Below are 115343 nucleotides of genomic sequence, written 5' to 3'. Positions count from 1 at the left end.
AGCACGGAATAGTCGACCGGCGATTTCATATATTCCGTAAGCTTCTCCAGCCGGTGCTCCACCTTCGCGCTTTCCTTAGCACCTGTCAGGAACAGGGCGTTCGAAGCCACGACCAGCTTGCGGGGCACCATGAAGGGAAGCGTCTCCGCCTCTTCGATCACCGCTTCCACCGGCGTCTCGGCAAGGTCGTACCTCGACACGGCGAACGCCTTATGCTCAGGCTCGATAAGCTTGTCCGTCAGCCGGACGATGAGATCCTGAATCAAGTAAGACTCCGCCCCGTAACACACGTAGACCGGGGCGATCTCCCCTTTGCCGATCCGCTTCACTGCCGTTCTGTAATCCATACCGCTCCCCCGCTCTTTCCTATGTACTTCCCATGATATCAACAACAAAGGGATTACGTCAAAACCCCGAGGGTCCGACCTAATCCCTTTGCGCGAAACCCATCTATATAAACACCCCCGCTTCAGGCTCTAGAAACCCGGCGGGAATGGTCATACGACGTGGATCGACTTGTGGTGTGTAGTGCAGTATATGCGGTCCGGGGCGAAAGGTGCATCCGCCGCCGCGGGAATTCACCGGGTTATGGTGCTTTTTTCGCTTCCGCCTCGGTCCCTGCTTTCACATCGACGATAAAGCAGCGAATCTGTCCGCCGGTCTCCATCTCGACATGATAAGTCAGCTTACCGCCCGCCCACTTCTTCAGATCGATCCGGTCGGCATCCGCCCAATCCATGCTCGTGAAGACGACTTTGCCGTCTTTATCTTGGACCTGAACCTTGCCTTCGGCAACGACCGCCCGATAACTTCCGTCATCCGCCGCCAGCTCGTGAACCGGATCGGCGGAACGCAGAGACGAAGCCCCGACGAGCGAGGTTTTCTCCGATGGTTCACCAGGCGCCTTAGACGCGGCTTCCTCGCCAGGCCCAGGCGGCACAATCTCCTGCTCACCGGCGGCAGTTCCGTTCCCGTCGCCGTCCGCTCCGGTTACCCGGAACGCCTCCGCCCCTGTTCCTTCGCCCGGAGGCTGGGCTGTTCCCGGTGCCGCGGCGCCGGATTCAGGAGCCGTACCGTCCGGCTGTGTCTGGCCGCCGGCAGGAGACGCGCTCTTCGAAGCAGCGCCTGTACCGGGAACCACTGCCTTGGCGCTTGCACCGCCGGCCGGCTCATGGGCCGCCGGAGGCTCGGCCTGCCTTGGCTTCGGCGTATCCTTCGGCTGCCCTGCAGCCGGCGCAGACTTCCCTGCCTTCGGCGGCTCCGTCTGCGGCGGAGGCTGCACAGCGCCTCCCCCGTTCGCTCCTGCTGCCGGCTGTTCCTGCTGCGCCTGGGGCGGAGCGGTAAGCTCTGCCGCAGGCGTTGGTTCGGCCTTGGCGCCCCCTCCAACGGAAGAGTCCTTGGCCTCGTCATGCATAGGGCCTGCCGCCGCACCTGCCGGCTGCGGTGCCGATGAGTTTTCCTTCGCTGAGTCCATGGCGCTGAACAGCTTGTCGGCGTCTCCCCCCGGTTGACCCTGTCCAAAGAGGAAGAACCCGAAGACCAGACCCGCCGCCACGACTCCGCCGAATACGGGGAAGGAGATCCACTCCCGTACATTCTTGCGCCAGCTTCCGGGAGCCGGCCGCGGTGCATGCCGCGGCTCAACAGCTGCCGGGCGTACAGGCTCGCTGCCTGCTGCCGGCCCTTTCTCCGACGCATCCATCCCTTGCGCCTCGAGCTGCTCCAGCTTCGGCAGGATGGCGTCGACCAGGGAGAACGGGGGCAGCACCTTCGGCAGGCTCTCGAGCTCCTGCGATACATTCACAAGACGCTCGAACAGTTCCGTGCAGTCCGGACAGGCTTCCAGATGCAGAAGCATCCGGCGGTATTCCGTCTCCTCGAGATCCCGGTCTAGGTACCTCTGCATCAGTTCGATCACCTCTTGACACATCATCCCCGTACACTACCTTTCTGCGTTGTCGCTATATCCCTTAATTCCGGGATCTTATACCCGTTCGTTATCTCGCGGGCTGCTCCCTGTGCTTCTATCTTAACCCTTGCCATCTTAACCCCTTACCGCGTCCCTGCTCGGTTTCTTGTACTCTCCGAGGATCGTCTGCAGCTGCTGCCTCGCCCGGAACAAGTATGATTTGACCGTATTGATCGGCAGGTCAAGCGATTCCGCGATTTCATTATATGAAAAGTCCTGCAAATACCGAAGCACAACGACAGACCGGTGATGCTCCGGCAGCTTGTCGATCGCCTCCCGGATATCCTGGGCGACATAAGCGGACAGCACCTCTTCCTCCACACTTTGGTTGTCAGTGAAAGTAAGATCGTGCTGCTCGATCGACACGGTCGGCTTCGCCCGGCGGAACTTGTCGATACACAGGTTCGTTACTATGCGCTGTACCCAGGTTTTGAACTGGGCTTTCTCTTCATATGACCCGATCTTGGTATAAATCCGGATTAGCGCTTCCTGTGCCGCATCCATGGCATCCTGCTCGTTGCCGAGAATGTAATAAGCGGTGCGGTACACATGGTTTTCAATTTCACGCAGTAGGGTAATTAGAGCGTCGCGATCGCCCGACTGGGCAGCCTTGATTAATTCAGGCGCTACCACTGGGATCCCCCTCTCTTGCAACCTTATAAACGTGCGGGTCCGCAAAAATGTTGCAGCTCTTTTGATAACTCTATCAGCATATCAAATTCGGTTATGTAGGTATAGAGATGGCGGCCTATCCGTTATAGCCAATTTTTGTCTCCTATTATACGTCCGGGTACCGGTTTTGTTTCGCCCTCCGATAAAAAAAGCGGACTGCCCGTCCGCCCCGTGAAGGAGCGTGCGGCCAGTCCGCTTGCTTGTTGTATAGCTCATAACCGGATCGTCCGGCCGCACGCGGAGGAGCAGCCTATGAAGGCCGCCCCTCCGGGCCGTCAGTCCTATGCTTTCTCCGCGCCCGGCTTCGGGCCGGCCACCGCCGCCTCTTCCTGCCGGCGGCTTCCGCCGAGTTCCGAGAATACGATACCCGCCAGGATCAACCCGATGCCGGCCCATTCCCGGATCCCCGTCTGCTCATGAAGCAGCAGAGCGGAGAACACGATGACGACGGGCAGCTCGACTGCGCCCAAGATCGCGGTCAGACCCGTATCGATCTTCGGCGCCCCCTTCGCATACATATACGAAGGCACAATCATGCCGAACAAGCCCAGCAGGAAGCCCCACAGAAGCAGGCCATTCCCCAGCGCGCCGTTCCACAGGAACTGCGGCGGGTAAATCACCGACACCGCGACCGACGCACCGGTCAGCATCCAGGCGCTTCTCCACAGCGCAGGCACCTCGACGGCGACCTTGCCGCTGAAGTAGATGAAGAGCGTGTAGCTCGCCGCGGCGGCTAAGCCCAGGCCGATTCCCGATGGGGATACGCGGTCCAGCAGCGTGCCGTCAAGCAGCCCGGAGGCAAGCACAGTGCCCGCCAGCACGATCACGATGCCGAGCACCCGGAAGCGGGTCGGCACCCGTCCCTGCAGCACCCAGTCGGCCACCATCCCCATCCAGGTAAACTGGAAGAGAAGCAGGACGGCGAAGGAAGCATCGAGCGACTGCAGCGCATAATAATAGAAGACGCCGGTCAGCCCCGTGAACATTCCGCTGCCGAGCAGTTTCCACCGCACCCGCGGCGGGATGGCCGGTATTCCCCGCCCGATGCCCGCCAGTACGAGGAGCCACGTAATGGCGCAGCCGAGCAGCACTTGGCTGCCGGTTACTTCGCCCGGCGTAAAGCCGTCCGCATACGCCAGCTTCACGAAGGTGGACAGCACCCCGTACGAAGCTGCGCCCAGCAGCACGAGCAGGCATGCTCTCAAACGTAGTTTGTTCATTGCCGTATCAACTCAAATCGTCTTGCATCCCTCTCCCACCCACAGCACCCCGGAGCTCGGGGCCTGCCAAGGTTAGAATATAACAGAAGCAATGGGCTTAGACAAGGACAAATGTCCGGAAAAGAAACCTGCTTCCCCCTTGGCCTGTAGAGCAAAAAACGGCCCCCCGGCTGCTCTACACCCACTCATCCACCGAACTTGAGATTATACGGCCTGCCGTCTTACCGCACCGCATTGTACCCGGCCTGGCTGGCTTGGCGCAAAAAAACTGCCGCGCCGCTAAGAGCGGCGGGCAGCGGATGCAGCCAGAAGTTCCGTTCTGCCGGAGATGGCAGGGACTGGGTCGGCTCTGCCTGAGACAGCTTGGAAAGGATCGGCCTCGACCCCTTTCTTCGACTTCGAGTGCGTATAATATAAGAACAAGCCCGTGAACAGAACGCCTCCGGTAAAGTTACCGAGCAGTACCGGCAGCTGGTTCCATAACCACCATCCGCCGAGCGTTACCTCCCCCCCATACATCATGCCGGCAGGAATAACGAACATGTTCACAACCGCATGCTCGAACCCTTGGGCAAAGAACGTGAGGATCGGCAGCCACATCGCGAGAATTTTGCCCGTGGTGGACTCGGCCGTCATCGCCATCACCGCGCCGAGCGTAACCATCCAGTTGCACAGCACCGCTTTGGCGAACACGGCGGCCATCCCGTCGAAGCCAAGCGCCGCGTAGCCGTTCGTCTTGGTCTCGGCCGTGTGGATGATCATCTGGATCACGCTCTGGTCCTGAATATGGCCGAAGTTCGTGACCGCCGCATAGAACAACCCCGCATAGACGGCAGACCCGAGCAGATGGCCGAGAATCACCCAGAAAAAATTCGAAAGCATGGAGCGTAAGGATGCTTTCTTCTCCAGCACGGCCAGGGGAATCAAGGCAAAACTGCCCGTCACAAGCTCCAAGCCCAGCAGGACAATGATCACAAATCCGACAGGAAACACCAAGGCACCCACCAACGGGAGCTTGGTCTGTGCCGCCGCCGTAAAGGCCAGCGTAGTGGCAAAGGCAAGGATGGCACCGCCGAGGAAGCCTCTGATCAGCGCATCTTTCACCCCAAGTGCCGCTTTGGCCGCGCCCGACTGAACCATGGCGGCCACAACCTTATCCGGTTTCACATAATCCATGGTGTGCCCTCCTCTAAGTATAGACGCCGCTCCCGCCCACCCGGGCGAAAGCGGCTCTACTGTGATCGCAGGCGCCGCCGGTTAGAAGCGGCCCTCTCGTCTTAAGAAGCCAGCGAGCTTCCATGCTCCACTACCAAGATGATGTTGCCTGTCGCTTCTTCGATCTCGACGCCGTACGTCCGTACGCAGCCTTCATCCGGCTCCTGAACCAACCCGTCGTTGAGATTAATCTTCCAATCGTGCAGCGGACAGAAGACGTGATGGTCGCAGACGATGCCTTCGGAGAGCTTGCCGTTCTTATGAGGGCAAAGATTCTCGATCGCGCGGAAATTGCCGCCCGTCAATTTGAAGATCGCGATCTCTACGCCGTCCACATGGACGATCCGCGATCTTCTTTCTGTTACCTCGGAGCTGTGTCCCACTACTATTCTATTCATCTATGTTATCCTCCCTTAGTCCGCTACCGTCTCGAGCGCCGGGGCCTGCAGCTCCTCGAACGTCGCACGAAGTTCGTCTTTCTCGATAATTTCCTTCCACGGGTCCGTGGTCAGGCTGAGCGTCTTGTCGATCCGCTCGTTGAGGGCCTTGCGCTCTTCCTCACTCGCCAGCGCTTCCTTGATCGACTCGAGACCGACACGGCTGACCCACTCGCTCGTCCGCTCGTTCCACTTGGCCGCTTCACGGTAGTACTGCAGGAACGCGCCTGCCCACTCCTGTACTTCCTCCTCTGTCTTGACCTTGCAGAGAAGCTCCGAAGCGCGTACCTTCACACCGCCGTTACCGCCCACATACAGCTCCCAGCCGCCGTCGATCGCAATCACGCCGAAGTCCTTGATCGTCGACTCCGCACAGTTGCGCGGGCAGCCCGATACGGCCAGCTTCACCTTGGCCGGCGTATTCAGCCGTTCGAAGCGCTTCTCGAGATCGATCCCCATCTGGATCGAATCCTGGGTGCCGAAGCGGCAGAACGTCGAGCCGACGCAGGTCTTCACGGTCCGCAGCGCTTTGCCGTAAGCATACCCCGACGGCATATCGAGCTCGGCCCACATCTTCGGCAGATCTTCCTTCTTCACCCCGAGCAGGTCCAGACGCTGTCCGCCCGTGAACTTCACCATCGGCACATCGAACTTCTCAGCGACTTCCGCAATACGCTTCAGCTCTCCGGGGGAAGTGACGCCGCCATAGATCCGGGGAACGACGGAGTACGTACCGTCCTTCTGGATGTTCGCGTGGTTGCGCTCGTTGACGAAGCGGGATTCGCGTTCTTCCTCATGCTCTTCCGGCCAAGCCATGCCGAGGTAGTAGTTGAGGGCCGGACGGCACTTCGAGCAGCCTTCCTCCGTCTTCCACTCGAGCACGTTCATGACTTCCTTGGAGGAGGTGAGCCGCATGCTCCGGATCGCTTCCACCACTTCGTCGCGGGAGTGCTCCGTACAGCCGCAGATACCTTCCTTCACTGTCTGCACACCGTCCGCGCCAAGCGCCAGCGTCAGAAGATCAGCTACCAGCGGCTTACAGCCTCCACAGGAACCGGACGCTTTCGTGCAAGCCTTGATCTCGTTGACGCTCGTGCAGCCATTCTCGCTGATCGCATTGAGAATCGTCCCCTTCGATACCCCGTTACAGCCGCACACGATCTCGCTGTCCGCCATCGAAGCAACGTAGTCCAGTCCCGAATTCGCGCCACCGCCGGAGCCTTCGCCAAGCAGGATTTCCTTCTCCTTGCCTGTCACGTCTTCGCCTTCGCGGATCATCTTGAAGAGGCGGGAACCGTCGCTCGTGTCGCCGAAGAGTACCGAACCGATCACTTTGCCGTCCTTGATCACTACCTTCTTGTAGACGCCGCTGAAGTCATCCTGCACCCGGACCGAAGCCGTGTCATCCGCGTCCGTGAACTGCCCTGCAGAGAATACATCCACACCGGATACTTTGAGCTTCGTCGAGACGACCGAGCCTTGATAGCCTGCAGAAGGTACGCCGGCCAGACGCTTCGCCAGTTCATTGCCCTGCTCATACAGCGGTGCCACCAGGCCGTAAGCAATGCCGCGGTGTTCGGCGCACTCGCCGACCGAGTACACGTTCGGGATGCTCGTCTCGAGGTAATCGTTCACCACGATGCCGCGGTTCACTTCCAGGCCGCTGTCCTTGGCGAGCTGGACGTTCGGCTTGATGCCCACCGCCATCACGACGAGGTCGGCATCGACTACGGATCCGTCCTTGAATTTGACGCCCGTCACGCGGCTGCGGCCAAGAATGGAGTCCGTGTTCTTCTCGAGCAGGAAGTTCATGCCCTGTTTCTCGAGTTCTTTGCGCAGCATCTGCGAAGCGGTTTGGTCGAGCTGGCGCTCCATCAGGTCTTTGAAAATGTGGACGACCGACACATCCATGTTCAGGTTCAGGAGGCCGCGGGCCGCTTCCAATCCAAGCAGGCCGCCGCCGATGACGATGGCTTTTTTGTAGTTCTTCGCCGTTTCGATCATTGTATTGCAGTCATTGATATCCCGGAAGGCGATCACGCCCTCTTTGTCCGCACCCGGAAGGGGCAGCATGAACGGAAGCGAACCCGTTGCCAGGATGAGCTCATCGTACTCCGCCGTGATCCCGGTCGCCGTCGATACCGACTTGCGCTGCGTATCGATCTTCGTCACAGTATGGCCGGTATGAAGGGTGATGTTGTTCTCTTGGTACCAGTTCCAGTCATTAATGACAATGTCATCGATCTTCGCATCGCCTGCGAGCACGGAGCTCAGCAGAATCCGGTTGTAGTTCGGATGCGGCTCACTGCCGAACACCGTCACTTCGTATTGATTCGGAGCCAGCTTCAAGAGCTGCTCCACTGCCCATACCCCAGCCATACCGTTCCCGACAAGCACCAATTTCTTCTTCATGTATTCCTTCACGCTCCTATGCGTTAGTTATAATGACACAAGTGGAATTAAAAGGTGATTTTCTTCTCATATGTTCCCTCTCCCCTAATATGTGTTAGGTTAGGTAACATTCAACTTGATTCTTAGAGTAGCGAATTTTTACGAATATTTCAAGTGCTTTTTTGGAATTACTTTCTTTTTCGCCTTTCTCAACGGAATGATAAACGAACATTAAGTCCATTTTTGCTAAATTTCGTTCGTTTAATAGCTATTTTCTACATTTCCTCCTCCGTATCGTTCAGATTACCCGCTGGCACCCCCTTTCTTTTATCAACTTTTCTTATGTCACATTACCTACCGTGTTATAAGGAATCCGATATCCGAAAAATGACCGGCAGCGTTCAAAATCTCATTCGTTTTTCGCGGTTTTTCACTCTTTTCACAAAAAAAACCTCTGACAGGAGCCCGCGACTCCCGCAAAGGTTGATATAAAGCTTACTTGCCCGCCGGATCCGGCCGGATGGCCCCAAGCCGGGTCCTCATATAAATCCGGCCTTCCCGGACGGCCATCTGGATCTCCCCTTGCCGGTCTGTCCGGTAGACGGCCGTGCCCTGCCCGGCCAGCCGGTCCAGTACCGCGGGGCTCGGATGCCCGTACATGTTGTTCACGCCGGCCGAAATGACGGCATGCTTCGGCTGCCACGCGGCAAGCCATGTGTCCGAAGTGGATGACTTGCTGCCATGATGGGCCACCTTCAGTACATCGAGGGGCGCACGGTATTCCGGTCTCCCAGGCAGAACCGGCTGCGGCTTACCTGAAGCGGAGGAGGGAAGGCCGCCGGCAGACGCAGCTCCCCCCTCGCCCCACTGCTCCAGCAGCGCCCGCTCCGTCTCTTGTCCGATGTCACCAGTGAACAGCCACCGGGTCCCCTGCATCTCCATCAGGAAGACGACTGAATTCGGATTCTGGTCCTCTTCCGTCTCGATCGGCCCCCTCTCCCTTCCGCTGTGAGGGTGCAAAAAATACAGGACGGTGTCCTCTCCAAGCTCCAGCCGGTCCCCGCCGCCCACGGCCGCCAGCTTCGTCCCCCGTTCCAATGCCGTGCGGAACAACTTCTCCACCCCGGCCTCCGGCTTCATCGTCCCGTTGAAGAGCAGCCGCTTCACCGGTATCCCCTCCAGCACGGCCTGCAGACCTCCGTAATGGTCCGCATCCTGGTGGGTGACGATCAACTCGTCAATCTGCCGAACCCCTCTTTTCTTGAGCAGAGGCACGAGCAGCTTGCGGCCGACCTCGTACGGATCTTGGCGGGTGCGCCAGTCCTCCCCCGGCCTTCCGAAGGCGACGGTCCCGCCCCCGTCCACCAGTACCGTGCGTCCTGCGGGCAGCAGCCGGATCAGGATGCTGTCGCCCTGCCCGACATCGAGGAATTCGACCCGGCCTTCTTGCCCCCCCTGCTCCGGAAGGTAGGCGAACAGCAGCAGTCCCGCCAAGGCGGCAGCCGCTCCTGGCCGGACCAGCCTTCTGTTCCACCGCTGCCATAGTCGCCGCCGCGCTTCCTCTGCGGTCGTGAACAGCAGGGGCTGAGGCTGCCTGGTTTCTTCCTCACGCCTGCGGTGCTCCAGAACCAGACGGATCAGCAGGAGCAGTACAGCGTAATAGCCGGCGATCCACAAGGGAGATGGGCTGCGCCAGATCGTCTGAAAGAAGCTGCCCTCCGCGCACCAGGCCACGACGGCGAACAGCAGTCCGTTGACCTTCGCCACCAGCCAGGAGATCCATCCCGCCGCCATCGGGCTCAAAAACCCGAGCAGCATCGCTACCGTACCCGCCGGCATGACGAATGTACTGAAGACCGGCACCATGACAAAATTCGCCGGCAGTGACAGCAGCGAGAACCCGTTGAAGTAATAGATCGTCAGCGGAAACGACATCAGCTGCGCCACCAGCGTAATCGACACCGCATCCCTCAGCCGCCCAAGCCTCGCGGGGAGTACCGCATTCATGGCCGGTACTCCGGCGATCAACCCGAGCGTGACGAGGAAGGACAGCTGGAACGAAACATCCGTGAGGTAGTACGGGTTCCACACCAGCATCCCCACCCCGGCGATCAGGGCGATATGCAGGCCATCCTTGAGCCGGTGCCGGTAAGCGGCATACAACGCGATCATTGCCATCAGACCGGCCCGCACAATCGAGGGGGACCCGCCTGTTACCGCGATGTACAGGGGCATGAGATACAGAGCCGTCAGGAGCGTGGCTTCACGGGTCAAGCCGCACCGCTTCAGCAGCCATACGAGACATCCGACGAAGATGGCTACGTTCAGGCCGGAAATTGCAATGATATGGGTGAGTCCAAGCTGCGAGAACCGGTCGAACTGCTCGGGATCGATCGCATCGGTCAGCCCGACGAGCATCCCTTGCATAAAGCCCGTCTGCTCCGCCGGAAACAACCGTTCCACCTGAGTCCCCAGCGCAGTCCTTACCGTATCGTTCCATCTGAGCGGCAGCCAGGCTCCCCAATCGCCCTTCTTCGGCGGAACCACCTCCACTTCGCCGAGCCCCTTGGTTGTCACCAGCCAATGCACGCCTTGATGATACAAGTAGTCCCGATAGTCGAAGCCCCCAAAATTCCGCGCTTCGGACGGCACAGCCAGCTTCCCCTGAAGTCCGATGAGATCGCCGCGTGCCCAGCCCATCGCCTCCTTCTGCTCTGCCTGTGCAGCGAGCCGGACCGACACCTGCAGCCGCTCGCCCCGGCCCCCATCCCGCACAGCTCCGGGCGCCGGTACCGTGACCTCCTCCGCCAGCACCTGGAAGCTGACCCGGTCGCCGTCGACCGTGACCGCCGTAACGATCCGCCCCTGCAGCGCCGCCCCGGGTTCCTCCGTCCCCTGGACCCTGATCCGGCTTACATTCTTGCGGTCATGCTCCCCATACCACCCCATTCCAGCTCCAGCAATCAGCAGCCCTGCTAGCCAGAGTGCCCCTGGAGGCTTCAGGGCCATGACGAGACAGAGCAGCAGCCCCGCCCCCAGAACAAGCAGAAGATTGTACCAGGGCTGAGGCCAGAGGTCCGCCGCTATACATCCCGACGCCCAGCCGGCTGCCGCCAGGACGACCGGTCTTCTTTGAAGCATGTGCTATCCCCCTTGCCAAGTTGCCATCATGACGAGCATAACCCGCACCGCCCCTTCGGGACGGTAATCAGTGAAGAAGAACGGAAGTCAACGAAAACAGGCGCAGGCAGGCAGCCTCATACCCCTACGCGGGCATAAGAAAAAACCTTCTCCTAACACACGGATCCCGTGTGCAGAGAAGGTTCTTCCTTCCTCGCCCATTACTTCCTATAGGCCTTCATCCGGGCAAAATGCTTAATTCCTGACTTCCGTCAGCGTTCCCGCCGGAGGCTCGTAAACCTCCAGCTTGCGGAAGCGAAGCCCCTTGCCTTCCATCAAGTCCTGCACCTTGCCTGCATCCTTCGGATAAGGCCGGTGGTAGACGATCTCGGTAATGCCGCTGTTCGCCAGCATATTCGCGCAGGTCCAGCACGGCTGGTCGGTCACGTATACTACCGATCCCTCCCGGTCGTCGCGGTCTGTGAAGAGCAGCAGATTCTGCTCCGCATGAATAGTCCGGATACAGCGCTGCTTCTTGACCACCTGCTCCCCGCCGTCCGCATTCACGAGCTCGAACTCCTCGACGAGCATGCAGCCCGCCTCCGAACAGTCCGGCACGCCCATCGGGGCGCCGTTGTATGCCGTGCCGAGCAGCTTCTTGCCCTGTACGAGCACCGCGCCGACATGTCTTCGGCCGCACTGCGAACGGGTCGATGCCATATAGGCGATATCCATGAAATACGTATCCCAATCTTTGCGTCCTGTCACCCGGATGCCACCTGCCTCGCCGTAAAAGCTTTTCCTGGTATTTTCGCATATAATCCGACAAAACGAAAGAGTTTTCGCACTGTGGAGCCCGGCTTGCGGCGGACTCTCGCGGGAGGAGCGACGGTAAGCTATAGCGTCAAAAGCGGCTTCAGCTTCTGCAGCGACTTCTCGCCGATGCCCTTCACCTCGAGCAGCTCGTCCAGGGAACGGAATGCCCCTCCCCGTTTCTTCCGCAGCTCAATGATCGCAGCGGCCCGGGAGGGCCCGATCCCAGGCAGCGCATCCAGCTGCTCCGCGGTAGCCTGGTTCAAATGAAGCTGGGCAGCCGAAGCGCCGCCCGGAGACACCGCTGCCGGTGCCTGATCGGCGGCAGGCGGCGCCGTTCCGGTGCCGGTCACGGCAGTCTTGCCGGACACCGCTGCTGCGGATGAGTCCGGACTGCCCCCCGCTATATCAACAGAGACGCCTGGCTGCCCCGGCTTCGGCGGAGGAAATACGGGTACTCCGGCCTGCTGCTCCGCACTGCCTCCCTCTGTACCGGAGGAGGCCGCTGCTTTAGCGGATTGACCACCCGCCGGCACAGAGGCCGCTCCTTTGGATGGTTTTCCATCCGCAGCCGCGGAAGCTGTCTCTTGGGCCGACTTTCCGTCCGCAGGCGGGGCTGCCGCCTCTTGGGCCGACTTTTCGTCTGTAGGCGGGGCTGCCGCCTCATCCAGCAGCCTGCGCATCTCGTCGTCAGCCGCTACGAAGCCGTCTGCTTTCTCTCCCGTGCTCCAGGTCTTCGCGACCCCCAACATCAGAAGAAGACCGCAGCCCGCAAGTAGCACGGCCAGCACCGCTGTTTTTACATGCATATGGCGTAACACGGGTAACCTCCCACCAAAATGGTATTTTTCAGTCATAAACTCCTGCCGCCCCCGATATACATACATGAAGAAGACTGTAATCTACTCAGGGGGGATGATCATGCGGGTAGGATTCATTGGAACGGGCAGCATGGGCAGCGTACTGATCGAAGCCTTCATCCGGTCCGGCGCACTGAACCCGGAACAAATCACGGCAACCAACCGAACCCTTGCCAAAGCAGAGCTGCTAGCCGAGAAGTATCCTGGCCTGGAAGTGGCAAGATCCAATAAGGAAGCGGCGCTTGGAGTCGACCTCTTGTTCTTGTGCGTCAAGCCTTCGGAATTCAAATCCGTGATCGACGAGATTCAGGATCACGCGCTGCCCGGCCAAATCGTCATCTCGATCACCAGTCCGGTGCTGATCCGGCACCTGGAAGAACTGCTTCCGAGTAAAATCGCCAAAGTCATCCCGAGCATCACGAACTATGTCCTCAGCGGGGCTACCCTCTGCATCTATGGAGACCGGCTTACCCCCGAGGATAAGGATCTCCTCGAAAACCTGTTCTCGCACGTCTCCGCCCCGATCCGCGTCTCGGAACAGTACACCCGCATCTCCTCCGACCTGTCCTCCTGCGGCCCCGCCTTCCTCGCCTACTTCGTGCAGAAGTTCGTGGAAGCGGCAGTCGATACGACCGGCATCTCGGAAGAAGAAGCAACCCAGCTCGCCAGCGAAATGACGCTCGGTACCGGCAAGCTGCTCACCACCGGCGGCTTCTCCCCGGCCCAGCTGCAGAAGCGCGTCGCCGTACCCGGCGGCATCACCGCCGAAGGACTCCGCCTAATGGAAAAAGAGCTGTGCGGGGTCTTTTACGACCTCATCCGCACAACTCATTCCAAATACGAAGAAGATTTGGAAAAGGTGGAAGCCCGCTTTTTCGGGACCCGGGTCGATTGACGCGATGCTTTCACGTTTTCCGATATGAGCCGCTGCCCGGAGGACAGGGGTTGTGAGAAACAAAGCCCTCTTGATCTCATGCAGAGGGAGACCGGTGAGATATTCCCCTCCAGCCGCAGTTGATATCCGTGATAAACTCATTTGAATGTTCAAAGGAAATCATCACGAATTTCAAAGGCGGGCGCCGTCAAGCGGCTCTTGCGGGGAATACCTCACCTACCACTCCACACCGATCAAAGCTTCTTTTCCCACAACCGCTGTGTCCGTCCGGACAGCGGTTATTTGTTTTTCGTAGAACTACTCCCTCGCTGGGCTGCGCAGCGCCCGGCCGAGGGGGCCGCCGAACAACAGCTTCAAGACGCAGTCTTGAGGCGGCAATACGCTCGCACATCCTCACCGCGCGCCCAGCCCCCGGGTCTGCTCCAACAGGGCACCACGTACCGGAAGAACGCCGCATGAGAGCGCGTCTTCCAGACCCAGATGCCCCATGGGGTATCTGGGTCTGGAAGACGAAAGCGTTCCTGCACCCTACGCCGCTTCAACGCCGGCCCCGCTGCGCCCTCGGCCCTTTTGGGGGTCCAGGGGGCGACAGCCCCGGTCCTCCCCCTTACGGGTAAGGGGGAAAGAGGGGGATGATACCTCCCGCCGAAAGAGGGGGATCCGCATCAGCCGACTACAATATTGACCAGCTTGCCCTTCACCGCAATGATCTTGCGGACGGTTTTGCCGGCGGTTGCTTCTTTGACCTTGTCGAGACCCAGCGCGAACTCCTGCAGGGCCGCTTCGTCGGCGTCGGCTGCGATGGTGGCGCGCTCGGCGATTTTGCCGTTGACCTGGATGACGATCTCCACTTCGTTGTCGACCGTCCAGGCTTCTTCATAGGCCGGCCAAGCGGAGTAAGTGATCGTACCGCTGTGACCCAGCTTCTCCCACAGCTCCTCGGCCAGATGCGGCGCGATCGGCGAGAGGAGCTGCACGAACTGCTCCATAGCCGCTTTCGGCAGCGTATCGGTCTTGTAAGCTTCGTTGACGAAGATCATCAGCTGGGAGATCGCCGTGTTGAAACGCAGCGCGTCGAGGTCCTCGGTCACCTTCTTGATCGTACGGTGCCACGTCCGCTTGAACGCCTCGCTGCCGGCATCGGCGCTCTCCGAGATCTTCGCGCTCAGGCTGCCGTCCTCGCTGATGAACAGGCGCCAGACGCGGCTCAGGAAGCGGTACGCCCCGTCAACCCCGTTCGTGTTCCATGGCTTCGTCGCCTCGAGCGGCCCCATGAACATTTCGTACAGGCGCAGGGTGTCCGCACCGTACTCGCTCACGATGACGTCCGGGCTGATGACGTTGCCGCGCGACTTGCTCATCTTCTCCATGTTCTCGCCGAGAATCATGCCCTGGTTCACGAGCTTGTAGAACGGCTCTTTCGTCTCCACGACGCCGAGATCATAGAGGACTTTATGCCAGAAGCGGGCATAGAGCAGGTGAAGCACCGCGTGCTCCGCGCCGCCGATGTAGAGATCGACCGGCAGCCACTTGCGCTGCAGCTCCTTGGAACAGAACTCGTCGTTGTTCTTCGGATCGATGAAGCGCAGGTAGTACCAGCAGGAGCCGGCCCACTGCGGCATCGTGTTCGTCTCGCGGCGCGCAGGCTTACCGGTCTCCGGATCGACCGTGTTCACCCAATCCGTGACGACCGCCAGCGGCGATTCGCCTGTGCCGGACGGCTTAATCTCGTCAACCTCCGGCAGCAGCAGCGGCAGCTGGTCCTCCGGTACGGTCTTCATCGTACCGTCTTCGAGATGGATAATCGGAATCGGCTCGCCCCAGTAGCGCTGGCGGGAGAACAGCCAATCGCGCAGACGGTAGGTGACTTTGCCCTGGCCTTTGCCATTTTGCTCCAGCCATTCGATCATCTTCGCCATGCCCTGCTCGTTGTTCAGACCGTCAAGGAAGCCGGAGTTCACATGCGGGCCGTCGCCGGCATAAGCTTCCTTCTCCACATCGCCGCCCTGGACGACTTCGATAATCGCGAGATCATACTGCTTCGCGAATTCCCAGTCGCGCTGATCGTGACCCGGTACGGCCATAATGGCGCCGGTCCCGTAGCCCCCGAGTACGTAATCGGCGATCCAGATCGGCAGTCTTGCACCGCTGACCGGATTGAGGGCATAGGCCCCCGTGAAGACACCCGACTTCTCCTTGGCAAGGTCCGTCCGCTCCAGGTCGCTCTTGCGTGCCGCACGCTCCTGGTATTCCTTGACCGCAGCAGCCTGCCCGCTTGTCGTAATGCGCTCCACCAGCTCATGCTCCGGAGCCAGTACACAGTATGTCGCTCCGAACAAAGTGTCGGGACGCGTCGTGAATACCTTCAGTCTTTCGCCGTCATGCCCGTCGACCGCGAAAGTAACCTCCGCCCCCTTGGACTTGCCGATCCAGTGACGCTGCATGTCCTTGATGCTCTCCGCCCAGTCGAGCTCTTCGAGATCCTCGAGCAGACGCTCCGCATATTCGGTGATCCGCAGCACCCACTGCCGCATCGGCTTGCGGATGACCGGATGATTGCCGCGTTCGCTGAGGCCGTCGATGACCTCTTCGTTCGCAAGGACCGTACCGAGCGCCGGACACCAGTTCACCGGGACTTCGTCCACGTAAGCGAGACCTTTGTTATAGAGCTGGATGAAGATCCACTGCGTCCACTTGTAGTACTCCGGATCCGTCGTCGAGATCTCGCGGTCCCAATCGTAGGAGAAGCCAAGCGACTTGATCTGGCGGCGGAAGTTGTTGATGTTCTTGACCGTAATCTCCCGCGGATGCTCTCCGGTATCGAGCGCGTGCTGCTCGGCCGGCAGGCCGAAAGCGTCCCAGCCCATCGGATGAAGCACGTTGTAACCGCGCATTCTTTTGTAACGCGAGACGATATCCGTTGCCGTATATCCTTCCGGATGGCCTACGTGCAGCCCCGCTCCCGACGGATACGGGAACATATCGAGCGCATAGAACTTCGGCTTGCTCTCATCCTCAAGCAATTTGAAGGTTTTGTTCTCATCCCAATACTGCTGCCATTTCGGCTCGATGACAAGCGGGTTATAGCCCTGGTTTTCTCTGGTTTCCTGTGACATTCGAATCTGCTCCTCCTTCAGCTCCTGCAGCGGCATCCACCGGCACGGCTCTTCGCATCAATAGGTTTCCGCTGCGCTGTCCTCATGGCATCGTGGCCTTGACACCCCTCCACGCTTGTTCCAACCCTGGGACAACTTTTCTTTGCAACAAAAAAAGCCGTCTCATCGCTAGCGCAACGCTAGGGACGAGAGGCTTGAATTCCCGTGGTACCACCCTAGTTGATTCCGGCATGCTTTGCCAAAATCCACTCAAACCCCTTAACGCGGGGCGAAACGATCCGGCTGGAGAGTCCCTTGCAGCCTGACGGCCCGGGTACTTCCTCACCTTCTGGCTCCAAGACGAGTTCACTGCTACCGCCGCCGGTTCGCACCTTCCACCGGCTCTCTGATCGTACGGTCCTCAGCTACTGCTTCTCTTCACAGCCTTGTGAAATTGTAAAGATATTTTGTAGATCCATCCAATTAGCATTCATTATAAAAGTAATTCTTCCCTCATGTCAAGCGGCAGAGCCCTCCCGCAGGGTTATCTTCCCTCTGTCATGCCCATACTGGGTACCAAAAGGACTATGGAGGGGAACCTGCCATGCGAGGCTTACTGAACGGCGCCGCCTTATCGCTGCCGCTGTGGGGGATTATCCTATGTATCGTGCATCTGATTCTCGGGTTGACCCGGTGAACCGGTTGGATCTACTTCACTTTACTTCACTTTACTTTACTTCACCGCTGCAAAAAACGCGCGCCGCGTCTCTTCTGTCGCCTGTTTGAACATAAAATCCCCGTAACAGACCACCTCGCGGAAACCGGCAGCGCGAAGCTTCGATTCCAGCCAGGCGAGCGGATACGCCCGCTGCGTATGGGTCTCCTCGACACGGGTGAATCGCCCGGACGGCGTATCGTCGCCCCTGGAGTTCTCCTCATCCTGCACGAAGATCGTCAGCGCATGCTCGATCTCACTGCGGCTCTCGTCGTACTCGGACGTCCAGATATAGGCGATATCCTCGTCGTTCAGGAAGAACGGCTGGCTGGCCGCATAATCGATAAGCTGCTCCGCCGTGTGCACGTCGAACACAAAGACGCCGCCCGGCTTCAGCCCGGCATAAGCCTGCCTGATCGCCTGTTCCACATCGTCTTCCTCCAGCAAATAGTTGAAGCAGTCGCAGAACGAGATCACCGCATCCGCCGGGCGGCCGAGCTCCCAGTCCCTCAGATCCTGCTGCAGGAAGGTCACGCTGCCTCCCGGCGGCAGCGACCGGCTTGTCTTGGCGTCATCCGCTTTCCCCTGCGCTACGGCCAGCATATCCTCCGAGAGGTCGATGCCGATCACCTCGTACCCCATCTGGGCCAATGGAACCGCAATGCTGCCGGTCCCGCAGCCGAGATCCACCACCGTGCGGGGCTGGCCGAATTTATCCCAGCAGCCCCGGGCGAATCTCACCCACTCCTCGTACGGCATGTCCTCCATCAGCCGGTCATACACATAGGAGAATCGTTCGTATGCCATCTTCCCGTGCCCCCGATCCCGCGTTACGGTATAAATTCTTATCTATAATAAAAGAAAACCGGTTCCGAAGCAGCGCTCACTCGGAAACCGGCTCTTGCCCTTCTTGCTTCAGGTAGGTCCAGCTGCCCTCCTGGTAGACCAGGCCTTCCTTCATCAGCTTGCCCAGGGCCCGCTTGAAGGCCGACTTGCTCATGCCGAAGCGCTGGGAAATGAGGTCTGCCGGCGTCTCGTCCGAGAACGGCATCGCTTTGTTATTGCGTCCCTGCAGGAATTCCAGCAGCTTGTCCGCATCTTCGCCGCGTCCCACTTCCTTGCGCTCGCGCATGGAGCAGTTGACGTTGCCGTCTTCGCGTACGAACGTAATGCGCACGCTGACCTGCTCGCCCAGACGCAGCAGCCTCGAACGCTCGGAGGAGTGGATAAAGCCGATCACCCCGAAGCCTACGACGCCTCCGTCGCATACGACGAACGTCCCCATCTGGAGCGGCTTGTAGACCCTCGCTTCCACGGTCGTATTGCGCCAGGAGGCCGGGGCATCGAAGCACAGCTCCTTGAGTCGTTCCTCCCCCGCCACTTTGGCTACCAGGCGACCCTGCCGGTCATGGGTCATCACGACAAATACCTTATCGCCGATCTGCGGACGCAGCTCTTCCATCTCCGGAAGCTCGCGGAACGGGAGCAGCAGCTGGCGGCCGAGTCCCATCTCGAGGAAACAGCCGAAGCGCGGATGGAAATCCGCGACCTCGAGGAGCGCCACCTCGTTCAGCTTGATGAGCGGCTCGCGCATCGTGGCGGCCAGCCGGTCCTGCGTATCGTAGAACAGGAAGGCGTCCACTTGGATGCCCGGCTTCACTTCACCGACCACTTCGCTGTAATGCAGCAGAATATCCTGCGTACCGTCCGTCAGGAAAAAGCCGTGAGGCGAGACCTCACGGGCTACTTCAAGCCGCCGGTTCGTGCCCGCTTCCAGCTTCATACGCGCTCAACCACTTTGGCGTCGGACCACAGACGTTCGATATTGTAATACTCACGGTCGTCGCGGTGGAATACATGGACCACGACATCCCCAAGATCTACAAGCACCCAGCGAGCGGTGTCCATTCCTTCCAAGCCGCGGACGCGCGCGCCCTGCTCTTCGGCCCGTTTGCGGATTTCGGTAGCGATCGCCTGCACCTGCGTCTCCGAGTTCCCGTGGCAGATCAGGAAATAATCGGCGATCAAAGAAATGCCCTTCAGGTTCAAGGCAACGAGATTCATGGCTTTCTTGTCTTCGGCCGCATCGACCACCAAGGCGAGCAGTTCATCGGGTTGTATCATTAAGTATCCTCCTAATTGCAATTGGTAAGCCGATTATCAGCTCAATTGTCAAGCAAATTGCAATGGCACTGCCGCAGTCTACGGCGGCCATTGTCAAGCATATTGCAACCGACGGGCCTGTAAAGCGGCCCTAGGTTGTCAAGCATATCGCCATGGCCCAGCCGTCTACGGCGGCCATGGCCTTACCTCTATTCTTCTGCTTCCGCAGCTTCCAATTCCATAATAAGACCATTTCGGGCCGCCAAGGTCAGCGGATACACCCGTTTGCGCTTCTCGAGCAGAAACGAGATCGTACCGTCGAATCCGGCAAGCAGCGCCTTCTCTAAACTATGTTCGGCGTTTTCCCGAATATTATGCACGCCCGGAAAATCCCGGCCGGGCTCCATATAATCGGCCAGGCAGACGACTTTGTCCAGCAGCGTCATGCTCTCGCGGCCGGACGTATGATAGCGGATGGCATCCAGCACTTCTTCGTCTTCCACGCCGTACTGCGACTGCGCCACCCAGGCTCCCGCATGGGCATGCCACAGTTCTTTGTCGTACCCCAGCAGATCCTGCGGCAGTCCGTTCTCCCGGATGACCCGGGCCTGCTCGTCCACACGCCAATATTTGCATACGTCGTGCAGAATGGCGGCGAGATCCGCCTTGGCGGGATCCGCGCCGAAGCGCTCCGCCAGCAGTACGGCCGTCTCCATCACGCCCAGCGTATGGATCCAGCGCTTCTCCGGCATCTGGGAGCGGACCGATTCCATCAGCTCTTCACGTTTCATACAGCGAGTTCACCTCGATATACTCATTTACCCGGTCCGGTACGCGGTAACGCGCGGACAAGCCTTCGGCCCGGCGCTGCCGGATCTCCGTCGAGGAGAGCTCGATCTGCGGCATAGGCACAAGCCGCACGGCTTCACGGATCGGTCCCGGCAGCGTATCGTACCCGGTCGAGTAGCCGGGACGCTCCAGCCCAATGAACGTGACCAGACCGATCAGCTCCTCGATGCGGTACCACTTCGGCAGGTACTGTACCATATCCGCGCCGATGATGTAGTGGAAGGCATAGCCGGGATGCTCCTCCCGCAGCATCGACACCGTGTCGATGCTGTAAGAGATCCCGCCCATGCGCAGCTCCACATCCGACACGCGGAACCGGGGATGCCCTTCCACCGCAAGGCGCACCATCTCCAGCCGCTGGGCGGCCGTCGCCCCCGGCTTGCGGTCTTTGTGGGGAGGCACATTCGTAGGCATGAACCACACCTCATCGAGTTCCAGCGCAGTGCTGACGCTGTCCGCGGCAAGAAGGTGTCCGATGTGAATCGGATCGAACGTACCGCCCATCAGCCCGATTTTCATCCCAACCTCTCCTCTCCCGGGAGTTGCCTCGGATTAGTCGCTAGACCGGAAGCTCGATCGTCTTATGCTCGCGGGACTCCTTGTAGAGCACCACGATCTTGCCGATCACTTGAACGAGCTCCGCCTCAGCCCCATCCGCCAGCTGCTGGCCCACTTCGTTCCGGTCTTCCATACAGCTGTTGAGCACGGTAATTTTGATGAGTTCGCGCGTTTCGATCGCCTCGTTGATGTGGCGGATAATATGTTCGTTCACGCCGCCCTTGCCCACTTGAAAAATCGGGTCGAGATGGTGGGCGAGCGATCGCAGATGTCTTTTTTGTTTGCCTGTCAGCATGATGTCTTCATCCTTATCTTGTACTCTAGATTGGTTTGGTTCACTAAGCCCCGCCGGTGTCGCCGAACGAAGCCAATACCGCTTCCCGCATGGCGTTCACCGGTGCCGGCTGACCTGTCCAGTATTCGAACGCGTAGGCGCCCTGGTAGATGAACATGCCGAGACCGCTGTGCACGGCAGCCCCCCGCTTCACCCGGGCTTCCCGCAGGAAGCGGGTCTCCAGCGGATTATAGATGAGGTCGCTCACGACATGGTCTCCCCGGATCAACGAAATATCCATTGGCACCTCATCGACGTTCGGGTGCATCCCTAGCAGCGTGTTATTCACGATGAGGGCCGCGTCTTCCGCCAGCCGGTGAATCTCGTCCAGCCCGTGGCCGCTGATGCTGGCAATGCTGCCGAGGGAGGCGGCAAGATCCAGCGCCTTCTCCTTGGTACGGTTCGCGATGTAGATATGTTCCGCGCCCTCCCGGGCCAAGGCATACCCTACCCCGCGTGCCGCGCCGCCCGCTCCGATCATGAGCACCTTGCGGCCCTTAAGCACGATGCCGGTCTCTTCTTTCAGCGACCGGATGTAGCCGATGCCGTCGGTGTTGTAGCCGACGAGACGGCCGTTATCATTGACGATCGTATTGACCGCCCCGATCACCCGGGCGCCTTCGTCGATCTCATCGAGATAGGACATGACTTCGAGCTTGTGGGGAACCGTCACGTTCACTCCGCGGAATCCGAGCGCACGGATGCCTGCTACGGCATCGCCCAGCGTGCCGGGATGAATATGAAAAGCGCCGTACGCCGCATTGATGCCCGCTTCGGCGAACGCCCGGTTGAGCATGACCGGCGACTTCGAATGGCGAACCGGATCTCCGAAGACTCCGTACAAAATCGTGTGGCTGTCCAGTCCCTGCTTACTCACCTGCACCAGCTTCTCCATTAGGTAGCGTTCCTCCTGCATATACTTGGTAACTCACCCGGCTCACGCGTCAGACGATCGCCGCCGCGGTGGATGCCGCCCTCGTCAGATCAGAGACTCCCTGACGGCCACCTTCACGCCGCGGGGCACGTGAATCGCAAGCTCGGCCCCCTGCTCGCCGTTCGCCCTCACCCAGCCGAGGCCGGAGATCGACACATCGAGATTACCGCCCTTCGGAATGCGGATCGCGTGCTTCGTCAGCTTCGGCAGCTCGTCCAGTTCGGCCAGTACGGGAGGCTGCAGCAGCACGCCCTTGTGGTTCTCGTAGAGCTCGTCCGCCTTCTCGAGCTTGGTCCGGTGCGCCTGAAGCGCATTGGACACATAGAAGGTGAACGATTGGCGTTCTCCCTGAAGAAAATCGAACCGCGCCAAAGCGCCGAAATACACCGACTGCCCGCTGTTGAGCTGAAATACAAGCGGCTTGACGGGTTTGTCCGGCATCACCTTCATGAGATCCTTTTTGTTCACAAGCTCCGTCAGGCGGTGCTTGTATACGATGCCCGGCGTATCGATAATGGAGGCCCCGTCATCGAGGGGAATGCGTACGAGATCGAGCGTGGTTCCCGGATACTGCGATACGGTAAGCTCCGCTTCCAGATCGCTGTAGTCGCGGATCAAGCGGTTGATGAGCGTGGACTTGCCCACGTTCGTCGCTCCTACCACGTAGATATCGCGGCCTTTGCGGTGCACATCCAGTGCCTCGATTACCCGCTCGAAGCCCATATTCTTGCGCGCGGAACACAGGACGATCTCGGCGACCTTCAATCCGGCTTCCTTCGCCTGGCGCTGTACCCAGTTCAGGATGCGGTTATAGTTGGTAACTTTGGGGAGCAGATCGATCTTGTTCACCACGAGGATGATCGGGTTATTCCCCACAAAACGGGCAAGACCCGAAATCAGGCTGCCCTCGAAGTCGAACAAATCGACGATATTGACAACCAGCGAATCCGTTGAGCCGACATGGCCGAGCAGCTTCAGGAAGTCGTCCTGGTTCAGGGTAATGCCCGAAGCTTCATTATAATTCTTGATGCGGAAGCACCGCTGGCAGATCACCGGCGTACGGGCCAGAGCCTGTTCGGGCACGAAGCCGAGGGCATCTGGATTCTCCTGCTGCAATACCACGCCGCATCCCGCGCAATTCTTGTTTTCCAAGTGTGTATTCCTACTTTCTCATGAACGTTTGGGCAGCCTTCTCGAGCCTGCGGTTAACCTTGGTGAAAAAACCTTCGTCCGACGGCGAAATGGGAGTGACGAGAATCGTGTGCAGCCCCATGCGATTGCCACCAAGCACATCGGTGAGCATCTGGTCGCCGATCACGACCGTTTGGGCGGAGCGCAGATTCATCATGGTGAGCGCCTTGCGGAAAGCCGCGGTAGTCGGTTTCTTTGCCCGGTAAATGAAAGGCAGGGATAACGGCTCCGCGAACTTGGTCACCCTTGTCCGCTGGTTGTTCGACACGACCACGACCTGAAACCCGATCTGACCCACAACCTTCAGCCAATCGATCAGCTCCGGTGTGGCGAGCGGCGCTTTGGCCCCAACCAGCGTATTGTCCAAGTCCGTAATGATGCCCCGATATCCCTGCTCGAATAGCTCCTGCAGATTAATTTCGTATATCGAATTGACATGTTGATGCGGAATCAGCTTTTTCAGCAATGCGTTCACCTCGTAAGACGATAGGCTGTATACGTCAAACTATACCATAGATATCTAATTCCTTGCAAAATGGTTCTGCGCGCCCGCACCAGGCCGGAACGGTTCATCCGGACGCCGTTTCCCCTCTCGGCCCTTCCAAATTATCATTCCAATTCCCTTAACGAAAAAAACCGCGGGTCTCCCCGCGGGCTTGTCCTCTCCTGTGCGGAGCGGAAAGTTCTAGAAAAATTTCTGGGCCGCCTGGTCTTCCTTCAGCATCTCGACGGCTTCGCGGAAGCGCATGGAGTGGACGATCTCCCGCTCCCGCAGGAACTTCAGGCTGTCCTGCAGGTCCACATCATCGGTCATATCGATGAGCCATTGGTAAGTGGCGCGCGCTTTCTCCTCCGCGGCGATATCCTCGTAGAGGTCGGCGATCGGATCGCACTTCGCCTGTATGTAGCTTGCATTCCACGGTACGCCGGACGCATTCTGGTAGAAGAGCGCATTGCCGTGGTTCGCATAATGGTCGCCGAGCCCTGCCTCCCGCATCTGCTGCGGAGTAGCGTCCTTGGTCAGCTTCAGGATCATGGCGGCGATCATCTCCAGATGGGAGAATTCTTCCATCGTCACATCCGTGAGCAGACCGACCACCTTGTCCGGGAGCGAGTACCGCTGGTTCATGTACCGCAGCGCGGCCGCAAGCTCTCCATCCGCTCCGCCGTACTGCTCCATGAGGTATTTCGCCATCTGGGGGTCGCATTTGCTGACGCGGACCGGATACTGCAGTTTTTTCTCATATACGAACATAGTCTGCTCCTCCTATACTTGCCATGGCCATGGCGTGGTATTCCATTCAGTCGGCTGCTCGGCAAGGCTGCGTCCGTTATGAAGCAGCGGGCCGTACTTGCGCTCGAAAGGCTCCACCAGCTCGAGCCGCTGGGCGGACAGCTCCTTGTACTGTACCAGCGCTTTCTCGTCGGCGGGATGCGTATCGAGATAGAGCTGCAGCTCGGTGAGGACAAAATCGATTGCCTGCAGCTCCTCAAGAGCGGTGTAATAGGCCTGCGGCAGCGGTTTCGGTTTGGCTGTCATCTTATCGCACCTCCTCGTATCGCTTTGGTTCATAAGGACTGTACAAGTCCGGCCACAGCGTCCCCTTCTTTAGGGCTTCTTTCGGGCTGAACTGCTCGAGCCCTGCCGGCTGGTAGGCGATGAACAGCTGGGGAGGGGTGATGAACGTTTTCTCCACAATCGGCGGACAAGGGTCGAACTTGCCAGCAGGCGTATAATACACACGGGTCTGCTCCTGCAGCTTCTTTTTCTCGGCGTCGGCCATAAGAATCCTCCTTCGTTCCCTTCCGGGACAAGTGATATCTATCTCCTTTACCACAAATTCACGAAAGAGAATCACAAAAAAAAGAGCCGCTCCCTCCGCGAACGGAGGGAAACAGCTCTCCCGGGACGGTCACCGCCCCGCTTATAATTGCGAACGCAGCTTATCGATCAGCATCGTCGCCGTCTTGTAGTCATCCTCGGTAATCTCAGCCTTGCCGTACTTCGCTTTCTCGAACAGGCCTAGTACCGTCTCGGCATCGACACGCATCCACCGGCTCTGCTTGGTCCAGCGCGCCACGGCTTCACGCAGCGTCTCGTGCTCTTCCCGCACGTAGCCGCTCCGCCGGAAGATCCGCAGCATCCGCTCGCATTCCACGATGATCTTCTGCTTCAGGAGCGATGCGCGGCGGCGGCGGGCCCGTTCTCTCCAGAGCTCCACCACCTGCAGCTTCCAGGCGAGAAGAACGGCGAGGGCAGCCAGCACGGTCACGCCGGCGGCGATCACAAGGCCATGGCCCTGCTCTTCATCCGCCGCCGGTTCGGGAGCGGAGGCCTCCGGTTCGGGAGCCTCGGCAGGCTGTACCGCCGGAACGTCCGGCAGCGTCGCGCGCGGCATCGAGAAGCCGGCGGTCGGCTCGAACGGCACCCAGCCATAGCCGCTGAAGTACACTTCGACCCAGGAGTGGGCGTCGGCGTTGCGGACGGTATACGTCCCCGCCGCATCGGCATCCATCATCGCCTGGCCCGGAATGAGGCCCATGATCTCGGCCTGGTCGAGCGGCGTGGAGCCGGAGGAATAGCCCTTGACCCAGCGCGCCGGCAGACCGACCGAGCGGGCCATGACGGCCATGGCGGACGAGTAGTAATCGCAGTAGCCTTCTTTGATCTCGAAGAGGAACCGGTCTACGAAATCGCGGCTGCGCGCCTTGCTCAGATCCGGTTTGTTCGTGTAAGGGAAGGTCGTCTGCAGGTACTGCTCGATCTTCTTCGCCTTATCGTACGGATTCGAGGCGCCGGCCGTAATGTCCGCCGCCAGACGCTTCACCCGCTCCGGCAGGTTCGCCGGCAGCGCTAGGAATTCATCGGCGCCGGGGGGCGTTCCCGCCGGCAGCTGGCGCAGCGCGGCTTCGTCCACCACCGGTACCTGGGAGACGATCTGGTACGTCTTCGGATACGGCTGCCGCTCGCTGAAGCGCAGCTCTCCCTGCGCGGCGGACCACTGCAGCGGCTCGAAGCCGTTCTTGAGGTTGTTGACTCCGGTCACCTTCTGGATGCTGTAGGCGCCGAACAGCACGGGATAACGCTGCTCGGTCAGCAGCGTCACCTGCTGGGTGACCTCCACCGTCTTCATGTTCCCCGAAGGAAGCCTCGGATCCGAGGCGAGCACATTGTCAACCCTGACCGGACTGCGCGCATTGCGCCGCTCCGACTCGCTCTCGTCCCAGCCGCGGCCGGTGTAGAGCGACCGCGTCTCGCCGCGCCAGTAGGAGCGCTGCGAAGTCTCTATCTCCATCACGGGCGTATAGTCGAATTGGAAGCCGCCGCCGAGCGCCGCATCGCTGCGGCTGTACCCTGACGACGAATCCATCGCCTCCGTCGGCGGCACCGTCACGCCTTTATCCGTCGTGAAGTTCATCGGCTCCCCGCGGAGGCTGCGCCAAGCCGTGTAAGGGTCCGTCAGCGACGGGCCCACCTCGGGCATCATGGCACCAATGAGCACCGTCAGCGAGACGAGGCCGACGACCGGCAGGGCGATCGAGGACGGATAATCGGCGAGATGCCGCCAAGCCGCCGGATCCCTGCGGCGAAGCTGCGAGAAGTGGCACAAGATCAGCAGGAACAGACCGCAGCCTACGATCACGGCCACCTGCGGCCACAAGTACACCGCGGAGAACGAGTCGCGGATACAGAGCAGCGTGACACTGGCCACCAGCAGCAGATAGATGCGCCATTTGGCTTCCACCCACCAGATCATGAAGTGGTATGCGGCCCAGGAGCCGAGTGCGAACCACAGATACGGCGTAAGCTCATACAAGTTCAGGAACAGCCTGGAGGAGAGGAAGCTCGTAACGGGCATGGTCTCGACGATCCCGGAGCTTTCGAGCACCGTCACGTTCACCCCGAGGATCAGCAGAAACTGCAGCAGGCCCCGTACGAGCCAGTGCATCCGCTGCAGGTGCTCCAGGACGCAGACGATCAGCAGCGTAAGCTGGGCGATCCGAACGGTCTCCGGAAGCCAGAGGCCCTCTTCCTTGCCGAACCACAGCGTGAACTGCAGCAGGATCAGCCCGCTGAGCACAAGGGTCAGCCGGTGCGGCCAGTCATCCCAGAAGAACCGCCTCATCGCGGAGCGTGTGGATGGGGTTCTCATTTGCTTCTCCCCCCCAACAATCCGGGCAGCTCGGAGAGCGCGTTCACCGGATAACAGCTGATGCCGCGGGTCTGCAGCTGCCTCGCCCACGCCTCCTTGACCGAAGGCTGGGGCGCAATCCACAAGTGGCAGGGATTCATCCCCTGCTGCTTCAGCCAGAGCAGCAGCTGCAGCATGCCCTCTCCCGCCTCCGGCGAGATCAGAGTGATGAAAGAGCCGGGCACAAGACGCGCGACACGGGTCTTCAGCACCTGCCACACGGGATGGGCGCCGTCCGCCTCCACGTCGATGAAATGCTGCATGAGCGCATGCTGCTGCGCCTGGGCCGATTTGGGTTCAAAATACACGTGGTCCGCTCCGCTCGATACCAGACCGAGCGACAGACCGCGGTGCGCCCCGTACTGAAACAGCGAGGCTGCCGCGGATACCGCAAGCTCCAGCTCTTCGGGATCGTCGTAAGCCTTCGCATGCCGGTCCAGCACGACGTAGGTCTTGGGGAGGGATTCGCGCTCGAATTCCTTGGACTTCCATGTGCCGGTCTTCGCCGTGGCGTTCCAGTGAATGCGGGACAACCGGTCCCCGTAATTGTATTCGCGCACGCCGTTGATCTGCGTCGTCTCCCGGACGGCACGCGTAGTGGAGGAATGGTGGTTCGTGCCCTTCATCATCTGGTGGAACTGCTGCCACTCCCGGATCGGGACGGTCTGCGGCATTACGGCCATGCTCTGCGGCAGATCCAGCTCGCCGCGGTGCTCGAAGAGGCCGAAGATGTCTTCGGTCACGCACTCGGTGCGGCCGAACGTATAGTGGCCGCGGCGCATGGCCGGCGTGCGGTACTCCCACTCCGCGCGGCGGCGCCAGTCCGGCACGACGGTCGCCTCGAAGGTGAGCTCGCGGCCGCTCTTGTGGTACAGGCGGTCCTTAACGAAGAGATAAGGCATCGGCCAGAAGCCGGGAATGCTCAGCTCGATCTTGACGCCAAGCGAGGTGCCCGCCTCGATGACCGAGCCGAAATCGGTATTGTTCAGAGTCCGGCTGCCCTGGGTGCGCTTGATTCCGCTCCACTGCCCCAGCAGCAGGTAGACGCTTAGGATCAGCATAATGACGAACAGCATGAGCGCCAGCTTCCCGCCCTGGAACAGCAGGAAGCCAAGGCTGCCGAGGAAGGCGCCGAAGACAGCCCAGAATTTGCGGCTGAACCTCGGGAGCTCCGCCAGCTTGTGGGCAAAGGTCATCCGCATGTCCTCACCTCTCCAGGCGGACCGGCACCTTCACCTGATGGAACACGGATTGGAGGACGCTGCCGACCGTAGCTCCCTCCATCCGGGCCTCGGCCTGGAGAATAATCCGGTGTCCGAGCACATACGGCGCCAAAAATTTGATATCGTCCGGGAGCACATAATCCCTGCCTTTGAGCAGCGCATAAGCCTTGGCCGCCTGCACCATAGCCAGCGTGGCCCGGGGGCTGGCCCCCAGATAAATGGCGGGGTTCTCCCGGGTCAGGCGGATCACCGACACGAGATAGTTCGCCACCGCTTCGTCGAGATGCACCTGCTTGACGAGCGCCTGAATGGCGAGAATCTGCTCCACTTCGGCCACCGGCTCGAGGGAATCGAGCGGATGCGATACGCTTTGGGACACGATCATCCGGGTCTCCGTCTCCGCATCGGGGTAGCCCATGGAGAATTTCATCATGAAGCGGTCGAGCTGGGCTTCCGGCAGAATATAGGTCCCTTCGAAGTCGATCGGGTTCTGCGTGGCGAGCAGCAGGAAGGGCTTCGGCAGCTCGTGCGTGGCGCCGTCCACGGTAATATGCCGCTCCTCCATCGCCTCGAGCAGGGCCGACTGCGTCTTCGTCGTAGCCCGGTTAATCTCGTCGGCGAGCAGAATATGCGTCATGATCGGACCCGGGCGGAAGAGGAATACTTCCTCCTTCGGATGATAGATGGAGACGCCCGTTATATCGGTAGGCAGCAGGTCCGGATTGCACTGAATCCGGCGGAACTGGCCGTGGATCGATTTGGCTAGCGCTTTGATCAGTACGGTTTTGCCCGTACCCGGAACATCTTCTAAGAGCACGTGCCCGCCGGCCAGCATGGCGGTGAGCAGCAGTAATATTTCGTCGGTTTTGCCGAGGATGCAAGCTTCGAGATTGGTTTGAATGCGCTTAAGCACGGCAAGTTCTTCACTAATGACAGTTTCCATTGACGTCCGGCCTCCTCGATGAGTTGTACGATGAGCTGTAAGATGAGTTGTACAAAGTATATACGCAGCAGAATAAAAAAGGTTATGATTCCCGGCGGATTGACATCAAAATGTAATATAACATCACGCATACAACACCCTCTATTGTACAGGAAGGGTCCCTGGCACGTATACGGATAAAATGGATGAATTCTTTTGGGAAATTGTGCTGTCCCGGTACAAGGCGGACACGCGAAAAGCCCCGGAGAGCCTGCTGGTGCAGGTCATCCGGAGCCTAAGGAAGAAGGGAATCCACCGGCAACATAAGGGGCCGGTCAGCCCTGCGGCCGGAATGCCAAAGCGGCCAGAAACGAGAAGATGATCGCCGCCGAGATGCCCGCCGACGTAATCGAGAAGATCCCGGTAATGATGCCGATCGGACCGTCTTCCACAAGCTCGGTCAGGGCACCGTGCACCAGCGCGTTCCCGAAGCTTGTGATCGGCACGGTCGCTCCAGCTCCCGCGAAGTCGGTGAGCCGGTCGTAGACGCTCTTGCCGCCGGCCGGAATGCCGTCGAGCAGTGCGCCGGCCACCACCAGCGCACTCATCGTATGGGCAGGCGTCAGCTTCTTCACATCAATGAGCAGCTGGCCGATGACGCAGATCGCGCCGCCGACCAGGAAGGCCCATAAGAACTGCATGGCATCATCCATTCTGCACCTCTCCTCTCTCGATGGCCACCGCATGGGCTATTCCCGGGATGCTCTCTCCCTGCTGGAAGGAAAGCGGCGAGAGCAGCGCTCCGGTCGCCACCACCAGAATGCGGTTTAATTCTCCTTTTTTCATGCGCTTCAGGAGCGGCCCGTACGTCACGGTCGCCGAGCAGCCGCAGCCGCTTCCCCCCGCCTGCACATTCTGCTTCTCAAGGTCATAGATCAGCTTGCCGCAGTCCTGGTAGAGAGTCTGCGTCATATCGATGCCCCGCTCCCGGAGCAGGTCGCAGGCAATGTCGTACCCTACCGTGGCCAGATCGCCCGTCACGATCAGATCGTAATAGCCCGGCTCCCGGCCGAAGTCCCGGAAGTGCGCGGTCAGCGTATCCACCGCCGCCGGTGCCATGGCCGCGCCCATGTTGAACGGGTCCTTGATCCCGAGGTCGATGACCCGGCCGATCGTCGCTCCCGTCACGACAGGCCCGTCCCCCTTCAGCCCGAGCACAGCCGCCCCCGCTCCCGTTACCGTATACTGCGCGGTAGGAGGCTTCTGGGAGCCGTATTCGGTCGGGTAGCGGAACTGTTTCTCCGCCGTGCAGTTATGGCTGCAGGTGCCGGCCATGACCCGCTCTCCGAAGCCCGAGTCGATGATCATCGAGGCGATGGCCAGCCCCTCCATGGAGGTGGAGCAGGCACCGAAGATGCCGAGGTACGGAACCTGCATCGTCCGCACGGCGAAGGAGTTCGAGATGATCTGGTTGAGCAGGTCTCCTCCTACATAGAACTGGAGCTGCTCCTTCGGCATGTTTGCATGCTTCAATGCCAGTTCTGCCGCTTCCTCCAGCATCTTTTTCTCGGCCTTCTCCCAGCTGTCCTGTCCGATCTTCGTGTCCTCATGGACCACGTCGAACTGATCCCCGAGGGGTCCCTTGCCTTCATCCGGACCAACGACGGACGATGTGCCCAGAATAACAGGCCGTCTCTTGAATTCCCAGCTTTGTTCCCCGATCAGCATCGGTCAGCCAACCCCCCATCCGAAGATCCAGTGCACGATACCTACGAAAAAGGCGGCCACGACACCGAACACGATGACCGAGCCGGCCAGCTTGAACATATTGCCTCCCACGCCAAGCACATAGCCTTCGCTCTTGTGCTCCAGCGCAGCCGAGCAGACCGAGTTGGCGAAGCCCGTGACCGGGACCGCCGAACCCGCACCGGCCCATTGGGCGATCTTATCGTACACGCCAAAACTTGTCAGAAGGACGGAAATGATAATAAGGACGGCCACCGTAGGGTTGCCCGCCGTCTCTTTGGTAAACCCGAATCCGTGAATGAACAGCTCCGTCAAGCCTTGTCCGATCAGGCAGATGAACCCGCCCACCAGGAACGCCCGAAGGCAGTTGCGCAGAACCGGACGGGCCGGCTCCTTCGTTTTGGCAAAATCCTGGTACTGCTTTTTGTTCCATTGGGCCTTTCCGTTTTTCACATTCGTTGCCATGGGCTGAACACTCCTTTCTCCGCTGCCTGCTTCCGCACGCCATGCTTCCTACACGTTCTCAACCCGCCGGATAATGTCTCCCAGCATAGAGGCGCATTCGGCATAGACCTCGTCCGCCTGGCTGCTGTCCTTGCTCTGTCCCTGCGCTATCAGGTATGATTCACACTGCTTCAGGGCGGTCAGAAGACCGGAGGGGGCCTGAAGGACCGGCGGCTTGGCTCCATCCTCGTACAGATCTATATACAGCTTCCCCTTGGCGTCGATCTGGGCGAGAAAAACATCCTGTACCGTTAAGCCCTGCTTGTCCAGCTCTCCAAATAGCCATTCCCGGGTCATACCCAAGCTGCACATGGCGTCGTCCATCAGATGACCGTCCATAATGACCGCCTGCGGGATGCATTCGTCCGCGGCTCCCGCGTCTTTGGGCTTCAGCTTCTTGGCCTCTTCCTTGGTCAGAATGCTGAGCTCTCCGCTGGCCTCCAGCATGGCGAACTCCACATCAGCCAGACGAAACACCTTCTTCGTCCTCAGTTCCTCCATCAGCTCGTCCGAGGAAAAGCGCTCCTTCCGAAGGTTATCCTCCAGCACTTTGCCATGCTGGATGAAGACCGTTCCCTTGCCTTCGAGCACATCCCGCAGCCGCTTGTTCTTCAGGGTGAGGTGTTCTAGGAACAACGGAACCACAAACCAGACCAGCATGGCGGTAATGCCGTGAATGAAGTGAGCCTCCAGCTCCGTCGATATGAAGCCGGCCAGCTCCCCTATAACGATCCCCGTGATGTACTCGAAGAAGCTGAGTTGTGAGATCTGCTTCTTGCCCAGCAGACGCGTGATGGTGAACAATACGGCGACGGCAGCAAGCGAGCGCAGGCCAATATGCCACCAATCTTCCATAGGTACCCTCCCTTCTCCGGCAGTGCATTGCAACATATACATTATGAGCTCCGCCTGTCCAAGTTATAGATGGGAAGAAGATGAAGATGTGGAAAAAAGGGACAGCGCTCCCCTTATCTGCGGGCAGGGTAGGGCACAAGGCTTTCGCCCGGAGAGTTATGGGCGGGAAGAAAAGACAGGCTCACCCGGCCGCCCCGGTGGCGGGGCAGCCTGGCGGATTCACACGAACAACAGCAGGACAATCAGCAGCAGAATAAATAACACGAGAATAAGAACAAGCGCTTCGTATAGTTCCACTTGGGGGCCTCCTAAGCGTGGTTTCCACCGTACACCCACTCTATGCCGCCGCCGTGCAATCGGGCCAGGCGGATGCCCGCCGCAGAGCATAAAAACCAAGCTTATACACACCATGGCGCGCTTCTCCCTTGTTTCGGCCTTCGAAGGCCGGGGTAAACTCATGGCAAGCAAACTCAAGGCGGAAGCCGCGGTACACACGGACGGAAGGGGGTGTTCTCATGTTCTATTGGTCGTTCGTATTCCTGCTGGTCGCCGTGGTGACAGGCGTGTTCGGTTTCCTCGGGATGGCGGGCATGGCGGCGGGTATCGCCAAAAGCCTGTTCGTCGTGTTCCTGATCCTCTTCGTCGCCAGCTTCTTCATGGGACGGGGGAACCGGGCCCGTTGATCCGTAAAAACACAGCCCCGACACCGGCCTCCCTACAGGAGGCCATCCGGACATGAAGAAGAGGCCTCCCGTAGAGCGCTTACGGGGGCCTCTTTGTGGTTCGCTTACCGATAGGGAATGTCACCGAAGGGCGAAGGCGGCGCTTCACCCTGACCTGTTCGCAGCGAAGGGCGGCTTACTACATGGAAAGAGCTTCATGGAATGAACTTCACAGAACATAGCTTCATAGAACAAAGCTTAGATGGAATGGAAGCGCACGCGAACCGCTGCTCAGCGGAAGCGGCGGAATACCAGCACTCCCGGCACGCGGGCGATCAGCCGGAATCCACTTCGGACCAGGCAGCGTACGGCCGGGCCGAGACGGCTGCCCGCAGTAAGCAGGGATGTGCAGGGAGCCGCGCTGCCGATGACGCTGCTGCCGGTAATCTCCCGCCGGCCGGTCAGGGGGTTGCGGACCACGCGAAGCGTAACCACATCCGGAGGCTGAGGAATGCGGGGACGCGCCATATCGATCATCTCCTTCCCTCTTAAGCTACTACCAGTAGATGCTAGAGGAAAGAGATCGGAACCGGACGAACATGGAAGGGCACCAATTTTGGATATTCATCCTTCGGTACGGAAAAACGGAATGCGGAAAAAGGACCCCTTGCGGAGTCCCTTCCAACGGTGAAATGAATTTGGTATTGCCTTGAACCTCGAACCTCGCTTCGGTCTACCTCACCCACACTACTGCAGCACATGGACTACATTAACGTGTCTTTGGCACATCCCTCCGCTCTATCTCGAGTCAGAAGCAACTTCTTGTGTATACTCCATTGATGCACTCAACGGTACCACACCTCGCTCTTTCACCGTTGATATTATATTGCACCGATCCCCGCCGTTCTATACGCTGCTTTCTTAAAAAGATGCGATAAGGTTATTTCACTATGACCACCGTGCCCAAGGGGAGATGTCGGTACAGCCATTCGATATCCCGGTTGTGCATCCGGATGCAGCCCGAAGATGCACTGCTCCCGATCGAATAGGGACGGTTCGTTCCGTGGATGCCGTAAGTATAGCCGCCGGTGCCGGGCACATTGAGCCCCATCCACCGGCTTCCGAGCGGATTGGCGGGATCGCCGCCCGGGATCTTCTTGCGCACATACCAGGGCTTCTTGATCTTCGTCACGATATGGAAGGTTCCGGTCGGCGTAAGCCAGGCTCTCCTCCCGGTAGCCACAGGGAACGTCCGGTGAACGGTGCCGTTCATATACAAGGTCAGCCTGTTCGCTTTCTTATCGATGACGACGTAGACGCCCTCCTCATCCAGCCCTGCAGGGGGAGCTCCCGGACTCGCCGCGGCTGGCGGCACAGGCGGGGCCGCATAGCCTGAAGATACCGCCAGGCACAGCAGACCCAGGAACATCCACGGCAGGAGCAGCAGAAGCAGTAGCGGCCTACGCCAGGGTTGATGCGTACAATGTCTCTTCAAGGCACGGTCCTCCGATAGGTTCTAGCGATTCACGACCTAGCTTCCCACGCGCCGGGAAGACGTATTCCCTCCCGCCCCGGAGCGCCCCCGGAGGCTGCCGGATAAAAGGGCTCAGCCCGGAAACTCAAAGGTCCCCGGGCTGATGACGTGTTGTGCCTATTCTCTCCTGACGTGCTTTACGCTAACCGCTTGATGGCATCGGACACCTGGCGGGCGATCTCCTCGTAATCCTTGCCTTCCACCGTCAGCGGCGGCCCGAAGGTGACCGAAGCGCGGGAGAACCAGCCGCCGGACGCCCCTTGGATCCTCACCGGTACGACCGGCGCGCGGCTCTTCGCGACCAGAAACCCGATCCCCTTCTTCGGGTCCCCCATCTCCTCCGATTGCGAACGCGTTCCTTCAATAAATAAGGAGAGCAGGCAGCCTTCTTCGACCAGCTTCAGGGAATGCTTCAGGGAACGGATATCGGCACTGCCCCGCTTGACGGGAAAAGCGCCCATCTCCGCAATCACCCAAGCCCCGATCCGGTTCTTGAAGAGCTCCTCCTTCGCCATAATATACATCTTGCGCGGCGTATGTACTCCCACCAGCAGCGAATCGTAATTGCTGCGGTGATTCATGGCCAGAATGCACCCTTCCTGCGGGATATGTCGCACGCCTTCCACACGGATGCGAAATCTCAGGTAGAGCCATAGTTTGACGGCATTCCGAATGATCCAATAAACCACTTTCACTGCTCCTTCAGTCCGGTTCTCCGGGGAGTCGCCCCCTGGGATATCAACCTTCCCATCATAACACATTTGGGAAGGGCCCGGTCCCTTTCTTGCCGGCTGTCATCGTTCCCCCGCCCGAGCCCCTTAGATGCGGCAGAGCTCCAGCGGAATCTCCGTTCCACCGACCATGTCCTTAAAGAACGCATCGTCTTTGATCGTCAGGTAGCCTTTCTCAAAATCCAGGGCGCCTTCTGAGCGGTATTCGGAGATAAGGCGGTTGACGCTCTCCCGGGTCGACCCGATCATATGAGCAAGGTCGGTATGCGTCAATCTCATGGAGATTCGCACTCCGCGCTCGGTGCGCATCCCACAGGAGCTCGCCAGACGGATCAGCGTCGCGGCCAAGGCACCGCTCTTGCCGTACAGAAGCAGATCGCGCAGCTTGGTCTGGGCCGCCCGCTGCATCAGGCTCTGCCACTTGACGAATTCCACCGCGAAGTCGCCGCTCGATCTCATGAGATCTTCCAGATCGCTCAAGGAGATCACGCCGAGCGTCACTTCCGCCAGGACGACGGCATCGTAGCCGAAGCTCATCGCCCCGGGATCGCCGAACTCCCCGAACAGGTCGCCGGCCTGGGCAATCTGCAGGATGATGGACCGTCCGTCTTCCGTCGACTTCATCAGCTTGACAGCGCCCTTTTTGACAAAATACAGCTTGTCCGCCATATCGCCTTCCCAGAACAAGTGGGAGCCTTCGGAAGCGCGGTGGGGAACCATGACTTTCTCCAGACGCTCCATGTTGGCGGGGGACAGAAACTGTGGAATATGATAAGGACTGTTTGTCATCGTCTGTTTTGTCGCGGTTTGCATAGGGATCATCATCCTTTGTATGGGAGTTAGGGCTTGCAGTTTTTGCAGGCCGGTGTCGAATCTTGGAAGTCTGACCGCTCTTTTGTCGTTAAACCCATACTAACAGACCTATTTTAGGAAACTGTTAGGATCGAATTAGAAGTTTGTTATTTTACCGGAAGGGAAGCCCGGATTGTTAAGTATATCGGGGGAGGCTGCCCTCCGGCCGAAAAAAAATGGTAATGATCCGGAGAGAAGTTGACGATAATACAAAAACAGGAAGCATGAAACCGCATGGGAGCGTGGGACAATGAAAGCCGAAGATTTAAGAATACTGTTATGTGATGATTCCCTCCTCGTCCGCAAGAAGCTGAAAAGCGCCTTGGAGGAGCAGGGCTACACCCGCATCAGGGAAGCGGCCGACGGAATCGAGGCCGTCGCGCTCTGCCGGGAAGAACGTCCGCAGCTCGTACTTATGGATATCGTCATGCCCCGCAAAGACGGTATCGAAGCCTTGAAGGAAATCAAAGAGCTCGATAAGGGCATTCATGTCGTCATGGTCTCCTCGGTCGGGACCCAGGGCAATCTGATCAAGGCGCTGAAAGCCGGAGCGGACAACTTCATGCAGAAGCCCGTGACGATCGAGGCCCTGAACGAACTCATTCACAAACTGGCGCAGGATCGGAGTGATACCTGATGTTTGCACAATTCTTTGGCCAATACCTGCTGTCGCAGGGCCTGCTGACCTCCTCGCAGCTCTACGGGGCACTCACCGAGCAGAAGAACGCAAGACCCAAGCTCGGCGTCCTTGCTATCAACCACGGCTGGATGTCTGGAGCGCAGGTGGAAGAAGTGCATGCGGAGCAAATGCGCAAAGACAAGCGCTTCGGCGAAATCGCCGTAGAGCTGGGCTACCTCCGCGAGGAACAGGTACAGGAGCTGCTCACCTCACAGAAGAGCGAGCACCTCATGCTCGGCCAGACCTTGATCGACCAGGGCCTCATGACCTATGAGTCGTTCTCTGAGGTGCTCACGGCGTTCAAAGAGGCCTACAGCCTCTCGGATGAGCAGTTCTCTTCCATCCTCCAGGGCAGCGTCGAGACTCTCGTGTCCGCCGTCCTGCTCAAAGACGGCACGCCGGCCGGCGAATGGCTCCCCGGGTACGTCTCCCTGTTCGCCAAGAATCTGATCCGCTTCGCCGACAGCGGCGTGCGGCTCGAGATGGCGATCGCTCCCCGTCCCAGTGTCTACGAATGGGTATTCTACCAGGAGATTACCGCCCCGGGCGCGGCCGGCGCCGGCTATACGGCCATTGCAGGCGGCGAGGCTTCGATGCTGAAGCTGGCCTCACGGTTTGCCCAGGAAGAGATCGGAACCCCCGGCGAGCTCTTCGAGGCGGCCGTAGGCGAGCTGCTTAACCTGCATAACGGCATCTTCCTCGTGAACATGTCGGACCGCGGAACGGAGCTCGGCATGGAGCCGCAGCAGGCGTCCCGTTCCATCCCCGAGGACACGCTGTCCCGGCTGCAGGCTATCCGGATCTATGGAAGCGACTATGAAGTCGACCTTCTGATCTCCGATCTGACGCCGCTGCTCCGGCAGCCTTCCTAAGAAGATACCAAAGCCCCGGCTTGCCAAGAATCTCCTTGGCGGGCCGGGGCTTCTTGCTGTTGGTGCCAGGAACCGGGCAGGCCCGGGAAGGGGACAACTCAGCGTGCATCCCGCCGATCCTTGCGGCACGGCGGCGCTTGACCGCGCGGAGATTGGTTTAAATATCCTAAAGCTCCGTGTATGCCGCCTGCGTATGCTCCCCGGTCATCCGGGGAGGCACCCGTACCGAATTACAGCCTGTAAAGTGGAGGATGCCTATGAAAAAGATTGCGATATTCACCCTCTCCCTGCTGCTTCTGCTCGGCCCATCCGTCTCGGCCTCGAGCGTGCCGCCGATGAACGGGCATGTGCAGGATACCGCCGGCATGCTGCCCGGCCGGTCCCTCTCCGAGCTGGAACGTACGGCCGAAGGGCCCTACACCTTTCATGTCCTGACGGTCAGCTCCCTGGAAGGCCAGGAGCCGGAGGCCTACGCCGCATCCGTCTATAGGACTTGGAACCTGCAGCGCCAAGACGTGCTGGTCCTTCTCTCGGAGAGCGACCGCCGCATCGAAGTCCAGTTCAACAATCCGGCTCTGCAGCATCGGCTGGATGCCCTGCCCGCCGACTATGACCGGGACGGGAAGCGCGAGAGCGCCATCGACGAATGGGTCGGGGCGCACTTCATGCCCTATGCGCAGCAGGGCGACTTTGCCGGCGGGCTGCTCCATCTGATGCAGTCCGGCCAGCAGCTGGCCGCCGGGCCGCCGGGGGCCGCAGGCGCTTCCGGCGGCTTCTCCGGCGCCTCGGCCGGTGCCGGCACGGGACTCGGTGCGCTGCTCGCCGGAGGCGTCGCCGTGCTGCTCGCCGTGCTGCTCGTCCGCACGTTCCTGCGGCGGCGGAAGCTGGCCGCGCTGCAAGAGGAGCAGACCGGCGCGGCCAAGAAGCTCGTCGTCGAGATTAGCCGGACGCAGGAAGCGCTCACGCCGATCCGCGATCTCTACCCCGGCGAGCGGACCAGCGAATCGGCAGACGAGCTCGAGGACGGGCTGACGGCACTCTCGGCCGAAGTCCAAGAAGCGCTGGAGCGCATCCTCGGGTACGCTATCCCGCTGTTCGGAGCCAGCACGGCCGGGCGGGATTTGGAAGCATTCCGCGCAGAGCTCGCCGCCTTCCGCACCCGGTTCGAGGAAGCCCGGCGGCAAGTGGACCATCTGGCCGGACTCGACCGCTCCATCTCCGAGGACATCGGCAGACTGCTCGAGAAGGTGGCCGCAGCCGAAACGCAGGCCGCCGAACTCTCCGCCCGCCATGCCCTGCCGATGGACGAGCTGAAGGCCGGCCTGGCGGGCATGCGTGAAGGGTTGAACCGCTCCGCGGCGCTGCAGGTGTCGGACCTGCTCGCAGCGGAGGGGGAGGTGCTCCCCCTGCAGGAGAAGCTGGCCGTGATCCGCTCGGGGCTGGACAAGCTGCCGCACCATGTGGAAGAGCTGGAGGCGCTCCCTTCCCGGATCGCTGCCGTCCGCGGGGAGATCCGGTGGGAGCTCGAAGCTGCCGGCCTCCGCCCTGCCGAAGCTTGGGACCCGGAGGCTCCGATCGCCGAAGCAGAGCAGACCGGCGCCGCCATGCAGCAGGCGCTGGAACGGGGCCTGCTAGCCGAAGCGGAGAGCGCCTCGGCGGCCATCGCCGGACTCCTGGAGCAGGCCCGCGGCGAAGCGGCCCGGCGCACCGCGCTGCGGGACGGCGTGAAGGGCGACCTCGCGAAGATCGGGGCGGCGCTGGACGCTTATGCCGCAGCCGAACGCGCTTACCCGCAGGAGCGCACGAGAGCGCAGGCCGAATTCGCGGAGAAGCATTGGTCCGCTTCGGAAGGCAGCTTCCGCGCCTTGAAGGCTGCGGCGGACGGACTGCGGCAGGGCCTGGAGGCGCTGAAGCCGCTCGCCGGCCCGGAGACCCAAGCCTACACGGAAGCCCGGCGGCTCGCGGACGGACTGCTCGGGCAGCTGCAGAACGCCGAGGCGCTGCTGGCGGACGTGCGCTGCGTATATGCCGCCCCTTCGCGCCGGCTGCAGGAGCTGAGGGACGAGGAAGCGCAGGCTTGGTCCCTCGTCCGCAGCGGCACGGCGCTGGCGGAAGCCCGTTCGCTCCCGCTCCACGCGCAGGGCAGCAGGCAGCTGGCCGAGCTGGAGCGGGGGCTCCACGGCCAAAAAAGGCAGCTCGATGCCGCTCTGGCCGCACCGCCCTATGACCTCGATGAGCTGGGCTCGCTGATAGCTCGTCTCTCCACCGATGCGCGGGCGTATCATGCCTCCATCACGAGGATGGCCGAGGAGAAGGAACAGGCCGAGCGGATGCTACGCGAAGTCCATGCCCGGTATCAGGCCGTGGCGCTCCAGTCCGGCTCGCGGCTTGCGCATACGGGCTATACCCGCAGCTACGCTTCGAATATGAGCGAGATCCAGAACCTCCTCCTGCTCGGCCTCTACGGGGATGCGCTGCAGCGCCTCACAGCGGCCGACCAGGCGGTCTCCCAGCTCGGCATGGCGTATCAGGCGATGCTACAGGAAGAGCAGCGGCAGCACCTGCAGAGACAGCGTTCCGCCGATTACAGCGGCGGCTGGGGCGGCGCTCCGCGGCCTTCCTCCGGCGGCGGAAGCTGGAGCGGCGGCTCGCGCTCATCCGGTGGAGGCAGCTGGGGCGGCGGCCGCAACTCGTCGGGCGGGGGCGGCTGGTAACCCGTCTGAACCGGTTGGGCTGCTCCCGGCAGGAACTCTCCCGGCACCCGGCTCCGCGCACACGAAAAGCCGTCCGGCTTATTCACCGGACGGCTTTTCGTGTGCTGTCCACTATACAATCAGGCGTGGGAAGGATCGGGAGCGGCTTAGCGCAGCGTCTTGCGAGCAGATTCGATCAGGAGCTTGGCCTGATCGATCGTGCGGAACGAACGGTCGATCTGTTCGGAGTTCCGGTGCACCGCACTCCGGATGTTATGATAATGCACCGTCGCTTTGTCCACGACATCCAAGCTGACATCCATTAACTTGTCCGTTCGCTGCGTGACCTGCCCCAGATCTTCTAAGGGCATCTGCATACACGGCACCTCCCTAACCGGGCCTTTGCTGTCAATAAGCAGACCTCCAGGCTATTTACCCAGAGGACGTACTATTGAAACAGAGGGAGGGCCTAGCCATAAGTCACACCTTCATGCGGATGCCCGCTTCTTATTATACTTCCCGAGCCCCAGGAAGAAGGAAGTAAGCGATCGGGCCATGATCCTGCCCGGATAAGAGCCTGCAGCCGGCAGTACGAAACCCGCATGGTCCTTTATTCTTGCCGCGGCGATATTTTCCCTTTTGCACAACCTATAGAGCTGCACTGTCTGGAATGTTAAAAAAATCACAATTGGCGCTTCAACCCCTTATCGTCAACCAATTAACGAAAGTTTTCGTTAACATTAAATTGTGACTTTTCTCTCTTTTTCTACGTTATATCAAGGATTAGTCAAATTTCCCCCTTTTCCGTTGACGGAAAATTCTGGTGTACGCTAAAATGGATGTACTTACATCACGAAAACTTTCGGAACCCTTACCGAACGAGAACGGCTCTGCTGAAACCTGCAGATGAGTGATGACAAAAAGGTGGAACCTATGAGCGTGAATATCAAAACAGTGGCCAAGCTGGCCGGCGTATCCATATCGACCGTCTCGAAAATCATCAATAATTATACCGACATCTCCGCCGAAACGCGGCAGAAGGTTCTCGCTATTATGAAAGAAACCGGCTATATCCCGACGAACTCGGCCAAGACGCTGGCAACCAAAAAATCCAGCCTGATCGGCGTCGTCTTCGCGGGCAAGCTCAATGTCGACTTCACGCATCCGTTCTTCGTGGAAGTGCTCAATGCGTTCAAGAAGCAAATGGGCGTCCTCGGCTATGACCTGCTTTTCTTCTCCAACGAAAAATTCCATCCCTCCGGCGAGGATTATTTGGCCCGCTGCCGTCACTTTCAGGTGGACGGATGCATCCTGATCTCGGGCCAGGAGCTCGAGCCCGCCATCCACGAGCTCGACCAAAGTCCGATTCCGTGCATCGGGGTGGACCTTGTATTATCGGGTCCGAACTCCGGCTACATCATGTCGGACAACCACCTGATGTCCGCCAAGGTTGTGGAGCATCTGTATCTGCTCGGATACCGGGAGATCGGCTATCTGGGCGCCTCGTCTCACTATGTCATCTCGTCCATGCGGGAGGCCGGCCTAATGAAGTCGCTTGGCAGCTGGGGTCTGCCGGTCAACCCGGCCTGGTTTATTCACGGCGACGACTTCCTTGAAGAGAGCGGTTACCAGGCGGTGAAGAAGCTGATCTCCGGAGGAAAGCTGCCGAGGGCGATGTTCGCGGGATCGGACCTGCTCGCTATCGGCGCCATCCGCGCGCTGAAGGAACACGGGCTGCGGGTACCTCAGGATATGGCGGTCATCGGCTGCGACGACGTCGACGCCTCCCAGTATATCAGCCCCTCCCTCACGACGATCCGCCAGAATAAAGTCAAGATCGGCAAACTCGCCGCCATGATGCTGTTTGATCTCATCAACAACCAGACGAGCTCCAGCAATGTCTTGGTGGAACCGGAGCTGGTGATCCGGGAGTCCTGCGGGAGCGGCAGGAACGAGTAGCGCGCCCGCCCCCGGTGCGCAGCCATGACGCCGGGGCGGATGCAGACGGGGCTGCCCGCTGACGGGGCGGCGGCTCACGGAAGCGCCCAGCAGCGGGCCGAGCGATAGGGGCGAGTGCCCGCCCGGGGCGGCTCACACGGAGCTTCGGAACGCCAGGCTGCGGGCCGCTGAGGGCGCCCAGCCAGCCGGCAGGAAGCCATGGCTGTACAAGGCCGGACAGCAGTTCGCCTGCCTATGGGTCCCCCTGGAGGTCCGCGATGCCCGAAGAACCTCCCTATTCAAAGTTTGGGCAGCCCCCCGCACAAGTTTCCTTTGCTCCCCGTCTCTTCTCACGGATCCGGCCATTCTCCCTGCTTTACTGCCATACGAGCGCAATTCCCTTGTCATCCCCCTCATGCCTCTTGCCACTGGCCTCGGCTTTGCCTGCCTTCTCTGCCGAATCTTCTCCTCCCTCGCTCTTGACATCTCTATTTGCTGGCCCGCTCCTGAAGGCTGCGTTGACGTCTCTACCTGCCTGCATACCAAACAAGCCGGACATCTGCGGATGCCGACTTGTTAAGCTAACGATTTTCTTTTATCTTGCGGGCTTCAACGGCCCCGCACCAGCCTCGATACCTGGTACGGGAGCGCCGAAGAGTCCCTAGTGGGTGTACGTGTACTGCGGCGAATCGTACTGCGGTCCGGACTTCTCGTACGTGAACCAGTACTTCAGCACGCTGCCGGCGCTGAGCCCGTTCACGAGCTGCTCCCACGCCGCGCCGCTCTTCGTCATACGGAAATTCTGCTGAGGCCCGCCGTTCACGGTGTAGTGAACGTCGACATACAGCGCATTGACGGCCGGCGTGAACGCAATCTTCGCCTGGGCCGCGGATGTCTTCGATACGCCCGCCGTATAATCCGGCGTGGTGATCACACCTCCTCCGCTGCCGGCATCTGTCGTGACCGTCACGGCACTGCTCGCCGGGGACACGTTGCCGGCGGCATCCCGTGCGGTAACGCGGAACGTGTAGGCTGTGTTCGCCGCCAGGCCGCTGACCGTAGCGGTCGTGCCGGACACATTCAGGCTGCCGCTGCCGTAGCCGACCGTGTAGCCCGTCACGCCGACGTTATCGGTCGAAGCGTTCCACTTCAGCGTGACGCTGGAGGCCGTTTTGCCCGTGGAGACAAGGCCGCCTGGTGCCGAAGGAGCCGCTGTATCACCGCCGCCGCCACCGGTTCCCGTCATATACTGGCCCTGGAACGGGTTGAACCGCTGGGCCGCCAGAATGAACCAGCCGGTGCTTGAGACGCAGTTCTGCTGCGCCATCGTCCAATAGCCGTTGTGGGTTCCCTTCAGCGAGTACGGCAGACCGCCGGTGGAAGGGCCGCTCGTGCCCTGCTTTTTGGCCAGCTCGTTCAGGATGCTGTCCGCTTTGGCGGTATTGCCCTGCAAGTAGTAGGCCGCCGACATGAAGGCCGAGCCCTCCAGCCAGATATCCGGGCCACTGCTCCCGATCGGGTTGCCGTTGTCGTCGTAGGCCGGTTTCACCTCGTCGCTCCAGTCGAAGTCATAGGCGGTCATGACCCCGCCCTGGTCGTTGTACGTCAGCGTCTGCTTGTACTTCGGATTCGCGAGAGTGCCCGGCGAACCGTTCGCATTCTCGACATAGGCAAGGCTCGACTGGTAGCTGCGGGTGCCTGTGAGCCCCAAGGCCAGCACGCCCCATGGATTGACGTCCAGCGGCACGTTCGGGTCGATCAGGCCCGTATTGTCCTTCCAGCCTCCGTTCCACCGCTTCAGACTGTCGTTCCACACGGTATTGTCGAGGAAGCGCTTCACGCCGTCCGCCGCGCTGCTGTAGGCGGAAGCCTTGGCCGGTTCCACCGAAGCAAAATACCGCAGCGTCGGATACAGGTCGATATTATGCTCGGTCGATGTCCACGGCTCGTCGGCGTTCGTCCAGCCGCTCCAGCCGCCGGAGATGCCGCCGTGCGGCTTCTTGTATTGAAGCGACCAATCCAGCGCCTTCACGGCCATGCTGCGGTAACGCGTGTCGTTGTACTGCTTCTCGTAGGCCATTACGGCCATCGCCATCCAGACGACCGGTCCCACGTGCTTGCGGATCTCCTCGCCTGCCCCGTTATTGTACCAGTAGGAGTTCAGCCAGAAGCCCGACGGATCCTGGATATCGCGCATTTTGTTCAGCACCTTCTCGGCCCTGGCGCGTTCCCCCTTCGTAATAAAAGCAATCGCCGCCACCGCCTGGTCGTACGTGTACACGATCTGCTTCGGATTGTTCGGACCCCAATAGTCCTCGAAGGAATCCACCAGGCCGTCGAACGCAAGGCCGGCCGTCACATCCTGCTGGGTCTTCAGCCAGATCAGCGCCTGATTGGAAGCGGAGGCCGGGTCGGCATAAGCGCGCGGAGCCGGCAGCGGGCCGAGGACAGCGGTCAGGGCTACAACGCCGCCGAGCAGTGCGGCTGCAGTACGGGACAAGAGCGTGCGGGAGCGTAAAGGTTTCATAGGATACACCTCATCGGAATAGTTTGGGCGGGGCACCGGCAAATGACCGGCTGCAGCTATTGGAAAACCGAGCGGCGGGACTCCGGACAAGCCCCGCACCCGGATCTGTCATGTTATTGCTGCGTGTAAGTGTACTGCGGCGAATCGTACTGCGGGCCGGATTTCTCGTACGTGAACCAGTACTTCAGCACGCTGCCGGCGCTGAGCCCGTCCACCAGCTGCTCCCACGCAGAGCCGTTCTTCGTCATGCGGAAGTTCTGCTGTCCGCCGCCGTTCACCGTGTAATGCACATCGACATACTGCGCATTCACAGCCGGCGTGAACGCGATCTTCGCCTGCGTCGCGGACGTCTTCGTCACGCTTGCCGTATAATCCGGCGTCGTGATTACGCCTCCGCCGCCGCTGCCGGCATCCGTCGTCACCGTCACCGCATTGCTGGCCGCGGACACATTGCCGGCCGCATCCTTCGCGGTTACGGTGAACGTGTAGGCCGTGTTCGCCGCCAGGCCGCTGACCGTCGCGGTCGTGCCGGTGACGTTCAGGCTGCTCCCGCCATAGCTGACCGTATAGCCTGTCACGCCCACGTTATCCGTCGAGGCGTTCCACTTCAGCGTGACGCTGGAGGACGATTTGCCCGTAGATACAAGGCTGCCTGGTGCTGAAGGCGCCGCGGTATCTCCGCCGCCTCCGCCACTGCCTCCCCCGTTACCGGTGTTGAAGCTGTTCGCCGGCACGCTGACGACGGTACCGTCCGAGAAGGTGACGTTCTTGGCAGAGCTGCCGAAGTTGTACGCCACATACGTCTTGACGCCGCCCTTGTTGAATACGGCTGCCGTCGGCGAGCTCGCCGTAATCGACGGATCCGCATTGCCCATCGCGTCGAGATTATAGATCCAGTGGTACGCGTTCGCCTTGGAGTTGCCGGTCTCCGGTCCGCCGGAGCCTTCGGCCCCGCCGGTCGCCATGGAGCCGATGCCTGCTGCGAACTGGGTCTTCGCATCCGACGGCGAAGAGACCGCACGGTACATCCAGATCAGGTCGCGCCAAATATCCCAGTTCGTGCCCCCGTTCTCGCTGGCGAGGGCGTTATAATTCTTCGCCGCGTAGCTTGGGTAGTGGGTCAAATAAAGATGGCCGGCCGTGATCGGGAGCCAGTTGATGCCGTGCACCTGCTCCGGATTGGCGGTGAACCAGGTCGCGTTGGCGCCCTTGCCGCCCCAGATCATCGTCACCACCGACGGCGTGTACGCGGCCGGATGCGTGTTGTCCTGTACGTCGAACCAGTAGTCGTTGATCGCATTCATCTCCGTCGTGTACAGATAGACGCCGAGATCGCGGATCGCCGTGTTGCCTGTCGCTTCGCCCCACAGGATGAGGCCGGACCAGGCATTCATCGCTTCAGAGGACGATTCGTTGTTGTTGCCGTCGCCGAATCTCGCATGGCCGGAAGCCCAGGAGTGGCCGGCATACGGGTCGAAGTTGCGCAGGAACGGGAACATCGTGTCATTGCGGTTCCAGTTCGCGATGTCGCGGATGAGCAGTTCGACCATCGGTCCCCAGCTCGAAGCCCATGCTTTGTCCGTCCGGGCAATCTCCGCCGCCGCCTTGATGTAATAGCCATAGTGAAAATGGTGGTCGTTCAGCTCGCCGTCGCTGCCGAAGCTCGCCGGATAGCCGATGACCGTACCCCAGTTGTTGTTATAGTAGAACACATTGTCGGCCTTGAGATTGCCGCCCGCATCGCTCGCTTTGAACCAGTCCTGCAGACGGTTCTTGATCTCGGTGCGGAACTTGCCGGAAGCGGCCGTGTCGCCCACCTGGTCGGCGATCGGCGCCAGCGTGGCCAGCTTGCCGAGGCGCTTGCCTAGCCAGTATGTATCCGTCCCGCCCGTATAGGCCAGCGCTTCTTCCTCATTGACGTAGCCGCCGAGCGTCGCTTTGTTGTATGTGCCCTTATCCGGCAGCGCCGGCAAGACGCCCGTGAATTTCATGCGGGTCGTGAAGGAAGAGCCTTCCGCCGTCTTCATCGTGCCGCGAACGGAGTTGTACGTGTAAGGCAGCAGCGCCTGGGAAGCGTTCTTCCACTGGTGCGGATACAGGGCGAAGATCGTCCCCGCCTGCGTGCCTTCCTTGGCCGTCGTCGTATAGTTGAACGTCGTGGTGACTTCGCCGGCAGCCGCGTTGTAGCCGTAGCTGATCTTCGTGTCCGTCACATGGGCATACGCGTACTGCTTGAACTTGTCAAGCGTCGCCGCGGTATTGTTCGGCAGCGCCGCGATGGAGAAGTAGTTCTTGCCGTTCAGCGCGTTGGTCAGCGTATTCGTCCCGATGCCGGACCACGTGCTGCCCGTCGGGCCGAAGAGGCCATAGTGCGCGCCTTCGATCGTAATGCCGAGCACGCTGCTGCCGGCGCTGCCGGACCAGACGGCCGGCGGCGTGTAGAACTTCAGCTGCGGATTGCCGCCGCCGAACGTGAAGTAGACGTACGGGGAGCCGTGCCCGTAGGACACGTTCATCGAGCTTGCCCCATTCTGGTACTGCGCCTTCACGAACCAGTCGCTGAACCCGTCGACCTTCGCATCCGGGAAGCTGCCGCTGCCCGTATGGCCTACGGTGAAATCGTGAATGTCATTGATCCAGCCGCAGACGCAGGAAGAGTTGGCGGTAATGCGGCTGGAAGGGTTATAGATCCGGAAGCCGTCGCTCTGGTTCTTGACCGCGAGCGGGTGAGGATACTGCGCTTCGGAGTACTGCGTCCAGGCCAGCGAGCTCCACCAGTCGTTGGTCGGCATTTTGCCCGTGACGTTCCCGCTCTTGTAGATCTGCGACTGCACATCCGCCGCGCCTGCGGGCAGGACGGTGGAATAGCTGCCCGAGCCGAGCGGCACTTCCCCGGAGAACGCTTGGCCCGCGCCCGGCAGCAGCCCTACGGCGAGTACGGCCGAGAGGGCCAGCGATACAATCTTCTTCATGGTTAACCTCCTAATGGTCTCCGTTTGTGTGTGGTGCTGCTTCTCGCATCCGTTCGGTTTCTTCCCTCCTTCCCTTCGTAAGACAGGCATCTCCGAAATGACAGCGCTATCACAAGCGGTTGAAATACAGGGAATCCATAAGAACACGAGGAGCACCTGCGGCGAAAGCATCATCTACGAAACCTGTTTCGTAACATACTCGAAGCCTCCTGCAGAGCTGCGAAGTCTTTTGAATATAATCCCTGTTAAAAATGACTCTATCATCCGAAACCGTTTTCGTAAATATGGACCCTAAAAACCGTGCCCCAACCTAAAAAACGGGCACTCTCCTTCCGGAGATGCCCGCCTTCTGTCCTTCTGCCTGCTATCCTGCCGCTGTTCGTCTTTATCCCGGCCGCTTCCCTAACCAACGGCTGCGGCTCCCTGTCTATCCGTTCGCCTCCCCGGTCTGCCCTCCGGCCGGCCTCGTGTGCCATAAGGCCAGCAGCTCCCGCTCGCGCGCAGCCGGCAGGCCGGCCTTCAGCTCCGCTGCGCCCCGGTGCTCTTCATGCCAGCTCACGGTATCCCTGACCGTCTCCTCTAGCGGGCGGAAGGTCAGTCCCTCCTCCAGCGCCTTCCGGCAATCCACCTGCAGAATGCCCTTGAATTCGGAGTTCTTCCCTTGGGCAGGCAGCCATACCGGCATATCGCTCCACCCCGCGACTCCCTGCTCCGCCAGGAACGCTTCATCTACCCAAGTCACAGCGGCATGGCTCCCGAGCGCTTCCCGTCCCCGTCCCAGCAGCTCCCGTATCGTCAGCCGGCTGCCGGGCCCCGCTGCATTGAATACGCCGGTCCGCCCGGCTTCGGTCATGGCCACTGTCCACTGCGCCAAGTCGCGGACGTCGATGAACTGCACCTCGCTGTCCCCGGTGCCGGGGGCGAGCATCTCCCCGCCGCGGGCCATGCGCACCGCCCAGTAGGTGAAGCGGTCCGAGGGATCCTTCGGACCTGCGATCAATCCGGGCCGGATCGTCAGGACTCGTCCTGGCATGAGGCTCTCCAGTATTTGCTCGCAGCGGGCTTTCAGGGCGCCGTAATGGTTCGGGATGTCCTCCGTGGATTCATCCTCCAGAAGCTGCACCGCGCTGCGTTCATGAACGAGCGGCACGCTCAGGTCCCGGTAAGCCGAGACGCTGGAGATGAACGTATACGTACCTACCCGCTCCGCGAGCTCCTCCGCTGAAGCCCGGACGAGGCGCGGCAGGTAGCCGCAGGTATCGATAACCGCATCCCATCGGCCGCTTCGCAGCACGTCGAGCCCCCCGTCCCGATCCCCGTAAAGCTGCACGACACCGGTATGCGCTTCCTTATCGGTAAGTCCCCGGTTGAACGTCGTTACCTCATGTCCCATCTCCAGCGCTGCCTTTACGACATGATAGCCAAGAAACTTGGTGCCCCCGAGAATCAGCAGGTTCATTGGATAAACACTCCTTTTACACAAAAATATATTTGTACATAATAATATATTATTGCGTAGGAAACCGCAATCCTTTTGCGCAGAAGACCCCAGCTCTTGGTCCCGGAACAAGCCAAATAAACCCGAAAGCGCGGCCGCTGCTTCCTCTCGGCCGTCTTCCGGGTTTTTCGTTCCGTAATTCCTGTTGCTGCTCCCCTACATCAGATCCCGGTTTCTCGTCTCCAGAACACGGGCTTTGAGATGCTGCATCAATTCACGGTTGTGCCTCAGCAGCGTTCTGTTCAGAATCAGCTCCGTATGACTGCTCGCAACCATATGCTGAAGCTTGCTCTGATGCTCCCTTAACTCTTGGGCTCGAAGGAGCAGGCGGTTCAAATGCTCTGCGTTCCTCATGGAATCGCCGGACCTCCCCTCCAGATCAGAAAGGATGACCTGCTCCCAGTGTATCACGCTTCCAGTCCCCTGACACCTTACACCCGCGCAAAATTTTCCGGCATCAAAGTGAAGAGGCGGCGGAATCAGCCAGACTTTTTTCTTTGCTGAGTCTCAGCATCTTGACGCCGAGCGCCGCTTTGGAGGCATGATTCTTGGCGAACAGCGCCCCGATATCCTCGCGCACCGACATCCCCAAGATTCTTCGCTGAGACAACCAGCCCCATGGATACGTCGGCGGCCGTGATCGCCGCCATCTCCGCATCGCCGAGCCGGGTGCCCGCCGGGAGTTGGTCCCAGGGGCCTCTGGTCTTGGCGGCAGGTTCCGTATCGATTCTTCTTCGGGCTTATTCTAGCCTGAAGCCTGCCTGTTGTATGCGCCGCCGGAGCGGAGTAACCGGAGAATAGAGCAGACAAGACGGGCGTAGACTAAGGGCGGACTCCTTTATTCCATCCTCGTCACGTTTAACCATCCAGCATGCCTTAGGCCAGGCGCCTTCCACAGTACCGCATGAAGAACCTCATCCGCTGCTTGCGCCGCAACGGTTACGGCCACTTTCGATTCCTCGGGGCCCGTCCTTCCATAACCATCCCTGACATAAGATCAACGGCTTCGCCGTCCTTTAAGGATGATGCGCGTTGATAAGATATATAAGAAGACAGGATCGAGCCATGGCGAGATAGAAGTTCTTATCTATGGACCCCAAAGACCTGCCCCAACAAGGCACAGGTCTCTTCGCCGAGCATGCAAGCCAGCGATTCCTCAGGGCACGACGCACTCCCCTTCCTTTCCGGCTTACAACTCCTTCATGAATTGAAAAATTTTATCGTGCAGTCCCGGCAGGCCCTCGTGCCCGAAATCGGGGAAGATCTCCAGCCGTAGCGGTGCCGTGATTTTGTTGAACGCGGCGAACTGGCTCGAAGGCGGGCAGATCGGATCCATCAGACCCACCCCGGCCAATGTCTCCGCTTGGATGCGCGGGGCCAGATGCTGGATGTCGATATACCCGAGCTTCGTAAAAATCTCCTCTTCCCGCTCGTGCTGGGGATCGAAATGGCGGAAATACGTCCGCAGCTCCGCGTAGGCATCCTTGGCGAGGTCCATCTCCCACACACGGCGGTAGTCGCTGAGGAACGGGTACACCGGCGCCGCCTTCTTGATGCGCGGCTCCAGGGCTGCGCAAGCCAGGGTAAGCGCTCCCCCCTGCGACCAGCCCGTCGCCCCTACTCGCCCTTCGTCCACTTCAGGGAAGCCCATCACAATTGCAGCGAGCTGGGCGGTATCGAGGAAGATGTGACGGAACAGCAGATTCTCCGGCTCGTCGTCCAGCCCCCGGATGAAGTGCCCGTTGTGGGTTGTCCCTTTGACCCCGCCGGTATCTTCGGAGCGCCCTCCCTGGCCGCGGACATCCAGCGAAGCATAGGCGAACCCCAGAGCCGCATAAGGCAGTTTATCCTGCCAATCTCCGCTGCTGCCCGTGTATCCGTGAAAGTGCAGGATGGCCGGATGGGGAGCTTCTCCCGCTTTGGGCCTTATGTATTTGGCATGGATGCGGGCACCCCTCACCCCGGTGAAGTACAAGTCGAAGCAGTCGGCGAACGGTACCGTGAAGTCCGAGGGCACCAGCTCGACCTCGGGGTCGATGCTTCTCATCTCTTCCAGGGCGGCTTCCCAATAAGCGTCAAAATCGTCCGGGCGGGGGTTGCGGCCTTGATAGGTCTTCAGGCGGTCCAGCGGCATATCGAGCATCGGCATAAAATCATCTTCCTTTCTTGCTGCTTAGGTGTAGGATGGAGCCCATCCACTTCACTCTACCTTCTGGCGCCGCAGCCCGCAATAGGTCCATGGGCCGCACGATCTTCCGCCTCTTCGTGCACTTATCCAAGGATTCACTCTTCACCCGGCCCCCTCCCCCTGCCGACATAGAGGATATCACTTATACACTTATCCCATTCAGTTGGGCTTACAGGAGGACTCCATATCATGAAGAACGTGTTCGGCAAATCAGTCCGGGCGAAGATCATCGCGCTTCTGCTGTCGGTCTCCATGCTGCCGCTGCTCGTCTCCAGCGGACTGCTCATGACGACATCCACCGACGCGATGGAAACATCGACCAAGGGCAATCAATCGGCACTGGCCCAGCTCAGCGCAGCCAATATCGACAGCTGGCTGAAGGGGAAGATCACCCGTGCCCAGCGCGTGATTGACGCCCATCCGGAATTCAAACAGAGCGATGCCGCCCTCATCGTGCCGGTGCTGAAGATCATGCAAGAGGCTGACCCGGACGTCCAGGCGTTCAATTACGTAAGCCCGGCAGGACAATCCCACCGCATTGACGGCAGTGTGGTGGATGTCTCCAAGTTCGATAATTTCAAAGCCGCCCAAAGCACCATGAAGACCGCCGTATCCGACATCCGCAAATCAGCGGCAACCGGCGAGAACGTCATTATCATCGACATGCCGTTCAAGAAAGACAACGGCGAGTTCGCCGGCATGCTGCAGATGCTGCTCTCCCCGGCCGACCTCGTCGGCATGGTCAGCAGCATCAAGCAGGGCAGCGGCTACGGCTATCTCCTGTCCTCGACCGGCACCTATCTGATCCACCGGGAAGCGGAGCGGGTAGGCAAGCCCGTCAAGGAACTGCTCGGCGACGCCGACACCGGCTTCGAGGGCGCAGTGCTGGGACATACGAACGGCATCATGACCTATACGGAAGCCGACAAGGCCTCCTATGCGGCAGCCTATGATACGGTTGCCACCACCGGTTGGAAAATGGTCATTATCGCTCCTGAGAAAGAAGTCTACGCCCCCGTCAACAAAACCCGCGTAACCGCGCTTGTCATTATGGCGGTCGCCCTGATTCTGGTTACCTGCATTGCGCTGATCGTGGCCCGGTTCATAGCCGCCCCGCTGCTGCGCATCAGTTCCTTGATGAAGGAAGTAGCCGGAGGCCGCCTCGCGGGCCGCCTGGAGATTCGCGGAGAAGACGAGATCGAGACCTTGAAGGTCAATATCAACAGCATGCTTGATTCGTTCTGCGTCCTGATCGGCAAAATATCGGAATCCTCCGAGATTGTCGCCGCTTCGTCGGAAGAGCTCACAGCCACATCCCTGCAGACGGCAGCCGCATCCGAACAGGTGAACCGTTCCGTCACTGTGATGGCCAAGGGCTCCGAATCGCAGTATGACAGTGCAAGCCAGACGCATATTACGATGAACGAAATGGCAGCAGGCATCGAGAAAATCGCCGAATCGGCTTCCAGCGTCTCGGAGGCGACCAGCGAAGTCGTGCATGAGGTGAGCAGCGGACATTCGGAAGTACAGGCGGCGATCCGCCAAATGACGGCTGTCGGCACTACGGTTCGCCAAACGGCGACAGCCGTCCAGTCGCTCGAGCAGCAGTCCAATACGATCGGCGAGATCATCGATGTCATCCGCGGCATCGCCCAGCAGACGAACCTGCTCGCCTTGAACGCTTCGATCGAAGCGGCACGGGCCGGCGAACACGGCCAAGGCTTCGCCGTCGTGGCGACGGAAGTTAAGAAACTCGCGGAGCAGACCCGTACGGAAGCCGAGCGCATCACGGCGATTGTCTCCTCCATTCTTGACAACACCCGCACGGTATCCAGTACCGTAAGCGTGGGCGTGGACATGATGAACGAAGGCGTCGGCCAAGTCTCCAAAGTCGGCGAGATCTTCGAGCACGTGCTCCGTTCGGTACGGTCCGTCAGCGACCAGATCCAGGAAGTATCGGCCGCCTCGCAGGAGCTCTCCGCGGGCACGGAGGAAGTCGCCGCGTCGATGTCCGAGATGCTTCATGTGACCAAGGAAGCTGCAGACCAGCTCGCTCAAGTATCGCGCGCGACTTCCGAGCAGAAGCAGTCCATGGACGAAGTCTCGAACTCTTCCCAGTCGCTCAGCGAGATGGCCATGGAGCTGCGAGATATGGTCAGCAAGTTCTCTACTAAATAAGCTCCGACACCCCTAGAGGACGCCTCCGACGATTCGGCAGGCGTCCTTTTTGGGTCTCTTGGGCAAAGCGCAGGACAGGACTACGTCCCGGCGGCACCATCTCCGGAAGCTTTGAGTATAACGATTCTTTCCCGTTGACACGTCCGAAAGCGGGATGGTAAAGTGACTCCAGTAGATATCTTCCAGTTTACGGGAAAGGACGGCTGTACTATGCACACTCCAGGGAATGATCGGCCCCACCGCTTTGTCATCTTCCATCGCTTCGTCTGCGGCGTAACCGTCCCGCTTCCTTCGCGTGCCCTCCTGCCTTAAGGGGACAGCACCTTAGAAGAGAAATGCGGCGCACCGGTTACGATACCCTCGTAGCCTGTGCGCCTTTTTGCGCGTCCTGCCGGATACTCCCGCTGCCTGGGATTCCGGGAGGAACCGCTCCGAAGGCGTACCGCGATAGAAGTGGCGGTATGCCTTTTTGATTTTTTGGCACCCCGAAAGGAGCTTCCCCTATGCTGAATGTGCTCTTCAAACTGCGCTGGTTCTTCAAGCTTCACTGGCGCCGTTACTCTATCGCCATCGGCCTCTTAGCCATCGCCGGCATCATCGACGTGATTCCTCCCAAGCTTATCGGCTATTCCATCGACGGAATCCACCAAGGGACGCTCGGCGGCTCCGCCTTCTACGGCGTGCTAGCCCTGTGGGGAGCCCTCACGGTCATCGGCTATCTCATCAACTACGTGTGGATGTGCCAGTTGTTCGGCGGCGCGTTCGTACTGGAACGCACGCTGCGCACGTCCTTGATGAAGCAGCTGCTGCGGATGACACCGACGTTCTACGAGCGCAACCGGACCGGCGACCTGATGGCCCGCGCGACGAATGACCTGCGCGCCGTCTCGACCACCGCCGGCTTCGGCATTCTCACCCTGATCGACTCCAGCATCTTCATGCTGACGATCCTGACTGTCATGGCCGTCTTCATCTCCTGGAAGCTTACACTGGCTTCCCTGCTGCCGCTCCCCCTGATGGCGCTGCTCATCCAGCAGTTCGGGGGACGCATCCACCAGCGGTTCACGGATGCCCAGCAGGCGTTCGGCGAGATGAATGACAGCGTGCTCGAGACGATCGGGGGCGTGCGCGTCATCCGTGCGTTCGTCCAGGAGAAGGCGAGCCGGGAGCAATTCGGCGAGATGACGCGGCATGTATTCGATAAGAATACCGATGTCGCCCGCATTGACGCCCTCTTCGAGCCTACGATCAAAATCCTGGTCGGCCTCTCCTACCTGATCGGACTCTGTTACGGTGCCTATCTCGTGTTCCATGGGGAGCTGACGCTCGGTGAGCTCGTCTCGTTCAACGTCTTCCTCGGGATGCTGATCTGGCCGATGTTCGCCATCGGCGAGCTGATCAACATCATGCAGCGCGGCAGCGCCTCGCTCGACAGGGTGAACGAAACGCTGGCCTACGAGCCCGACGTACCGGGGCCTGCCGCCCCGGTAGAGGTAGCTCGGCCCGATACCATCGCGATGCAGGGACTCTCGTTCCGCTATCCTTCTTCGCCGATCGACAATCTCGTCGATATCTCCTTCGAGCTGCACCGGGGCGAGACCCTCGGGATCGTCGGACGGACCGGCAGCGGCAAGACGACGCTGCTGAAGCAGCTGCTCCGCGAATACCCGTCCGGCAGCGGATCTTTCACAATCTCCGGCACGGCGGTGGAAGAGATCGATCCGGACGTGCTCCACGGCTGGATCGGCTATGTGCCCCAGCAGCCGATACTGTTCTCACGGACCATCCGCGAGAACATCCTGTTCGGGCGGCCCGGCGCAGGGGACGACGAACTCCGCAAGGCTCTCGAGCTCGCCTCCTTCGCCAAGGATATCGCTTTCCTGCCCCAAGGCCTGCAGACGCTCGTCGGCGAGAAGGGCGTCGCCCTCTCCGGCGGGCAGAAGCAGCGCGTCTCGATTGCCCGGGCGCTGATCGCGGATCCCGAGATTCTCATGCTCGACGATGCCCTATCGGCCGTCGATGCGAAGACCGAAGCCGAGATCATCGCCGGCATCCGCCGGGAGCGGGCCGGCCGGACGACGCTGATCACGACCCACCGCCTCTCCGCCGTGCAGCATGCGGACCTGATCCTCGTCCTCGACGAAGGACGGATCGCTGAGGCCGGTACGCACCAAGAGCTGCTGGCACTCGGAGGCTGGTACAAAGAACAGTACGACCGGCAGCAGCTCGAATCCGCCGTATCCCCAGCCTAATAAGATATATTTCAAGAAGATAAGAGGGTGAACCCCAGATGAATACCGCATCACGCCGCACCGGCGCCAGACTGTTCCGCTATGCCCTGCTGTTCCGCCGGCCTATCCTGATCGCCCTGGCGCTGCTCACGCTGGCCGCCTGTGCCGAGCTTGCCGGTCCCTTGATCGCCAAACGCATGATCGACCGGCATATCCTCGGCATCGAGCTGGCCTGGCACCAGGCCGCGGAGCCCGGCGAATATACCGCCGCCTACGGCGGCAAGCATTACAAACGGATCGACCACTGGCTGCCCGGCGAGACGCCCGGCACCGAGGTCCGCATCATCCAGAGCGGCCTCACCTATTACTTCGCGGAAGGGCCGTTCGCGGGCGACGGAACCCGGTCCGTCCATATCCCGGACAGCGGGCAGCCGGAGATGACTGTCACGTCCGCGGACGGACAGCAGCATGCTTATCCCGCCCGCGCCTTGTCCGCCGGGGAGCTCTACGCCTTCTATGCGCCGGAGTTCAACCCGCTGCTGCTCTTGGCCGCCGGCTACTTCGGCCTGCTCGTGCTCAGCGCCTTGTTCACCTACGGCCAGCGCTACCTGCTGCAGATCTCGGCCAACCGGATCATCAGCCGGATGCGCGAGGATGTGTTCGCGCAGGTGCAGCGGCTGCCAATCCCCTACTTCGACAACCTCCCTGCGGGCAAGGTCGTCTCCCGGGTCACCAACGATACGGAATCGATCCGGGAGCTGTATGTCGCGGTGCTCGCCAACTTTTTCTCCGGCATCATCTATATGACTGCGATCATCGGCGCCCTGTTCCTGCTCGATACCCGGCTGGCGCTGATCGCCCTGCCCCTCTTCCCGCTGCTGTACGTGTGGATCAAGATCTACCGCCGCTTCGCGGAGCGGTACAACGAGGAGATCCGCTCGCGGCTCAGCGACATCAACGGGATGATCAACGAAGCAATCGGCGGGATGCCGATCATCCGCGCCTTCCGCCAGGGCCGGCAGACGATGCGGGAATTCGAAGAGCTGAACGGCGAGTATTATACGTACCAGAACAAGCTGCTCAGCCTCAACTCCATCACATCGCATAATCTTGTCAATGTCATCCGCAACATCATCTTCCTCGGAGTGATCTGGATGTTCGGCGGGGGCCTGCTCGGCACAGCCGTCACGATCGGCGTTCTCTACGCCTTCGTCGATTACATGAACCGCATGTTCCAACCCATCGTCGGCATCGTGAACCAGCTGAGCAACCTCGAGACCGCCCTGGTCTCTGCGAACCGGGTATTCGAACTTCTCGACGAAGAGGGTACGGATGTCGCGGACGGCAGGCTCGACCGCTACCGGGGAGACGTCAGCTTCCAGGACGTGTCGTTCGCTTATAAGGAGAACGAGACCGTACTGAATAACATCTCCTTCGAAGCCCGTCAGGGCGAGACCGTCGCACTGGTCGGCCACACCGGCTCGGGTAAGAGCTCGATCCTCAACCTGCTCTTCCGCTTCTACGATCCCCAGCAGGGCCGCATTACGGTCGACGGGAACGATATCCGCGGCATCCCGCATCAGCTGCTCCGGCAGCACATGGGTATCGTTCTGCAGGATCCCTACCTGTTCACCGGCACGATTGCGTCCAACGTGTCCCTCGGGGACCCGAATATTTCCCGGGAAAAGGTCGAAAGAGCGCTGCGCGATGTCGGAGCCTACGAGATGTTCTCGGCTCTCCCCGGCGGGATCGACGAGCCGGTCATCGAGAAGGGCGGCACCTTGTCCGCCGGCCAGCGCCAGCTGATCTCGTTCGCCCGCGCGCTCGCCTTCGATCCGGCGATCCTGATTCTCGACGAAGCCACCGCCAGCATCGATTCCGAGACGGAAGCCGTCATCCAATCGGCCCTTGAGGTGCTGAAGCGCGGGCGTACGACCTTCATCATCGCCCACCGCTTGTCGACGATCAAGAATGCCGATACGATCCTCGTCCTGGACCGCGGCCACATCATGGAGCGCGGCAATCATGCCGAGCTCATGGCAGGGCAAGGACGCTACTATCAGATGTACCTGCTTCAATCTGGGGAACAGCCGGCCGATGCTCCCGAAGCGGGCCTGCCTCAGCAGCCGGCCGATGCCGGCAGACCGGAAGCGGGCGCGGCGAGGTAGCTCCCACACCGTATCGCAGGGCCGCGGCTGCATTCTATGTGCCGTCCTTTAAAGGACGATGCGCGAAATTATGCTTCTGATAGTTCAAAAAGCCTCATCTGCAGAAGGGCAACCCTGCTGCGGATGAGGCTTTTTGGCGGTGATGCCGCACCCCCTGTTACGCCGCATGCGTTCAAGGACGCGGCGTCCGGTAATGCGTGCGATGGTGGTGTTTTGCCGATGAGGCTTTTGTTGAGGCTAGTATAGTGATACTGCGCCTGATGTGCTGCTTGTCATGATACTGCATAGGCGATGAACTGCCTACGATGCTGCCGTTGTATGATGCTGACGCGCGAGTCCAGGTGACCTAGCCGACGCCCTATACCTGCGTCTGCAGCCGCGAGAGGAACAGCTTCGTCCGGTCGCTGCTCGGCCGGTTGAATACCTGATCCGGACTGCCCTCTTCGACGATCCGGCCGTCATCCATAAGTATCACCCGGTCGGCGACTTCGCTTGCGAACTTCATCTCGTGCGTCACGATCACCATCGTTCTGCCCTCGGACGCCAGCTCCTTGATGACCTTGAGCACTTCTCCCACGAGTTCGGGGTCGAGTGCGGAGGTCGGCTCGTCGAACAAGAGCAGCTCGGGCTCGACGGCCATCGCCCTGGCGATGCCGACCCGCTGCTGCTGCCCGCCGGAGAGCTCGTGCGGATAGGCATCCGCCTTCTCCCCGAGCCCCACTTTGCCGAGCAGCGCAAGCGCCCGGGTCCGCGCTTCCTCCTTCGGCCTCTTCTGGACGGTAACCTGTCCCTCCATCACATTCTGAACCACTGTCATGTGCGGGAACAGGTTATACGACTGGAAGACCATCCCGGTCTTCTTGCGGAGCCGGAGCACATCGGCCTGCTTCGGCAGCGGTCTGACGCTGTAATCCAGATGCAGATCTCCGATGCGGAGCGTGCCGCCGGACGGCGTCTCGAGCAGATTCATGCAGCGCAGCAGCGTCGTCTTCCCCGAACCCGACGGGCCGATGATCGCGAGCACCTTGCCCGCCGCAAGCGATAAGTCGATCCCTTTGAGGACCTGGGTCGGTCCGAACGATTTGGTCAATTCCTTCATTTCGAGCATGGCATGGCCGCTGCTTGTCATGGTTCACCTCTATCTGGCCGAAGTGCGGTCATACCGCTTCTCGAGCCGGTTCTGCAGGCTGGATAGCACCGTGCTGAAGATCAAATAAATCAGCGCCGCTTCGCAGTAGAGCAGAAGCGGCTCGTACACCGTAGCCGTGATCTGCTGCGCCTTCTGGAACAGCTCCGTCACCGTGACCGTCGCCGCCAGCGACGTATCCTTCACCAGCGAGATGAAGGAGTTGAACAGCGGCGGCACGGACACCCGGACCGACTGCGGCAGAATGATGCGGCGCAGGGCTTGTCCCCGCGTCATGCCGAGCGAGTAGCCCGCTTCCCACTGCCCCTTCGGAATCGATTGGATCGCGGCACGGATAATCTCCGAGGAGTAGGCGCCGACGCTGAGCGTGAATCCGATCACGGCGGCCGTGAAAGCCTCCAGCGTCACCCCTATGGCCGGAAGGCCGTAGAAAATGATAAAGAGCTGCACGAGCAGCGGCGTTCCGCGGATAATCCACACATAGAAGCTGGCCAGCAGCGCCAGCGGCCGGAAGGAGGACATTCGCGCAAGGGCGGTCAGGAAGGCAAGAATCAGTCCCAGCGAAAAAGAGATCAGCGTCAGCGGAATCGTAAAAGCTACCCCTGCCTTCAGCAGGGGTAGAAAGGAGTCGGTGAATATGTCGATCAGTCTCTGGGTTTTGTCATCCATAGGTAACAACCTTTACTTGGACACATCCTGCCCAAAATATTTTTCCGAAATCTTCAGGTAAGCGCCGTCGCTCTTCATATCGGTCAGCGCTTTGTTGATCGCATCGCGCAGCTCCGTGTTGCCTTTGTTCAGGAGCAGGGCGCTCGGCGTTGCTTCCGTCGTCTCGTCCACTACCTTGATCGCCACATCCGGCTTCTGCTTCTTGAGGTCGAGGTACGAGAGGCCGTCGTTGATCGTGGCATCGATACGCTTGGACATGAGCAGGTCGATCGCCTGGTTGAAGCCGTCCGTCTGCACGATCTCGGCACCGTTCGCCTTCGCGATCTCGGTGAGGTTGCTCGTCAGCGACTGGCCGGACTTCTTGCCTTTGAGGTCCGCGAGCTTTTTGATGTCCTGGTTGTCGTTATGTACGATAAGCACCGCTTTGGAGACGATATACGGGTCGGAGAAATCGTACTTCACCTTGCGGTCTTCCTTGATCGATACTTGGTTCGCGACGATATCAAAACGCTTTGCATCGAGGCCCGCGAACATGCCGTCCCATTTGGTCTCGATGAATTCGGCCTGAACGCCGAGCCGCTTCGCCACTTCCTCCGCGATCTCCACGTCGAATCCGGTCAGCTTGCCGTCCTTATCGTGGAAAGTGAACGGAGCGTAGGTGCCTTCCGTACCGACACGCAGTTTGCCGTTCTTCTTGATCGTCTCGAGCGCATTGGCTCCCGCCGCAGGGGCCGGGCTGCCTTCTTTCGCCGTTCCTTCCGGTGCGGTCGTTCCCGTGCCTGGTGCCGGATTCTTCGTTCCGCAGGCCGTCATGAGAAGCGTGAGCACTGCCATCAGCAGCACGACGGATGTCCATTTTTGTTTCATAGCTTACGTCCTCCACATCAGTTTCTCTGTAGTTTGCCAAAATCAGCCGCACCTCATGCTGAAAAACAGGCTATTGGCATCTTACCACTGGTCGAATTTGCTCGTCAAACCATTCTTACACTCCCCACCGGAATAGTCCGACTTTGAAAGGGTTTTTGATGCCTTTCTGCGGCTCCATCCGGAACGCATGACTCCGCACCGGACTCACGACAGGAGGTCGGTGCGTTCCCGGACAGCGGCCTGCTGCGACGCCGCCCGGAGAAGGGTACGGCTGCGCCAGGCCTGGAAGCAGGACAAGAATGCCGCGGCCGCCAGCAGCACCGCGCCTACTGCGGCGAATACCCAGCGGCTGCCGAGCCAGATGCCGAGCGCGCCGCCCGCAAGGGGACCGAGCAGCCCGCCAAGCTGGTTGGCGCTCGAGGTGAGCCCGAACGAGCGGCCCCGGGAGCCCGCATTCGTGTGCCGCATGATCAGCGTGTTCACGGTCGGCACGATGCCCGCTAGGAACAGGCCGTACGCGAACTGTACGCCCGAGAAGATCAGGGCGGACGGAACCAGCGCCTGGAGGGCCATCAGGCTCCCGGCTCCCGCCAGACATACGGGCAGAATACGGCGCCCTCCCCAGGCGGCCTCTCTGCGGCCCCACCATGGCGATGCGAGAATGCCGGCCGCCCCGGTCAGCGCGAGCACGATGCCTGAGGTCAGGGCCGCGTCCTTCATCCCGCCCTGGAGCTCGGCCAGATGGAGCGAGAGGACCGGCTGAATCGTATTCACCGCGAGCTGGTACACGAACAAGAGCCCGAGCAGACCCAGCAGCAGGGGGCTGCGGATCCAGTGCCTCAGCGTCGATGGCGCCGCCGTCCGGTCTGCGTCCTCCTCCTCCGTCATCGCATCGCCAGGGCCAGCGCCCGCGGGTGCTTCCTTCACGAACAGGATGACGGCAGCCGAAGCCAGTCCCACGATAAGGGCCGCGGCTGCGAACGACGGCCTCATGCCGAAGGCCGAAGCGAGCACGCCGCCGAGCAGCGGCCCCAAGATGCCTCCCGACATCGCTGCCGCCTGCATGAGTCCCAGCGCTTCGCCGAGCTTCTCCTTCGGCGCCGTCGAAGCGACCAGCGCCATGGAGGCCGGTATGAAGCCGGCAACGAAGCCGTGAAGCAGCCGCACCCCGAGCAGCTCCCAAGGGCTGCGGACCACAGTGAACAGCACATAAACCAGCACCAGGGACAAGCCGGCCCGCACGATCATTTTGCGCTTCCCGTAGCGGTCCGCCAGAATGCCCCACAGGGGACCCATGACCACGCCCACCAGGAATGCGGCAGACAGCACCACTCCAGCCCACAGATGCACCTGCGCCCCGGTCACCCCGAGGTCGAACAGGAACAACGGCAGGAAGGGCACGCACATCGTATAGCTCGCCGAGCACAGGAGCACACCCGTCCACAAAATCCACATATTTCGTTTCCATCCGGTCATAAGCCGCCCCCGCCCTCTATCCATTTCCCCACGCCAAAAATGGAGGCACTCTCTCCCTTACGGAAAGATTGCCTCCAGTTGTCTGGTCAACAAGCTTTAAACCCACTTCACAACCCGGTATACACTCCATTCATAGTATGCTCCCCGTTCCGTGTTGTCAATAGAGACAGACCTTTGATTCATATCCCGGACAACCCGGTTAAGTAGGTCTTGTGCAGGAAGGACATCACTCCCTCACCTGCAAGACGATACCCTCAAGGAGGCGTTACAAATGTCCTTACAGCAGAATCATGTCGTTGACAAGAACGGTAACTTATCCCCGGACCGGGTAGACAATGCTCTGAATACCATGGATCAATCCCGCAAGGACGAGATTCTCCAGAATTTCGATTCGTTCAAGAGCTATCTCGCCAAGCGGATCGAGATGGCCGAGCACATCGGCCTGAACGAAGAGCAGCTGGCCGTGCTCGCCGAGAAGGTGGCCGGCTACCTAGCATCCCACGAAGAGCCGCGCAACAGCGAAGAGAAGCTGCTGCAGGAGCTGTGGAAGGTAGCGGATAAAGACCGTCAGCACGCCCTGGCCCATCTGCTCGTCCGGCTGGCTCAGTCTTCATCATCCAAGTAAATCCCGGCAAGTGAATTCCGCTCAAGTCAAGGTCGGCGTATAACCCGGCTTACCTATGCGGACAGATCCGCAGCAGGGCCTGCGGTCCTCGCACAGCAATCAACACGAAGAACGCTGCATTCCCCATCGAGTCGCATAAGGGGGAGGCAGCGTTCTTCGTGTGTTCGGACATCCTGCGGCTCTGCGGCCGCCTTCCTTCTACAATTGAAAATAATAGCGGACAGGCAGAACGAGGGAGACGATGCACAGCAGATAGCGGATGGCCGTCTCCATCTCCGAGCCCGTATCCACGGCCAAAAACTTCGGCACGAGGCGGAATTTGATCCGCAGCGGCCACAGGAGTTCCACACCCTGTTCGTTCAGAAGATCGATCAGCGGATGGGACGCATAGGCCAGCATGAAGCACCAGAATAATGGCGCCGGGAGCGACAATGACAAAGCGAACATCGCCGCCATGAACAGGATCGAATGCGTCATCGTCCGGTGCCGCACCTTCAGCAGGCGCAGCGCGGCGGATAACGGGAAGATGACTTTGGCCATCGTCGATCCCTTCTTGTCTACATCGGCAAGCGGCCCAGCTATACAGCCGATCATCAGTCCGGCAGCCGATTCCCAGGAGAACACGGGCATGTGGAAGTGCATCAGTACGTATTCGGCGGCCACAAGCCCGGCCGCACTGTGTGTTTTTTGCAGCATGGTCTTTCGATTCTCCCCAAGTCATCGGGCATTCGCCCGGTCTTTCTGCGCAGCACCATCCATTATACCAAACATATGATCCCATATCCAATGATTTCTATATATAGACAGGCGCCCCGCCATTAACCGCGCTTGGGCCGTCCTGCCGTCCGCTCTTGGATGAAGGTGCCGGCGCGCTCTATGGCAAGCGCGCCCTCCGGTACCATCGCAGCCAGCTGCTGGAAGACACACCACATGCCCTCCCATACTTCCAGCGCCGCCTCGGTCCCAGCCTTAGCCGCCTGCTGTGCGAACGCCTCGCACTCCCCGAGCAGCACTTCCTCGCCGCCCACTTGAATCAAAAGCGGGGGCAGCCGCCTTAAGTCTTGAGAGAGCGGCGATAATGCCGGCGGAACGAGCCCCACTCCTCCCGTATACGCCTGCGCGCAGCGCTTCGAGCTGTCCAGCGACCCTGTCGGATCCCGGTCCGCCCGGTTCACGTAGGTTGGGCTGTCGTAACGGACAAAGTCCGTGTGCGGCGACAGCAGAAGGGCCCCCGCCGGCAGGGGCTCCCCTGCATCGCGCAGAGCGAGCAGGGTCATGAGCGCTAGCGTGCCGCCGGCGGAATCCCCTCCGATGACGACGGATGCCGCCGGAATTCCGCTGCCGAGCAGCCACCGGTAAGCTGCCATGGCATCCTCCCCAGCTGCCGGGTACAGATGCTCCGGCGCTAAGCGGTACGCCGGTACGAGGACCCGCGCACCGCTTGCGCGGGAGAGCCGTGCCGCCAGATCCCGGTGGGTCGCGCACGATCCCGCGATGAACCCTCCTCCGTGCAGGTAGAGCACGACGGGCGCATCCTCAGCCTTTATCCCGTGCGAGGTGACCCATTCGGCAGGAACGGGGCTTCCCTCCGCCCTCTCTGCCTCCGCCCCCTCCAGCGCGGGAAGAGCGGCGATGGCCGCCTCCTCCGCCTGGCGGATCTCGGACACGGTCCGTCCCTCCCACCGAAATTGATCCCTCAAGTGCTGCTTGATTCCCTGGAGGTATGCCGGATCCGATACGGACTTCATATCGCTTCTGAGATATGTCATGCCTTCCCGCCTCTCCTTCATGAATGGTAAGTGCCGTGCGTCTCCCCGAAGACGTCCAGGAACAGCTCACCGAGCCGTCCCTTCTCTACGCCAAAATGATCCGCCCACGCATCGGAGAAGCACAGGTAGGCGTACAGAGGAACCACGCCGGTGAAGAATTCGGCTACCAGCCTCTTCTGCCGGTCATCGTTGCAGGGCGCCTCCTCTTCGGGCCTTCCCTCTTTCTCCAGCATCGCTTCGACTATTTTAAAAATCACGGGGCTGCGTTCCGACTTCTTGAGCGAATCGATGAACATAATCCGGATGAGGTCCTTATTGCGGAAGGCAAATGCCTGATAATGGCCGGTCAACCTTCCGGCCAGGTCCTGCGGCTGCGAACCGTCCCCGCTGCCTCCGGCTGTCCGGAGCAGCTCCTTATACTCCCCGATAAAATCCCCGAACAGCACCTCCAGAATCTCCTCTTTGCTCTTGAAGTGGTAATAGATCAGCGACTTGGGCACGCCGGCCGTCTTCGCCACCTGATCCACTCGCGCTCCCTCAAAGCTGTGTTCGGCAAATACCGTGACGGCCGCATCCAGAATTCTCCGTCGGGCATCGGGCTGATGGGCACGCGCCATAATTCACCCTCCCTTTCTCCAATCCAGGATTAATACTGACCATTCAGTATTAATTGAATCATACCAGGTGAATTACTGTTTTGTAAATAGATGGAATGCACTGTCCAGTACCAAAAACTGGCAAAAATCCTGCTTCTTCTGGAATATGTTACAATGGAGGCATCCCTCTAGCCAAGGAGGCTACCTATGCTGCCGATGATTGTCATTTTGTTTCCTCTTCTATTCTTTCTTGTTTTTGCTCTCATTGCAGCCAAAGCAGCTTCCAACCAGCGGCGTTACATGCGCCAAGGCCGGTTTGAAAGAAGAAGCTTCGGAGGCTCTCCCCCCTCGAAGCCAAGGCGGCCCGCACCCGCCCGCCTGTCCTACAAAGCTTCACCGCTGCCCGCCGGACTCGGCCTGCAGCCGGATAGTCCGCTCACTCCTGCGGCGGCTAGACTCGAAGACGCGCTTCGCGGCAGCTATACGGAGAGACTGCGCCAGAGAGTCATGAGCCGCAGCCCTCAGATGACGGGCGCCGAATTCGACTGGACCTTCCTGGAGCTGAAGCGGTATTTTCTGATGACCGCCGTGCTGCGGGATGTGCCGATGTTCAGCTCCAAGGTGGACGATATCTGGCATGAGATGCTGATGTTCACCCGCGAGTATCAAGCCTTCGGCGAAGTATTCATTGGCTCGACGATCCATCATGCGCCCCATACCGGGGGACAGCCGGATCCCGGAGGCCGGGCCTGGTTCGACTGGGTGTATGCGAATCTATTCGTGCATACGCCGTATTCCGACCGGATCTGGGGCCCCTTCTTCCGCCACCCGCTCCCCTCTGCCCTGCTTGCGGAGCTGCGGTCGGCCGGGGAGGAAGAGCTGGCCGGCCGGCTCTTCAACGGCAAGACAGCGGGCCGCTATCCCGAAATCCGTGAAGCGGCCTGGCAGCTGGCGGCCCGGGCCCGCCGGCAGGCGGTGAAGCCAGGGGACGGCGAAGCATACGAAACCGCCCGGCCGGCTTACCATTCTTCGGACTATATGCCCTACCTCGCCGGCGCCTTGATGTTCTACTCAGCGGCGGAGCTCATCGACTTCGACGAGCTGATGGGCGGAGAGATCGCCGAAGAAGAGGCCCAGCGGCGGGAGCAGGACCAGTCCAATGCCGGCTCGGGAGGCACCTACGGCGGCCCCTATGACGATGGGCCGCATGAGCCCGGCGGCGGAGACGATAGCGGGGGGAACGGCGGCGGTGGAGACTCTGGCGGTGGAGACTCTGGCGGCGGGAGCGACGGTTCATCCTGTTCTTCGTCCGGCTGTTCTTCTTCCTCCAGTTGTTCCTCCTCCAGCTGTTCCTCGTCCAGCTGCTCTTCCTCTTCGAGCTGCTCCTCCGGGTGCGGCGGGGGAAGCTGAGGAGGCCTCACGGTGCAGATTCCCGGCATCGCGGGAAGTAGCCCGCCGGCGCGTCACCGAGCAGCGAGCGCTTGCGGGGCGGGCGCCTCACAGCAAGGGGCTGTCCCAGAAGTGTTCCCAGCAGATGGGAACAACCCAAAAACGACCTCAAAATCCATTGTTAAGTGGAGAAGGAGGTCGTTTTTATCGTTGAAATCCTATTCAAAGTGGGAATCAAAAATCATTACATGCCTTTTGGGACAGCCCCTTGCGGCAGTAAGGCCGGCCAGCCGGCAAGCTCACCCCTTGCGGCGGGCGTCCTTCACTCCGGCCTCTCTGCGCGAAGAGCAGATGCGGTTGGTCAACCGGATCCGCTCCACCTTAAGCTCCCGGATTCTGCGCTGCAGCACCGCGCGCTGTTCCGCCGGCACCGGTTCCCGCAGCTGCACGTGAAGCTCCAGCAGCCGCATATTCAAGGCATCGAACTGACGCCACAGGCTTTCCCTCAGCGCTGCCTGTTCCTCCCGCCGTATGTGGCCCCGGTGCGAACGGAGCGTCCCTAGAATATCAGCCTGCCAAGCCTCATCCCCGCAGGCCTTCGCAAAATTGTATAAGTCCAGGTAATCGTCCATCCATGCCCTCTTCCATCCGCTGCTCTCCCCGCTCATCCCGCCGAACCTCCCCCATAAAACATATTTTACCTAGTATTATACTCGGAATTATGTCTTTTGCAAGCCATAGTCTTTCTTTCTCCTTCCGACAAAACTAGTGCTTTTTCCACAAAGGAGTAAAGCCTCGGCCCGACGAATTGTTAACGCAGCGTAAAATCACACACATCTTTTTGTAAACTTCAGCATATACTGGGTTGTTACGTTTATGAAGGAGGCGATTGCCTTGTTTTCACAAGAGGATATCATTACCATCCGGCTGGCTGTCCTGTTCTTCGTCGCTCCGATTGTTGCCATTTGCGCCATGTTCGCCCTGACCTGACAACCCAAGAAGCATCTGTCTTTATACAACACCGCCGCAAACAACAAAACAGCAGGCCGCCCGATTCACGGCAGCCTGCTGTTTTGTCATGACGATGCAGTAAACCTGCGGAGCACTTTCAGGGAAGGACGCCGAAGCGCTTATCGCTTATGACTCAGGAGCTCCGCTGCCCTTCTTCCTCCCGGAACCGGTCCCCAAGCGGGGTGGGCAGACCGTCCAGACTCCGCGTATTCTTCTCCCGCAGGTACGCATCCACGCCCTCCGGACCTTTGACCTCCGCCCACTTCTTCAGCGTCTCCCGGTCGCCCTCATACCGGTAGAGGGGCACGCCGTACCCGCAGGAGGTCTGCACCTGATAGACGTCCGCACGGATGATCTGCCTTACTCCGGGCATCTCCCCGAAGAGGGGAGAGAGCCTGCCCCACGCCGGCGAACCCGGCAGCACGCACTCCCCTTTGCCGTACAGTCTCAGAATGTTCGGCGCGCCGTCGAAGGCACAGAACATGACCGTAATCCTCCCGTTCTCCTGCAGATGGGCGCTTGTCTCATTCCCGCTCCCCGTCAAATCCAGATAGGCGATTTCGTTTGGCGACAGAATGCGGAACGCATCATAGCCTTTGGGCGAGAGGTTCACATGTCCTTCGCCGCCGAGCGGGGCCGAGCCTACGAAGAACATCCGCTGCTTTGAGATGAATTCCCGGTGCTCCGGGAGGATGGATTCGAACGATTTCCCCATATCAAGTTTCCTCTCTTCTTCCGATAAGATACCCATATTATACCACGGGAAGCTGCCCATGGAGCTTGTTAAAAAAGTGTTAGCAAGGCGGGCCCAAAGTCGTTCCCCTTCTAAATCTTTCCTAAATTTTCTATGGTATCTTGGGTTCGTGAGGCCGCTCCCGGGAAACCGTAAACGGGTGGTTTCACGGAATGGAGGAGAGGCCCCTTGCACAAAACACTGCTTCTGCTGACCCTGCTGCTCACCGCAGGCCTGACCGCCGAGCCGCCTGCGGCAACGACGCGGATCGTAACATACGACCAAGTGACCGCTCACAGGGGAAGCTCTGCGGCAGCGCCGGAGAACACGCTGGCTTCGATCCGGCAGGCCATCCTTGATGGCTCGGGTTATGCCGAGATTGATGTGCAGGAGGCCGCCGACGGCGTGGTGATGCTGATGCACGACGACAGTGTCCTCCGAACCACAGGGATCGACAAGCCCATCTGGACGCTGACGTCCGCCGAACTGAAGAACGCCAGCGGCGGAGCCTGGTTCCACAAGCGCTTTGCATCCGAGCGCGTACCGACGCTGGATGAAGCGCTGCAGGCCGCCAAGGATAGGATCCGTCTCAACATCGAACTCAAGAACAACGGCCACGGCCGCCGGCTCGCCGAGGAAACCGTACGTCTGCTCCAGCTTCACGGTGCCGTCCGCGAGTGCACGGTCACTTCCTTCGACAAGTTGCTGCTCGCCGCGGTCAAACGCCTGGACCCGCAGATCAAAACCGGTCTGATCGTAGGCGAGAAGCCTGCGAGCATGGAGAGCATCCTTCGGGACAAAAGCTACGACGTCGTCTCCATCGCCTACCCGCTGGTGGAGGAGCCGTTCGTGAAGGAAGCTGCGGCATACGGCAAGGAAGTATACGTATGGACGGTGAACGACCCGGCCCAGATGAAGCGTATGCTGAAGCTCGGCGTCGCCTCCATCATTACGAACCATCCGCAAGAGCTCGTCCGCCTGATCCGGGCCCGGTAGAGACCCGCCGCAGGCGTCCCCTCTTCCGGCAGACTCCTTTCGGAAGACCATTCGTACGGACGCGCTCTCCGAGAGGGGACAAGACACGTAGAGCCCCTTTTTTCGATATAATCACAAGAGGGCTGACGCCACCTCCTGTAGAGGTGCTATCAGCCCTTTTCGTCCGGCACGGGCGTGCGCATCAAAAGATACTCATCACGGACAAGTTTGACTATCACGCCTTTTTAACGGTTGGATCTTGTCTCTATCCTTTATATGTAATCACGCGGCCGCCGCTATAGCTGCTTGTAATCACCCAGCCTGCCGGAATGGGAGAGGTATTCAAGATCATCATACTTGCCCCAACCCTAGCTCCATTGGCATTGGCGATCATAAATCCATTTCCATAAAAATTGGTAATCACCCAGCCTGCAGGGATAGGCGAAGTATTCGAGATCATGAGGTTTGCTCCAAAAGGAGCGCCGCCCGCATACGTGATGATGAATCCATTTCCCATTAACGCATTGGTAATCACCCAGTTTGCTGGAATGGGAGATGTATTCGCAATGGTGATATTAGCTCCAAAAGCTGCGCCGCCCGCATATGTGATGATGAATCCATTTCCACTTAGCGCATTGGTAATCACCCAGTTTTCTGGAATGGGGGATGTATTCGCAATGGTGATACTAGCCCCAAAAGCGGCGCCGCCCGTATACATGATGATGAATCCATTTCCCATTAACGCATGGGTTATCACCCAACCTGACGGGATCGGCGAAGTATTGGCAATCGTTATACTGGCTCCATACCCCGCTCCACCGGTATACATGATGACCATCGTGCTAGTGTAGTAGGCGGTAACAACCCAGCCTGCCGGTAGCGCGGATCCTTTAGGAACCTCTTGTCTTGTGCCATAGGCTGGGTTCGTTGGGATCGCCAGCGCGTTAGGGGAAGAGGCGATGGATTGCGGGGCAGACGCCTGAGATGACACTCTGATGTCTGCCGCTTGAGTAGGAAGTGCGGCGGAATGCATGGAGACCAGCAGTACACCTAGGGCGGAAATGATACCTTTTTTCAACAAAATAGATGACCTCCATATGAATAGTAACTTGCCAATCTGTATAACTATATCAATTCAGTTTATTTATGTAAACGCGAACATAGATGAATAGATGCTATGCTGAGCTCTAATCCGGTTCACTCTCCCTGCGGCACGCCAAACAAGCATGGAAGTCATCCACGCCCGTCCGCTGTTCTATGTAATGTTAACTCCCCATTCGCCTGGACTGAAGCATCACCCGGAACTTCGTTCCGACTCCGGGCTCGGAGGATACCTCGATCCGCCCCCTGTGGCGCTCCACAATTCCTTTGACCGTTGCCAGCCCCAGTCCTGTCCCTTCGTACCCTTGGGCATTATCGAGCCGCTGGAAGGGGTCGAAGATCGAGGGGATATCCTCCGCTTTCATGCCGATCCCATTGTCCTCTATGACGAACGCCACTCCCTGCTCCGTATCTGCCGTGTCCCCGTACACCCGGACCCGCGGCGGACAATCCGGCCGGTGATACTTGACGGCGTTGCCGACGAGGTTCAGCAGAAGCTGGTACATCTGGGTCGGATCCGCTTCAACCACCGGCAGAGGCTCCTGCTTCTCCACGCGCCCTTCCGTCTGCTTCAAGCGGCTGCCGAGATCGGCGAGCACATCATCGAGCACCCGGTTGAGATCGACCTCGGCGAGCTGGCCCGGCCGGGCGTTCGTCTCGGAGAACCGGAGAATGTCCGTGATGAGCGAGGTCATCCGCTGGGCCGCATCCGTGATATGCGAGAGATACTGCTTGCCTCTGGGACCCAGGCCTTCGCCGTGCTTGGTCTCCATCAGCTCGCAGAGTCCCGTGATCACATTCAGCGGATTCTTAAGATCGTGCGAGACGACCTGGGCGAACTCCCTCAAGCATTGATTGCTCCGCTCCAGTTCGGCCTGGATCTGCTCCAGTTCTTTTTTCTTCCTATTCAGTTCGAGGAACACCTTGACCTTGCTGAGCAGAATGTCGGTATCCACCGGTTTGAACAGGTAATCGACCGCGCCCGTCTCGTATCCCTTGAACACGCTCTTGTCTTCCTTATTGATCGCCGTAACGAAGATGATCGGAATGTTCTTCGTCTCCTCGTTCATGCGCAGGAGCTCGGCGAGCTCGAAGCCGTCCATCTCCGGCATGTTCACGTCGAGCAGCAGCAGAGCAAAGTCGTGGCGCAGCGTAAAGGACAGCGCCTCGTTCCCGCTCTCCGCCGTGAAGACCTCGCAGCCGAGCGTCCGCAGCGTTCGCTGCATGGCATATAAATTTTCCTTGCGGTCGTCTACAACCAGTATTTTGGTATGAGCTTCCCGGTTTCTCTCGGTTCCCATGACCGTGTCTCCCCCTTGGCGAATCGGCATGTGGACAGCTGTGGTGCCAAACCCTATACTGCCTATCCGTCGGTATAACCATTCATGCGCAGCCAAAGGCCAAAGGATGCCCCTCTAGCTCTGCGCCAGCCTGCCAAGCAGGCTTCCTATGCCTTCCAGAGGCAGAATATAATCGGCGTTCACTGCCTCGATGGCGGCCTTGGGCATCGCCGTGTACTCCGCTTCCTCCGGATCCTGGACGACGGTCAGCCCCCCTGCTTCCGCAATGCGGGCGAGACCGGCGCTGCCGTCCCCGTTCGCACCGGTGAGTACGACCCCGATGCACCCCGGCCCATAGACGTAGGCGGCACTCTCGAAGAGCACGTCGACCGAGGGCCGCGAATAATTGACGCGCGGGTCCACCGACAGGCTTAAAGTCCGTCCCTCTTCGACGAGCAGATGATACCCGGCAGGCGCCAGGTACACGCAGCCGGCTTCGATCTGCAGTTTGTCCACCGCCTCGCGCACCCGGATCCGCAGCGAGCTGTCCAGGGCTTCCGCCAGGAACCCGTCGCTGCCTTCGAGCAGATGCTGTACGACCAGTACGGGCAGCGGGTAGTCCGCCGGAAGGCAGCCCAGCAGCACGGACAGCGCTTTGAGCCCGCCGGCCGACACGCCGACGACAACCGTTTCGTACCGCTTCACGCTTCCTTCCCCCCTCCCATTGCTCCCTTAGGTCCCCGGAAGCATCTTGCGGAAGATCCGCCACTTCGGCACCACCGCTTCGAACTGGTCCCCGTTATCGGCAAAATCCATCGACTCCTTGCTCCCGAGGCAGAGGAATCCGCGGTGATTGAGGCTCCGCCCGAACAATCCGAGCACCTTATCCTGCAGATTGCGGTCAAAGTAGATCAATACATTCCGGCAGAGAATCAAATGCATCTCCCCAAACGATTCGTCCGTGACGAGATTGTGCTGCGTGAACACGATGTTCTTCCGGAGACTGTCGTTCATCTTCGCCATACTGTACTTCGCATGGTAGTAATCCGAGAAGGAGGTCCGGCCGCCGCTCTTCTGGTAATTCGCCGTATATTTGCGCATGATCTCCTGTGAATAGATGCCTTCCTGCGCAGCAGCAAGCGACTCCGCGTTCATGTCGGTCGCATAGATCTGCACCCGGTCATAGAACCCTTCCTCCTGGAGCAGGATGGCCATCGAGTAGACTTCCTCCCCGGTAGCGCAGCCCGCATGCCAGATCTTGACGAACGGATACGTCTTCAATACGGGAATCACCTTCGTGCGCAGCTCGTAAAAAAACTCGGGATCGCGGAACATCTCCGTCACGGTAACCGACATGTCCAGCAGAAACCGATTCAGGAAGGCTTCATCGTAGAGCACCTTCGGAATGAGGTCGACAATGCGCTCCGCTCCGGCTTTCTGACGGATATGATGCAGCCTGCGCATCAGCGAGGAACGGGCATAGCCCCGAAAATCATACCCGTACCCCCGGTAAATGGCCTCGAGCAGCAAATCCACTTCGATTTTCTCCATTTCCTTGGCATCCATGGGTTACACCGAGAGCCACACGCGGATCAAGGACAGCAGCTTATCCGTATCGACTGGCTTCGTCATATAATCATTGGCCCCTCCTTCGATGCTTTTCTCCCGGTCCCCCGTCATGGCCTTGGCGGTCAGCGCAATAATCGGCAGAGCCGTATGCCGGGGATTCGCCCGGATATGCTTCATGGCCTCGTAGCCGTCCATCACCGGCATCATGATGTCCATGATGACCAGCTCGATGCCTTCCTCGCTCTCGAGCTTCTCGAGCGCCAGCTTGCCGTTATCGGCCATCACCACGTTCAGGCCGTGCTGCCGGAGCACCTTCGACAGAGCAAAGGTGTTGCGCAGGTCGTCATCGACCAGAAGCAGCTTGCGCCCCTTCAGCGACACGTCCGCTTCCTGCATCGTCCGCATCGCCTGCCTCTGATCGGTCGGGAGCGTGCGCTTGACGCTGTGCAGGAACAAGGATACTTCGTCGAGCAGCCGCTCCGGGGAGTTGACCCCCTTGATCACAATGCTGTCCGTGAAGCGGCCCAGCTCCTTGTATTCTTCCTGGGTGAGCTCTTTGCCCGTATTGATGATGACCGGCGGCAGCGGCTGATCTCCCTTGCCCACCAGCTTCTGCAGCATCTCGAAGCCGGTCATATCCGGCAGCTTCAGATCCAGGATGACGCAGTCATACGCCTGCGTCTTCAGCCGGTCCAGCGCATCCTGGCCGGAATAGACGCTGTGGATCTCCACATGCTTGCCCCTCAGCAGCTCCTGGATCGCCTTCTGGTTGCCCGCGTCGTCCTCGACGACGAGCACCTGCTTGATTGGCTCCTGCAGAGCCTCCTCGAACCGGGCGAAGACGCCTTCGAGATCCTCGGCGGCCGCGGGCTTCGGCAGGAAGCCTACCGCCCCCTTCTTCAGCGAGGCTGCGCTCTCGTCCCGGCCCGAGATGATGTGCACGGGAATGTGCCGGGTCTCGCTGTGGAACTTGAGGTGATCGAGCACCTTGAGTCCATTCATATCCGGCAATCCAAGGTCCAGCAGCACGGCGGCAGGCACATACTGCTTCGCGAGCTGCAGAGCGCTGAAGCCGTCTCCCGCCGCGAGGCACAGGAAGCCCTTCCGGCGGGAGAGATCCATGAGCACCTGGGCGAACTGGGGATCGTCCTCGACGATCAGCAGCGCCTTCTCCGCCCCCTGCCCCCCGATCGCCTCGCGGTCGTCGGGGATGAAGACGCGGGCAGGCTGTGGCGGGAGAGGCTGGGCCCGGTCCGGAGCTGCGCTCTGCTCAGCCGCCCCCCCGCTTGGGGGCTGCACCGCCCCGGAAGCCGTATAGCCCTCCGCATCCCCCGGTGGAGCCTCTCCCTCGGCGCCGTAGGGCAGGTAGAGGGTGAAGGTGCTGCCTTCCCCCTCCCGGCTCTGCAGCTGAATCTCGCCGCCGAGCAGCTTCGCCAGCTCCCGGGAGATCGTCAGCCCGAGCCCGGTGCCGCCGTATTGGCGCGAGGTGGAGCCGTCCGCCTGCTGGAAGGCCTCGAAGACCGCCCGCAGCTTCGCAGGCGGGATGCCGATACCTGTATCCCGCACCTCCATGGCGACCGTGCGGCCGGCCTCCAGGCCTCCGTTCAAGAAGCGGGTGCCTGGAGGCGCCGGATAGATCCGGACCGTCACCGTCCCTTGGGAGGTGAACTTGAAGGCATTGGAGAGCAGGTTCTTCAGAATCTGTTCGGTCCGCTGGCCGTCGGTGACGATCGTCTCCGGCAGACCCGGATCCAGCTCCAGCTTGAACCCGAGTCCCTTCTCCTTGGCCACATGGCCAAATCCGTTCTGCAGATGCCCTAGAATGCTGCCGAGCCGGACCTCTTCCCTATGAATATCCATCTTGCCGGCCTCTACCTTGGAGAGGTCGAGAATATCATTGATCAGCGTAAGCAGGTCCATCCCGCCGCCGTGAATAATCCGGGCGGATTCCACCTGGTCTTCGGTGAGATTTCCTTCATCGTTGGCCGCGAGCGACTTCGCCAGAATGAGCAGGGAATTCAGAGGCGTCCGCAGCTCATGCGACATATTCGCGAGAAACTCGGATTTGTACCTGCTCGCGAGCTCCAGCTCCTCCGCTTTGCGCTCGAGCTCCGTCTTCGAGTGCTGAATCTCCGTATTCTGCCGCTCGATATCCGCCTTTTGCAGCTCGAGGTAGTTCGTTTTCTCTTCGAGCTCCTCGTTGATCGCCTGCAGCTCCTCGCTTTGGATCTTGAGCTTCTCCTCCGAGAGCTTCAGCATCCTGGTCTGCTCTTCGAGCTCCTCGTTCGCCGTACGCAGCTCTTCCTGCTGGGTCTGCAGCTCTTCGGCGAGCTCCTGCGATTCCCGGAGCAGCTCTTCGGTCCGCTGGCGGCCGATCACGCTCTGGATGATGACGCCGAGCGACTCGGAGAGCTGCCGCAGCAGATCCTGCTGGATCCCCGTGAACTCGCGGAAGGTCGCCAGCTCCAGTACCGCCACTACCTCTTCCTGGAACAGTACGGGCATGACCAGGATCGTCGTGGGGCTGGCTTCCCCGAGGCCGGAAGTGATCCGGACATAGTCCTCCGGCACCCCTCTCAGCAGAATCGGCTTCTTCTCCAGGACGCACTGTCCGACCAGGCCTTCGCCCGGCCGGAACCGGTTCGAGAGATGCTTGCGCTCCAGATAGGCATAGCTGCCGAGCAGCACATAAGAGGGAGCGGAAGCCGCCGCCCGGCCCTGCTCTTTCACATAGAATACGGCCTGCCCGGCTTCCACCAGGGAAGCAATCTCGGAGACCAGCATCGACACGAGCGCCTGCAGGTCCGTCACCCCTTGGGAGAGGCCCGTCAAGCGGGCGAGCTGCGTCTTCAGCCAGAACTGGCGCTCGTTCTCCGCCTTCGTCTCTTTGAGCGAGGCCAGCATCTGGGAGAGGGCCAAGCTGAGCCGGTCGCGCTCGGATCTTGGGACAATCGAGAGCTCATACTCTCCCCGGGAGATGCGGTCGGCCTGGACGATGACGTCCCGCGTGCTGTCCACCATTTGATTGAAGGCCTCCGTAAGATCGCCGAACTCGTCACGGGACCGTACCTCCACCCGTACTTCCGTCTCCCCCTGCAGGATGAGCTCGGTAGATTGGCGCAGCTCCCGGATTTGCCTGAGCAGCATACGCGATACCGCCAGGATGAACAGCACGGACAGCCCGATAATCACAAGATTCAGCATCACCATGAAGATCAGCGAGGCGATAGCCTCTTTCTTCATCCGCTCCAGAGTAGAGAGGAGCAGCTCGGAGAATCGGATTTCTACTTCTTTATAGAGATCGATCTTCTGGGTGGATGCCGTGTACCACGCGGCAGGATCGATACCGAGCGGCTTGTCCGCCCCGGTGGCCAAGGCAGACTTCACCATCCGGTCCACTTCCGTCACCGGCTCCCCCCGGACGGTGGCCTGGAAGAACTCTTCGATCTCGGCGGGAGCGAACGAAGTGAAGATACTGTAATACAGCTCTTGTTCGCTTCTAAGAACATGGGCTTGGACTTCCAGATCCTTGTTCATGATATTATCCGAGAACACGTGATTGAACAGCGTCCGTTCGCGGCTTGCGACATACTTGCTCTTGGAGAGGTTAATGTAGGCGGACAGCATGTTGCTGACCTCCATATTCGTTCCCGAGTGCGTGATCGCTTCCATAGCAGAGAACAGTGCATCCATCAGCAGGCGGTAGTAATCCAGGGCTTCGCTCTCGGTCGTCGACTTCGCATCGATGCGGGCCCTTTCTTCCTTGAGCCGCTCGAACAGCCCGGCCGCCTTCGACAGGCCCGTCTGGAAGCCGCTGCCCGAGCCGGCCTGCCCGGTCTCCGGGAGACTGTCCTGCAGGACGCCCATGACGCGGTCCGTCTCGATCCGCTGGCTGTTCATCGCGCTGGAATCCACGGCAGACTGTGTACCGTAATAGCCCGCTACCAGGCTCCGCTCCTTCTGGAGCTCGTGGACCACATCATTGATCCGCACCGCCATACCGGTCAGCGTCTGAAGCTCCGTCGTGGCACGGGTATTGGCGATTTGGCCGCTGATGGCCGTCACCGTGAAATACAGCACCCCCAGCATCGGAATCAGGATCATTAGCATGAGCTTGCTGTTGAGTTTGGCATTCTTGATCCACTGCATGATCGGCGCCTCATTTCGTTCGTAAATCTTCCTTATTATTAACTTTTCTTTATCATTATTCTCCCATTGTGACAGAATTCCTGCATCTTGCCCAGGATTCGCCAAAAAATGAGCCCGCCTCCCTCTCCGCTTCATCCGCTGGGACGAGCTCAGCAAGATTCACTTGGGTAGATGTGAAAAAAGCCGCCCCCGGATAAGTCTGGAAGCGGCCTTGGTATGGTATACAGCACTGGTGGAGAGAGATTAGAACACGCTTTGCTTCGCGCCTTCCCAGTCGGCCAGGAAGCGCTCGATGCCGGCATCGGTCAGCGGGTGCTTCGCCATGGACTGGATGACCTTGTAAGGAACCGTTGCGATATCGGAGCCGTTCAGAGCTGATTCGATGACGTGCGCCGAGTGGCGTACGGAAGCCGCGATAATCTCGGACTCGATGCCGTGAATCTTGAAGATATCCGAAATTTCCTTGATCAGGTTCATGCCCACCTGGTTGATATCGTCCAGACGGCCGATGAACGGCGACACGTAAGTCGCCCCTGCTCTTGCAGCGAGCAGCGCCTGCGTGGAGGAGAAGATCAGTGTCACGTTCGTCTTGATACCGAGCTGCGAGAAGATCTTCGTCGCCTTCAGGCCTTCTTCGGTCATCGGCAGCTTCACCACGACGCTGGAGCCGAGAGCGGCGAGCTTCTTGCCCTGCTCGACCATTTCGTTCGCTTCGAGCGAGATGACTTCCGCACTGATCGGCAGGTCGCCGACGATGGAGATGATTTCTTTCACCGTCTCGAAGAAGTCGCGTCCTTCTTTGGCAATCAGGGACGGGTTGGTCGTGACCCCTGCGATAACTCCCAGCTCATGCGCCTTGCGGATTTCTTCCACGTTTGCCGTATCGATAAACAGTTTCATGATTCTTATCTCTCCCCGGTCTGTAGATTGTAGTGCAGGATGATGCGGGCCCGGGGCCGGACGGGCCGGCCCCTGCCCAGCTTCCATTATCACTTAAGCAAAATACTTCTGGACGACGCGTTCTGCGATCTTCTCCGGTGTAAAGCCGTACTCGGAGATGACTTTGTCCGGCTTCGAAGAAGCGCCAAACTGCTTGATGCCGATCGTGAAGCCTTCGCCGCCGACTACCTCTTCCCAGCCGGACGGATATGCCATCTCGATCGCCACGCGGGCTTTGACGCCCGGCAGGATGACTTCGTCGCGGTATTCCTGCGGCTGGCGCTCGAACAGCTCGCGGCTCGGCATGGAGACTACGCGTGCCTTGATGTTCTGCGCGGCCAGCGTTTCTTTGACCTTCAGCGCGAGGCTCACTTCGGAGCCGGTAGCGACCAGCTGCACGTCCGGAGCGCCGCCCTCGGCGTCGGCCAGCACGTAAGCGCCGCGGTGGATGTTCGCCGCCGCGAGCTCGCGTGTGCCTTCGAGCACCGGCAGGTTCTGGCGGGACAGCGCCATGACGTAAGGGCCTTCGGCCGCTTCTACCGCATAGCGGTAAGCCGCGGAAGTCTCGTTCGCATCCGCCGGACGGAACAGCGTCAGATCCGGGATCAGACGCATCGACGGAATCTGCTCGATCGGCTGGTGCGTCGGGCCGTCTTCGCCGACCGCGATGCTGTCATGCGTGAACACGTAGATCGCCGGAAGCTTCATCAGCGCCGACAGGCGGATCGCGCCGCGCAGGTAGTCGCTGAAGACGAGGAACGTGCCGCAGTAAGCGCGCAGGCCGCCGTGCAGCATCATGCCGTTGACCGCGGCGCCCATGGCGAACTCACGCACGCCGAACCAGAGGTTGCGGCCGGCATAGTTCGCCGCGCTGAAGGCGTCTTCACCGCTTAGAGCCGTCAGGTTGGACGAAGCGAGGTCCGCCGAGCCGCCGATGAAGGAAGGGATTCCTTTCGCCAGGGCGTTGAGCGCCTTGCTCGATGCCGTACGGGTCGAGATCGCCCCGTCTTCCGGCGAGTACGCCGGCAGGTGCGCATCCCAGCCCTCCGGCAGCTCGCCGTTCAGAGCAGACTTCAACTGCTGCGCGAGCTCCGGATACGCCTGGGCGTAGCCGTTCCACAGCTTCTCCCACGCGAACTCTTCTTCGCTCCAGCGCTGCTGCAGCTCCGCGAAGTGCGCAGTGACCGCTTCCGGCACGTAGAAGTCCGGCTCCAGAGGCCAGCCGAGCGCTTCTTTCGTCAGCTTCAGCTCTTCCTTGCCGAGCGGGGAGCCGTGCGTACCGCCGTGGCCGCCCTTGCCCGCTTTGTTCGGGGAGCCGTAGCCGATCGTCGTCTTGATCTCGATGAGCGTCGGACGGGACAAGTCGGCCCGGCCTTCTTCGATCGCTTCGGCGATGGCTTCCAGGTTGTTCTCTTCTTCTACGCGCAGGTACTGCCAGCCGTAGGCTTCATAGCGCGCCTTCACGCTCTCGGAGAAGCTCATGCTGAGCTCGCCGTCGAGCGAGATATCGTTCGAATCGTACAGGACGATCAGCTTGCCGAGCTTCAGATGCCCTGCCAGCGAGGAAGCTTCGCCCGAGATGCCTTCCATCAGGTCGCCGTCGCCGCAGATGGAATAGGTGTAATGATCGACTACCGGATAGCCTTCTTTGTTGTACACCGCGCCCATGTGCGCTTCCGCCATAGCCATGCCGACTGCCATCGCCACGCCCTGCCCGAGCGGACCGGTCGTCGCTTCCACGCCGGCCGTGTGGCCGTATTCCGGATGGCCCGGCGTCCGGCTTCCCCACTGGCGGAACTGCTTCAGGTCCTCCAGCGTCACATCGTAGCCTGTCAGGTGCAGCAGCGAGTACAGCAGCATGGAGCCGTGGCCGGCCGACAGCACGAAGCGGTCGCGGTTCGCCCACTGCGGGTTCGCCGGGTTGTGCTTCAGGAACCGGCTCCACAGCGTGTAAGCCATAGGAGCTGCGCCCATCGGCATGCCGGGGTGGCCCATGCCCGCCTTCTCTACGGCGTCGATGGTCAAGGTACGGATCGTGTTAATGCTCAGATGTTCAACCGAAGTATCTACGGTAATCAAGTCATCGCCCTCCCAAGGTGCATTGTCAACTTTTTCTCCCTTCATTATAATAAAGAGCATGCTTATATACGTAATCGATATCTTGAATACTCGCTATAGAAGGAGTCTATATCTATATGATTAACTTCGAGTTATATAAAGTGTTCTACCTCACCGCCCGGTCCGGGAGCCTGTCCAAAGCGGCCAAGGAACTCTACATCACCCAGCCGAGCGTCTCCCATTCGATCAAGCTGCTGGAGGAAGGCCTCGGCCTCCAGCTCTTCGCCCGCACCTCCCGCGGCGTCGAGCTCACGAAAGAAGGCGGGGTCCTCTACACCTACATCGAGCAGGCCTTCAACTTCATCTCCCTTGCGGAGCAGAAGATGGAGGAGCTGCGCAGCAACACCAGCGGCGAGATTCAGATCGGCGGGAGCGACTCGCTCTGCAAGCATTACCTCCTTCCCTTCCTGGAGTCGTTCCACCGCGAGTTCCCCGGCATCGGCATCAACCTGGTGCACGGCACAACCCCCGAGATCGTCAAGAGCCTCAGGGAGGGCAAAATCGATATCGGCATCGTCCGCCTGCCCGTGACCGACGACCAGCTGCTCGTCCGCGAAGGCATCACGATCCGCGATTGCTTCGTCGCCGGCCCCAAATACAGGGAGCTCGCCGAACGGGAGGTATCGCTCGAAGAGCTGCTCGCCTATCCGATCATCCTGTTCTCCCGCAACTCCTCCTCCCGGCGCTTCATCACCAAGCAGTTCCTGGAGCAGGGGTTCGTCCTCGAACCCGAGATCGAGCTCGGCAGCGTGGACCTGCTCATCGAATTCGCCAAGATCGGCTTCGGCGTCTCGTTCGTCACTAAGGAATTCGTGGCGAAGGAGCTGGCGGAGGAGTCGCTCTTCGAAGTGAAGCTGAAAGCTCCGCTGCCCTCCACCCGGGTCGGTATCATTACGCTGAAGAGCGTGCCGCTCTCCGCTGCGGCTGCCGAATTCATCAAGAAGCTTGAAGGCGGCAGCCGCGGGGAGCCACAGGCTGTGGGCCCGGCTTGAGCGTCCGGCAGCCTCAGGAAGCCGCAGCGTGCCCAGGTGCACCGTATCGTACGAGATGCGGTGCTTTTTGGCGTACCCACCGTCTGATGTCAGGATTTCCGCGGCGGCTCCATAGGACTTCAGCACTCTCGGGAGGACGGGAATCCCATCGAAACTCCTATGCAGCGGGGAGACGGTAACGCCGATATAGTGAGTAATCCAACTGGTACGATGACCAGCTCACAACGAAACGGAGAAACCGACCATGCTAAAAAGACTCGGCCTGCGCACCAAGCTCGTACTGATGCTTCTGATTCCCCTGCTCCTTCTGCTCCTAACCAATGCTTACGGCTTGCAGAAGATGAGCGCCATGCAGCAGAACCTGATCGTCTCGCTGCACGATTCGACCTACCGCAGCTCGGAAGCGCTGCTCAATGCCGACCGCGATCTGTACCAGGCGCTCGTTGCCGCGGAGAAGCTGCTCCTGATCCCGGCCGGAACCGGTGCCTTTGCCTCGGCCGAGAAAGACATCCAGGACAACCTCGCTCAAGCCAAGGAACGGGTCCAGGACGCCGAGGCGATCTGGAAGCAGAATCAAGACCAGCTGCTCGCGCCTGATGCCGAAGCGAGGCTTGCCGCCCAGTTCAGCCTCTTCGGCCAGGAGATCGCCGCTTGGGAATCCGGCACAGCCGAGGTCATCCGCTCGCTGGACGGCACACGGCCCGGCTCCCGTGAAGCCCAGGCAGCGAAGCTGGACGGCCTCGACAAGACCTTCGGCACGGCCCGTAATGCGCTCAACGAGCTGGAAGAAATCGTAGGGGCTAACGCCGGTCAGCAGATCGAACAGACGATGGGCTCGATGGAAGCCCTGAAGCTGAGACTGGCCATCGTCGTCCTGCTCGCAGGTCTCGTGATCGTGGCCCTGGGCTGGATGGTGTCGCAGGACATCCGCCGGTCCGTCGGCCGCGTGGTCGAGGTAGCCAACCGCGTCTCGGAAGGCGATCTCGCGGTCCCCGAGATCCCGGTAACGACGAAGGATGAGATCGGCCGGCTGGCCGCATCCATTAACGGGATGACGCGCAACCTGCGGGATCTCATCGCGGCCATCAACACGACCGCCATGCAGGTGGCCGCTTCCTCGCAGGAACTCTCGGCCTCATCGGAGGAGACCGGGAAAGCGAGCGAGCATATCGCCCGCAATATCCAGCAGATCGCCTCCGATGCCGAGACTCAGCGGATCAGCGTCAGCACCGGCTTCGATAACCTGCAGGAAATCTCGGAGGCCGCGCGCCGGATCTCGGAGAGCCTGGATAACGTGAGCGGGCACGCCGGAGAGACTTCCGGGAAGACGGCGCACGGCAACGAACGCATCCGGGCCGCCGTCGGACGGATGACGAGCATCGGCCGGTCCGTCTCCGAGCTCGGGAGCTCCGTCCATACGCTCGGGGCGCACTCCCAGGAGATCGAGCGCTTCGCCCAGACCATCTCCGCCCTCTCCAACCAGACGAACCTGCTCGCCCTGAATGCCGCGATCGAAGCGGCGAGGGCCGGAGAGCAGGGCCTCGGCTTCGCCGTGGTCGCTGCCGAAGTGCGCAAGCTTGCCGAGCAGTCGAGCAATGCGGCCATGAATGTAACGGAGCTCGTCCAGAACATGCTGTCGGTGACAAGCCATACGGCTTCGTCCATGAAGAATACAGCCCAGGAAGTCGAGCAGGGCATCACTGCCGTGAACGAAGCCGATGCTTCCTTCACGGAGATTCAAGAGTCCATCGGTGAAGTCGTCGCCTATATCTCCCGGATCTCGGGAGATACGCGCGAAATGTCGGAAGGCGCCAGCCAAGTGAACGCCGCGTTCCAGGAGATCGGGGCGATCATGGACCGCTCGGCTGGCGACGCGCAGAGCGTATCCGCCGCCTCCGAGGAGCAGCTCGCCACGATGGAGGATATCTCCTCCTCCGCCCGGGCGATGTCCCGCATGGCCGAAGAGCTGCAGGAGCTCATCCTGCGCTTCAAGCTGTAGCGCTTAGCCGAGGGGCGATTCGCGAGTGCAGCAAGCGATTGTGCTCCTGCTGTACGATTTAAGCGCTGCATATGCATTTGCGGCCGCGCTACGATTCAATGCAGCAAGCGATTGTGCTCCAACTGTACAGTTCAAGCGTTGACCGCGAATGTGCTCCTGCCGCATGATTCCATGCTGCATACGAATACGATCGCCCAGCACGGCAAAAGACCGCATCCCTTCCCGAACGTTCGGGCGGATGCGGTTTTTTGTTAAGGCGGAAGTACGGCCTTGTCGGGGATGGGGAGCATCCCCCCGGATACCCCGGCCAAGAGAACCCGCTGCACCGTCCCCTCTCCATCACTCTGCAGAGGCAGGCCCCTCACGCAGGACGGGGGGCTCAGGGCGCCCACGGAATAGGAATGTGTGCAGTACGCACGCGCTAGACGTAGCTCTTCAGCCGCTCCTGCAGCTTCAGCGCCAGCCCCATCTTCCCCTCCACCTTCAGCTGTCCGAGCATGAAGGCCATGGTGGTGTTGAGATCGCCGCGCAGCAGCTTCACCAGATGACCGTCCGAGAGGATCAGCGTACAGTCGGACGGATAGGCGGCCTCCTCGAGAATATCAACTCTCCCCCCCTCGAAGCGTACCTGCAGCGGTCCGCTGTCGTCCATGCGGAACTCGTATACGTAATGCATATCCCGAATCGGATCTAGATACGCTTCCATCCGTTCTTTGATCCGGTGTAATTCGTCTCGTGCGCTCAAGTGGTCCGCCCCCTCTTTACGTTTCGCAGGCACCCTTCTTTGGACGTATGGGTTACCGGCGGTATGCCGCCGATCCGCCTTGTTATTCGGACTTTACTTGATCCGCCTTCTTCTGTGCTCCCGAAGCAGGTTCGATCACCCGGAAGGTTCCTGTACCGAACGCGCACAGAGTACCGTCCCCGCTGTGCACGTATCCCTGCGTCGTGATTAACTTGCGGGATTGGTGTACGACTTCCGCGCTCACCGTAACGCTGCCCTCCCGTACGGATGTCAGGTAGTGCAGATTGAGGTTCGTAGTGACCACCGCCTCCTGCGGCCGTACGGCCATCGCCATCAGGCCCATGATCGAATCCAGCAGTGTCGCATGCACGCCGCCGTGCAGGATGCCGATCATGTTCAAGTGGTGAGGTCCGATCTTCAGGGCTGCAGCCACGCGGGCCGGTCCGAACTCAGTGACCTCGCCGCCGACGTGGTCCCAGAATGTGCCCTGCGGCGACGAAGCTTTTAAGAACTGCAGATGGGCCTCGCTTCCTCCCTCGATCCCTTCCATGGCGCCTTTCCTCCCTTCATGGATGTATACCGCTAGCGTATTCAAGCGCCCTGTCCCTTATCCTTGCCGGGGGCATGTGCCTCCTCTTCGATCAGCTTGCGCCGCAGCACCTTGCCGACCATCGTCTTCGGGAAGCTCTCGCGGAATTCGTAGATCTTAGGGACTTTGTAGACGGCGAGCCGTTCCTTGCACCAGCGCTTCAGGCTATCCGCGTCCGCGGTCGCGCCTTGCTTCAGCACGATGAACGCCTTGACCGTCTCGCCCCGGTACGGATCGGAGACGCCGGCCACGACAGCCTCCTCGACATCCGGATGCTCGAAGAGCACCTCCTCGACCTCCCGCGGGTAGATGTTATATCCCCCTGCGATGATGAGATCCTTGCGCCGGTCGAGGATGAAGAAGTAGCCATCCTCATCCATCCGGGCCATGTCGCCCGTAGACAGCCAGCCGTCCTTCAGCACCTTCGCCGTCTCGTCCAGGCGTCTCCAGTAGCCGGCCATCACTTGGGGCCCGCGGACGACCAGCTCGCCGATCTCGCCCTGCGGCACCTCCGCGCCGGTCTGCGGATCGACGATCCGCGCCTCGGTATCCGGGAGCGGAATGCCAATCGCTCCGAGCTTGCGCTTCTCCCAGATGTTGTTGGCGTGCGTCACCGGGGAGGCCTCCGTCAGCCCGTAGCCTTCGATGAGCTTGCCGCCCGTAAGGCTCTCGAAGCGCTCCTGCACCTCATGGGGCAGCGGCGCCGCGCCGGAGATGCAGAACTGGATCGAAGAGAGATCATACTTCCGGATGTCCGGATGGTTGATCAGCGAGATATACATCGTCGGTGCACCGGGGAACACCGAAGGCTTCAGCTTGTGAATCATCTGCATTACCTCTTCCACCTGGAACCGGGGGATGAGGATGAGAGTGCCGGCGAGATAGACGGACTGGTTCATAAGCACCGTCATCCCGAACACGTGGAAGAACGGCAGCGCCGCGAGATATTTCTCATGCGCCTCTCTCGTCTTGTAAGCCCACAGCCGGCTCTGGATCGTATTGGCGACGAGATTCAGATGCGTGAGCATGACGCCCTTGGAGCGGCCCGTCGTCCCGCCCGTATACTGAATGAGCGCCAGGTCGTTCTCCGCATCGACGACTGCCTCCACCTCGCCGGGAGAAGACGCTTTCAGCAGCTTCGAAAAAGAGAGCACCCGCTCTCCATAAGCGACTTCCGGCTTCTGGCCTTCTTTGCGCAGCTTCAGCCCATAGAGCAGATTCTTCGGGAACGGCAGATAGTCCGCCATCGACGTGACTATGAGATGCTGCAGCCCCGTCGCCGGCATCACCCCGCGGACCCGCTCATAGAGCAGGTCCATCGTGACGATCAGCTTCGCCTGCGCATCGTTCATCTGGTACTCCAGCTCGCGCGGCATGTAGAGCGGGTTCGTCATGACGACGACCCCGCCCATCAGCAGCGTGCCGTAATAGGCGATCACCGCCTGGGGACAGTTCGGCAGCATCACCGCCACCCGGTCGCCCTTGCGGACGCCGAGGCCGAGCAAGGCATTCGCAAAGCGGCGTGCGCTGTCCAGCAGCAAGCGGTAAGAGACGGTCCTGCCCATGAAGAGCAGGGCCGGATGATCTCCGTGCTTCTCGGCAGACGCGGTCAGGAAGTGCGCCAGATTGTGCCGCGGGTAATCGAAGGATGGTGGGACGGAAGCCGGATAATGTCTTACCCAAGGTTGGCCTGACAAGTCGAACACCCCCTATCCTGCTTAGGCCGGCGTCACAGCGCGTACTTCTCCGCATCAATGACCCGCGCGGCGATGCTTCGCTTCAGCTCGATCGTGTTCACGGCCGACTTGCGCGTAAGCTTCTTCAGCACCGACAGCTGCGTCCGGAGCGTATCGCCGGTTTCCATCGCGGCGAGCGACTCCTTCGCCAGCTCGTGGATGCGGTCGAAAGACTCGTGCACGAAGACAGTCGTCATGTCTACCGCATTCTTCACTTTGGCCTCGCCCCCGCGGCCGATCAGCTTCTTCGTGCGCAGCAGCGCGCTCTCCATTGCGAAGACGAGAATCATGATGTCGGCCAGATGGCTCAGGATCTCCTGCTCCGCCTCGAGCTTCATCTGGTACTTCTGCACGGCGCCCGCGCCGGCCATCAGGAAGATCTTCTTCGCCATGGCGAGCAGGTGCGTCTCTTCCTCCAGCGTGCCCTCGAACACCTGGCCGGGCACCAGCTGCAGCAGCTCGGACTGGAGCGCCATCGCCTTCTGCATGAGAGGCAGCTCGCCCTTCATCGCCCGCTTGATCAGCGTACCGGGAATGAGCAGGCGGTTGATCTCGTTCGTGCCTTCGAATATGCGGTTAATCCGCGAATCGCGGTAGATCCGCTCGATCTTGTACTCCTGGATGAATCCGTAGCCGCCATGGATCTGCACGCCTTCATCCGCGACGAAGTCCAGCACCTCGGAGCCGAACACCTTGTTGATCGAGCATTCGAGCGCATATTCGGCGATCGCCTTCGCCGACTGGGCGCCGGCCTGCGGGGAGCTCGTGTCGACTTCGGCGAGCCCTTCGTCGAAGAGGCCGGCCGTGCGGTACACCATGCTCTCGAGCACATAGGTGCGGGTGTTCATCTCGGCCAGCTTCTTCCCGATGAGCGGGAAGGATGAGATCGCCCGGCCGAACTGCGTCCGCTCGTTCGCATACTTGGCGGAGAGCTCGATGGCGTCCTTCGCCGCGCCGACGCAGCCTGCAGCGAGCTTGAAGCGCCCGATGTTCAGGATATTGAAGGCGATGAGATGGCCCTTGCCGATCTCCCACAGCAGGTTCTCCACCGGGACATGCACGTCTTCGAGAATAAGCGGGCAGGTCGACGAGCCCTTGATCCCCATCTTCTTCTCTTCGGGTCCGATGCTCACGCCCTCCATCGTCCGCTCGACGATGAAGGTCGAGAAGTCGGTGCCGTTCACCTTCGCATACACGATGAAGAGATCCGCGAAGCCTGCGTTCGTGATGAACTGCTTGGAGCCGTTCAAGACATAGTGCGTGCCGTCTTCCGATAGGACTGCCGTCGTCTTGGCGCCGAGCGCATCCGAGCCCGAGGAAGGCTCCGTGAGACAGTACGCCGCGATCTTCTCGCCGGAAGCGAGGGGCGGCAGATACTTCTGTTTCTGCTCCTCGTTGCCGAAATAGACGATCGGCAGGGTGCCGATCCCGACATGCGCGCCGACGGAGAGGGCGAACGCGGAGGCCTTCGTCAGCCGCTCGTTGATCAGCGTCGAGCTCACCTTGTCGAGCCCGAGGCCGCCGTACGCCTCCGGCACTTCCGCGCCGAGAAGGCCGAGCTCGCCCGCGGCCCTCAGCTTCTCTACCGTGAGCTCATAGTTCAGCTTCTCGATGGCCTCGTCGTGCGGCTCGATCTCGCCGGCGACGAAATCCTCGGTCGTCTGGGCGATCATGCGGTGCTCCTCGGTGAAGTCCTCCGGGGTCACTACCCTGGTGTGGTCCATCTCTTCAATAATGAAGCTGCCGCCTACCACTTTGCTTGCCGCCTTGTTCATCCCGATCCCGCTCCCTTTGTCCCTGAATAGGGGTATGATGATAAAAGAGTGCCTGCCTTCCAGCATCTTCGCCTGCCCGGCCCCGTTCCGCTTCCCTGCCGTACCACGCTGCCGCAGCCCAAACTCGCCGCGCGGCCCTTACGTCCCGTGAACCTCGAACACGCCTGCCGCGCCCATGCCGCCGCCGATGCACATCGACACGACGCCGTAGCCGCCGCCCCGCCGCCGCAGCTCGTGCAGCAGCGTCGCCGTGACCTTCGTGCCTGTGCAGCCTAGCGGATGGCCCAGCGCGATCGCACCGCCGTTCACGTTGACTTTCGCCTCGTCGATCCCGAGCTCGCGGATGATATGCACGCACTGCGAGGCGAACGCTTCGTTGATCTCGAACAGCGACACGTCTTCGATGCCGATCCCGGCCATCTTCAGCGCCTTCGGGATCGCCTCGACCGGGCCGACGCCCATAATCTCCGGCTCCACGCCCGCCAGGGCGAACGAGCGGAACGTCGCCAAGGGCTTCAACCCGAGCGCGTCGGCCTTCTCACGGCTCATCACGACGCAGGCCGCAGCCCCGTCGCTCATCTGCGAAGCGTTGCCCGCCGTGACGCTGCCGCCGAGCCGGAACGCCGGGCGCAGCTTCGCGAGCCCTTCGACCGAGGTGTCCGGGCGGACGCCTTCGTCCGTGTCGACGGTGTACCGCTTGCGCTTCACCCGGCCGGCGTCATCCACCGTCGTCCACTCCGCCTCGAACGGCACGATCTCCTCGCGGAACTTGCCCTCCGCGATAGCGGCCGCCGCCTTCCGGTGCGACTCCGCCGCGAAGCGGTCCTGGTCCTCGCGGGAGACGCCGAACCGGTCCGCCACCAGCTCCGCCGTGTGGCCCATGCCGATGTACACCTCGGGCATCGTCTCCACGATCTTCGGGTTCGGCGAGATCTTGAAGCCCGTCATCGGCACGTGGCTCATGCTCTCCACGCCGCCGGCGATCATGACGTCGGCATGGCCGAGCATGATCCGCTCGGCGGCGAAGGCGATCGACTGCAGCCCCGACGAGCAGAACCGGTTGACCGTCAGCGCGGGCACCGTCACCGGGAAGCCCGCATAGAGCGACATGATGCGGGCGAAGTTCAGCCCCTGCTCGCCCTCCGGCATAGCGCAGCCGATGATGACATCTTCGACATCCTCTTTCTTCAGCCCCGGCGCCCGGTCGATCACGGACTCCAGCACCGCCTTGCCGAGGTCCTCGGCCCGCGTCTGGGCGAATACGCCCTTCTTGGCCTTGCCGATGGCGGTGCGGGCGATGGATACGATCACTGCTTCTCTCATTCCCCTCAAGTCCCCTCTCCGTGGTTAGTTGCGCAGCGCTTTGCCTTTGGACAGCATGTGGCTCATCCGCGCCTGCGTCTTCGGCTCGCCGCAGAGGCTGAGGAACGCCTCCCGCTCGAGATCGAGCATGTACTGCTCGGTAACCATCGTGCCTGCCGGCACATCCCCGCCCGCCAGCACGTGCGCCAGCTTCTTGGCGATGTGCAGGTCGTGGTCGCTGATATAGCCGCCCTGCCGCATGCCGAGCGCACCGAGCGTCAACACGGCTTTGCCTTCGGAGCCCGCCACGCGGAACTTCTCCTCGCGGATCGGCTCGTAGTCCGATCCCGCCAGCTGCAGCACCGTCTGCTTCGCTTCATAGATCAGGTGGTCCGGGTTCGCGACGATCCGGTCGCCCGGCTTCATCAGCCCGAGCTTCTTGGCATCGTGCCCGCTGGTGGATACCTTCGCCATGCCGACCGTCTCGAACACCTGGTTCAGGTACGGCTGGAGGTCGCTGTCCGGATGCGGGTTGTTCTGTGCGATGCGCAGCGCGAACTCCTTGCAGCCGCCGCCGGCCGGGATGACGCCCACGCCGACCTCCACGAGGCCGTAGTACGTCTCGGCCGCCGCCACGATCCGGTCCGCCGGCATACACGCTTCCACGCCGCCGCCTAGGGTCATCCGGTGAGGCGCCGCCACGACCGGCTTCTCGAACCGTTTGACCTTGTACATCGTGTTCTGGAAGAGACGGATGATGCCGTCGATCTCATCCCATTCCTCGTCCTGCGCTTCCATCAGGAGGATCATGATGTTCGCCCCGACGCAGAAGTTGCGTCCCTGGTTCGCAATGACGAGGCCGTCGAAGCCGCGCCGCACTTCCTCGAGGCTCTGCCCGATCATCGTCAGGATGTCGGCCCCGATCGCATTGTTCGGCGAGTGGAACTCCAGGCAGGCGATACCGTCACCAATGTCGATCAGGGAGGCGCCGGCGTTCGAGCGGACGACCTTGTTCTGCTCCTTGAGGCTGCGCAGCGAGATGACTTCCTTCGGCTGGTCGACCGCCGTATACGCACCCTTATGCACATAGAACGTGCGGCCTTCCTCCTGGCGGTAGAAGCTCCGGTTGCCGGCAGCAATCCACTCCTTGACCCACGCGGGAACGGTCAGGCCCTCGGCTTCCATCCGGTTCACGGACCTTACCAGGCCGATCGCATCCCACGTCTCGAACGGGCCGAGCTCCCAGCTGAAGCCCCACCGCATCGCTTCGTCGATCTCCTGCACCGTATCCGCGATCTCGCCGAGCCGCTCCGCCGAGTATACGAGCACGAGCTTGAGAATATCCCACGCGAGGTCCGAATACTTGTCGCCCGCGCCGATCAGCGCCTTGACCTTCTCCCTCGCCCCCTTAGCGAGCTTCGCCGCTTCGAGCGAGCCCGACGCCGCCTTCTTCTGCGGGCGGTACTCCATCGTGCCAAGGTCCAGCGACAGAATCTCGCTGCGGCCGTCCTCGCCCTTGCGCTTCAGGTAGAAGCCCTGGCCGCTCTTCTCGCCGAGCCAGCCCTTCTCCACCATCCCCCGCAGCACGTCAGGCACGGTGAATACCTGTTTCTCCGCCTCATCCGTTACGTGTTCGAACACATTATTCGCCACATGGACGAACGTGTCGAGACCGACGAGATCCAGCGTCCGGAATGTCGCGCTCTTCGGCCGGCCCATCGCAGGCCCGGTCACGGCGTCGACTTCCTCGACTGTGAAGCCCTTCTCCGTCATCGCCTGCAGCGTGACGAGCAGGCCGTAGGTGCCGACGCGGTTCGCGATGAAGTTCGGCGTGTCCTTCGCCGTCACGACGCCCTTGCCGAGCACCTTGGAGCAGAACACCTTCATCTCTTCGAGCAGCTGCGGGTCCGTATGCTCCCCGGGGATCAGCTCGAGCAGCTGCATATAGCGCGGAGGATTGAAGAAGTGCGTGCCGAGAAAATGCCGCTTGAACTCCTCCCCGCAGTCGGCCGACATCGCGTTAATCGAGATACCGGACGTGTTCGACGAGACGACCGTGCCCGGCTTCCAGTGCCCCTCGATACGCCGGAGCAGGTCTTTCTTCACCTGGAGGTTCTCCACCACGACCTCGATGACCCAGTCGGCTTCCCCGATCACGTGCAGATGATCCTCGAGGTTCCCCGGCGTGATCCGGGCTGCGAAGCTTTCGTCATACAGCGGCGCTGGCTTCGTCTTCGCCAGCCTGGCGATGGCGCCGGACGCGAGCCGGCTGCGGACCGCCGGACTCTCCAGCGCCAGCCCCTTCGCCTCCTCCTCGGGGGTCAGCTGCCCCGGTACGACATCCAGCAGGTGGCACGGGATGCCCACATTGGCCAGATGGGCGGCAATGCCCGACCCCATAACTCCCGAACCGATGACGACCGCTTTGCGAATGCTTTTGCTCATGGATACGTTCCTCCCTAATCCCATTGTCAAAGTTCTGTATCGGATACAAGCATGCTTCAGGTTTTCAGTTGGAAGAGCTGCTGCTTGGGACACTGTTGTTGGACGGCTTAGGAGCTGTGCCGAACACGGATGCCTCCAGAAGCTCGGCGATGTCTCTGGCCTTCACGCGGTCTTCCGCTTCCTTCATCTTCGTACCGTCCTCCACCATGGTCAGGCAGTACGGACAGGCGGAGGAGATCACCGTCGGATTCACCTGCAGCGCCTGCTCGGTGCGGGCCACGTTCACCCGCTTGCCCGACGTCTCTTCCATCCACATCATGCCTCCCCCCGCACCGCAGCACATCCCGTTCTCGCGGGTACGCTCCATCTCGACCAGCTCGACGCCCGGGATCGCCCGGAGCACATTCCTCGGCTGGTCGTACACATCGTTGTAGCGGCCGAGATAGCAGGAATCGTGATACGTAATGCGCTCGTTCACTTCGTGCTGCGGCTTCAGCTTGCCTTCGCGGAGCAGCCGGTCGAGCAGCTGCGTATGATGTAAGATCTCGACCCCCGCCAGCCCGAATTCGGGATATTCGTTCTTGAATGTATTGAACGTATGCGGGCATGCGGTGACAATCCGGCGGACGCCGTACTTCTGGAAGATCTCGATGTTCTCCTGGCACAGCTGCTGGAACAGCATCTCGTTGCCGAGCCGGCGCGGCGTGTCTCCGGAGTTCTTCTCCTCGTTGCCGAGGATCGCGTACGAGACCCCCGCTTCGTTCAGCAGCCGGACCAATGCCTTCGTAATCTTGCGCGAGCGCAGGTCGTACGAGCCCATGGAGCCGACGAAGAACAGGTACTCGAAGCCCGGGTGATCCTTCACGGTCGGTACCGGGATGCCTTCGAGCTCGCCGGTCCACTTCGCCCGGTCGCTGCGCGAGATGCCCCACGGGTTGCTCTGGCGTTCGATGTTCTGCATCGCCCGCTGTCCCTCATGTGGCAGGCTGCCCTGCATCAGGACGAGATGGCGGCGCAGGTCGATGATCTTGTCGACATGCTCGTTGGCGACCGGGCACTGGTCCTCGCAGTTGCGGCACGTCGTACAGGCCCAGATCTCTTCCTCGGTCATCACATCGCCGATCAGCTCCATCTCCTGCACGGGCTTCGGCGACGGGACCCAAGTCTTCTTCTGCCAGTCCAGCGTAGGCTGGATGTCCGTGAGGCTCCCCGGAGCGGCGGCGAATTCGACGTCCGGTCGTTCTTCGGCGGCCCCATGGGGCGTACCGCCCGCGAAAGCGAACTCGGGCACCCAAGGCGAATTCGATGTGATCGCCGCCCCCTTCTCCTGCAGATGGTCGCGCAGCTTCGTGATGAGGTGCATCGGCGACAGCGCCTTGCCTGTGTTGGAAGCGGGGCACACGTTCGTGCAGCGGCCGCATTCGACGCAGGCGTAGAAGTCCAGCATCTGCTTCTGCGTGAAGTCCTCGATCTTCCCGACCCCGAAGCTCTCCGCCTCTTCATCTTCGAGATCGAGCTTCTTCAGCTTGCCGGCCGGCTCCGTGCGGCGCAGCCAGATATTGATGGGGACCGTGATGATGTGAAAATGCTTGGACTGCGGCACATACACAAGGAAGCTCAGCAGCACGATCAGGTGCATCCACCAGAAGACGTAGAACCAGGCTTCGGCCGCCCCTGCCGAGATGCCCTGCAGCGGAGCCGCCAGGGCCGAGGAGATTGGCGCGTACCCGGAGGGGCCGTGTCCCTGCCAGAGCCGCTCGAAGGTCAGCGAGAGCAGGACCGACAGCATCAGCGAGAAGATAAAGAACACGACGATGCTGGGCTTCCAGCCTCGCTTGAGCCGGGCCAGCTTCTCCCCGTACCGCCGGTACGCCGCATACCCCATCGCCGCCAGCACCAGGAACACGGTGATCTCCTGCAGGAGGTTGAACGCGTGATACCCCGGGATCGGCAGCGGAGTGCCGCCGGTAAGCCCTTTCACAATAAGATCGAGCGCCCCGAACTGCAGCAGGATGAAACCGTAGAAGATGACGATATGCATGATGCCGCTCTTGGGGTCTTTCATTAATTTCCTCTGGGCGAACACTTGGGACAGGAATTCGCGGATGCGCTCCCCGCTCTGCTCCTTGAAGGGTGATGGCTGCCCCAGCAACAGATACAGATACCGGTGATAGACCGCTTTGTAGAACAAGTACAGCGCATAGCCCGTGATGCCGAGGAAGAATACAAAGTTGACGATCTGCCACACCATTCGCTCTCCGTCCTTTCCTACGCACTGGAAGTCCGGTTCCGCCCCCCATATAGCGGGGTGATGAAACCGCTTGCAATGTCCTCGCAAAAAAATCTTATGACGATAACCGAGCTCTGCCTCCCTCCGCCCGTACGTACAAGGACGGGCCGGGATTCGCATACACTGTAATAGAACGAACATGCCGATCAAGAGACTTCCCTAAGGTATATGTGGCGGCTGCCGGAACCTTGCGGAATCTTGCTCAAAACACATTGACAATTCCTGCGGTATCTCATAAGATTAAGAAAAATGAATGAGTATTCATTCACTACACTTAAATCTTAACACCGGGGTGACCTCATTGGCAAGTAGGAAAAAGGAAAAATACGATCTCATTCTCGAAGCGGCCCTGAAGGTCATTGCGGAGCACGGGTTCCACGGCTCCCAGGTGTCCAGGATCGCCAAGGAAGCCGGGGTAGCCGACGGCACCATCTACTTGTACTTCAAGAACAAGGAGGACATCCTCGTCTCCCTCCTCCGGGAGAAGCTCGGCGACCTGGTCGCCCTGTTCAACACCTCCATCCACGAAGGGGACTCCGCGGAGGAAGCGCTGCGCAAGATCTGCGAGATCCATTACACGGCGCTGGAGGAGAACGTGCATCTGGCTCATGTCGCGCAGATTGAGCTGCGGCAGAGCTCTCTCGAGCTCCGCAGGGAGATCGGCCTCGCGGTGAAGCCGTACATCGAGCTTATCGAGGATGTCATCCGCAGAGGGATCGAAGCCGGCACGTTCCGGCAGGGTCTCGACCCCAAGGTGGTCCGGCTGCTGATCTTCGGCGGCATGGATGAGGTCGTCACCTCGTGGCTCATCGCCGGGCGCAAGTATTCGCTCTCGGAGCAGGCCGGCAAGACGATGGATTTCTTTTTGAGAGGGCTGTCTTAGTGTCCTAACCTAGAGAGGAGCGAAGTCCATGAATATCGTGGTACTGATGAAGCAGACGTTCGATACCGAGGAGAAGATCGTGATCCGGGGCGGCGAGGTATCCGAGGACGGGGTCAAGTTCGTGATCAACCCCTATGACGAGTACGCGGTAGAGGAAGCGATCCGCCTGAAGGAAGCACACGGCGGGACGGTCACCGTCCTATCGGTCGGCCCGGACCGCAGTGCCGAAGCGCTGCGCACCGCCCTCGCCATGGGCGCCGACGAAGCCGTGCTGGTCAGCGACGGGCGCATCGCCGGCGACGAATACGGCGTCTCCCGCGTCCTGGCCGCCTACCTCGGCGGACAGTCCTTCGACCTCGTGCTCGGCGGCAACTTCTCCGTCGACAACGGGGCGGGCCAAGTCGCCGTCCGTACGGCGCGCCTGCTGGACATCCCGCACGTGTCGTCGATCACGAAGCTCGAGGTCAGCGGTACTTCGGCGACGGTCTTGCGCGACGCCGAAGGCGACACGGAGACCGTCGAAGTGACGCTCCCGGCGCTGTTCACCGCCCAGCAGGGCCTGAACGAGCCGCGCTACCCTTCCCTGCCCGGCATCATGAAGGCGAAGAAGAAGCCGTTCCGTACACTGACGCTGGACGACATCGGGCTCACGCTGGAGGATATCGCTCCACGCACCGAGCGCGTCACGCTGACGCAGCCGCAGGAACGCGGCGCCGGCCGCGTGCTCCAAGGCGATCTCAGCGCACAGGCAGCCGAGCTGGTACACCTGCTCCGCACCGAGGCGAAAGCGCTTTAATATTCGAATGTGCGCTGTACCCTGTCTCCAATCCCATTCGACCGAGGAGGACGTAAGCGATGAGCAAAGTACATGTGGTTATAGCGGAAAGCCGGGGCGGCAAGCTGCGGCAGGTGGCTCTCGAGGCAGTGCAGGCGGCGAGACTCGCGAGCGGCGAGGGCGACCGGGTGGCCGCCGTGCTGATCGGGGCCGGCGTCGGCGCGCTGACAGGCGAGCTGAGCGGAGCAGGAGTGGATGCGGTACACGTGATCGACAGCCCCGAGCTCGAGCTCTACAACCCGGAGGCCTACGGCGCAGCGCTGAATGCCCTGCTGGACCGGCTGCAGCCGGAGACCGTGATCTTCGGCCATACGGCCATCGGCCGGGACCTTGCTCCCGTGGCGGCCGCCCATCTGCAGGCCGGGCAGATCTCCGACGTCACCGCCATCGAGCAATCCGGCGGCGACGTGCTCTTCACCCGGCCAGTGTATGCCGGCAAGGCGTTCGAGCAGAAGAAGCGCACGGGCGGCGCGCTCGTCGTGACGATCCGGCCGAACAACATTGCGCCGGCCGCCGCAGGCGGAGCATCAGGCGCAGCCGCCGAGGTCGTCGCCGAGACGTACGACGCGCCGGCCTCCCTGCGCACCGTCGTCAAAGACGTCGTGCGCAAGATGAGCGGCAAGGTCGACCTCACCGAGGCGAAGATCGTCGTCTCTGGCGGGCGCGGCGTGAAGAGCGCCGACGGCTTCCAGCCGCTGGAGCAGCTCGCCGAGGTGCTGAACGCCGCCGTCGGCGCTTCCCGGGGCGCCTGCGACGCCGGCTACTGCGACTACGCGCTGCAGATCGGCCAGACCGGCAAGGTCGTCACGCCGGAGATCTACATCGCCTGCGGCATCTCCGGGGCGATCCAGCATCTCGCCGGCATGAGCCAGTCGCGTATTATCATCGCGATCAACAAGGATGCCGAGGCGCCGATCTTCAAGGTGGCCGACTACGGCATCGTCGGGGACCTGTTCGACGTCGTGCCGCTGTTGACGGAGGAATTCAAGAAGGCGCTGGCGTAGGGGTTGGTTGGTATGACAAGGAGCCGCACGGCTGAGTGCGGCTTCCTTATTTACACCAGCGAACAAAAAAACGCCAAGCGATACTCGCAAGGCTATTGCTAAAATTAGACCTATATTCCAAATTGCCCAGTTAGGAGTTTATATAGCAGATAGATGCTGATAATAATTGAGATTACTCTTGATATTTTATAGCGACGGATAGTCAAGCCAAGTGCGGCACCTCATCCATGTAGGCTTCGTGAGCTGAACGCACCCGAGGCATATAGGAGGGAAGTGGTTAATGAGTAACCACCTTCGCTATTTGGCTATCGGCATATGACTAGTCCTCCCAGCCCAAGGCTTTGAGAGGAGCTGTGCTACAAGGAATCATTGAGGAAGTTCCCCCCATAATTTATGTCAACTGGCTCGTTGTTGGATTCCGACATAGTAATTCATTCGGCACTGGGTAGGGTCATTCAGATAGCCGCCGCGACGAACATAAAAAAAGAAAACCACAACACGAGGTCTAATCGCATTGTGGTCAAACTAAAATCATTTTTTATCAGATTGATATATCCATTTTTCTCCAAATCCACCTTGAAGAGCAGTCGGATTATCGGCGTGTATGTTATTTACAACATTCACGCCTCTATACCAAGCTACATGTTCAGTGTCAGACTTTCTATAAATTATTTTATAGACCACATTACTTTTGTTATAATCCTCAACAAATGGACTGATTTGGGCATCTACTTTCTCTATTTTTACTACTTGGCCTCCGTTGGAAGAGATAACTTTTCTTATTTCTTCCTCATGCTTCTTTTTGAGTGAGTTTAGATTTAATACCAACGCGATAGCAGTTATCCCCATAAGTATTACGAAAATAATAAACATCCATAATGATAACTTCCGCTTAAATAACATCTTTTTTACCACCCTTTTCCACCAAACATGTTAGCAAATTCTGCGTAACTTGGAGCACCATTATATGCAGGATAAATTATAATGTTTTCGTCTGGAGTAGCATTAAAGGGTAAATCATAAGTTGTGCTATACTCCTTTTCAAATGAGGTGCCCAGTGGAATTACATCCAAACTTACTCCACCGCCCAAGCCAATCCCTTGACTTAACTCAACATATTTTTGGTCAGACTTATAAGTAAACTCACCAATTAATATTGCCCCCCCTGAAACCCCTGCATTTGTTGTAGTGGGTGACATTGTTCCATTCAAATCACTTGATATGGTATGGTTAACCATCAGTCCCCCACTTGCACCAACAGAACCTCCGGCACTAGCAGTAAAATATAACTTTACTGTATTACCCTTTACTTCAACACCAAGTTTACCTCCAACAAACATGCTCGCTGACCCTTCTAACTTAACCGATAGAGAATCTGCAACTTTTGATCCTGACCTAATCTTTTCCGCCCAATCATGCATACTCTCTTGATATTTTTCCCATGTACTAACATCATCACAGCCTGAGCATGTTAATCCTGTTGAGTTTCCTGCCTTAATATTATTTATATGTTCTTGAGCCGTCCACCAATTTGTTTGCGCAGTTTGAATAAACGATGCAGGGTTTTGGTCTCCTGTTGGCATTGGCAATGCCGCACCAAAACTATCTTTCATATGTCCAGTAGGGTCTTTATACCTTAACGGGCTATTCTCCACATAAGTATAAAGATTCAAACTTAACGGGTCATCAACTCTTCCAGTATACGAATCCTCAGTAATAAACCGAGCGATCTTCGAATCATAGTATCTTGCATTCAGGTAGTACAAGCCTGTTTCTTGATCATACTGATATTCCGCATACCGATGCAAGCTGTCAATCTTGGAAGATTCCGTTGCCGCATTGCCATTGGCATCAAAATACTTGTTCATGGATTCAATCGGTGTGCCAAAAGCATCATAATCAAATGTCGCTCTTACCTGCCCGTTTGAATCAACTAATGCGGTAACGTCGTGATGCCCATTATACAAGACATAAGCACTTTCATCATCGACTTGTCGCATTAGCAAGTTGTTGCCTTGGACATTTCGGGCCGTTTGTTTACCCTGTTCATCCAGCTCGAGAATGACCTTAGCCTGATCATAGACAAACTTTGTGGCAACCCCATTATCAACTTTCTCTACACGATACCCTTCGGCATTGTATTCATAAGTTACAATGTGCTCACCAGCCGATGATTTGCTCATCTGATTCCATACGTCATATTCATAACTAGCCGTCCCTTTGACAATGTCTGCAATTTTAGGATTTGTCAAAGGTTGACCCATAATGAACATTCCGAAGCTGGATTGTACAGGATGCAGTGGATCAATTTTTTTATGTTGTTCGAGCATCCGGCCAATCATGTTCCCATTGAAATCCCAAGTGAATTTGACAATATTCTTCTGACCGCTCGATGATACTTCCGTTGTCGTTAAGAGACGGTTCTGTTCATTGTATGCATAGGTCGTTGTTTGAACAGAAGTACCAGCCGTTACCTTCTCTGTCACTCTATTGCCTGAAGCATCATAAGTATACTCCGTCAACTTACCGTCAGGCTCTTGTACGGACTCCAATCGATTCAATGAATCATAGGTAAATTGAGTTGTTCCCTTATTTACTCCATGCATCATCTCCGTCTTGGAAATCTGGTTATACGAAGCATCATAAGTATAACTGTAAGAGTCAAGTACACTGGATCCTTGGTAATTCAACAGTGTGCGCAGCTGATTATTTTTGTAGTACGTATATTCTTCCTTGGAACCGTTAGGATAAGCGACGCTCTTCGTACTGCCATTATCATTATAAACATAGACAGCGGTAGGGTTGTTGTCTGCTCTAACTTCTACCAAGCGGTTCGCTTTGTCGTATATCTTCGTCGTCTTATTCCCCTTCACATCCGTCATCTCTTCGGAGACATACCCGGGGGTCAATCCGAATACTTGATCGAACAAATGTGTGGTTGTTCCTACCTTCGGTTCAGATAAGGAAGTAACTCTGTTCCTTGCGTCGAAGGTTCGGAAAGTCGTACCGGTAATGTCCGACATGCTTAATGGATTGCCGTTATTATCATAGGTATAGGACTTTTGCTCCTTTTGTTGGGAGCTCTTCTCCGATGGGGTGACTATCTCCGACAGCTTCCTGCCGTGGATATCATAAGAGTACTCCGTGACATTCCCGTTTCGATCCTTCTTGGTGAGCAGCAGCCCATTCGGAGAATAGATATTAGACTCAACCTTCTCGTCCAGATACTTATATTCACTCGGATTGCCCGTTCTGCCACCATCATCAATTTTGCGAATCAGCAGATTCCTCGCATTATATTCATAGATCGTGGTATTTCCTTTACCATCCACCTTGGCCAGCATGCTCCCGTTGGCATCATAGGAATATGCCGTGACTTCCCCTTTCGGGTTGGTTACCTTGGATACATGTCCCATCGGATCGTATTGATAAGAGGTCACATTGCCGCGCCCATCTATTTTGCGAGATACTTGTTCGTCCTGGGCATAGTCTTGTTCTGTTGTTAATCCTTCAGGATCGGTAGTCTTAATGAGCCTATTGTTCCTGTCATAAGTAAATAATGTTACTTCATTGTATACATCATAGGCATGAATTTGAGCATCGCTGGCATTATACTCTACTCTTTGGATCGTTTTCCCAAAGGCATCCCGCTTCTCGATAAGTCGATTCAACGGATCATACATGAAGATTTGAGAATTATTGAGCCAGTCCATCTCAGAAGTTTTATTACCGTTCAGGTCATAAGAATACTTTGTAGATTGCGTGGTTTTCTTGCCATTCAGATCGGTAACGGATATTTTTTTGTCAAGAAGCTTATTTAGCTTATTATACGTACTCTCTGTCGTATTCCCATTACCATCCATCTCGAATCGTTTGTTCCCGTTCCGGTCATACCCGATGGAGTTAGTGATGATGTCCTTACCATCTTGCTGCTGTTCAGTAGAAGTAAGAACGCGTCGTTCAAAATCATATGTTCGGAGTATGAGCCGATGCATGGAATCCAATTGACGCACCATATTCCCGAATAGATCATACTGCTGTTCGACACGCAATTCCCCTATGGTTTCATCTCCTGGCAAAGTAGTAATACTTGGTTTACCAAATGCATTATTCTGATATGAGAATTTATTCCCATTTCCGTCCGTTTCAGAATTTAATCTTCCAGCCAAATCATAAGTGGAAGATTTCAAAATCTGATCCGGGGCATTCGGAGAGGTTCTGGTAAACGCGGCAACCTCGCGCCCTGCATCATCGTAATACTTCCCTTTCACGAAACCCTGGCTATCAATTACTAGGAGTTGTCTTCCTGCTCCGTCGTACACATACTGCGTTGTAAACTGCCCATTTCTTTCTTGGCTCACCGGATCAATCACAGTCTGAATTCTACCTGACAGGTCATTGTTGTACAGCTTGCCATAGCCTGATCTGATGTGAGCATCGATCGTCTCACCGATCCCCGCCTTGTAACCTTCTCCGTCAAGCTCCTTCGTAACCTTACCGTTACCGTCATACTGGTAAGCCTTGGATACTTTCTCGCCCCATCTCGTCTCCCACTGGAAGGTCTTCTCATCGACATAGGATTCATTGAACTTATCGAACTTGGCCTTTACGCGATCCATACCGTCATACGCATATTCGGTTCTATTCAATTCGGTCAGCGGTTTGGAAGGATCGTAATTAGCCGGAGAAACTTCAATAATTTTGCGGTCTGCTCTGTCATACTCGAAAGCGGTAACTCCGCCTTGCGGGTCAATGATTTTAGTTGGAAGCCCCTTGCTGTTGTATTCGTAAGTTGTTTCATTGCCGTTCGGATCGGTCTTGGTCGAAGGATTATTCTTCCAGTTATATGTCTGTGACTGAGAGATTACGACCTTATTACCAAACTCGTCATATCCCGGCTTATTTACACTCGTCTGGCGATCTAAGGCATCATAAGTGTTAGTGATCGCACTTCCATCCGGTGCAATTTCTTTAACCAAGTTGCCATTCGAATCATATTCGTAGGATGTGGTTAATACAACGTCTGTCTGATCTTCCATGTCATGCCCGTCCAAGTCTCCCGCTCTTACATGCAGTAACTTGGTAAGCGGCTTGCCGCGTTGGTTGTTGACATACTCCGTTACATCGGAGGTAGATTCCGTAGTGTACAGCTCTTCCCGAATAAGGAAACCGTCCTTGTCATATTGCATGTACTTCTTTTTGCCGGCCGAATCCATTTCGGATACAGGATGTCCATTTCCGTCATAAGTGTAGCTTTTGACGATCAGACGATCCTTTACCGGAACACTGTACAGGGCTACATTGTCCTTGCCTTGTTTGTCTTCCTGCTTATGCCCGGCCAAATCGTAAGTGATTCCAGAATACATATAGGAAGCATTATCGACTTGGACCCATTGGTCTGTCTGACGCTTCATGACATCATACTTGTAGTAAGTTGTCCCCCCTGCGCCATTGGTAGTCGACTTTACGATACGATTAGGATAATACGTATTCGTGATTTTGGAACCATCCGGATTCACTTGTTCAATCAGTTGTCCTGCATAATCATATATTTTGGTAGTCGTGGCTTTCTCTGTATCACTGAGGAGCCTAGATTCGGACTCCTCCCTCGTACCATTGTCCAAAGCCTTATAGGCAAATTCCTTTTGAAGCACGGGTTCTGCATCCGCACTCGCTTTGAAGAACTCTCTGATCTTCCGCTTCATGTTGTCATACTCATACAAATAAACGGAGCCATTGGGCTTGGTCTCGGAAGACAAATTCCCCAACATGTCATACACATACTCTGAGGCATAGCCGAACGCATCCGTACTTTTCTTGATTTGTCCGCTTGGGTCATACTCGGTCCGCAACCCTGTGTTACCATCCCGATAAGTTTGGCTAGGAGAGGCATCGTTCAAGCCATCACTTGATACTTGATATTGGTTGGGTTGAATCTCCTGAACTTTGCGGCCCTGATTATCATATAGAATCCGTGTCGTCTCCCCCTGGGCCATGACACTCTTCACCATATTGCCAACCGAATCATAGCTGTACTGGGTGATGAATCCTCCGGGAGAGACCATCTTCAGTACGTGACCGATCATATCATTGGTATAGGTGGTTACGTTGTTAGCCCCATCCTTCTTCGAAGCTTTATTTCCATAACCATCATAAGTATAGACGGTAGCATTGCCTGCCGCGTCAGCTTCCATCTTCAGCAAACCCTTACCCTTGTAACCCAGTTGAGATGCTTCATTGTCGCTGTAGTATTCGAACCTTTGAATGGCGAATTTGCTCTCGTCAGCAGCTTCGGAATATACGTCCGTCCCATTTAGCGGCCGCGCTTTCTTAATCAGGTTACTCTTGCCCACATCGTAGACGTAGTACGTCATATTGCCGTTCTCGTCTTGCTCGGAGATCAAGTTATTCTTGGTATCATACGTATAATTGCTGGTACTGGCATCCGGGTTTACGATTTTCGTGATGTTCCCTTGTTCACTCCAAGTATACTCGGTCTTATTCCCATAACGATCGGTAATGGTTTTGATCTCACCGAATTTGTTGACCCCATCGGTCAAATTATACTCTACTTTGGCAGACTTTCCTTCCGGGTCGATCGTCTCTTTGACATATTGCTGCGCATCAAATTTTTTAGTTATTGTTCTTCCTGTACTATCCGTAATGGTAGTGCTTGTTGTACCGATCTTGTAAGTATCGACCTTACCAAAGACATCCGTATGAGTTACAACTTTTTTTATTGAACCATTTACTTTTGTGTCATATCCCAGTTTTTCTAATACACTATTGTCTCCATCCTTAATAACCGTTAAATAGTTATCTCCATCATATTCATACTCAGCCTTCACATTTCCATTGGGATCGATAACTTTTGTTAATCTGTTAAATCCATCGTATTCGTAAGAAACCTTCCTACCCATCGGATCGGTAATGGAGGATAACAAATTAGCGACATTGTAGCTAAGTGTATACGTCCGCGAGGCACTATCCGTGATTTTACTAACCTTGCCGCTAAGGTTCAACTCTACAGTAGTAGTATTACCATTCTTATCTTTAATGGAGGCAAGCAGTCCAGCCGTATTAAATTCGTATACCGTCTGGTCGGCATTGGTAAAGGTAAAGGTATTATCCTTATTTTTAACCAAAGCGCCATGCGAATTATATGACTTATAGACATCAGGAGCATCAGAAGTTGTAAAGAAGGCGTGGGTTTCACCAGACGGAAGCTTAACTACTCCTTTTTCCACTTTGCCTTCATAACCGAAAGTCCACCCTCTGCTCAACATCTTGCCCGATTTCTCATCTTTGGAGTTATAAATTCGGTTCATGGATATTCCAATGCCTGGACTATCCACATACAGATCTACAGCGGATGTAGAGAAGTTTCCCGTAGCGACACTTACTCCTACCTCACCATAGTGTATTTCTTCGAGCAGTTCCGGACTAATTGCTGCATCCAGTACGCCAACCACACTTGATCCTTCGCTGCCTTTATCTGTTTCAGTCGGTTTGTTATCCTGAACCACTGGCGGTTCCGAAACATTCGTGTTTTTCAAAGCAGCTGCTGCGTTGACCATTCCTTGGGTCGAGACCAGTCCTTTCAATTTGGGCAGTTGACTTACGCTGCCTTTAATCCGATCAGCGATCTGCTGCGGAGTTAGGTCCGGATATAAGCTTTGAATTAGCGCAGCTACGCCAGTAACCACCGCCGTTGAGAGAGAAGTTCCATTAGCATACTCATATTGATTCTCAGGTACCGTCGAGAGGATGCTTACGCCCGGTGCAGCAACTTGTACTTGTCCTCCGTAGTTAGAGAAACTTGCCAGGAGACCTTGGTTGTTCAGTGCCGCTACGGACAGAACATTCGGCAGACCAAAACTGGCCGGATAGATCGGATTCTTGGCTGTGTCCTGGCCGTTATTCCCGCTGGCACTGACGAACAGGATCCCGCTTTCTTCTATTGCCTTCTGGAGAGCCAGATTGTTGTCTGGCCCACCGAAGCTGGCATTGATTACTTTGACGCCCATTCGCTTGGCATACTCGATAGCCTCAATAGCATCCGACGTATAGCCGGTTCCATTGCTGATGAATTTGAGAGGGAGCAGCGATACTTCCGGCGCTACCCCTTTAATTCCTGCTTGATCACCAGCTGCAGCAATGACACCAGCCACACTAGTCCCATGTTTGTCTTCCGCTCCATCATAAGTAGAACTGTCATGATTGGCAAAATCCCAACCCGAAGTATCGTCAATATAACCATTGCCGTCATCATCCATGCCGTTGCCTGGCTTCTCACCGGGATTGTGATACATATTCGGTTGCAGGTCCGAATGGTTAGCGTCGATCCCTGTATCCAATACACCGACCACTACAGAAGAACTTCCTTCCGTGGATGCCCAGGCTGCTTCTGCCTGAATATCGATACCGGAAGTTCCGGCCTGACCATTGACTGTCTGCGCTTTGTTTGAGAGCGCCCACTGCTCGCTATACCGTGCATCCTGCGGAACACTTGCTGTTGCAAGTTTGAAGTTAGGCTGCACATACTCTACGGCCGGATTGCTTTTCAGCTCCGCAATCGTTTTATTCATATCATCGTTGTTGGAGATCTCGATGACTTCTTTGGTTTTATTCTTATACTTCTTTTTGGTAGTTACTTTTTCCAGCTTTAGCTTCGATTTCACGTTTGACTTAACCGACTCCGCCTTGGAAGGGTCTTTGTACTTGACGATAATCTCGGTCTTGTCTCTGGTTTTCGGTTTATTTTTGGAATATTCTGCAAACACTTCATTAAACGGGGTTAACGTAGATGTAAGAATAAGCACGCTCGTTACAACATGTATAAGGATCTTGTTGGAATGCCTCATCGCTGTCTCCTTAGTTGACTTCCTCTTTTTTGGTAATCACGGTATAAGTAATCGGGGATCCGCCAGAAACTTTGGCTTTGAATTGAATGCTGTTAATGACACCGGTCCACGATTCGCCAACCGTCACTGCTTTATCGGAGACGAAGGTAATCTTGCCCGGCGTAAATTCAACAATACGGATATCCGTACCTTCAATTTTCCCGGTCGTGAGTTCCTTCTGTGCCGTTAGTCTGGATAGATCCACAACATCCACAGCGTTCGGATCATAGGTAACCGTCAAGAGATACTGGCTAAAATCAACCACATCTGCTGCGGTCAGCCCTAGATCGACCGTCTTTCCTTTCGATAAGCGGGCAGATATCGTGTTATTTTTAATCAAGCCGCTCCAGTCGCTGATTCCGATTTTGTTGCGTGTCTGAAGACGATACTGGTATTCCTTGCCCGGAATCAATCTGCGGTGCTGATATTGCGTCTTCGTTCCTACGTCAATCGAAGTACCGTCGACTTCAATGTTGTAACCTGTCGCGCCAGGCTCAGCCGCCCAGGCAACATTAACCACACTACCCGACGAAGTAATATGGATGCCTTTGGGCCATTCCGGTGTACCCGGCAGAGTCGTCACCGTGATAACAGGACTCCAATCGCCCTCAATAGCTACATTCTTAGCCCGGACACGGTAGGTATGAGTAGATACAGGGTCCAGCAGAATATCGGTATATTGAGTACCCTCGTAGCTCTCCACGACCACCAGCCCATCCAGCTCTACTTCGTAGGCGTCCGCATCTCCAACAGCATCCCAGGTAATGGTTACAATATCTTTTCCTGCAATCGCATCTACCTTAGTAGGCATACCAGGTTTTACAGGCAGGGTGGATACGGACAGCGGCTCGCTCCATCCGCTGAACCCTTTCTGGTTCTTCGCTCTAATCTTGAAGGTGTGCATAGTTTCGGGAGTTAACCCCGACTTGGTGTACGTAGTATGGTTACCTGCATCCAACAATTCTTCATCAATCATAATTTCATAACCCGAAGCATCGGTAACAGCATCCCAATCCACTTTGACCGAATTTACATCTTCCTCGCTCACGAGGTTGACTGGCGTATCCAAGAGGTTGGTGCTTATAGTGAGTAAGCCGCTCCATCCGCTTGCTCCCGCGGCATTCGTTGACCGCACCCGGAAGGTATGCGTGGACGTCGGCTCGAGCCCGCTTACCTCAACGAACGTACTGGCCCCATTGTCGGTAACCGTTCCGTCCGATTCCACCTCATAGCCTTGAGCATCCAATACGGTATCCCAGGAGAGCGTAATCTTGGAATTGGTCGTAGACGTCCTTATGGCCGTGTTGAAGTCGGGAGCCGTCATCGAGGTGAGAATATCCTTCACAGGCCCCCAGCTGCTGGTACCGCTAGCGGTAATACTTCTGATCCGGTAGGTGTGTCTGGTCCCCGGGATCAGCTTGTTGTGCTCGTAGGAGGTGACTACTCCTAGTCTTTTCACTTCTCCATTCACTTCCAACTCATAGGCCAAGGCATCTGCAACGGGTGCCCAGGCTACAAGTGTCGCCGTACTCGATGCGGTGACGATGAGTTCCGGTGAAGTGCTCACGAACGTCTCCAAAGTTTGTCCATCTACCTTGTCGCTCCACTCGCTAACTTGGTCATTCCGAACTGCTCTTACCCTATACGAATGATTCTCACTGGCAGACAAGTTAGCATGGACATAGCTCAGTACGGCGGAATCGACTTGAATGGAATCCGTCTGCTCATCGATCTGGACTTGATAAGCTGTAGCCCCCTGTACAGGCTCCCAGCTCAAAGCAATTTGATTTTCAGTCGCACTGGTGCGAATTCCAGCCGGAATGCTTAGCTTCGTAGTCAGCGTCGTGAAGCTTCCTGTCAAGACACTCTCAGTCTCTTCGCCGATATCGTTCCTTGCTTTGACTTGGAACGCATAACTAGCTCCTGATGTTAGACCGCTTACTTTCATTGACTTACTTTGCAGCGTAATCCAATCTGGAGAAGTACCTAGAGTACTGTCGGACGAAATATATAACCCTCCAGACATGAACTGATACTGGGTTCCTTCCGGATTGTTATCCTGCACCACAATGTTCGCGGTGGTTTCTGTGATCTGCTCTGCACTAACAACAGGCTTTTGGGCCTTCGTATAGACTTCTTTCTCCCAACTGGCTGTTTGGCCATTGCCGTCCTTACTTTCGAACTTAATTGGATATTTGGTATTGGGTGTTAGACTCGATACCGTATAATCCTCATCAGAGGAATTTACAGTTCCCAGTAGCTTAAGCTGACTATTTGATGAATCACGATAAAGGATAAGAAAATCCCTATTATTATTCTCCACCTTTGAATATTGAGCTGAAGAAGTATTGGTCACACTAGTCAGATTCTTGATTTGGCCCCAACCGTCTTTAGTCCTGATAAGCTGCTTCATATTGTTCCCAAGATTAAACCATACACTGAGATTTCCACTGCGATCTGAAGAGATTACGGGACTGCCATAGCTTGAAGTATTCCCGCTCGTTAATTTAGTAGGAGTCTCCCATTTGAGACCATCAGTAGATTTGCTGTAGCGAATATTGTAAGCGGAAGTGTCCACGCTATCTGTAGCAGACCATACCACATGAATTACGTTATCTTCATCAATTACAATATCTGAAAAATAAAAGAAGGAGGTACTAGAAGGAACAATAGTACTAGCAGCTGTCCAACCAGCTGGCCCCATAACATAACTTAACATGCTGTAATATGTTGGGTTTGAATTGGTAGTGGCTACTTTTACAGTAATAATTGGTACACCGCTTGACGTAGTAGCAATTGCAGGAGAATAACTACTAGAACCTGCAGCAACTTGGGTGACTGGAAGCCAAAGCGCTCCATCATCACTCTTACTATAGCGTAGTAAAGAGCTACTTGATCCAGCAGTCCAAACTACATGGAATATCCCAGAGTTATCCGTAACAATTTTTATGTTTGATATATTCGTTTGATTTGTATCGATAGCATTTGGCGAAATTACAATATCAGCATCAGTTTGTTCCAATGCATCAAAGGTGAAACTGTCTAAACTCGCGCCAGAATTTGTAGCAATAACCCCTATCACTTTCGTACCCTTACTTGTAATATAAGCATTTGAGGTATAGCCAGTCCCATTTAGTGAAGTTAATTGGACCCAAGTTGCCCCACTATCTTTAGAAATATTAAATACGATTTTATTAGTTGAACTATATAGGGAAGTTACAAACCACCCATTTGAGAGACGCGCAATGTTGGCCAAACCGGATGCTGTTGTAATTGTCGAATTAACTGATTTTAAAGATTGTATCCATCCGCTGGCGTTATCACCCACTGTATATTGATTTGAAGAAGTGAGCTCGTTGGGATCCCTTTCAACACTTTGAATATTCGTGAATTTTACTTCTGTATCAGTAGTTAAGACCGATGTGTTGTTCACTTGAGGGGGGGCATTTAACAAGAATGCTCCATATTCGGTAGATCGATACACTCCGCTACTTATTTCGTATCTTATTGTGTGAGAACCATTAGAGAACTTTGATAAATCTAATGGGGCAAAACCTATGGTTTGTCGTACTTGATTAATCATTTGTGTTATGGTTTGCCTTGGCGTTTTCTCTGAGTCTACAAAGTATTTTACAAGTACTGAACTGTTCAGAGGAGCGCCCTTGGCAACCAAAGTAGGCACTATCGTCGCTCCCGTAATATAAGAAGGAGATAGAAATGGGAGAAAGATAGGTTGAGAACTCGAAGCCGTAGAATTATTTCCAAGATTGGAATAGTTATTATTTCCCCAACCACGAATCCTACCGTCCTTTAATTTGGCGAACATAGTGGACGTGCCTGCATAAATTTTCTCTATATTGTTTAGGTCTGTCATTACAGGACTCGTGCGTGTAATGGTATCACCCAAGCCTAGTTGTCCTAAAGCATTGTTTCCCCAACCTTTGACTGTCCCGTTGGTTAAGATGGCGAATACACTAAACCCTCCTGCAGAGATATCGCTCACCTGTGTCAAACCGCTAACGAGCGTTGGTACAGTTTTGATAATGGTATTACCCAAACCTAATTCTCCATTTGAGTTGGAACCCCAAGCATAGACGGTTTCATCGTTCATTAATAAAAATGAGGAATTCGAAGCAGCGGCCGCTTTACTAATTCCACCCTTTATATTAGTTAGAGTCGTAGGTGCTTTCCTAATCGTCGTATCATTTAAGCCTAACTGTCCTGAACTATTGAGTCCCCAAACTTTAACAGAACCGTCGGTAAGCAACGCAATCACATGGTTGTCACCTGCAATAATAGAGCTTACACCTGTGAGTCCCGGTATGAGTGTCGGGATATTTCGATTGGTCGTATCACCCAGCCCTAACTGTCCAGACCCGTTATTCCCCCATGCCTTGACTGTACCATCATGTAACAAAGCCAGCGAAAAGGTTGTACCTCCTCCAACTTCCTTCACATTGGTAAGATCAGGTATTTCTGTTGGAACGTTCCTGGCTACCAGATCCTTTAGTCCCAATTGCCCGGAACTATTAAGTCCCCAAGCTCGTACGGTGCCATCCTTCATCACAGCTAGTGTGTGACTCCCTTTGGCGTAAACCTGCTGTGCCCCACTTAATCCTGGAACAATGGTAGGAATAGAACGGTTAACATTATCGCCCAGTCCCAATTCTCCCGAACTATTGAGTCCCCACGCACTGACCAAAGCCCCATCAGGCGACATCATTAGAGAATGATTAGTACCCGTTGAAATGATATTGTTAGAAGTATTGAGATAATCCATAGCAAAAGATCCGTAGATGAACAAATTACGAGCAGTAATCGTCGGATTTGGCCGAGCAGTATTATCACTTGTGCCTAATTCATAATTTGTGTTGTTGCCCCAGCCCTTGATAGAGCCATCCTTAAAAACAGCAAACGAATGCAAACTGCCCATAACAATACTGCTTACATCTGATATGCCAGCAATTGCAACAGGCGAATTACCTCCGAATGATTGCACGGTACCATCTAACATTAATGCTAATGACGTAGTATCTCCTGCTGCAATTTGTTTGACGGCACTTAATTTAGGATAGGGATAAGTAACATGATACTTCGTGCTTGTATTACCACAACAAGTATACGTAATGTTATATCCCCATGCTGACACAGTACTGTCGGTTTTTAAGGCAAGAGAATGATTAGACCCGGCGGCAATAAACTTTACGCCTGTTAATTCTTCAATAGTTGATGGTTTGGACAGATCCGTATTGCTATTCTTCATGCCTAGCTGACCATAGTTATTTCTGCCCCAGGACTTTACTGTCCCATCTTTCAAGAGCGCCAGCGAGTGACTTCCCCCTGCTGCCACTTGAATGATATTATTCAATCCAGTAATTATTGTAGGAACGGAACGGTTGACAGTGTCGCTCAATCCCAACTGGCCGTATGTATTGGTACCCCATGCTTTTACCGTACCGTCCTTCAATAAGGCCATGCTGAATCCGGTTCCTACCGCTACCTGAATTACATCTGTAAGATTAGGAATAAGTATTGGCGTGAGCCTGTTCGCCGTATCACCTAATCCCAATTGGCCTGCGTCATTGTTCCCCCAAGCCAGTACCGTACCATCCTTCTGGAGAAGCAGGACATGAGAAGAAAGGTTGGCAGCAATCTGAGTTACATTAGCAGCCGATAAGGAAGGAATGGTTGTTGGCTCTGTACGAGGCATGGTATCACCCAGGCCTAATTGCCCAGATGCATTGGTTCCCCATGATTTCACAGAACCGTCCTGAGCCGCTATCACACTAAACCCGTTACCCGCGCTAAATAGATTTGTTGCTTCACCTACATCACTGATAACTGAAGAAGCAGCTTCTGCAACGGAAGCACTCGTAGGGATAATGGTCAAAGTCTGTAGCAACAAAACGCAAGGAATTAACATCAAACTGATTGACTTTCTGAACATCATATAAAGAATACTTCCCTTCTACATTTGCATTTCTTCATACATATTTACCGGCTTGCAAATCAGGTAAGAGTTCCTATTCCCCTGTCTCATTATCGCTTGCTCGTTGAGTATATACTACATAGTACCTAGGACTATAAACCTAGTCAAAAGGGAAATAGCGGGATTGAATGAATGCATCGACATCAGATATCAATGACTCCTCAATCAAAATTTTAAAGCGGTTACATAAAATTGAAACGTTATAAATTTGCCTGTTCCTTTTAAACTTCCTTTTCTTCCTATATATTTGCCGCTTGCGATTTTTCTAGAAATAATTTACTCAATTTTCGCACCACAAGTATCCAACAAAACCTTAAGACTGTAAGGTTTAACGCCCAAAAATTCATGTATTGACAAAAAACACCCTTTTTTTGTTATCATCGGGGCGTCGAAAACCGCGTGGATATTGGTAGTCAATCCGCCCCGAGATCGCTCAATAGCTTGCTTAACCCCCATTGCATCCGTTCCATGCTATGGCCCCGGGACAATGGTAGCGGCAATCATGACACTTTCAAAGTCAGGTTCAATGGAAATATGCTCTAAAATCCGATCCCAAATGCCCGACGACTTTCCAGCGGCGGAACCGGCTGTAGACGGTCACCAGGAACCGTAGTATCCAGGTAAATCACGCCATGCTGCACCTGTCCGCACCAGCCACAGCATGGCGTTCAGCACCTGGCGATGCTCGTTTGGTGGTCTGCATCCTTGTGGTTTTGTTTCCGGTGGCAGCACCAATAAAACAGCGGCAGCCTATCGGGTCTGTTCCCATGGCTGCCGCTTCGTTTTCCAACAAATTCCTATATATTAGCCAATTCCCTTCGATTAGGTGCATGAGGGGGTTCCTCTAGCCATTCACGTTCAATTAACAGGTCCGTTAAGTCCTTTCCATACTGCATAATCTCGGGTATCAGTTTGGTGTACTCAGCAGCCAAATCGAGGCGCGTAGTCATAGATAAGGCACTGCCCATATAGGTGAGTGCAGTCGAATTGAGCATGTTGACTAGGTTAAGGATCATTTTATCGGAGAATGGGGATTCCTTTGAAGCAGTGACCTCCGTATTCACCATGATCGTCCCAAGAAGGTCATCTTTTGTGAGCTTATCATTGATGAACTTGATTTGCTTCCGTGACATCTCTTTTCCCCGTAGTAAAAGGCTCTTTATTTTCTCATCCTTAACTACTTGAAGGAATGCTGTCAGCATGATCAGCCCGAAATAATTACGCTCGATGTTGAAAAACATCTCGGACATCTCCAGGACATTCAAAGATCGATGCGGTCCAAACCACCGGGACAGAATGTTTTCTTTTCTATCGACAAAGGAAACGTGATCGGGATAAGGGATTAGTGGGGGGCGGTCATAGAGACCTTTGGATAGCATGATATCCACGGATCTGCTATACAGATCGGTTGTAGATTGTAAAGTCTGCGAGAAGAATTCCCGCACATCTTGGCGGGCGACGTTGGCCATGTTCATTGCATGTTTTGCTAAACTAAGCCGACTCATGGCATACACATAACTGAGAGGAAATAGGTCAAAAAACAAGGGACGAACGGCTGTATTGAGGTCGGCTCCCGAGAATCCTTGCGGAACGGGGAACTTTTCCTTTTCAAAAATGTGCTGGATGGTTTTCAAATGCGTTTGGGATATAGACAGAGAATGTTCGATAAGGGGCTTGACCTCTTCATCTTCTATTATGCTAAGAAAATATGTAGAGAACTGGACAGAAATACTATCGCTTATGTATGTCGACCATAGAGCAGCTATTTCGGTTGCTGACAACCCGATTACATGTGTACCCGGCATGGTGATCCTCCTACCATTTGTAATTTATCAACTAAAGTGTATCCTTTGTGAATTGGAGTTATGCAATTCCAACCATACCTGATCGTTTTGTATCTGCAATTAATTCCGGAACTTTGCTTGGGTGAACATTGCGTAAAGAATTGCCGAATGTATGCTTAAAAACCAGCGCTTCCCTCCTTTTTGAAATCAACCATATAATTGCCAATATAATGCAATACACCCTGCTGTCCTTGCTTTATTCTTGAAGTCTGCCAAAAAAATATAACTTGATATCGCTCTACTGCCCCTGCTTCCGTAGTAACGGTAACAAAATCCGAAGTCATGTTCTGACCCGAAGCCATTCTCCACTTCTCCGATTCAAGGGCGATTATTGTACACCACTTCATCTGACTATTTCTGTTAATCCAACGCCTGGTTATGATTATGAATATAGTAATCAATACAATAGGACCTAAGATAGCAATGAATAGATCTGAAATCATTACACCTCATCACCTTAAAATCCAAAATGGCCTCCCCCAAATTCACCCTTGTCCCGCATCCGCAACAATTGTACAATCAGTAGGATTCAATCGCTTCTCTTACACTATCGTAAAGTCAGGTGATCCTACACATGTCCCAGCAAGCCATTCAAATTGAAGAAAGACCGCCGCTGTCGAAGAGCATCCCGCTCTCCCTCCAGCATCTATTCGCGATGTTCGGGGCGAACGTGCTCGTCCCGGTGCTGTTCCACGTGAACCCTGCGACGATCCTGCTCATGAACGGGATCGGCACGCTGCTCTATCTGCTGATCTGCCGGGGGCGCATACCGGCCTACCTGGGATCAAGCTTCGCCTTCCTCTCGCCGGTGTTCGTCGTGCTCACCGCGCAGTCGTATGCCCATGCGCTCGGCGGCTTCATCGTGGCCGGGGTGATCTTCCTGCTCGTCGGCCTGCTCGTGAAGGTCGTCGGCAGCGGCTGGATCGACGTCGTCTTCCCTCCGGCCGCCATGGGCGCGATCGTCGCGGTCATCGGGCTGGAGCTCGTGCCTACCGCGGCCGAGATGGCCGGATTCATCAAGCCGGCTGCGGTCGTGGCGGCAGACTGGTCTCCCGACACCCG

87 protein-coding genes, 1 pseudogene and 1 other annotated feature (2 of these 89 only partly in view) are annotated in these 115343 nt (G+C 58.0%); of the genes and pseudogenes, 18 read left to right on the top strand and 70 right to left on the bottom strand.

Features of this window, described 5'->3' with window-relative positions:
• From holA to O9H32_RS04215, 10 genes are all read right to left on the bottom strand, one after another.
• On the bottom strand, nucleotides 1-347 hold the beginning of the coding sequence (gene holA / locus O9H32_RS04260; protein ID WP_269864620.1) for a DNA polymerase III subunit delta. 673 nt of this gene lie to the left of the window's left edge; the window shows 347 of its 1020 coding nt (coding positions 1-347); its start codon is at nucleotides 345-347; its stop codon lies off the left edge, out of view.
• 239 nt (nucleotides 348-586) lie between these two features.
• A complete protein-coding gene (locus tag O9H32_RS04255; RefSeq protein ID WP_269864619.1) occupies nucleotides 587-1933 on the bottom strand; it encodes a zf-HC2 domain-containing protein in 1347 nt (448 codons plus the stop codon).
• A 111-nt stretch (nucleotides 1934-2044) separates the two neighbouring features.
• The gene (locus O9H32_RS04250; RefSeq protein WP_269864618.1) at nucleotides 2045-2602 is read right to left on the bottom strand and encodes an RNA polymerase sigma factor; all 558 of its coding nucleotides are present in this window, start codon (nucleotides 2600-2602) and stop codon (nucleotides 2045-2047) included.
• Nucleotides 2603-2922: 320 nt separating this feature from the next.
• Nucleotides 2923-3861: an EamA family transporter gene (locus O9H32_RS04245; protein ID WP_269864617.1), complete on the bottom strand. Its 939-nt coding sequence runs from the start codon at nucleotides 3859-3861 to the stop codon at nucleotides 2923-2925.
• A 279-nt stretch (nucleotides 3862-4140) separates the two neighbouring features.
• Nucleotides 4141-5037 (bottom strand): formate/nitrite transporter family protein, encoded by an 897-nt coding sequence (locus O9H32_RS04240; RefSeq protein WP_269864616.1) that lies wholly within the window; start codon nucleotides 5035-5037, stop codon nucleotides 4141-4143.
• Between the two features lie 101 nt (nucleotides 5038-5138).
• Complete coding sequence (nirD, locus tag O9H32_RS04235; RefSeq protein ID WP_269864615.1) at nucleotides 5139-5474, bottom strand: nitrite reductase small subunit NirD; 336 nt, start codon at nucleotides 5472-5474, stop codon at nucleotides 5139-5141.
• Nucleotides 5475-5489: 15 nt separating this feature from the next.
• The gene (gene nirB, locus O9H32_RS04230; RefSeq protein ID WP_269864614.1) at nucleotides 5490-7925 is read right to left on the bottom strand and encodes a nitrite reductase large subunit NirB; all 2436 of its coding nucleotides are present in this window, start codon (nucleotides 7923-7925) and stop codon (nucleotides 5490-5492) included.
• Between the two features lie 474 nt (nucleotides 7926-8399).
• Nucleotides 8400-11045, bottom strand: coding sequence for a DNA internalization-related competence protein ComEC/Rec2 (locus O9H32_RS04225; protein WP_269864613.1), 2646 nt, complete (start codon nucleotides 11043-11045; stop codon nucleotides 8400-8402).
• A gap of 234 nt (nucleotides 11046-11279) precedes the next feature.
• A complete protein-coding gene (locus O9H32_RS04220) occupies nucleotides 11280-11792 on the bottom strand; it encodes a deoxycytidylate deaminase (RefSeq protein ID WP_269864612.1) in 513 nt (170 codons plus the stop codon).
• Nucleotides 11793-11920: 128 nt separating this feature from the next.
• Entirely contained in the window at nucleotides 11921-12658 is a 738-nt protein-coding gene (locus O9H32_RS04215; RefSeq protein ID WP_269864611.1) for a helix-hairpin-helix domain-containing protein, read from the bottom strand.
• 100 nt (nucleotides 12659-12758) lie between these two features.
• Here O9H32_RS04215 and comER point away from each other — a divergent pair, with 100 nt between their 5' ends.
• A complete protein-coding gene (comER, locus tag O9H32_RS04210; protein WP_269864610.1) occupies nucleotides 12759-13592 on the top strand; it encodes a late competence protein ComER in 834 nt (277 codons plus the stop codon).
• A 665-nt stretch (nucleotides 13593-14257) separates the two neighbouring features.
• Here comER and leuS read toward each other — a convergent pair.
• The 20 genes from leuS to O9H32_RS04110 all read right to left on the bottom strand — a co-directional run bounded on the left by leuS (nucleotide 14258) and on the right by O9H32_RS04110 (nucleotide 32814).
• On the bottom strand, nucleotides 14258-16708 hold the full coding sequence (gene leuS, locus O9H32_RS04205) for a leucine--tRNA ligase (protein WP_269864609.1): 2451 nt from the start codon (nucleotides 16706-16708) through the stop codon (nucleotides 14258-14260).
• A gap of 178 nt (nucleotides 16709-16886) precedes the next feature.
• Nucleotides 16887-17138: a binding site (T-box leader), on the bottom strand.
• A gap of 282 nt (nucleotides 17139-17420) precedes the next feature.
• A complete protein-coding gene (locus tag O9H32_RS04200; RefSeq protein WP_269864608.1) occupies nucleotides 17421-18209 on the bottom strand; it encodes a class I SAM-dependent DNA methyltransferase in 789 nt (262 codons plus the stop codon).
• A gap of 76 nt (nucleotides 18210-18285) precedes the next feature.
• A complete protein-coding gene (locus tag O9H32_RS04195) occupies nucleotides 18286-19185 on the bottom strand; it encodes a CvfB family protein (RefSeq protein ID WP_269864607.1) in 900 nt (299 codons plus the stop codon).
• Complete coding sequence (rsfS, locus tag O9H32_RS04190; RefSeq protein ID WP_269864606.1) at nucleotides 19182-19526, bottom strand: ribosome silencing factor; 345 nt, start codon at nucleotides 19524-19526, stop codon at nucleotides 19182-19184. Before rsfS ends, O9H32_RS04195 begins: the two co-directional genes overlap by 4 nt.
• A gap of 188 nt (nucleotides 19527-19714) precedes the next feature.
• A complete protein-coding gene (gene yqeK / locus O9H32_RS04185; RefSeq protein WP_269864605.1) occupies nucleotides 19715-20296 on the bottom strand; it encodes a bis(5'-nucleosyl)-tetraphosphatase (symmetrical) YqeK in 582 nt (193 codons plus the stop codon).
• Nucleotides 20286-20873, bottom strand: a complete 588-nt coding sequence (locus O9H32_RS04180; protein WP_269864604.1) for a nicotinate-nucleotide adenylyltransferase — start codon at nucleotides 20871-20873, stop codon at nucleotides 20286-20288. The genes yqeK and O9H32_RS04180 overlap by 11 nt, the downstream gene beginning before the upstream one ends.
• A 40-nt stretch (nucleotides 20874-20913) precedes the next feature.
• Entirely contained in the window at nucleotides 20914-21207 is a 294-nt protein-coding gene (gene yhbY, locus O9H32_RS04175; protein WP_269864603.1) for a ribosome assembly RNA-binding protein YhbY, read from the bottom strand.
• A 43-nt stretch (nucleotides 21208-21250) separates the two neighbouring features.
• Complete coding sequence (gene aroE / locus O9H32_RS04170; protein WP_269864602.1) at nucleotides 21251-22141, bottom strand: shikimate dehydrogenase; 891 nt, start codon at nucleotides 22139-22141, stop codon at nucleotides 21251-21253.
• An 84-nt stretch (nucleotides 22142-22225) separates the two neighbouring features.
• Nucleotides 22226-23332 carry a ribosome biogenesis GTPase YqeH gene (gene yqeH / locus O9H32_RS04165; RefSeq protein WP_269864601.1) on the bottom strand — a complete coding sequence of 369 codons (1107 nt, stop codon included), beginning with the start codon at nucleotides 23330-23332 and terminating at the stop codon, nucleotides 22226-22228.
• Nucleotides 23333-23342: 10 nt separating this feature from the next.
• Nucleotides 23343-23837 carry a YqeG family HAD IIIA-type phosphatase gene (locus O9H32_RS04160; protein ID WP_269864599.1) on the bottom strand — a complete coding sequence of 165 codons (495 nt, stop codon included), beginning with the start codon at nucleotides 23835-23837 and terminating at the stop codon, nucleotides 23343-23345.
• Nucleotides 23838-24056: 219 nt separating this feature from the next.
• A complete protein-coding gene (locus O9H32_RS04155; protein ID WP_269864598.1) occupies nucleotides 24057-24626 on the bottom strand; it encodes a manganese catalase family protein in 570 nt (189 codons plus the stop codon).
• A gap of 12 nt (nucleotides 24627-24638) precedes the next feature.
• Nucleotides 24639-24911 carry a spore coat protein CotJB gene (locus O9H32_RS04150; RefSeq protein WP_269864597.1) on the bottom strand — a complete coding sequence of 91 codons (273 nt, stop codon included), beginning with the start codon at nucleotides 24909-24911 and terminating at the stop codon, nucleotides 24639-24641.
• A gap of 1 nt (nucleotide 24912) precedes the next feature.
• The gene (locus tag O9H32_RS04145) at nucleotides 24913-25155 is read right to left on the bottom strand and encodes a spore coat associated protein CotJA (RefSeq protein ID WP_269864596.1); all 243 of its coding nucleotides are present in this window, start codon (nucleotides 25153-25155) and stop codon (nucleotides 24913-24915) included.
• A gap of 141 nt (nucleotides 25156-25296) precedes the next feature.
• Nucleotides 25297-27525 (bottom strand): transglutaminase TgpA family protein, encoded by a 2229-nt coding sequence (locus O9H32_RS04140; RefSeq protein WP_269864595.1) that lies wholly within the window; start codon nucleotides 27523-27525, stop codon nucleotides 25297-25299.
• On the bottom strand, nucleotides 27522-28766 hold the full coding sequence (locus O9H32_RS04135) for a DUF58 domain-containing protein (RefSeq protein WP_269864594.1): 1245 nt from the start codon (nucleotides 28764-28766) through the stop codon (nucleotides 27522-27524). The genes O9H32_RS04140 and O9H32_RS04135 overlap by 4 nt, the downstream gene beginning before the upstream one ends.
• Before the next feature lie 4 nt (nucleotides 28767-28770).
• Nucleotides 28771-29730, bottom strand: coding sequence for an AAA family ATPase (locus O9H32_RS04130; protein ID WP_269864593.1), 960 nt, complete (start codon nucleotides 29728-29730; stop codon nucleotides 28771-28773).
• Nucleotides 29731-30044: 314 nt separating this feature from the next.
• Nucleotides 30045-30410 (bottom strand): stage V sporulation protein AE, encoded by a 366-nt coding sequence (gene spoVAE / locus O9H32_RS04125; protein WP_269864893.1) that lies wholly within the window; start codon nucleotides 30408-30410, stop codon nucleotides 30045-30047.
• Nucleotides 30411-30414: 4 nt separating this feature from the next.
• Complete coding sequence (gene spoVAD / locus O9H32_RS04120) at nucleotides 30415-31437, bottom strand: stage V sporulation protein AD (protein ID WP_269864592.1); 1023 nt, start codon at nucleotides 31435-31437, stop codon at nucleotides 30415-30417.
• 3 nt (nucleotides 31438-31440) lie between these two features.
• Nucleotides 31441-31920, bottom strand: a complete 480-nt coding sequence (gene spoVAC / locus O9H32_RS04115) for a stage V sporulation protein AC (RefSeq protein ID WP_269864590.1) — start codon at nucleotides 31918-31920, stop codon at nucleotides 31441-31443.
• 48 nt (nucleotides 31921-31968) lie between these two features.
• Entirely contained in the window at nucleotides 31969-32814 is an 846-nt protein-coding gene (locus O9H32_RS04110) for a DUF421 domain-containing protein (protein ID WP_269864589.1), read from the bottom strand.
• A gap of 515 nt (nucleotides 32815-33329) precedes the next feature.
• Here O9H32_RS04110 and O9H32_RS04105 point away from each other — a divergent pair.
• Complete coding sequence (locus O9H32_RS04105; protein ID WP_269864588.1) at nucleotides 33330-33497, top strand: DUF1328 domain-containing protein; 168 nt, start codon at nucleotides 33330-33332, stop codon at nucleotides 33495-33497.
• Between the two features lie 270 nt (nucleotides 33498-33767).
• Here the strand turns inward: O9H32_RS04105 and O9H32_RS04100 are convergent, their stop codons facing one another.
• The 4 genes from O9H32_RS04100 to O9H32_RS04085 form a co-directional block, all read right to left on the bottom strand.
• Entirely contained in the window at nucleotides 33768-34013 is a 246-nt protein-coding gene (locus O9H32_RS04100; RefSeq protein ID WP_269864587.1) for a hypothetical protein, read from the bottom strand.
• 403 nt (nucleotides 34014-34416) lie between these two features.
• Nucleotides 34417-34971: a L,D-transpeptidase gene (locus tag O9H32_RS04095; protein WP_269864586.1), complete on the bottom strand. Its 555-nt coding sequence runs from the start codon at nucleotides 34969-34971 to the stop codon at nucleotides 34417-34419.
• Between the two features lie 176 nt (nucleotides 34972-35147).
• The gene (locus O9H32_RS04090; RefSeq protein WP_269864585.1) at nucleotides 35148-35699 is read right to left on the bottom strand and encodes a lysophospholipid acyltransferase family protein; all 552 of its coding nucleotides are present in this window, start codon (nucleotides 35697-35699) and stop codon (nucleotides 35148-35150) included.
• A 129-nt stretch (nucleotides 35700-35828) separates the two neighbouring features.
• Entirely contained in the window at nucleotides 35829-36530 is a 702-nt protein-coding gene (locus tag O9H32_RS04085) for a Crp/Fnr family transcriptional regulator (protein WP_269864584.1), read from the bottom strand.
• Between the two features lie 313 nt (nucleotides 36531-36843).
• On the opposite strand from O9H32_RS04085, the gene O9H32_RS04080 reads away from it, so the two are divergent.
• The 3 genes from O9H32_RS04080 (at nucleotide 36844) to O9H32_RS04070 (ending at nucleotide 40858) form a co-directional block, all read left to right on the top strand.
• Complete coding sequence (locus O9H32_RS04080; RefSeq protein WP_269864583.1) at nucleotides 36844-37230, top strand: response regulator; 387 nt, start codon at nucleotides 36844-36846, stop codon at nucleotides 37228-37230.
• Complete coding sequence (locus O9H32_RS04075; RefSeq protein ID WP_269864582.1) at nucleotides 37230-38144, top strand: hypothetical protein; 915 nt, start codon at nucleotides 37230-37232, stop codon at nucleotides 38142-38144. Before O9H32_RS04080 ends, O9H32_RS04075 begins: the two co-directional genes overlap by 1 nt.
• A 257-nt stretch (nucleotides 38145-38401) precedes the next feature.
• Nucleotides 38402-40858, top strand: a complete 2457-nt coding sequence (locus O9H32_RS04070) for a TPM domain-containing protein (RefSeq protein ID WP_269864580.1) — start codon at nucleotides 38402-38404, stop codon at nucleotides 40856-40858.
• A 146-nt stretch (nucleotides 40859-41004) separates the two neighbouring features.
• Here the strand turns inward: O9H32_RS04070 and O9H32_RS04065 are convergent, their stop codons facing one another.
• Entirely contained in the window at nucleotides 41005-41214 is a 210-nt protein-coding gene (locus tag O9H32_RS04065; RefSeq protein WP_269864578.1) for a hypothetical protein, read from the bottom strand.
• 562 nt (nucleotides 41215-41776) lie between these two features.
• Between O9H32_RS04065 and O9H32_RS04060 the strand changes: the two genes are divergently transcribed.
• The gene (locus tag O9H32_RS04060) at nucleotides 41777-42796 is read left to right on the top strand and encodes a LacI family DNA-binding transcriptional regulator (RefSeq protein ID WP_269864577.1); all 1020 of its coding nucleotides are present in this window, start codon (nucleotides 41777-41779) and stop codon (nucleotides 42794-42796) included.
• A 640-nt stretch (nucleotides 42797-43436) separates the two neighbouring features.
• On the opposite strand, the gene O9H32_RS04055 is transcribed toward O9H32_RS04060, so the two are convergent.
• The 6 genes from O9H32_RS04055 to O9H32_RS04030 all read right to left on the bottom strand — a co-directional run bounded on the left by O9H32_RS04055 (nucleotide 43437) and on the right by O9H32_RS04030 (nucleotide 51921).
• On the bottom strand, nucleotides 43437-45302 hold the full coding sequence (locus O9H32_RS04055; RefSeq protein ID WP_269864576.1) for a fibronectin type III domain-containing protein: 1866 nt from the start codon (nucleotides 45300-45302) through the stop codon (nucleotides 43437-43439).
• A gap of 113 nt (nucleotides 45303-45415) precedes the next feature.
• The gene (locus O9H32_RS04050) at nucleotides 45416-48274 is read right to left on the bottom strand and encodes a glycosyl hydrolase (RefSeq protein ID WP_269864574.1); all 2859 of its coding nucleotides are present in this window, start codon (nucleotides 48272-48274) and stop codon (nucleotides 45416-45418) included.
• Nucleotides 48275-48701: 427 nt separating this feature from the next.
• A complete protein-coding gene (locus tag O9H32_RS04045) occupies nucleotides 48702-49733 on the bottom strand; it encodes an NAD-dependent epimerase/dehydratase family protein (protein ID WP_269864573.1) in 1032 nt (343 codons plus the stop codon).
• 195 nt (nucleotides 49734-49928) lie between these two features.
• The gene (locus tag O9H32_RS04040) at nucleotides 49929-50126 is read right to left on the bottom strand and encodes a hypothetical protein (RefSeq protein ID WP_269864571.1); all 198 of its coding nucleotides are present in this window, start codon (nucleotides 50124-50126) and stop codon (nucleotides 49929-49931) included.
• Between the two features lie 103 nt (nucleotides 50127-50229).
• Nucleotides 50230-50382, bottom strand: a complete 153-nt coding sequence (locus O9H32_RS04035) for a YvdQ family spore coat protein (RefSeq protein ID WP_269864570.1) — start codon at nucleotides 50380-50382, stop codon at nucleotides 50230-50232.
• Between the two features lie 579 nt (nucleotides 50383-50961).
• A complete protein-coding gene (locus tag O9H32_RS04030; protein WP_269864568.1) occupies nucleotides 50962-51921 on the bottom strand; it encodes an acetylxylan esterase in 960 nt (319 codons plus the stop codon).
• Between the two features lie 228 nt (nucleotides 51922-52149).
• On the opposite strand from O9H32_RS04030, the gene O9H32_RS04025 reads away from it, so the two are divergent.
• From O9H32_RS04025 to O9H32_RS04015, 3 genes are all read left to right on the top strand, one after another.
• A complete protein-coding gene (locus O9H32_RS04025; RefSeq protein WP_269864566.1) occupies nucleotides 52150-54138 on the top strand; it encodes a methyl-accepting chemotaxis protein in 1989 nt (662 codons plus the stop codon).
• A gap of 503 nt (nucleotides 54139-54641) precedes the next feature.
• Nucleotides 54642-56390 (top strand): ABC transporter ATP-binding protein, encoded by a 1749-nt coding sequence (locus O9H32_RS04020; RefSeq protein WP_269864564.1) that lies wholly within the window; start codon nucleotides 54642-54644, stop codon nucleotides 56388-56390.
• 38 nt (nucleotides 56391-56428) lie between these two features.
• Nucleotides 56429-58537, top strand: coding sequence for an ABC transporter ATP-binding protein (locus O9H32_RS04015; RefSeq protein ID WP_269864563.1), 2109 nt, complete (start codon nucleotides 56429-56431; stop codon nucleotides 58535-58537).
• A 358-nt stretch (nucleotides 58538-58895) separates the two neighbouring features.
• On the opposite strand, the gene O9H32_RS04010 is transcribed toward O9H32_RS04015, so the two are convergent.
• The 4 genes from O9H32_RS04010 to O9H32_RS03995 form a co-directional block, all read right to left on the bottom strand.
• Nucleotides 58896-59645 carry an amino acid ABC transporter ATP-binding protein gene (locus O9H32_RS04010; protein ID WP_269864892.1) on the bottom strand — a complete coding sequence of 250 codons (750 nt, stop codon included), beginning with the start codon at nucleotides 59643-59645 and terminating at the stop codon, nucleotides 58896-58898.
• Nucleotides 59646-59675: 30 nt separating this feature from the next.
• The gene (locus O9H32_RS04005) at nucleotides 59676-60353 is read right to left on the bottom strand and encodes an amino acid ABC transporter permease (protein ID WP_269864561.1); all 678 of its coding nucleotides are present in this window, start codon (nucleotides 60351-60353) and stop codon (nucleotides 59676-59678) included.
• Between the two features lie 12 nt (nucleotides 60354-60365).
• Complete coding sequence (locus O9H32_RS04000; protein ID WP_269864559.1) at nucleotides 60366-61220, bottom strand: amino acid ABC transporter substrate-binding protein; 855 nt, start codon at nucleotides 61218-61220, stop codon at nucleotides 60366-60368.
• Between the two features lie 204 nt (nucleotides 61221-61424).
• Nucleotides 61425-62675: an MFS transporter gene (locus O9H32_RS03995; RefSeq protein WP_269864557.1), complete on the bottom strand. Its 1251-nt coding sequence runs from the start codon at nucleotides 62673-62675 to the stop codon at nucleotides 61425-61427.
• Between the two features lie 292 nt (nucleotides 62676-62967).
• Between O9H32_RS03995 and O9H32_RS03990 the strand changes: the two genes are divergently transcribed.
• Nucleotides 62968-63321, top strand: a complete 354-nt coding sequence (locus O9H32_RS03990) for a DUF3243 domain-containing protein (protein ID WP_269864556.1) — start codon at nucleotides 62968-62970, stop codon at nucleotides 63319-63321.
• 198 nt (nucleotides 63322-63519) lie between these two features.
• Here the strand turns inward: O9H32_RS03990 and O9H32_RS03985 are convergent, their stop codons facing one another.
• From O9H32_RS03985 to O9H32_RS03975, 3 genes are all read right to left on the bottom strand, one after another.
• Nucleotides 63520-64017, bottom strand: coding sequence for a metal-dependent hydrolase (locus tag O9H32_RS03985; RefSeq protein WP_269864555.1), 498 nt, complete (start codon nucleotides 64015-64017; stop codon nucleotides 63520-63522).
• Between the two features lie 122 nt (nucleotides 64018-64139).
• On the bottom strand, nucleotides 64140-65090 hold the full coding sequence (locus tag O9H32_RS03980) for an alpha/beta hydrolase (protein ID WP_269864553.1): 951 nt from the start codon (nucleotides 65088-65090) through the stop codon (nucleotides 64140-64142).
• Between the two features lie 17 nt (nucleotides 65091-65107).
• Nucleotides 65108-65707, bottom strand: coding sequence for a TetR/AcrR family transcriptional regulator (locus O9H32_RS03975; RefSeq protein ID WP_269864551.1), 600 nt, complete (start codon nucleotides 65705-65707; stop codon nucleotides 65108-65110).
• Nucleotides 65708-65893: 186 nt separating this feature from the next.
• On the opposite strand from O9H32_RS03975, the gene O9H32_RS03970 reads away from it, so the two are divergent.
• Nucleotides 65894-67096 (top strand): glycine-rich domain-containing protein, encoded by a 1203-nt coding sequence (locus O9H32_RS03970; RefSeq protein ID WP_269864549.1) that lies wholly within the window; start codon nucleotides 65894-65896, stop codon nucleotides 67094-67096.
• Between the two features lie 278 nt (nucleotides 67097-67374).
• On the opposite strand, the gene O9H32_RS03965 is transcribed toward O9H32_RS03970, so the two are convergent.
• Together O9H32_RS03965 and O9H32_RS03960 are read right to left on the bottom strand one after the other, a co-directional pair.
• Nucleotides 67375-67743, bottom strand: a complete 369-nt coding sequence (locus O9H32_RS03965) for a hypothetical protein (protein WP_269864547.1) — start codon at nucleotides 67741-67743, stop codon at nucleotides 67375-67377.
• Nucleotides 67744-68219: 476 nt separating this feature from the next.
• Complete coding sequence (locus tag O9H32_RS03960) at nucleotides 68220-68801, bottom strand: pyridoxamine 5'-phosphate oxidase family protein (RefSeq protein ID WP_269864545.1); 582 nt, start codon at nucleotides 68799-68801, stop codon at nucleotides 68220-68222.
• 207 nt (nucleotides 68802-69008) lie between these two features.
• Here O9H32_RS03960 and O9H32_RS03955 point away from each other — a divergent pair, with 207 nt between their 5' ends.
• Entirely contained in the window at nucleotides 69009-69815 is an 807-nt protein-coding gene (locus O9H32_RS03955) for a glycerophosphodiester phosphodiesterase (protein ID WP_269864542.1), read from the top strand.
• A 244-nt stretch (nucleotides 69816-70059) separates the two neighbouring features.
• Here the strand turns inward: O9H32_RS03955 and O9H32_RS03950 are convergent, their stop codons facing one another.
• The 7 genes from O9H32_RS03950 to tkt all read right to left on the bottom strand — a co-directional run bounded on the left by O9H32_RS03950 (nucleotide 70060) and on the right by tkt (nucleotide 80911).
• Nucleotides 70060-70875 (bottom strand): hypothetical protein, encoded by an 816-nt coding sequence (locus tag O9H32_RS03950; protein WP_269864540.1) that lies wholly within the window; start codon nucleotides 70873-70875, stop codon nucleotides 70060-70062.
• Between the two features lie 184 nt (nucleotides 70876-71059).
• Nucleotides 71060-72196, bottom strand: coding sequence for a sensor histidine kinase (locus tag O9H32_RS03945; RefSeq protein WP_269864537.1), 1137 nt, complete (start codon nucleotides 72194-72196; stop codon nucleotides 71060-71062).
• Between the two features lie 114 nt (nucleotides 72197-72310).
• Complete coding sequence (locus O9H32_RS03940) at nucleotides 72311-72880, bottom strand: chemotaxis protein CheB (protein ID WP_269864535.1); 570 nt, start codon at nucleotides 72878-72880, stop codon at nucleotides 72311-72313.
• A 27-nt stretch (nucleotides 72881-72907) separates the two neighbouring features.
• Entirely contained in the window at nucleotides 72908-73741 is an 834-nt protein-coding gene (locus tag O9H32_RS03935; protein ID WP_269864533.1) for a CheR family methyltransferase, read from the bottom strand.
• A 3-nt stretch (nucleotides 73742-73744) separates the two neighbouring features.
• Nucleotides 73745-77893, bottom strand: a complete 4149-nt coding sequence (locus tag O9H32_RS03930; RefSeq protein ID WP_269864532.1) for a response regulator — start codon at nucleotides 77891-77893, stop codon at nucleotides 73745-73747.
• Between the two features lie 243 nt (nucleotides 77894-78136).
• Complete coding sequence (fsa, locus tag O9H32_RS03925) at nucleotides 78137-78793, bottom strand: fructose-6-phosphate aldolase (RefSeq protein WP_269864530.1); 657 nt, start codon at nucleotides 78791-78793, stop codon at nucleotides 78137-78139.
• Nucleotides 78794-78886: 93 nt separating this feature from the next.
• Nucleotides 78887-80911, bottom strand: a complete 2025-nt coding sequence (gene tkt / locus O9H32_RS03920) for a transketolase (RefSeq protein WP_269864528.1) — start codon at nucleotides 80909-80911, stop codon at nucleotides 78887-78889.
• A gap of 116 nt (nucleotides 80912-81027) precedes the next feature.
• Between tkt and O9H32_RS03915 the strand changes: the two genes are divergently transcribed.
• Together O9H32_RS03915 and O9H32_RS03910 are read left to right on the top strand one after the other, a co-directional pair.
• Complete coding sequence (locus O9H32_RS03915; protein ID WP_269864526.1) at nucleotides 81028-81942, top strand: LysR family transcriptional regulator; 915 nt, start codon at nucleotides 81028-81030, stop codon at nucleotides 81940-81942.
• Between the two features lie 244 nt (nucleotides 81943-82186).
• Nucleotides 82187-83941 (top strand): methyl-accepting chemotaxis protein, encoded by a 1755-nt coding sequence (locus tag O9H32_RS03910; RefSeq protein WP_269864525.1) that lies wholly within the window; start codon nucleotides 82187-82189, stop codon nucleotides 83939-83941.
• A gap of 421 nt (nucleotides 83942-84362) precedes the next feature.
• Here the strand turns inward: O9H32_RS03910 and O9H32_RS03905 are convergent, their stop codons facing one another.
• From O9H32_RS03905 to O9H32_RS03875, 7 genes are all read right to left on the bottom strand, one after another.
• A complete protein-coding gene (locus tag O9H32_RS03905; RefSeq protein WP_269864523.1) occupies nucleotides 84363-84686 on the bottom strand; it encodes an SCP2 sterol-binding domain-containing protein in 324 nt (107 codons plus the stop codon).
• Between the two features lie 82 nt (nucleotides 84687-84768).
• Nucleotides 84769-85236: a PaaI family thioesterase gene (locus O9H32_RS03900; RefSeq protein WP_269864522.1), complete on the bottom strand. Its 468-nt coding sequence runs from the start codon at nucleotides 85234-85236 to the stop codon at nucleotides 84769-84771.
• Between the two features lie 41 nt (nucleotides 85237-85277).
• The gene (locus tag O9H32_RS03895) at nucleotides 85278-86981 is read right to left on the bottom strand and encodes a long-chain-fatty-acid--CoA ligase (protein WP_269864520.1); all 1704 of its coding nucleotides are present in this window, start codon (nucleotides 86979-86981) and stop codon (nucleotides 85278-85280) included.
• Nucleotides 86982-87004: 23 nt separating this feature from the next.
• Nucleotides 87005-88786 carry an acyl-CoA dehydrogenase family protein gene (locus O9H32_RS03890; RefSeq protein ID WP_269864518.1) on the bottom strand — a complete coding sequence of 594 codons (1782 nt, stop codon included), beginning with the start codon at nucleotides 88784-88786 and terminating at the stop codon, nucleotides 87005-87007.
• A 138-nt stretch (nucleotides 88787-88924) separates the two neighbouring features.
• Nucleotides 88925-90109: an acetyl-CoA C-acyltransferase gene (locus tag O9H32_RS03885; RefSeq protein WP_269864515.1), complete on the bottom strand. Its 1185-nt coding sequence runs from the start codon at nucleotides 90107-90109 to the stop codon at nucleotides 88925-88927.
• Between the two features lie 24 nt (nucleotides 90110-90133).
• Nucleotides 90134-92533 carry a 3-hydroxyacyl-CoA dehydrogenase/enoyl-CoA hydratase family protein gene (locus tag O9H32_RS03880; RefSeq protein ID WP_269864513.1) on the bottom strand — a complete coding sequence of 800 codons (2400 nt, stop codon included), beginning with the start codon at nucleotides 92531-92533 and terminating at the stop codon, nucleotides 90134-90136.
• Between the two features lie 64 nt (nucleotides 92534-92597).
• Nucleotides 92598-94784, bottom strand: coding sequence for a (Fe-S)-binding protein (locus O9H32_RS03875; RefSeq protein ID WP_269864511.1), 2187 nt, complete (start codon nucleotides 94782-94784; stop codon nucleotides 92598-92600).
• 340 nt (nucleotides 94785-95124) lie between these two features.
• On the opposite strand from O9H32_RS03875, the gene O9H32_RS03870 reads away from it, so the two are divergent.
• The 3 genes from O9H32_RS03870 to O9H32_RS03860 are packed head-to-tail and all read left to right on the top strand — an operon-like array spanning nucleotide 95125 to nucleotide 97545.
• Nucleotides 95125-95706, top strand: coding sequence for a TetR/AcrR family transcriptional regulator (locus O9H32_RS03870; RefSeq protein ID WP_269864509.1), 582 nt, complete (start codon nucleotides 95125-95127; stop codon nucleotides 95704-95706).
• Between the two features lie 28 nt (nucleotides 95707-95734).
• Nucleotides 95735-96502 (top strand): electron transfer flavoprotein subunit beta/FixA family protein, encoded by a 768-nt coding sequence (locus O9H32_RS03865; protein WP_269864508.1) that lies wholly within the window; start codon nucleotides 95735-95737, stop codon nucleotides 96500-96502.
• A 59-nt stretch (nucleotides 96503-96561) separates the two neighbouring features.
• The gene (locus O9H32_RS03860; protein ID WP_269864507.1) at nucleotides 96562-97545 is read left to right on the top strand and encodes an electron transfer flavoprotein subunit alpha/FixB family protein; all 984 of its coding nucleotides are present in this window, start codon (nucleotides 96562-96564) and stop codon (nucleotides 97543-97545) included.
• A 531-nt stretch (nucleotides 97546-98076) separates the two neighbouring features.
• On the opposite strand, the gene O9H32_RS03855 is transcribed toward O9H32_RS03860, so the two are convergent.
• The 6 genes and pseudogenes from O9H32_RS03855 to O9H32_RS03835 all read right to left on the bottom strand — a co-directional run bounded on the left by O9H32_RS03855 (nucleotide 98077) and on the right by O9H32_RS03835 (nucleotide 114583).
• On the bottom strand, nucleotides 98077-98448 hold the full coding sequence (locus tag O9H32_RS03855) for a hypothetical protein (RefSeq protein ID WP_269864506.1): 372 nt from the start codon (nucleotides 98446-98448) through the stop codon (nucleotides 98077-98079).
• 5 nt (nucleotides 98449-98453) lie between these two features.
• A complete protein-coding gene (locus O9H32_RS03850; protein WP_269864505.1) occupies nucleotides 98454-106409 on the bottom strand; it encodes a S8 family serine peptidase in 7956 nt (2651 codons plus the stop codon).
• 10 nt (nucleotides 106410-106419) lie between these two features.
• Nucleotides 106420-112398 (bottom strand): RCC1 domain-containing protein, encoded by a 5979-nt coding sequence (locus tag O9H32_RS03845; RefSeq protein WP_269864504.1) that lies wholly within the window; start codon nucleotides 112396-112398, stop codon nucleotides 106420-106422.
• Nucleotides 112399-112991: 593 nt separating this feature from the next.
• Nucleotides 112992-113124 (bottom strand): annotated as a pseudogene (locus O9H32_RS32855) (transposase); the annotation flags it as partial.
• 110 nt (nucleotides 113125-113234) lie between these two features.
• On the bottom strand, nucleotides 113235-114242 hold the full coding sequence (locus tag O9H32_RS03840) for a DUF3231 family protein (protein WP_269864503.1): 1008 nt from the start codon (nucleotides 114240-114242) through the stop codon (nucleotides 113235-113237).
• Nucleotides 114243-114397: 155 nt separating this feature from the next.
• Nucleotides 114398-114583, bottom strand: coding sequence for a hypothetical protein (locus O9H32_RS03835; RefSeq protein ID WP_269864501.1), 186 nt, complete (start codon nucleotides 114581-114583; stop codon nucleotides 114398-114400).
• 272 nt (nucleotides 114584-114855) lie between these two features.
• Between O9H32_RS03835 and uraA the strand changes: the two genes are divergently transcribed.
• Nucleotides 114856-115343 carry the beginning of a uracil permease gene (gene uraA, locus O9H32_RS03830; RefSeq protein ID WP_269864500.1) on the top strand. Its footprint extends 784 nt past the window's final position, so only the first 488 of its 1272 coding nucleotides appear in the window; its start codon is at nucleotides 114856-114858; its stop codon lies beyond the right edge, outside the window.

The organism is Paenibacillus caseinilyticus (assembly GCF_027533645.1).
GTDB classification, from domain to species: domain Bacteria; phylum Bacillota; class Bacilli; order Paenibacillales; family NBRC-103111; genus Paenibacillus_G; species Paenibacillus_G caseinilyticus.
This window is presented reverse-complemented; position numbering and strand designations above follow the sequence as displayed.

Excerpts from the sequence above, each read along its gene's own strand:
- O9H32_RS03945 (WP_269864537.1), bottom strand. The coding sequence starts at position 72,196 with ATGGGAACCGAGAGAAACCGGGAAGCTCATACCAAAATACTGGTTGTA.
- O9H32_RS04150 (WP_269864597.1), bottom strand. The coding sequence starts at position 24,911 with ATGACAGCCAAACCGAAACCGCTGCCGCAGGCCTATTACACCGCTCTT.
- O9H32_RS03960 (WP_269864545.1), bottom strand. The coding sequence starts at position 68,801 with ATGGGGAAATCGTTCGAATCCATCCTCCCGGAGCACCGGGAATTCATC.
- O9H32_RS03915 (WP_269864526.1), top strand. The coding sequence starts at position 81,028 with ATGATTAACTTCGAGTTATATAAAGTGTTCTACCTCACCGCCCGGTCC.
- O9H32_RS03860 (WP_269864507.1), top strand. The coding sequence starts at position 96,562 with ATGAGCAAAGTACATGTGGTTATAGCGGAAAGCCGGGGCGGCAAGCTG.
- O9H32_RS03985 (WP_269864555.1), bottom strand. The coding sequence starts at position 64,017 with ATGCTGCAAAAAACACACAGTGCGGCCGGGCTTGTGGCCGCCGAATAC.
- O9H32_RS03845 (WP_269864504.1), bottom strand. The coding sequence starts at position 112,398 with ATGATGTTCAGAAAGTCAATCAGTTTGATGTTAATTCCTTGCGTTTTG.
- O9H32_RS03990 (WP_269864556.1), top strand. The coding sequence starts at position 62,968 with ATGTCCTTACAGCAGAATCATGTCGTTGACAAGAACGGTAACTTATCC.
- O9H32_RS03885 (WP_269864515.1), bottom strand. The coding sequence starts at position 90,109 with ATGAGAGAAGCAGTGATCGTATCCATCGCCCGCACCGCCATCGGCAAG.
- O9H32_RS03880 (WP_269864513.1), bottom strand. The coding sequence starts at position 92,533 with ATGAGCAAAAGCATTCGCAAAGCGGTCGTCATCGGTTCGGGAGTTATG.
- yqeK (WP_269864605.1), bottom strand. The coding sequence starts at position 20,296 with ATGAAACGTGAAGAGCTGATGGAATCGGTCCGCTCCCAGATGCCGGAG.
- O9H32_RS04100 (WP_269864587.1), bottom strand. The coding sequence starts at position 34,013 with ATGATCGATATGGCGCGTCCCCGCATTCCTCAGCCTCCGGATGTGGTT.
- O9H32_RS03865 (WP_269864508.1), top strand. The coding sequence starts at position 95,735 with ATGAATATCGTGGTACTGATGAAGCAGACGTTCGATACCGAGGAGAAG.
- O9H32_RS03930 (WP_269864532.1), bottom strand. The coding sequence starts at position 77,893 with ATGCAGTGGATCAAGAATGCCAAACTCAACAGCAAGCTCATGCTAATG.
- O9H32_RS04000 (WP_269864559.1), bottom strand. The coding sequence starts at position 61,220 with ATGAAACAAAAATGGACATCCGTCGTGCTGCTGATGGCAGTGCTCACG.
- O9H32_RS04105 (WP_269864588.1), top strand. The coding sequence starts at position 33,330 with ATGTTCTATTGGTCGTTCGTATTCCTGCTGGTCGCCGTGGTGACAGGC.
- O9H32_RS04050 (WP_269864574.1), bottom strand. The coding sequence starts at position 48,274 with ATGAAGAAGATTGTATCGCTGGCCCTCTCGGCCGTACTCGCCGTAGGG.
- O9H32_RS03900 (WP_269864522.1), bottom strand. The coding sequence starts at position 85,236 with ATGGAAGGGATCGAGGGAGGAAGCGAGGCCCATCTGCAGTTCTTAAAA.
- O9H32_RS04075 (WP_269864582.1), top strand. The coding sequence starts at position 37,230 with ATGTTTGCACAATTCTTTGGCCAATACCTGCTGTCGCAGGGCCTGCTG.
- O9H32_RS04140 (WP_269864595.1), bottom strand. The coding sequence starts at position 27,525 with ATGAGAACCCCATCCACACGCTCCGCGATGAGGCGGTTCTTCTGGGAT.
- O9H32_RS03965 (WP_269864547.1), bottom strand. The coding sequence starts at position 67,743 with ATGAGCGGGGAGAGCAGCGGATGGAAGAGGGCATGGATGGACGATTAC.
- O9H32_RS04155 (WP_269864598.1), bottom strand. The coding sequence starts at position 24,626 with ATGTTCGTATATGAGAAAAAACTGCAGTATCCGGTCCGCGTCAGCAAA.
- spoVAE (WP_269864893.1), bottom strand. The coding sequence starts at position 30,410 with ATGCAGTTCTTATGGGCCTTCCTGGTCGGCGGCGCGATCTGCGTCATC.
- O9H32_RS04145 (WP_269864596.1), bottom strand. The coding sequence starts at position 25,155 with ATGGCCGACGCCGAGAAAAAGAAGCTGCAGGAGCAGACCCGTGTGTAT.
- O9H32_RS04255 (WP_269864619.1), bottom strand. The coding sequence starts at position 1,933 with ATGATGTGTCAAGAGGTGATCGAACTGATGCAGAGGTACCTAGACCGG.
- O9H32_RS03975 (WP_269864551.1), bottom strand. The coding sequence starts at position 65,707 with ATGGCGCGTGCCCATCAGCCCGATGCCCGACGGAGAATTCTGGATGCG.
- O9H32_RS03980 (WP_269864553.1), bottom strand. The coding sequence starts at position 65,090 with ATGACATATCTCAGAAGCGATATGAAGTCCGTATCGGATCCGGCATAC.
- O9H32_RS04020 (WP_269864564.1), top strand. The coding sequence starts at position 54,642 with ATGCTGAATGTGCTCTTCAAACTGCGCTGGTTCTTCAAGCTTCACTGG.
- O9H32_RS04135 (WP_269864594.1), bottom strand. The coding sequence starts at position 28,766 with ATGCGGATGACCTTTGCCCACAAGCTGGCGGAGCTCCCGAGGTTCAGC.
- O9H32_RS04245 (WP_269864617.1), bottom strand. The coding sequence starts at position 3,861 with ATGAACAAACTACGTTTGAGAGCATGCCTGCTCGTGCTGCTGGGCGCA.
- O9H32_RS04030 (WP_269864568.1), bottom strand. The coding sequence starts at position 51,921 with ATGCCGATGCTCGATATGCCGCTGGACCGCCTGAAGACCTATCAAGGC.
- O9H32_RS04015 (WP_269864563.1), top strand. The coding sequence starts at position 56,429 with ATGAATACCGCATCACGCCGCACCGGCGCCAGACTGTTCCGCTATGCC.
- O9H32_RS04025 (WP_269864566.1), top strand. The coding sequence starts at position 52,150 with ATGAAGAACGTGTTCGGCAAATCAGTCCGGGCGAAGATCATCGCGCTT.
- yhbY (WP_269864603.1), bottom strand. The coding sequence starts at position 21,207 with ATGCTGACAGGCAAACAAAAAAGACATCTGCGATCGCTCGCCCACCAT.
- O9H32_RS03910 (WP_269864525.1), top strand. The coding sequence starts at position 82,187 with ATGCTAAAAAGACTCGGCCTGCGCACCAAGCTCGTACTGATGCTTCTG.
- rsfS (WP_269864606.1), bottom strand. The coding sequence starts at position 19,526 with ATGATACAACCCGATGAACTGCTCGCCTTGGTGGTCGATGCGGCCGAA.
- nirB (WP_269864614.1), bottom strand. The coding sequence starts at position 7,925 with ATGAAGAAGAAATTGGTGCTTGTCGGGAACGGTATGGCTGGGGTATGG.
- O9H32_RS04065 (WP_269864578.1), bottom strand. The coding sequence starts at position 41,214 with ATGCAGATGCCCTTAGAAGATCTGGGGCAGGTCACGCAGCGAACGGAC.
- O9H32_RS04010 (WP_269864892.1), bottom strand. The coding sequence starts at position 59,645 with ATGCTCGAAATGAAGGAATTGACCAAATCGTTCGGACCGACCCAGGTC.
- O9H32_RS03890 (WP_269864518.1), bottom strand. The coding sequence starts at position 88,786 with ATGAACAAGGCGGCAAGCAAAGTGGTAGGCGGCAGCTTCATTATTGAA.
- O9H32_RS04130 (WP_269864593.1), bottom strand. The coding sequence starts at position 29,730 with ATGGAAACTGTCATTAGTGAAGAACTTGCCGTGCTTAAGCGCATTCAA.
- O9H32_RS03840 (WP_269864503.1), bottom strand. The coding sequence starts at position 114,242 with ATGCCGGGTACACATGTAATCGGGTTGTCAGCAACCGAAATAGCTGCT.
- O9H32_RS04055 (WP_269864576.1), bottom strand. The coding sequence starts at position 45,302 with ATGAAACCTTTACGCTCCCGCACGCTCTTGTCCCGTACTGCAGCCGCA.
- O9H32_RS04070 (WP_269864580.1), top strand. The coding sequence starts at position 38,402 with ATGAAAAAGATTGCGATATTCACCCTCTCCCTGCTGCTTCTGCTCGGC.
- O9H32_RS04200 (WP_269864608.1), bottom strand. The coding sequence starts at position 18,209 with ATGGCATACGAACGATTCTCCTATGTGTATGACCGGCTGATGGAGGAC.
- spoVAC (WP_269864590.1), bottom strand. The coding sequence starts at position 31,920 with ATGGCAACGAATGTGAAAAACGGAAAGGCCCAATGGAACAAAAAGCAG.
- leuS (WP_269864609.1), bottom strand. The coding sequence starts at position 16,708 with ATGTCACAGGAAACCAGAGAAAACCAGGGCTATAACCCGCTTGTCATC.
- nirD (WP_269864615.1), bottom strand. The coding sequence starts at position 5,474 with ATGAATAGAATAGTAGTGGGACACAGCTCCGAGGTAACAGAAAGAAGA.
- comER (WP_269864610.1), top strand. The coding sequence starts at position 12,759 with ATGCGGGTAGGATTCATTGGAACGGGCAGCATGGGCAGCGTACTGATC.
- aroE (WP_269864602.1), bottom strand. The coding sequence starts at position 22,141 with ATGGAGAAGCTGGTGCAGGTGAGTAAGCAGGGACTGGACAGCCACACG.
- O9H32_RS04180 (WP_269864604.1), bottom strand. The coding sequence starts at position 20,873 with ATGAAAATCGGGCTGATGGGCGGTACGTTCGATCCGATTCACATCGGA.
- O9H32_RS03835 (WP_269864501.1), bottom strand. The coding sequence starts at position 114,583 with ATGGCTTCGGGTCAGAACATGACTTCGGATTTTGTTACCGTTACTACG.
- O9H32_RS04085 (WP_269864584.1), bottom strand. The coding sequence starts at position 36,530 with ATGACAAACAGTCCTTATCATATTCCACAGTTTCTGTCCCCCGCCAAC.
- O9H32_RS03935 (WP_269864533.1), bottom strand. The coding sequence starts at position 73,741 with ATGGATGCCAAGGAAATGGAGAAAATCGAAGTGGATTTGCTGCTCGAG.
- O9H32_RS03875 (WP_269864511.1), bottom strand. The coding sequence starts at position 94,784 with ATGGTGTGGCAGATCGTCAACTTTGTATTCTTCCTCGGCATCACGGGC.
- O9H32_RS03995 (WP_269864557.1), bottom strand. The coding sequence starts at position 62,675 with ATGTGGATTTTGTGGACGGGTGTGCTCCTGTGCTCGGCGAGCTATACG.
- fsa (WP_269864530.1), bottom strand. The coding sequence starts at position 78,793 with ATGAAACTGTTTATCGATACGGCAAACGTGGAAGAAATCCGCAAGGCG.
- spoVAD (WP_269864592.1), bottom strand. The coding sequence starts at position 31,437 with ATGCTGATCGGGGAACAAAGCTGGGAATTCAAGAGACGGCCTGTTATT.
- O9H32_RS04005 (WP_269864561.1), bottom strand. The coding sequence starts at position 60,353 with ATGGATGACAAAACCCAGAGACTGATCGACATATTCACCGACTCCTTT.
- O9H32_RS04110 (WP_269864589.1), bottom strand. The coding sequence starts at position 32,814 with ATGGAAGATTGGTGGCATATTGGCCTGCGCTCGCTTGCTGCCGTCGCC.
- O9H32_RS04040 (WP_269864571.1), bottom strand. The coding sequence starts at position 50,126 with ATGAGGAACGCAGAGCATTTGAACCGCCTGCTCCTTCGAGCCCAAGAG.
- O9H32_RS04240 (WP_269864616.1), bottom strand. The coding sequence starts at position 5,037 with ATGGATTATGTGAAACCGGATAAGGTTGTGGCCGCCATGGTTCAGTCG.
- O9H32_RS04045 (WP_269864573.1), bottom strand. The coding sequence starts at position 49,733 with ATGAACCTGCTGATTCTCGGGGGCACCAAGTTTCTTGGCTATCATGTC.
- O9H32_RS04225 (WP_269864613.1), bottom strand. The coding sequence starts at position 11,045 with ATGCTTCAAAGAAGACCGGTCGTCCTGGCGGCAGCCGGCTGGGCGTCG.
- O9H32_RS03855 (WP_269864506.1), bottom strand. The coding sequence starts at position 98,448 with ATGTTATTTAAGCGGAAGTTATCATTATGGATGTTTATTATTTTCGTA.
- O9H32_RS03850 (WP_269864505.1), bottom strand. The coding sequence starts at position 106,409 with ATGAGGCATTCCAACAAGATCCTTATACATGTTGTAACGAGCGTGCTT.
- O9H32_RS03970 (WP_269864549.1), top strand. The coding sequence starts at position 65,894 with ATGCTGCCGATGATTGTCATTTTGTTTCCTCTTCTATTCTTTCTTGTT.
- O9H32_RS04080 (WP_269864583.1), top strand. The coding sequence starts at position 36,844 with ATGAAAGCCGAAGATTTAAGAATACTGTTATGTGATGATTCCCTCCTC.
- O9H32_RS04195 (WP_269864607.1), bottom strand. The coding sequence starts at position 19,185 with ATGAAGCTGGAAGCGGGCACGAACCGGCGGCTTGAAGTAGCCCGTGAG.